Annotated in this window: 104 protein-coding genes, 4 tRNA genes and 2 pseudogenes (1 of these 110 only partly in view); 55 read left to right on the top strand and 55 right to left on the bottom strand. The window is 69.5% G+C overall.

Features of this window, described 5'->3' with window-relative positions:
* From E1286_RS01730 to E1286_RS01720, 3 genes are all read right to left on the bottom strand, one after another.
* On the bottom strand, window positions 1-453 hold a 453-nt coding region (locus E1286_RS01730), incomplete at its 3' end, for a flavoprotein (RefSeq protein ID WP_132608433.1).
* A 39-nt stretch (window positions 454-492) separates the two neighbouring features.
* Window positions 493-732, bottom strand: coding sequence for a hypothetical protein (locus E1286_RS47460; RefSeq protein WP_165969519.1), 240 nt, complete (start codon window positions 730-732; stop codon window positions 493-495).
* Between the two features lie 26 nt (window positions 733-758).
* Entirely contained in the window at window positions 759-1688 is a 930-nt protein-coding gene (locus E1286_RS01720; RefSeq protein ID WP_165969518.1) for a sulfotransferase, read from the bottom strand.
* A gap of 323 nt (window positions 1689-2011) precedes the next feature.
* Between E1286_RS01720 and E1286_RS01715 the strand changes: the two genes are divergently transcribed.
* The gene (locus E1286_RS01715; protein WP_132608431.1) at window positions 2012-3841 is read left to right on the top strand and encodes an ABC transporter ATP-binding protein; all 1830 of its coding nucleotides are present in this window, start codon (window positions 2012-2014) and stop codon (window positions 3839-3841) included.
* 3 nt (window positions 3842-3844) lie between these two features.
* Here the strand turns inward: E1286_RS01715 and E1286_RS01710 are convergent, their stop codons facing one another.
* Together E1286_RS01710 and E1286_RS48985 are read right to left on the bottom strand one after the other, a co-directional pair.
* Window positions 3845-4393 carry an alpha/beta hydrolase gene (locus tag E1286_RS01710; RefSeq protein ID WP_132608429.1) on the bottom strand — a complete coding sequence of 183 codons (549 nt, stop codon included), beginning with the start codon at window positions 4391-4393 and terminating at the stop codon, window positions 3845-3847.
* 12 nt (window positions 4394-4405) lie between these two features.
* Entirely contained in the window at window positions 4406-6370 is a 1965-nt protein-coding gene (locus E1286_RS48985) for a serine/threonine protein kinase (protein WP_223189432.1), read from the bottom strand.
* Window positions 6371-6518: 148 nt separating this feature from the next.
* Between E1286_RS48985 and E1286_RS01700 the strand changes: the two genes are divergently transcribed.
* Complete coding sequence (locus E1286_RS01700; RefSeq protein ID WP_132608427.1) at window positions 6519-7313, top strand: FHA domain-containing protein; 795 nt, start codon at window positions 6519-6521, stop codon at window positions 7311-7313.
* Window positions 7314-7372: 59 nt separating this feature from the next.
* Here E1286_RS01700 and E1286_RS01695 read toward each other — a convergent pair whose 3' ends face one another.
* From E1286_RS01695 to E1286_RS01685, 3 genes are read right to left on the bottom strand one after another with little or no spacing between them, the layout of a single operon-like run.
* Complete coding sequence (locus E1286_RS01695) at window positions 7373-8599, bottom strand: MFS transporter (protein ID WP_223189431.1); 1227 nt, start codon at window positions 8597-8599, stop codon at window positions 7373-7375.
* Window positions 8596-9159, bottom strand: a complete 564-nt coding sequence (locus E1286_RS01690; protein WP_132608425.1) for a winged helix-turn-helix domain-containing protein — start codon at window positions 9157-9159, stop codon at window positions 8596-8598. The genes E1286_RS01695 and E1286_RS01690 overlap by 4 nt, the downstream gene beginning before the upstream one ends.
* 49 nt (window positions 9160-9208) lie before the next feature.
* Window positions 9209-9754, bottom strand: a complete 546-nt coding sequence (locus E1286_RS01685) for a TetR/AcrR family transcriptional regulator (RefSeq protein WP_165969517.1) — start codon at window positions 9752-9754, stop codon at window positions 9209-9211.
* 164 nt (window positions 9755-9918) lie between these two features.
* Between E1286_RS01685 and E1286_RS01680 the strand changes: the two genes are divergently transcribed.
* The 11 genes from E1286_RS01680 to E1286_RS01635 all read left to right on the top strand — a co-directional run bounded on the left by E1286_RS01680 (window position 9919) and on the right by E1286_RS01635 (window position 18844).
* Entirely contained in the window at window positions 9919-10752 is an 834-nt protein-coding gene (locus E1286_RS01680; protein ID WP_132608423.1) for an oxidoreductase, read from the top strand.
* A complete protein-coding gene (locus E1286_RS01675; protein ID WP_132608421.1) occupies window positions 10749-11645 on the top strand; it encodes an SDR family NAD(P)-dependent oxidoreductase in 897 nt (298 codons plus the stop codon). The genes E1286_RS01680 and E1286_RS01675 overlap by 4 nt, the downstream gene beginning before the upstream one ends.
* The gene (locus E1286_RS01670; protein ID WP_132608419.1) at window positions 11642-13090 is read left to right on the top strand and encodes an aldehyde dehydrogenase; all 1449 of its coding nucleotides are present in this window, start codon (window positions 11642-11644) and stop codon (window positions 13088-13090) included. Before E1286_RS01675 ends, E1286_RS01670 begins: the two co-directional genes overlap by 4 nt.
* 284 nt (window positions 13091-13374) lie before the next feature.
* On the top strand, window positions 13375-13686 hold the full coding sequence (locus E1286_RS01665; RefSeq protein WP_132608417.1) for a UBP-type zinc finger domain-containing protein: 312 nt from the start codon (window positions 13375-13377) through the stop codon (window positions 13684-13686).
* A 180-nt stretch (window positions 13687-13866) separates the two neighbouring features.
* Window positions 13867-14019 carry a hypothetical protein gene (locus tag E1286_RS47455; protein WP_165969516.1) on the top strand — a complete coding sequence of 51 codons (153 nt, stop codon included), beginning with the start codon at window positions 13867-13869 and terminating at the stop codon, window positions 14017-14019.
* A gap of 162 nt (window positions 14020-14181) precedes the next feature.
* The gene (locus tag E1286_RS01660) at window positions 14182-15141 is read left to right on the top strand and encodes a LysR family transcriptional regulator (RefSeq protein WP_132608415.1); all 960 of its coding nucleotides are present in this window, start codon (window positions 14182-14184) and stop codon (window positions 15139-15141) included.
* Between the two features lie 206 nt (window positions 15142-15347).
* Window positions 15348-15632 carry a GlsB/YeaQ/YmgE family stress response membrane protein gene (locus E1286_RS01655; protein WP_132608413.1) on the top strand — a complete coding sequence of 95 codons (285 nt, stop codon included), beginning with the start codon at window positions 15348-15350 and terminating at the stop codon, window positions 15630-15632.
* Window positions 15633-15684: 52 nt separating this feature from the next.
* Window positions 15685-15984, top strand: a complete 300-nt coding sequence (locus E1286_RS01650) for a hypothetical protein (protein ID WP_132608411.1) — start codon at window positions 15685-15687, stop codon at window positions 15982-15984.
* 13 nt (window positions 15985-15997) lie between these two features.
* Window positions 15998-16636, top strand: coding sequence for a hypothetical protein (locus E1286_RS01645; RefSeq protein ID WP_132608409.1), 639 nt, complete (start codon window positions 15998-16000; stop codon window positions 16634-16636).
* Window positions 16633-16920, top strand: a complete 288-nt coding sequence (locus E1286_RS01640; protein WP_132608407.1) for a hypothetical protein — start codon at window positions 16633-16635, stop codon at window positions 16918-16920. Before E1286_RS01645 ends, E1286_RS01640 begins: the two co-directional genes overlap by 4 nt.
* The gene (locus tag E1286_RS01635) at window positions 16901-18844 is read left to right on the top strand and encodes a hypothetical protein (RefSeq protein WP_132608405.1); all 1944 of its coding nucleotides are present in this window, start codon (window positions 16901-16903) and stop codon (window positions 18842-18844) included. Before E1286_RS01640 ends, E1286_RS01635 begins: the two co-directional genes overlap by 20 nt.
* 56 nt (window positions 18845-18900) lie before the next feature.
* Here the strand turns inward: E1286_RS01635 and E1286_RS01630 are convergent, their stop codons facing one another.
* Window positions 18901-19896, bottom strand: coding sequence for an aldo/keto reductase (locus E1286_RS01630; RefSeq protein ID WP_223189430.1), 996 nt, complete (start codon window positions 19894-19896; stop codon window positions 18901-18903).
* 104 nt (window positions 19897-20000) lie between these two features.
* Here E1286_RS01630 and E1286_RS01625 point away from each other — a divergent pair, with 104 nt between their 5' ends.
* Complete coding sequence (locus E1286_RS01625) at window positions 20001-20843, top strand: helix-turn-helix transcriptional regulator (RefSeq protein WP_165969522.1); 843 nt, start codon at window positions 20001-20003, stop codon at window positions 20841-20843.
* A 27-nt stretch (window positions 20844-20870) separates the two neighbouring features.
* Here the strand turns inward: E1286_RS01625 and E1286_RS51110 are convergent, their stop codons facing one another.
* The 3 genes from E1286_RS51110 to E1286_RS01615 form a co-directional block, all read right to left on the bottom strand.
* Window positions 20871-21005 carry a hypothetical protein gene (locus E1286_RS51110; protein WP_281282606.1) on the bottom strand — a complete coding sequence of 45 codons (135 nt, stop codon included), beginning with the start codon at window positions 21003-21005 and terminating at the stop codon, window positions 20871-20873.
* Complete coding sequence (locus E1286_RS01620; RefSeq protein ID WP_223189429.1) at window positions 21002-21454, bottom strand: arginase family protein; 453 nt, start codon at window positions 21452-21454, stop codon at window positions 21002-21004. The genes E1286_RS51110 and E1286_RS01620 overlap by 4 nt, the downstream gene beginning before the upstream one ends.
* A gap of 99 nt (window positions 21455-21553) precedes the next feature.
* Window positions 21554-22228 (bottom strand): TetR/AcrR family transcriptional regulator, encoded by a 675-nt coding sequence (locus E1286_RS01615; RefSeq protein WP_132608401.1) that lies wholly within the window; start codon window positions 22226-22228, stop codon window positions 21554-21556.
* 151 nt (window positions 22229-22379) lie between these two features.
* Between E1286_RS01615 and E1286_RS01610 the strand changes: the two genes are divergently transcribed.
* From E1286_RS01610 to E1286_RS01600, 3 genes are all read left to right on the top strand, one after another.
* Entirely contained in the window at window positions 22380-22754 is a 375-nt protein-coding gene (locus E1286_RS01610; RefSeq protein WP_132608399.1) for a nitroreductase family deazaflavin-dependent oxidoreductase, read from the top strand.
* Window positions 22755-23345: 591 nt separating this feature from the next.
* Entirely contained in the window at window positions 23346-24620 is a 1275-nt protein-coding gene (locus E1286_RS01605) for an erythromycin esterase family protein (protein ID WP_132608397.1), read from the top strand.
* An 811-nt stretch (window positions 24621-25431) separates the two neighbouring features.
* Entirely contained in the window at window positions 25432-25698 is a 267-nt protein-coding gene (locus E1286_RS01600; protein WP_132608461.1) for a helix-turn-helix domain-containing protein, read from the top strand.
* A 237-nt stretch (window positions 25699-25935) separates the two neighbouring features.
* Here the strand turns inward: E1286_RS01600 and E1286_RS01595 are convergent, their stop codons facing one another.
* Window positions 25936-26256: a hypothetical protein gene (locus tag E1286_RS01595; protein WP_132608395.1), complete on the bottom strand. Its 321-nt coding sequence runs from the start codon at window positions 26254-26256 to the stop codon at window positions 25936-25938.
* A 399-nt stretch (window positions 26257-26655) separates the two neighbouring features.
* On the opposite strand from E1286_RS01595, the gene E1286_RS51850 reads away from it, so the two are divergent.
* The 4 genes and pseudogenes from E1286_RS51850 (at window position 26656) to E1286_RS01585 (ending at window position 30103) form a co-directional block, all read left to right on the top strand.
* The gene (locus E1286_RS51850; protein WP_425464730.1) at window positions 26656-26952 is read left to right on the top strand and encodes a transposase; all 297 of its coding nucleotides are present in this window, start codon (window positions 26656-26658) and stop codon (window positions 26950-26952) included.
* A pseudogene (locus tag E1286_RS51845) lies at window positions 26874-27035 on the top strand (transposase); the annotation flags it as partial. The gene E1286_RS51850 and the pseudogene E1286_RS51845, both read left to right, overlap by 79 nt.
* Window positions 26986-27312: a transposase gene (locus tag E1286_RS51840; protein ID WP_425464731.1), complete on the top strand. Its 327-nt coding sequence runs from the start codon at window positions 26986-26988 to the stop codon at window positions 27310-27312. The pseudogene E1286_RS51845 and the gene E1286_RS51840, both read left to right, overlap by 50 nt.
* Before the next feature lie 940 nt (window positions 27313-28252).
* Entirely contained in the window at window positions 28253-30103 is a 1851-nt protein-coding gene (locus E1286_RS01585; protein WP_223189428.1) for a M14 family metallopeptidase, read from the top strand.
* 113 nt (window positions 30104-30216) lie between these two features.
* Here E1286_RS01585 and E1286_RS01580 read toward each other — a convergent pair whose 3' ends face one another.
* Window positions 30217-30759, bottom strand: a complete 543-nt coding sequence (locus E1286_RS01580; RefSeq protein ID WP_132608393.1) for a helix-turn-helix domain-containing protein — start codon at window positions 30757-30759, stop codon at window positions 30217-30219.
* A gap of 119 nt (window positions 30760-30878) precedes the next feature.
* Between E1286_RS01580 and E1286_RS01575 the strand changes: the two genes are divergently transcribed.
* Window positions 30879-32117 (top strand): benzoate/H(+) symporter BenE family transporter, encoded by a 1239-nt coding sequence (locus E1286_RS01575; RefSeq protein WP_246074310.1) that lies wholly within the window; start codon window positions 30879-30881, stop codon window positions 32115-32117.
* A 123-nt stretch (window positions 32118-32240) separates the two neighbouring features.
* On the opposite strand, the gene E1286_RS01570 is transcribed toward E1286_RS01575, so the two are convergent.
* The 8 genes from E1286_RS01570 to E1286_RS01540 form a co-directional block, all read right to left on the bottom strand.
* Window positions 32241-33407, bottom strand: a complete 1167-nt coding sequence (locus E1286_RS01570) for an MFS transporter (protein ID WP_132608391.1) — start codon at window positions 33405-33407, stop codon at window positions 32241-32243.
* Window positions 33408-34282: 875 nt separating this feature from the next.
* Window positions 34283-35092 (bottom strand): PP2C family protein-serine/threonine phosphatase, encoded by an 810-nt coding sequence (locus E1286_RS49800; protein WP_246074309.1) that lies wholly within the window; start codon window positions 35090-35092, stop codon window positions 34283-34285.
* Between the two features lie 16 nt (window positions 35093-35108).
* Window positions 35109-35570: a PAS domain-containing protein gene (locus tag E1286_RS49795; protein WP_246074307.1), complete on the bottom strand. Its 462-nt coding sequence runs from the start codon at window positions 35568-35570 to the stop codon at window positions 35109-35111.
* A gap of 247 nt (window positions 35571-35817) precedes the next feature.
* On the bottom strand, window positions 35818-36282 hold the full coding sequence (locus tag E1286_RS01560) for a cupin domain-containing protein (protein ID WP_132608389.1): 465 nt from the start codon (window positions 36280-36282) through the stop codon (window positions 35818-35820).
* Window positions 36283-36296: 14 nt separating this feature from the next.
* The gene (locus tag E1286_RS01555) at window positions 36297-37157 is read right to left on the bottom strand and encodes an NADP-dependent oxidoreductase (RefSeq protein WP_246074304.1); all 861 of its coding nucleotides are present in this window, start codon (window positions 37155-37157) and stop codon (window positions 36297-36299) included.
* Between the two features lie 252 nt (window positions 37158-37409).
* Window positions 37410-38342 carry an RNA polymerase sigma factor SigJ gene (sigJ, locus tag E1286_RS01550; protein WP_246074302.1) on the bottom strand — a complete coding sequence of 311 codons (933 nt, stop codon included), beginning with the start codon at window positions 38340-38342 and terminating at the stop codon, window positions 37410-37412.
* Between the two features lie 399 nt (window positions 38343-38741).
* A tRNA-Lys gene (locus E1286_RS01545) sits at window positions 38742-38817 on the bottom strand.
* 49 nt (window positions 38818-38866) lie between these two features.
* A complete protein-coding gene (locus tag E1286_RS01540) occupies window positions 38867-40021 on the bottom strand; it encodes an acyl-CoA dehydrogenase family protein (RefSeq protein ID WP_132608387.1) in 1155 nt (384 codons plus the stop codon).
* Window positions 40022-40112: 91 nt separating this feature from the next.
* Between E1286_RS01540 and E1286_RS01535 the strand changes: the two genes are divergently transcribed.
* Window positions 40113-40400, top strand: coding sequence for a PspC domain-containing protein (locus E1286_RS01535; protein ID WP_132608385.1), 288 nt, complete (start codon window positions 40113-40115; stop codon window positions 40398-40400).
* Here the strand turns inward: E1286_RS01535 and E1286_RS01530 are convergent, their stop codons facing one another.
* Both E1286_RS01530 and E1286_RS01525 read right to left on the bottom strand, forming a co-directional pair.
* A complete protein-coding gene (locus E1286_RS01530) occupies window positions 40401-41681 on the bottom strand; it encodes an MFS transporter (RefSeq protein ID WP_342776147.1) in 1281 nt (426 codons plus the stop codon).
* A 110-nt stretch (window positions 41682-41791) separates the two neighbouring features.
* Window positions 41792-42142 (bottom strand): metallopeptidase family protein, encoded by a 351-nt coding sequence (locus E1286_RS01525; RefSeq protein WP_397057833.1) that lies wholly within the window; start codon window positions 42140-42142, stop codon window positions 41792-41794.
* Window positions 42143-42175: 33 nt separating this feature from the next.
* Here E1286_RS01525 and E1286_RS01520 point away from each other — a divergent pair, with 33 nt between their 5' ends.
* The 6 genes from E1286_RS01520 to E1286_RS01495 all read left to right on the top strand — a co-directional run bounded on the left by E1286_RS01520 (window position 42176) and on the right by E1286_RS01495 (window position 45475).
* The gene (locus tag E1286_RS01520) at window positions 42176-43735 is read left to right on the top strand and encodes a metallophosphoesterase family protein (RefSeq protein WP_132608381.1); all 1560 of its coding nucleotides are present in this window, start codon (window positions 42176-42178) and stop codon (window positions 43733-43735) included.
* Window positions 43736-43808: transfer RNA gene (locus E1286_RS01515), tRNA-Glu, on the top strand.
* A gap of 90 nt (window positions 43809-43898) precedes the next feature.
* A tRNA-Asp gene (locus E1286_RS01510) sits at window positions 43899-43973 on the top strand.
* Window positions 43974-43978: 5 nt separating this feature from the next.
* Window positions 43979-44055, top strand: a tRNA-Phe gene (locus E1286_RS01505).
* A 106-nt stretch (window positions 44056-44161) separates the two neighbouring features.
* A complete protein-coding gene (locus E1286_RS48760; protein WP_187368098.1) occupies window positions 44162-44497 on the top strand; it encodes an RNA-binding protein in 336 nt (111 codons plus the stop codon).
* Window positions 44498-44887: 390 nt separating this feature from the next.
* On the top strand, window positions 44888-45475 hold the full coding sequence (locus tag E1286_RS01495) for a hypothetical protein (RefSeq protein WP_132608379.1): 588 nt from the start codon (window positions 44888-44890) through the stop codon (window positions 45473-45475).
* A 278-nt stretch (window positions 45476-45753) separates the two neighbouring features.
* On the opposite strand, the gene E1286_RS01490 is transcribed toward E1286_RS01495, so the two are convergent.
* From E1286_RS01490 to E1286_RS01480, 3 genes are all read right to left on the bottom strand, one after another.
* Window positions 45754-46704 (bottom strand): IS481 family transposase, encoded by a 951-nt coding sequence (locus tag E1286_RS01490; protein WP_132608377.1) that lies wholly within the window; start codon window positions 46702-46704, stop codon window positions 45754-45756.
* A gap of 372 nt (window positions 46705-47076) precedes the next feature.
* Window positions 47077-48150: an IS110 family RNA-guided transposase gene (locus E1286_RS01485; RefSeq protein WP_132608375.1), complete on the bottom strand. Its 1074-nt coding sequence runs from the start codon at window positions 48148-48150 to the stop codon at window positions 47077-47079.
* A gap of 173 nt (window positions 48151-48323) precedes the next feature.
* Window positions 48324-48614 carry a helix-turn-helix domain-containing protein gene (locus E1286_RS01480; protein ID WP_223189426.1) on the bottom strand — a complete coding sequence of 97 codons (291 nt, stop codon included), beginning with the start codon at window positions 48612-48614 and terminating at the stop codon, window positions 48324-48326.
* 410 nt (window positions 48615-49024) lie between these two features.
* On the opposite strand from E1286_RS01480, the gene E1286_RS01475 reads away from it, so the two are divergent.
* From E1286_RS01475 to E1286_RS01460, 4 genes are all read left to right on the top strand, one after another.
* Window positions 49025-49663, top strand: a complete 639-nt coding sequence (locus E1286_RS01475; RefSeq protein ID WP_132608373.1) for an HD domain-containing protein — start codon at window positions 49025-49027, stop codon at window positions 49661-49663.
* Window positions 49664-49687: 24 nt separating this feature from the next.
* The gene (locus tag E1286_RS01470) at window positions 49688-50035 is read left to right on the top strand and encodes an MFS transporter (RefSeq protein WP_132608371.1); all 348 of its coding nucleotides are present in this window, start codon (window positions 49688-49690) and stop codon (window positions 50033-50035) included.
* Window positions 50036-50221: 186 nt separating this feature from the next.
* Entirely contained in the window at window positions 50222-50878 is a 657-nt protein-coding gene (locus E1286_RS01465) for an alpha/beta hydrolase (RefSeq protein WP_223189424.1), read from the top strand.
* Between the two features lie 720 nt (window positions 50879-51598).
* Complete coding sequence (locus E1286_RS01460) at window positions 51599-51805, top strand: CGNR zinc finger domain-containing protein (protein WP_342776146.1); 207 nt, start codon at window positions 51599-51601, stop codon at window positions 51803-51805.
* A gap of 1 nt (window position 51806) precedes the next feature.
* On the opposite strand, the gene E1286_RS01455 is transcribed toward E1286_RS01460, so the two are convergent.
* The 3 genes from E1286_RS01455 to E1286_RS01445 all read right to left on the bottom strand — a co-directional run bounded on the left by E1286_RS01455 (window position 51807) and on the right by E1286_RS01445 (window position 55008).
* Window positions 51807-52763 (bottom strand): D-2-hydroxyacid dehydrogenase family protein, encoded by a 957-nt coding sequence (locus E1286_RS01455; RefSeq protein WP_246074298.1) that lies wholly within the window; start codon window positions 52761-52763, stop codon window positions 51807-51809.
* Window positions 52760-53740 carry an aldo/keto reductase gene (locus E1286_RS01450; RefSeq protein WP_132608367.1) on the bottom strand — a complete coding sequence of 327 codons (981 nt, stop codon included), beginning with the start codon at window positions 53738-53740 and terminating at the stop codon, window positions 52760-52762. The genes E1286_RS01455 and E1286_RS01450 overlap by 4 nt, the downstream gene beginning before the upstream one ends.
* Window positions 53741-54114: 374 nt before the next feature.
* Window positions 54115-55008 (bottom strand): MBL fold metallo-hydrolase, encoded by an 894-nt coding sequence (locus E1286_RS01445; RefSeq protein WP_132608365.1) that lies wholly within the window; start codon window positions 55006-55008, stop codon window positions 54115-54117.
* Between the two features lie 109 nt (window positions 55009-55117).
* Here E1286_RS01445 and E1286_RS01440 point away from each other — a divergent pair, with 109 nt between their 5' ends.
* The 3 genes from E1286_RS01440 to E1286_RS01430 all read left to right on the top strand — a co-directional run bounded on the left by E1286_RS01440 (window position 55118) and on the right by E1286_RS01430 (window position 56845).
* Window positions 55118-55543: a MarR family winged helix-turn-helix transcriptional regulator gene (locus tag E1286_RS01440; RefSeq protein ID WP_132608363.1), complete on the top strand. Its 426-nt coding sequence runs from the start codon at window positions 55118-55120 to the stop codon at window positions 55541-55543.
* Window positions 55544-55781: 238 nt separating this feature from the next.
* The gene (locus E1286_RS01435; protein ID WP_187368097.1) at window positions 55782-56453 is read left to right on the top strand and encodes a hypothetical protein; all 672 of its coding nucleotides are present in this window, start codon (window positions 55782-55784) and stop codon (window positions 56451-56453) included.
* A gap of 182 nt (window positions 56454-56635) precedes the next feature.
* Window positions 56636-56845 (top strand): hypothetical protein, encoded by a 210-nt coding sequence (locus E1286_RS01430; RefSeq protein ID WP_165969514.1) that lies wholly within the window; start codon window positions 56636-56638, stop codon window positions 56843-56845.
* Between the two features lie 149 nt (window positions 56846-56994).
* Here E1286_RS01430 and E1286_RS01425 read toward each other — a convergent pair whose 3' ends face one another.
* Window positions 56995-57921: an SDR family NAD(P)-dependent oxidoreductase gene (locus E1286_RS01425; protein WP_132608359.1), complete on the bottom strand. Its 927-nt coding sequence runs from the start codon at window positions 57919-57921 to the stop codon at window positions 56995-56997.
* A 461-nt stretch (window positions 57922-58382) separates the two neighbouring features.
* The gene (locus tag E1286_RS01420) at window positions 58383-59285 is read right to left on the bottom strand and encodes a LysR family transcriptional regulator (protein ID WP_132608357.1); all 903 of its coding nucleotides are present in this window, start codon (window positions 59283-59285) and stop codon (window positions 58383-58385) included.
* A 34-nt stretch (window positions 59286-59319) separates the two neighbouring features.
* Between E1286_RS01420 and E1286_RS01415 the strand changes: the two genes are divergently transcribed.
* Together E1286_RS01415 and E1286_RS01410 are read left to right on the top strand one after the other, a co-directional pair.
* Window positions 59320-60225 (top strand): oxidoreductase, encoded by a 906-nt coding sequence (locus E1286_RS01415; protein ID WP_246074296.1) that lies wholly within the window; start codon window positions 59320-59322, stop codon window positions 60223-60225.
* A 370-nt stretch (window positions 60226-60595) separates the two neighbouring features.
* Window positions 60596-61597, top strand: a complete 1002-nt coding sequence (locus E1286_RS01410; protein WP_132608355.1) for an SDR family NAD(P)-dependent oxidoreductase — start codon at window positions 60596-60598, stop codon at window positions 61595-61597.
* A 147-nt stretch (window positions 61598-61744) separates the two neighbouring features.
* Here the strand turns inward: E1286_RS01410 and E1286_RS01405 are convergent, their stop codons facing one another.
* Entirely contained in the window at window positions 61745-62119 is a 375-nt protein-coding gene (locus E1286_RS01405; RefSeq protein WP_165969513.1) for an STAS domain-containing protein, read from the bottom strand.
* A 458-nt stretch (window positions 62120-62577) separates the two neighbouring features.
* Here E1286_RS01405 and E1286_RS01400 point away from each other — a divergent pair, with 458 nt between their 5' ends.
* Window positions 62578-63495, top strand: a complete 918-nt coding sequence (locus E1286_RS01400) for an AraC family transcriptional regulator (protein ID WP_132608351.1) — start codon at window positions 62578-62580, stop codon at window positions 63493-63495.
* A gap of 158 nt (window positions 63496-63653) precedes the next feature.
* Here E1286_RS01400 and hemE read toward each other — a convergent pair whose 3' ends face one another.
* The gene (hemE, locus tag E1286_RS01395; protein WP_132608349.1) at window positions 63654-64775 is read right to left on the bottom strand and encodes a uroporphyrinogen decarboxylase; all 1122 of its coding nucleotides are present in this window, start codon (window positions 64773-64775) and stop codon (window positions 63654-63656) included.
* Between the two features lie 357 nt (window positions 64776-65132).
* On the opposite strand from hemE, the gene E1286_RS51835 reads away from it, so the two are divergent.
* Both E1286_RS51835 and E1286_RS51830 read left to right on the top strand, forming a co-directional pair.
* Window positions 65133-65552: an ABATE domain-containing protein gene (locus tag E1286_RS51835; RefSeq protein WP_132608347.1), complete on the top strand. Its 420-nt coding sequence runs from the start codon at window positions 65133-65135 to the stop codon at window positions 65550-65552.
* The gene (locus E1286_RS51830; protein WP_132608345.1) at window positions 65546-65740 is read left to right on the top strand and encodes a CGNR zinc finger domain-containing protein; all 195 of its coding nucleotides are present in this window, start codon (window positions 65546-65548) and stop codon (window positions 65738-65740) included. The genes E1286_RS51835 and E1286_RS51830 overlap by 7 nt, the downstream gene beginning before the upstream one ends.
* A gap of 132 nt (window positions 65741-65872) precedes the next feature.
* Here E1286_RS51830 and E1286_RS01380 read toward each other — a convergent pair whose 3' ends face one another.
* Complete coding sequence (locus tag E1286_RS01380; RefSeq protein WP_132608343.1) at window positions 65873-67093, bottom strand: riboflavin synthase; 1221 nt, start codon at window positions 67091-67093, stop codon at window positions 65873-65875.
* Window positions 67094-67516: 423 nt separating this feature from the next.
* Complete coding sequence (locus E1286_RS01375; RefSeq protein ID WP_132608341.1) at window positions 67517-68380, bottom strand: LLM class flavin-dependent oxidoreductase; 864 nt, start codon at window positions 68378-68380, stop codon at window positions 67517-67519.
* 424 nt (window positions 68381-68804) lie between these two features.
* Between E1286_RS01375 and E1286_RS01370 the strand changes: the two genes are divergently transcribed.
* A complete protein-coding gene (locus E1286_RS01370) occupies window positions 68805-69722 on the top strand; it encodes a serine hydrolase (RefSeq protein WP_132608339.1) in 918 nt (305 codons plus the stop codon).
* Between the two features lie 82 nt (window positions 69723-69804).
* Here the strand turns inward: E1286_RS01370 and E1286_RS01365 are convergent, their stop codons facing one another.
* The 6 genes from E1286_RS01365 to E1286_RS01335 form a co-directional block, all read right to left on the bottom strand.
* The gene (locus tag E1286_RS01365) at window positions 69805-70446 is read right to left on the bottom strand and encodes a response regulator transcription factor (RefSeq protein ID WP_132608337.1); all 642 of its coding nucleotides are present in this window, start codon (window positions 70444-70446) and stop codon (window positions 69805-69807) included.
* Window positions 70443-71708, bottom strand: a complete 1266-nt coding sequence (locus E1286_RS01360; protein WP_165969512.1) for a sensor histidine kinase — start codon at window positions 71706-71708, stop codon at window positions 70443-70445. The genes E1286_RS01365 and E1286_RS01360 overlap by 4 nt, the downstream gene beginning before the upstream one ends.
* A gap of 8 nt (window positions 71709-71716) precedes the next feature.
* Window positions 71717-72730, bottom strand: coding sequence for a hypothetical protein (locus E1286_RS01355; protein ID WP_132608333.1), 1014 nt, complete (start codon window positions 72728-72730; stop codon window positions 71717-71719).
* A gap of 278 nt (window positions 72731-73008) precedes the next feature.
* A complete protein-coding gene (locus E1286_RS01345) occupies window positions 73009-73974 on the bottom strand; it encodes a hypothetical protein (protein ID WP_132608329.1) in 966 nt (321 codons plus the stop codon).
* A gap of 230 nt (window positions 73975-74204) precedes the next feature.
* Window positions 74205-74921: a UMP kinase gene (gene pyrH, locus E1286_RS01340; RefSeq protein ID WP_281282605.1), complete on the bottom strand. Its 717-nt coding sequence runs from the start codon at window positions 74919-74921 to the stop codon at window positions 74205-74207.
* 236 nt (window positions 74922-75157) lie between these two features.
* Window positions 75158-76534, bottom strand: a complete 1377-nt coding sequence (locus E1286_RS01335) for an acetamidase/formamidase family protein (RefSeq protein ID WP_132608325.1) — start codon at window positions 76532-76534, stop codon at window positions 75158-75160.
* Between the two features lie 258 nt (window positions 76535-76792).
* Here E1286_RS01335 and E1286_RS01330 point away from each other — a divergent pair.
* A pseudogene (locus E1286_RS01330) lies at window positions 76793-77026 on the top strand (ATP-binding cassette domain-containing protein); the annotation flags it as partial.
* A gap of 94 nt (window positions 77027-77120) precedes the next feature.
* Here E1286_RS01330 and E1286_RS49790 read toward each other — a convergent pair.
* Genes E1286_RS49790 through E1286_RS01315 form a run of 3 tightly spaced genes read right to left on the bottom strand, consistent with a single transcriptional unit; the run spans window position 77121 to window position 78996 of the window.
* Window positions 77121-78269: a sigma factor-like helix-turn-helix DNA-binding protein gene (locus E1286_RS49790; RefSeq protein WP_132608321.1), complete on the bottom strand. Its 1149-nt coding sequence runs from the start codon at window positions 78267-78269 to the stop codon at window positions 77121-77123.
* A gap of 14 nt (window positions 78270-78283) precedes the next feature.
* The gene (locus tag E1286_RS01320; RefSeq protein WP_132608319.1) at window positions 78284-78538 is read right to left on the bottom strand and encodes a DUF3817 domain-containing protein; all 255 of its coding nucleotides are present in this window, start codon (window positions 78536-78538) and stop codon (window positions 78284-78286) included.
* Window positions 78538-78996 carry a hypothetical protein gene (locus E1286_RS01315; protein ID WP_132608317.1) on the bottom strand — a complete coding sequence of 153 codons (459 nt, stop codon included), beginning with the start codon at window positions 78994-78996 and terminating at the stop codon, window positions 78538-78540. Before E1286_RS01315 ends, E1286_RS01320 begins: the two co-directional genes overlap by 1 nt.
* A 195-nt stretch (window positions 78997-79191) precedes the next feature.
* Here E1286_RS01315 and E1286_RS01310 point away from each other — a divergent pair, with 195 nt between their 5' ends.
* Window positions 79192-80811, top strand: coding sequence for an alpha/beta fold hydrolase (locus E1286_RS01310; protein WP_132608315.1), 1620 nt, complete (start codon window positions 79192-79194; stop codon window positions 80809-80811).
* 76 nt (window positions 80812-80887) lie between these two features.
* A complete protein-coding gene (locus E1286_RS01305) occupies window positions 80888-82384 on the top strand; it encodes a hypothetical protein (protein ID WP_132608313.1) in 1497 nt (498 codons plus the stop codon).
* On the opposite strand, the gene E1286_RS01300 is transcribed toward E1286_RS01305, so the two are convergent.
* Both E1286_RS01300 and E1286_RS01295 read right to left on the bottom strand, forming a co-directional pair.
* Window positions 82385-83488 carry a winged helix DNA-binding domain-containing protein gene (locus E1286_RS01300; RefSeq protein WP_132608311.1) on the bottom strand — a complete coding sequence of 368 codons (1104 nt, stop codon included), beginning with the start codon at window positions 83486-83488 and terminating at the stop codon, window positions 82385-82387.
* A 1-nt stretch (window position 83489) separates the two neighbouring features.
* Window positions 83490-84626: an epoxide hydrolase family protein gene (locus E1286_RS01295; RefSeq protein ID WP_132608309.1), complete on the bottom strand. Its 1137-nt coding sequence runs from the start codon at window positions 84624-84626 to the stop codon at window positions 83490-83492.
* A 63-nt stretch (window positions 84627-84689) separates the two neighbouring features.
* Here E1286_RS01295 and E1286_RS01290 point away from each other — a divergent pair, with 63 nt between their 5' ends.
* The gene (locus E1286_RS01290) at window positions 84690-85652 is read left to right on the top strand and encodes a helix-turn-helix transcriptional regulator (RefSeq protein ID WP_132608307.1); all 963 of its coding nucleotides are present in this window, start codon (window positions 84690-84692) and stop codon (window positions 85650-85652) included.
* A gap of 38 nt (window positions 85653-85690) precedes the next feature.
* Here E1286_RS01290 and E1286_RS51105 read toward each other — a convergent pair whose 3' ends face one another.
* Window positions 85691-85825, bottom strand: a complete 135-nt coding sequence (locus E1286_RS51105) for an MFS transporter small subunit (RefSeq protein ID WP_281282604.1) — start codon at window positions 85823-85825, stop codon at window positions 85691-85693.
* Window positions 85822-87168, bottom strand: coding sequence for an L-lactate MFS transporter (locus tag E1286_RS01285; protein WP_425464729.1), 1347 nt, complete (start codon window positions 87166-87168; stop codon window positions 85822-85824). The genes E1286_RS51105 and E1286_RS01285 overlap by 4 nt, the downstream gene beginning before the upstream one ends.
* 240 nt (window positions 87169-87408) lie before the next feature.
* Here E1286_RS01285 and E1286_RS01280 point away from each other — a divergent pair, with 240 nt between their 5' ends.
* Both E1286_RS01280 and E1286_RS01275 read left to right on the top strand, forming a co-directional pair.
* Window positions 87409-89697 carry an FdhF/YdeP family oxidoreductase gene (locus E1286_RS01280; protein WP_132608303.1) on the top strand — a complete coding sequence of 763 codons (2289 nt, stop codon included), beginning with the start codon at window positions 87409-87411 and terminating at the stop codon, window positions 89695-89697.
* Window positions 89698-89758: 61 nt separating this feature from the next.
* Entirely contained in the window at window positions 89759-90889 is a 1131-nt protein-coding gene (locus E1286_RS01275) for an SMI1/KNR4 family protein (RefSeq protein WP_165969511.1), read from the top strand.
* Here the strand turns inward: E1286_RS01275 and E1286_RS01270 are convergent.
* Together E1286_RS01270 and E1286_RS01265 are read right to left on the bottom strand one after the other, a co-directional pair.
* A complete protein-coding gene (locus E1286_RS01270) occupies window positions 90795-92375 on the bottom strand; it encodes a flavin-containing monooxygenase (RefSeq protein ID WP_132608299.1) in 1581 nt (526 codons plus the stop codon). The genes E1286_RS01275 and E1286_RS01270 overlap by 95 nt on opposite strands.
* On the bottom strand, window positions 92359-93864 hold the full coding sequence (locus E1286_RS01265) for a class I adenylate-forming enzyme family protein (RefSeq protein WP_223189418.1): 1506 nt from the start codon (window positions 93862-93864) through the stop codon (window positions 92359-92361). The genes E1286_RS01270 and E1286_RS01265 overlap by 17 nt, the downstream gene beginning before the upstream one ends.
* 178 nt (window positions 93865-94042) lie before the next feature.
* Between E1286_RS01265 and E1286_RS01260 the strand changes: the two genes are divergently transcribed.
* The 3 genes from E1286_RS01260 to E1286_RS01250 all read left to right on the top strand — a co-directional run bounded on the left by E1286_RS01260 (window position 94043) and on the right by E1286_RS01250 (window position 95957).
* Window positions 94043-94639 carry a TetR/AcrR family transcriptional regulator gene (locus E1286_RS01260; RefSeq protein WP_132608297.1) on the top strand — a complete coding sequence of 199 codons (597 nt, stop codon included), beginning with the start codon at window positions 94043-94045 and terminating at the stop codon, window positions 94637-94639.
* Window positions 94640-94929: 290 nt separating this feature from the next.
* The gene (locus E1286_RS01255; RefSeq protein WP_132608295.1) at window positions 94930-95598 is read left to right on the top strand and encodes a DUF4232 domain-containing protein; all 669 of its coding nucleotides are present in this window, start codon (window positions 94930-94932) and stop codon (window positions 95596-95598) included.
* A 68-nt stretch (window positions 95599-95666) separates the two neighbouring features.
* Window positions 95667-95957 carry a YiaA/YiaB family inner membrane protein gene (locus tag E1286_RS01250; RefSeq protein ID WP_132608293.1) on the top strand — a complete coding sequence of 97 codons (291 nt, stop codon included), beginning with the start codon at window positions 95667-95669 and terminating at the stop codon, window positions 95955-95957.
* 5 nt (window positions 95958-95962) lie between these two features.
* On the opposite strand, the gene E1286_RS01245 is transcribed toward E1286_RS01250, so the two are convergent.
* Genes E1286_RS01245 through E1286_RS01235 form a run of 3 tightly spaced genes read right to left on the bottom strand, consistent with a single transcriptional unit; the run spans window position 95963 to window position 98420 of the window.
* Complete coding sequence (locus tag E1286_RS01245) at window positions 95963-96613, bottom strand: response regulator (protein WP_132608291.1); 651 nt, start codon at window positions 96611-96613, stop codon at window positions 95963-95965.
* Between the two features lie 5 nt (window positions 96614-96618).
* Complete coding sequence (gene macS / locus E1286_RS01240) at window positions 96619-97722, bottom strand: MacS family sensor histidine kinase (protein ID WP_132608289.1); 1104 nt, start codon at window positions 97720-97722, stop codon at window positions 96619-96621.
* 23 nt (window positions 97723-97745) lie between these two features.
* Window positions 97746-98420: a type 1 periplasmic-binding domain-containing protein gene (locus tag E1286_RS01235; protein WP_132608287.1), complete on the bottom strand. Its 675-nt coding sequence runs from the start codon at window positions 98418-98420 to the stop codon at window positions 97746-97748.
* 204 nt (window positions 98421-98624) lie between these two features.
* Between E1286_RS01235 and E1286_RS01230 the strand changes: the two genes are divergently transcribed.
* From E1286_RS01230 to E1286_RS01220, 3 genes are all read left to right on the top strand, one after another.
* Window positions 98625-99833 (top strand): HupE/UreJ family protein, encoded by a 1209-nt coding sequence (locus E1286_RS01230; RefSeq protein WP_132608285.1) that lies wholly within the window; start codon window positions 98625-98627, stop codon window positions 99831-99833.
* Between the two features lie 126 nt (window positions 99834-99959).
* Complete coding sequence (locus E1286_RS01225; RefSeq protein WP_187368096.1) at window positions 99960-101579, top strand: purple acid phosphatase family protein; 1620 nt, start codon at window positions 99960-99962, stop codon at window positions 101577-101579.
* 117 nt (window positions 101580-101696) lie between these two features.
* The gene (locus E1286_RS01220; RefSeq protein ID WP_132608283.1) at window positions 101697-102629 is read left to right on the top strand and encodes a COG1470 family protein; all 933 of its coding nucleotides are present in this window, start codon (window positions 101697-101699) and stop codon (window positions 102627-102629) included.
* A gap of 379 nt (window positions 102630-103008) precedes the next feature.
* Here the strand turns inward: E1286_RS01220 and E1286_RS01215 are convergent, their stop codons facing one another.
* Complete coding sequence (locus E1286_RS01215) at window positions 103009-104052, bottom strand: dienelactone hydrolase family protein (RefSeq protein WP_132608281.1); 1044 nt, start codon at window positions 104050-104052, stop codon at window positions 103009-103011.
* Between the two features lie 81 nt (window positions 104053-104133).
* Here E1286_RS01215 and E1286_RS01210 point away from each other — a divergent pair, with 81 nt between their 5' ends.
* A protein-coding gene (locus E1286_RS01210) for an AAA family ATPase (RefSeq protein ID WP_132608279.1) crosses the window boundary here: on the top strand, window positions 104134-104524 show its 5' portion. It continues 110 nt past the right edge of the window; 391 of the gene's 501 nt are visible here — the first part of the coding sequence; the start codon lies at window positions 104134-104136; its stop codon lies off the right edge, out of view.

The raw sequence follows: 104524 nt of genomic DNA, 5'->3' as shown, positions 1-104524 counted from the left end.
GTACTGGCCGGGGCCGAGCAGGACGTGTACACCTTCGGCGCGGAGGCGGTCGACGCTCTGCCGGAAGGGGACGCGGGCGGCCAGGGCGGTGTTGACGAACGGCAGGACGACGACCGGGATGCCGAGCCCCGGCGCCTCGGCGAGCAGGCCGAGCGCGTAGGTGTCGGCGATGCCGTGGGCGAACTTGTTGACGGTGTTGTACGTGGCCGGGGCGACGATGATGGCGTCGGCGCGCGGCGGCTTCGGCTCGTGCGGTTTGCGGTAGCGGCTGCGGACGGGCCGGCCGGTCCGCCGCTCCAGGTCGGCGACGTCGACGAAGTCGAGGGCCGACGGGGTGGCGACGACCTGGACGGTCCAGCCGGCGTCCTGGGCCAGGGTGACGAGGCGGCCGACGGCGGAGGCGGGCCCCGCGGCGCAGACGATGACGTAGAGGACCTTGCCGGATGGGGTCACGCGACAGCTCCCTCGCGGGTTCACGGCGGTTGGCAGGAGTCACGTACCCGGCGGCGGAGCGCCTCGCACGGCCATGCCGCTCTGGCCGGCGAACCCGCCGCTGGTCACCGTGGTGGTCACGCCGGGGCGGGTGCTGCTGGACTCGACGGCCGGGTACGCCCTGGCCCGGCTGCGGTTGCGCGGGCGCTGTCCACGCTCCCGCGCGACCTGGCCGACCTTACCTGCGTCGGGACGCCCGGACAGGTGGTGCCGAGGGCCGTCCGTGCGGATGCCGGACACAAGCCGGCTCGACGCGGGCCGGCCCGTCAGCGCAGCGGGTAGCCGTAGCGGAGCATGCCTGGGGCGGTGAAGGCGGTGATCATGCGGCGGCGGCCCGGGCCCATCACCGTCCGCCACTCCTCGTCCGCCCTGAGCGGCACCTCGCCCGTACGGATGCGCATCGGGTTGCCCGCCACGCTGTGGTCGACGGGCAGGTCGATCGTGCCGTCGCCGAGGAACGGCAGGTCGGCCGAGGGCAGCCCGGCGAACTCCAGCACCCTCGACAGCTCCTCGCGGGGCTGGTCGACGAAGTCCTCGTACCGCATGAGGGTCCACGGGGTGCGGGTCAGGCGGAAGGACTCGATGACGGCGTTGAAGGCCAGCCACTCGGCGGCGGTCTGCGCCGGGGAGTGGGTGGCCATCAGCCGCCCGCCCTTGTCGGCGCGGTGGACCTGCCGCGACCAGGAGTGCACGACGCCGTGCGGGCCGCGGACGAGCTGGACGATGCGCAGCTCGATGCCGGGCACCCGGCGCAGCAGCAGCGCGGAGGTGGGGAACTTGGAGGAGTCGACGATCACCGGGCTCTGGCTCACCTCGGCGATCCCGCGGTAGACCTTGGCCATGGTCTCGGCGTACGTCTGGACGTCGCGGCCGAAGCCGCCGGAGACACCGGGCAGCACGTGGCGCGGGGCGTGCCGGATGCGCATGACGGAGCGGTGCACCCGGGCCATCTCGCGGGCGTCCACGTTCCGCCAGCCACCGAACGCGGCCCGGCCGACGGCCTTCCAGAACGGGCAGCGGCGAAAGCGCGTGCTGCAGCCGCAGAGCTGGTTCTTGGTCACGCCCTGTGTCCACAGGTAGCGCAGCTCGCCCACGCAGGCGGCGCCCTCGGCGGCGCCGAGGGCCCGGGAGACCAGCGTGCTGCCCGACCTGCCGTGACCTCCGACGAACAGGATGCGGATCGGCTGTTGGCTCATGGAGATGAAGAGGTAGGTGGGGTCATGGGGACGCCAGCCTACGGTCCCGCGCCCCATGATCGAAACCGGTTCGCGAAAAACACCACACCCGTCAGTGTCCCGTTCGACCAGCCCCGTTCGACCAGCCCCGTTCGACCAGCAAGGTGACGGCCGTGCTGGAGGACCACCCCGGCAACAAGGTCTCGACGGTGCTGCGCTGACCGCCCCCGGCGCGGCGGCGCCGGGCCGCCGCGCCGGGTCGCTCGGCCGGAAAATCGTTGGCTCCGGACTCACGTCCTGCGGCAGCATGGCCACGGTGGGTGTCGGCGTTCGGGGGAGGACGGATGACTGTGCTCGCGTCGGGCGAGGGCTCCCAAGCAGGTACAACACCACGGAAATCAGCGGTTCTGCTGGCGCTGCGCCACTACTGCGGTGAGTTGAAGCGCCAGTGGCCGGTGGCGGTGCCCGCGCTGACGTTGCCGGCGATGGGCAACATCTGCCTGTTCTACCTGGCGCCGCTGGCGGTGGCCGGGCTCGTGGGCCATCTGGCCGGCGGCGGTGACGGCACCGTCGCCACGCTCCTGCCCTTCGTGCTCGCCTTCGCCGCGATGCTGCTGGCGGGCGAGGTGTTGTGGCGGCTGGGGCTGCACTTCCTCAACCGTACGGACGCCCGCGGCATCGAGCGGCTCGGCGTGGTCGGCATGGAAGAGCTGCTGACGAAGGACGCCGCGTTCTTCCACGACAACTTCGCGGGCTCGCTGACCAAGCGCGTGCTGGGCTTCTCCGGCCGGTTCGAGGACTTCGTCGACACGGTCGCGTTCTCGATCATGGCCAAGCTGGTGCCGCTGCTCTTCGCCTCAGTGGTGCTGTGGCAGTACCACCCGCTGCTGGTGCTCGTGCTGGTGGGCCTCATCATCGTCACCGGCTTTCTCGTCGCCCCGCTCATCCGCCGCCGCCAGGCGCTGGTCGACCAGCGTGAGGCCGCCAGGGTCCGGGTGTCCGGCCACGTCGCCGACGTGCTGGCCAACATGGACACCGTGCGCGCCTTCGCCGCCGAGGATCGCGAAGCCGCCGAGAACCGCGTCAGGATGGCCGAGGCGAGCAGGCTCTCGCTGCGCTCGTGGGACTACGGCAACCTCCGCGTCGACACCGTCGTCGCCCCGATGTCGGTGCTCACCAGCGCCGTGGGCCTGCTGCTGGCCGTCGCGCTGCGCGGCGGTCTCGGCGTGGAGGCCATCGTGGTGACGTTCACCTACTACACGAACGCCATCGGCATGATGTTCGAGTTCAACCAGATCTACCGGCGCATGGAGACCGTGCTCACGGAGGCGGCCCAGTTCACCGAGCTGCTGCTCGTGCCGCCGTCCGTGACCGACCCGGCCGATCCCCAGCCGCTGCGCCCGGCCGACGCGGGCGTCCGCTTCGAACGGGTGCGTTTCTCCTACACCGACGGCCGGCCGCTGTTCCAGGGCCTCGACCTCGACATCCCCAGCGGCGCCAAGGTCGGCCTGGTCGGCCAGTCCGGCGGCGGCAAGACCACGCTCACCCGGCTGCTGCTGCGGCTGATGGACATCAACGGCGGCCGCATCCTGATCGGCGGCCAGGACATCACCCGGCTGCGCCAGGCCGACCTGCGCAGCCTCATCGCGTACGTCCCGCAGGAGCCGGCCATGTTCCACCGGTCGCTGCGTGACAACATCGCCTTCGCCCGGCCGGGCGCCACCGACGACGACATCCTCCGGGCGGCGCGGGCGGCGCACGTGACGGAGTTCGCCGAGTCCCTGCCGGACGGCTTCGACACCCTGGTCGGCGAGCGCGGCGTCAAGCTCTCCGGCGGCCAGCGCCAGCGCCTCGCGCTCGCCCGCGCCATCCTGCGCGACGCCCCGGTCCTGCTGCTGGACGAGGCGACCAGCGCCCTCGACTCCGAGAGCGAGCTCCTCGTCCAGGAGGCCCTGTGGCAGCTGATGCAGGACCGCACCGCGATCGTGGTGGCCCACCGGCTGAGCACCGTCGTCCGGATGGACCGCCTGGTCGTGCTCAACCGCGGACACATCGTGGAGCAGGGCACCCACAGCGAGCTGCTCAAGGCCGAGGGCCCCTACGCCCGCCTGTGGCATCACCAGTCGGGCGGCTTCCTGGTCGAGGACGACGCCCCCGACGCCCTCCACCGCTGACCGTTACGCCGCTCCCGGCGGCCAGACGACGCCGTCGAGGAAAGCCTCGACGGCCGTCGTCACGTCGCCGAGCACCTCTGCCGTCCGGCGCAGCGGCCCCGGCACCTGCATGCCGTGGTCGGCGCCGTCGACCTCGACGACGTGCGGCGTCAGCTCCCGCGCCAGCGCGCCGTCCCAGAAGCCGTCGGCAGTGCCGCCGACCAGCAGGAACGGCTCGGTCGCGCGGCGCAGCGCCGCCACGCACGCGGGCACGGTGAGCAGCGGCGTCAGCCAGATGCCCGCCAGCCCCCGATCGGCCGCGACGGCGGCCCCTAACGAGCCGAGCGACTTGCCGATCAGCACCGGCCGGTCCAGCCCCTCCACCAGGGGCGTCACCTGGCCGCTGACCCAGGGCGCCGCCTCCGCCACGACCAGGTCCTCCGGCGGCCGCCAGAAGACCAGCTCCACGGCGGCGTCACGGCGGCGGGCCGCTTCGCCGACGTAGGCGAGCAGCCCGGCCTGCGGCCCGTACCGCCCGCCCGGGATGACGACGACGCTGCGGCCTGCGCTCATTTCCGCCTCCCGCTAGTTGGCGGGGTTGTTCGTGTAGACCGGGGTGATGTCGGCGTCGTCGTCGGCCTCCAGCAGCTTGTCCATCAGCTTGCCGTCGAACGCCACGACGCGGATCTCGTCCTTCGGGTTGTTGTCCTGTTCCCAGCAGTACAGGTGCGACTCGCCGTACCAGCCGAGGACTTTGTCGCAGTCGGAGGAGAACCGGCGCACCTGCTTGCCGGTGGCGGCGTCCCAGAGGCAGTGGTGGCCGTCGCCGCCGTCGGGGCAGTCGGTCACGAACGTCTTCCCCGACGGCGAGAAGATGTCGATCGTGCCGGACGCCAGCGGCCCCACGCCCGGCAGGTCACGCGTGGCCTTGCCGGAGGCGTCGAAGAAGCGCAGCCCCTCGTCCTTGCCGTAGTCGATGACCACGCCCTGCTCGGCGGCGTCCCAGCCGAAGTCGCTGTCGCGGATGGACGCGTCGTTCACGTCGACCACGCGTACCTTGCTCTGGGCCACGTCGCTGTTGGCGACGTCCACGACGGCGAAGCCGACGGAGATCCAGCTTTCCTTGCCCTTGTCGTCCTCGATGCGCTCGTTGAGGTTGAGCAGGATCTTCGAGCTGTCCTTCGACCAGGTGCGGACGCTGGTGTCCAGCGGTTTGCGCACGGTCTTGACCCGGAAACTCACGCCGGCCTGGCGGTCGGTGATGAGGATCGAGTCGTAGCCGTCGGAGGTGTAGTCGTGCGGCCGTCCCGCGAGGTAGCGGCCGTTGGGGGAGACCAGCGACTCCAGGTTGCCCGGATACCTGACGAACTCGCCCTGCAGCGACTGCCGGGCGTAGTCGACGTCCTCGTCGAGTTTCTTGTCGTACATCTCGTACGCCGTCAGCTTGATCGGGTCGGACGAACGCTCGTAGATCGTGACGTCGCCGCCGGGCAGCGTGGCCCTGACGGGCGTGGCGGGCGCGGCCGGAGTCGTCGGCCGCGATGGCGGGGCGCCGGACTCGGCGGCGACCGGCGGCGGCGTGCTCGACCACAGCCGGGTGGGCACGGCGATCCCGGCCGCCACGACGATGGCCGCGGTCACCACCCCCGCGCCGATGAGCACGGGCCGGCGCGACGGCCCGCCGGTGTGCTGGGCCTCCTTCGGGGCGGCCTGTCTGGTGCCCTCCACCAGCGGGTCGGCGCCGGGCGCCGGGTTGCGCAGCAGGCGGCTGATCGCCTCCATGGCGGTCGGCCGCCGCGCCGGATCCTTGTCCAGGCACTGCTCGACCACCTCGCGCAGCCGTCCGTCGAGCTCGCCCAGATCGGGCGGCTCGCTGAGCACCCGGTTCATCACCGCGTGGGTCACGCCGGTGCCGAACGGCGCCCGTCCGCAGGACGCGAAGACCATCGTGCCGGCCCACGAGAACATGTCGGCCGCGGGCCCCAGCCCGTGCCCCATGATCTGCTCGGGAGCCATGTACGCGGGCGTGCCGATCTGCGTGCTGCTCGTCATGGTGGCCGGGCCGAGCGTGCGCGCGATCCCGAAGTCGATCACCCGTGGGCCGCCGGTGCCCATGATGACGTTGCCCGGCTTGAAATCGCGGTGCACCACGTGGGCCTCGTGGATGGCGGCGAGCGCGGTGGCGGTGCCGATGGCCAGCCGCTCCAGGTCCGCGCCCGCGAGCGGGCCGCCTTCCCTGACGACCCGCTCCAGCGAACGGCCCTCGACGTACTCGCTGACGATGTACGGACGGCCGCCGTCGACGCCGGTGCCGAGCACGGTCGCGGTGCAGAACGGCGCCACCCTGCGGGCGACCTCTGCCTCCCGCAGGAAGCGTTCGGCGATCTCCTCGTCGCCGGACGGGCTCAGCCACTTGACGGCCACGTGCGTGCCCATGGGGGTGCGGGCAAGGTAGACGACACCCTGCCCACCCTGGCCGAGCCTCCCGATGAGCTCCAGGCCACCTAACTCCTGAGGGTCACCGGTCGTCAGCGGCGTGAAGTCAACCATGCGGTCATTCTCATTGCACGCAGTGGATCTCCCACAGTCCTACTTGTCGGTAACTACGACAGAATAACCTTCGGTAGAGGGTCGGGAGCCCTCCCGGAAGCCGGCGGCTACCGTTGACATCCGGCGCCGTGTGGGGAGGATCGGCGGCATGACAGGAACGACGCGCAGACCCCCGACCAAGGTGGAGTTCCTGCCCAAGGGCTCCCTCGCGGACGGGCTTCCCCCGGCCGTGCCCGGCACCCTGTACGTCCAGGGCGCCCATGGCGGCATCCGCGTCGCGCCCGACGCCGGCTTCGATGTGGTGTTCGGGCGCTGCGAGCCGGACGTCCACGTCTGCGTCGGCCCCAACGACCCGTACGTCAGCCGGCGGCACGGCCACCTCACCTGCGAAGCCGGGCGATGGGCCCTGTACAACCTCGGCAAACTCCCCATCCGCCTGCCGGGCGGGCAGCTGGTGCTCACCGGGCACCGTACGACGCTCCCGGTGGCGTACACGCCGCTGTTCATCGTCGCCCCCGAGCAGGAACACCTGCTGGAAGTACGGGTCGTCAGGAGCGTGCCGCCCCCCGGCCCGGAGGACCGCCGGGAGGCCGACACCCGCGAGCCGGCCGGATGGCCTCTGAGCCCGCTCGAACGCCTCGTCCTGGTCTGCCTCGGCCAGCGCTATCTCCGGCCCGACCCGTGGCCGCAGCCGCTGCCCTGGGCCCAGGTCGCCGACGAGCTCTCCCGCCTGCGCCCCGGCGAACGCTGGACCGCCAAACGCGCCGCCCACATCGTCACCCAGACGCGCAAGCGGCTCAGCGCCAAGGTGTCCGGGCTCCTGGAGGAGGAGATCCCGCCGCCGCTGGGCAACGCGCTCAACCACAATCTGATCACCGCCCTGCTGGCCACCGCCACGATCGGCCCGTCAGACCTCCGCCTCCTCGACGACCCGCCCGAGTGACCCCCGCGCCTGCCGCCGAGCAGACCTCTGCATCGCAGGCGGCCATCTCCTGACCGTCGTCATCGCGCCGGGAAGTTCCGCATCGGGCGGATCCGGCTGAGGAAGAGGAGGGCGACGGACGAGAGCTGGGTGGCCGCCATGGTCCACAGGGCCTGGCGGACGCCGATGGTCTCGCCGAGCACGCCGCCGAGCAGGCTGCCCAAGGGCACCGCGCCGTAGTTCAGCGCGGATGTGCTGGCCGTGATCCGCGCGAACAGGGCAGGCGGGCAATACTGCTGACGGAACGTGCTGGTCACGATGTTCGAGGCGACGATGCCGGCGCTCATGCCGAAGCCCGCGGCGGCGAACAGCGCCAGGCCCGCGCCGGCGCCGGCGAGCGGGCCGAGGAGCATCATCGGCGCGGCGAACGCCTCGCACACCAGGAACGCCCGAGCCGTTCCGACCCGGCCGGCGACCCGTCCCGCGACCATCGCGCCGAGCAGCCCGCCCGTACCGGCCAGCGCCAGCACGGCCCCCACCTGCCCGGGCCCGGCGCCGAGCTCGCGGGTGAGGAAGACGACCTGGATCGACTGGTAGCCCATCAAGGCGATGTTCGACATCGCGCTGAAGGCGGTGAGCGTCCGCAGACAGGGGTCATGGACCACGAACCGCAGCCCGTCGCGGATCTCCGACAGCAGCCGCCGTTCCGCGGCGGCCCGTCGCGCCTCGTGGACGCGTACGCGCCGCAGGCACAGCACGGCGATGCCGAAGCTGACCGCGTCGGCCAGCACCCCGCTCACCGCGCCGAACGCCTGCCCGAGCAGCCCCGCCAGCCCAGGCCCGGCGATCCTGGCCGCCGATTCGCTGCCCTGGAGCTTCGCGTTGGCCTCCATCAACCGATCGCTTCCGACCAGGAGCGGCAGGAACGCACGGTAGGCGAGGCTGAAGAACACGTTCGCGACGCCGCCGACCAGAGCGATGACGACCAGGTGCGTCACCGTGAGCCTGTCCAGCCAGGCCGCGATCGGCACGGTCGCGAACGCCACCATGGAGACGGTGTTGCACGCCAGCATCACCGGCCGTTTGGGCAACCGGTCCACCCACGCGCCGGCGGGCAGCCCGATCAGCAGCCACGGCAGCCAGGCCGCCGCCGTGACCAGCGCGACGACGAACGTGCCGGCGTCCAGGGTCATCACGCTGACCAGCGGGAGCGCGACACCGGCCACCGAGCTGCCGAGCACGCTGGTGGTCTCCCCGGCCCATAACAGCCGGAACTCCCGCATCCGCAGGAGCGTGGCTGTGGTCACGGCTTGGCGGGCACGGCGCGTACGGTCAGGAAGACGGATCGGCGTTCCGCGCCGTCGTCGGGGATCTCACTGGCCGCCAGCTCGGTCAGCAGTGCGAGGATCTTCTCCTCCAGCTCGGCGAGCTCGGCGACGGACAGCCAGGCCCAGTGGTCGGAGGTGAACGCCGCGCGCCGCCATGGCTCGGGATAGCCGTCGCGCTCGGCGAACCACTGCCGCGCCAGCGCGGCCTGCCGTTCCAGGACGAGGGATTCGGCGGCCTCGGCCACGGGGTCGTCCGGGAAGTCCGACGGCGACCAGTCGATCCGGCCCGACGTCGTCCGCCACCAGCGTTCGCGCCGATCGCGAGCCAGCTCGGGGACCTCTTCGATGAGCTCGCCGGCCGCCAGGACCTTCAGGTGATGGCTGATGCTGCCGACGGCCTGTCCCGTCCTGGCGGACAACGCCGACACCGTCGAAGGGCCGTCCAGCCGCAGCACGTCGAGCAGCCGCCGCCGCAGGGGGTGGGACATCGCGGCCAGCACCTTGGAGTCCCGGATCTCACGCCGCGCAGAGTCGGACATGTCCGGACCCTATATGGACAACATCTCTTGTACAACTACTCCGGTACGACTACGTGGCGCCGAGGCCGTTCAGGAACGTGTCCACGACCAGGTCGGCCGCCTGAGGGGGCGCCACTTCGGGAAACCGGTGAGCCATGCTGTCGACCAGCTGGTCGAGCACCGCCCTCGCCCACGCCGGTGAGACATCGGGGCGCAGATGACCCTCGTCGGCCGCGCGTTGGACGAAGGCGTCCAGCCGCGCGCTCTGCTCCTGGCGCCGGCGGTCGGCCTCGGGGTCTTTCTGCATCATGCGCCGCGTGTCGACCGGCCACTCACGGCTGACGGGGATGATGCCTTCCACGTAGCGGTGCAGCGCGACCGCCACGGGGGCCTCCACGAGCCGCGCCTCGTCGAGGACTCGTTCGGCCGAGTCGAGTTTGGCCTGGAAGACGGCGCTCAGCAGGGCTTCGCGGGTGGCGAAACGACGGTGGACGGTCGTGCGGTCCACGCCCGCCTCGTTGGCGATGGCCGACATCGAGGTGCTCGGGTCTTCGGCCAGCAGCCGGGCCCCCGTACGCAGGACCGCGGCCAGGTTGCGTGCGGCATCAGCTCTCATGATGCCGCCAGCCTACCAGCGAGTAGCAGTTACCCGATCATCCTCAACATTTTCGACGCGATAGAAATAATTACTGCTACAGTAGTGCTGCATTTAAGTTCAGATCGTCTACACCGCTAAGGCGCCCGCACATGGCGGGCTCATCGCAACAGGAGGGACGTGTCATGGCACGGACGTGGCTCATCACCGGTGGTTCCCAAGGACTCGGCAAGGCTCTGGCGCTCGCGGCCCTGGAGGCGGGCGATCAGGTCGCGGTGACCTCGCGTCGGCCGGAGTCGCCGGCCGACCTGGCGGAAGCGCATCCCGGGCGGTTCCAGACCATGCCGCTGGACGTCACCTCGTCCTCGGCCGCTCGGGAGGTCGTCGCGGCGGTGGCCGAACGGTTCGGCTCCCTCGACGTGGTCGTCAACAACGCCGGGTACGCCGCCACCAGCTCGATCGAGGACTTCCCTGAGGACGAGTTCCGGGCGCAGGTCGAGACGAACCTGTTCGGAGTGATCAACGTGACGCGGGCGGCGCTGCCCGTCATGCGCCGCCAGCGTTCCGGGCATTTCGTGCAGATCTCGTCCATCGGCGGACGGGTCGGCGGCACGCCCGGGCTGAGCGCGTACCAGACGTCGAAGTTCGGCGTCGAGGGCTTCTCCGTGGTGCTGGCGAACGAGGTCGCGCCGCTGGGCATCAAGGTGACCATCGTGGAGCCGGGCGGCATCCGTACCGGCTGGGCCGCCGGCGCGGCGATCTCAGCCGGCGGGATCAGCGCCGACTACGAGCAGACCGTCGGATGGTGGCTGAAGGAGTTCGCCGACTACAGCGGAAAGGAGCCCGGCGACCCCGCGCGTATGGCGAAGGCGATCGTCGACGTCGTCGGCGTGCAGGACCCGCCCCTGCGCCTGCTGCTCGGCACCGACGCCCTCGAGATCGCCCTCAGCGCCGAGGAGGCGCGACTGGAGGAGGCCAGGAAGTGGGCCGAGGTCAGCCGGTCGACCGACCTCGCATGAAGACCTTCCTGCTGACCGGAGCGGCCGGCGGCCTGGGAAGACACCTGGTCGAGGCCGCTCTGCGGGCCGGTCACAACGTGCTGGCGACCGACCTGACGGTCGACGGCCTGCCGGAGCCCCATGACCGGCTGCGGGTGCGCGCCGTGGACGTGACCTCCACGGCCGCCGCCCGCGCGGCGGTGCGGTACGCGGTCAGCGAGTTCGGCGGCCTCGACGTGCTGGTGAACAGCGCCGGCTACCGCAGCGCCGGCTCGATCGAGGACATGCCGGAAGAGGAGTTCCGCCGCAACGTCGAGATCAACTTCTTCGGTGCGGTCAACATGGTGCGCGCCGCCCTGCCGGTGATGCGTCCCCGACGCAGGGGCAGCATCGTGAACGTGTCGACCATCGGGGGCCGGCGCGCTCAGGCTGGGCTCGGGGCGTACCAGGCGGCCAAGTGGGCGCTGGGCGGCTTCACCGAGATCCTCGCCCGCGAGGTCGCTCCCATCGGCGTCCACGCCACGCTGGTCGAGCCCGGCGGCATCCGGACACCCTGGGCCGCCGCCCCGCTCCCCATGCCGCCCCTCCACGACGAGTACGAGCCGACGGTCGGCGCCTTCGTACGGACGTACAGCGACAACCCGGACGTGCAGCGCGGCGACCCGGCGAAGATGGCGTCCGTGATCCTGCGGATCACGGACGAGCCGGAGCCTCCGGTACGGCTCCTCCTGGGCTCGGACGCGGCCTGGCTCGCGCCGCTGATCGCCGAGGCCCGCGCCGCCGAGGACGCCGCCTGGCGCGAGGTGAGCGTCTCCACGGACCTCGACGGGCTCGGCGACTTCTCGCAGACGCCCGTCGCACGGATGGTCCGGCCCCCACAGAAACCTTTCGACGAGAGAAGCAGCGACAGATGATCGTCCGCGACAAGCTCTACATCGGCGGTTCCTGGGTGACGCCCAGCGACCCCGACCTGTTGGAGATCCGCTCTCCGCACGACCAGTCCGTACTCGGCCGGGTGGCCCAGGCGGGCAACGCCGACGTGGACGCGGCCGTCGCCGCGGCGCGGAAGGCGTTCGACCACGCGCCGTGGCCGCACACCGACCCCAAGGAGCGGCAGGAGGTGATCCGGCGGCTCAACGCGCTGCGCGAGGCCCGTGCCGACGAGGTCGCCGCGGCCATCTCCGCCGAGAACGGCTCGGCGGGCTGGTTCACCAAGGCCGGCCAGCCGTTCCTGACCCTCCAGGTCAACGCCTATCTCAAGGCGGCCGAGGAGCTCGGCTGGGAGGAGACCGTCGAGCCGTCGGATCCTTCGGCGCCCTACGACACCGTCGTCAGGCGTGAGCCGATCGGCGTGGTCGCCGCGGTCATCCCGTGGAACTCGCCGTTCTCGGCGGCCACGGCGAAGCTGACCCCCGCCCTGCTGGCCGGCAACACCGTGGTGCTGAAGGTCTCCCCGGAGAACTCGCTGAGCATGATGCTGCTGGCCGACCTCTACCACGAGGCCGGGCTCCCCGAGGGCGTGCTCAGCATCCTGCCGGCCGACCGGGAGACCAGCGAGTACCTCGTCTCGCACCCGGACATCGACAAGATCGCGTTCACCGGATCGACCCGGGCCGGCCGGCGCATCGCCTCCATCGCCGGCGGACACCTCAAGCGGGTCAGCCTCGAACTGGGCGGCAAGTCCGCCGCCGTCATCCTGGAGGACGCCGACCTTCCCGCGGTGATGCAGGGGCTGCGTTCCGGGTCCCTGGGGAACAACGGCGAGGCATGCATCCTGCAGACCCGGATCCTGGCCCCGCGCAGCCGCTACGACGAGATCGTGGCCGCGCTGAAGGAGATGGTGGAGTCGCTGAAGGTCGGCGATCCCTCCGAGCCGGACACCTTCATCGGCCCCATGATCCGGCGGGACCAGCAGCAGCGCGTGATCGACTACATCAAGCTCGGCGTCGAGGAGGGCGCCCGCCTGGTGACCGGCGGCCCGGAGGTCCCGAAGGGCCTGGAGAAGGGCAACTACGTCACCCCGACCGTGTTCGCCGATGTGGACAACCGCATGCGCATCGCCCAGGAGGAGATCTTCGGCCCCGTCCTGGTCGTGATCCCCTACGACGACGAGGATGACGCGGTACGGATCGCCAACGACTCCGAGTACGGCCTGTCCGGAGGCGTCTGGTCCGCGAGCACCGAACGCGCCCTCACCGTCGCCCGCCGCCTGCGGACCGGAACCGTCACCCTGAACGGCTCACCGATCAGCTTCGACGGCCCGTTCGGCGGCTACAAGGCAAGCGGCGTAGGCCGCGAATACGGCCGAGTGGGCCTGACCGAATACATCGAACACAAATCGATCACCCGCCGCCACTGAGCAGGCCTCTTTCCCGGCACAGCCGGGCGGGCGCCCGATCATGAGGATCGGGCGGGCGCCCGATCATGAGGATCGGGCGCCCGCCCACGTCATGGAGGGAACGGCTCGCCGTGCGACCGGCACGCGAGGTCGCCGCCTTCGTCGGCCGGTGCGAGGGTCGTCAGGCTCACTATCGCCGCAGGTGATGAGGCTAGCTGGGATCGCCTGTTTCCACCGGCCCGTCGATCACCTTGACTGTGACCAGCCGGCGCAGCCTGCGTCGCCGTCACTGTGAAAGAGCCGTCATGACCCTGGACGCACAAGGAGCGAACGCGATCAACCGCGCAGGCCTGAACGGTCAGCCCCCACGTTGCAGACACATCGACCAGCTCGTGAGCGTGGAGTACGGACCACCCGAATGTACGCAATGTCTGGCCCTAGGCCAGAGCTGGACGCGCCTGCTGGTGTGCCTGACCTGTGGCTGGGTGGCCTGTTCCGACGATGTGGGCGGCGGCCACGCCAGGGATCACTACCGGGAGACCGACCACCCGGTGGTCGCCGCGCTGGCACCGAGGTCGACCTGGCGCTGGTGCTACGTGCACCGCCGGGCCGTTTGAACCAGACGCCGCCGTCACGCCCTGACACCGCCCGCCGGCTCATCGATCCCCGTGATGACCGGAACGGTGATTGCTCGTTTCCGCGTCGGAGGCCGCGAAGGACACTGGGGCTCCAAGCCGCGTGTCCGCCCTGTCTCACGGAGATCGCCGGCCGAGCTGAGCGGTGAAAGGAAGATCGCGATGAGTGTGCGATGGGAGATCGGCAACAAGGTACAGGCACTCCAGGGCTGGATCGGGCGGCGCCTCGGCCGCGCCACCGGTAACCGGCGTGTCGCGGGCAAGCCCGATCCGGAACAGCCCGGCAGGAAGGTTGACGACGCGCCCAAGCATTGACCGCCCTCCAGCAGGCCGGCGCTGCCCTGCCGTGAGCGCGAAGGCCGCCCCCGCCCGGTGAGCAGCGCCGGCGTTCCCTCCAAGGCCCACACTCCACGAGGCGCCTAGAGTTGGAGGAGACGGCCCGCATCGGCGCCGCCCGGGCGGGAAGGGGTGGCGGGCATGGAGCTACGTCAGCTGCGTTATTTCGTGACGCTGGCCGAAGAGTTACATTTCGGCCGGGCAGCCGCACGCGAGCACATCGTCCAGTCCGCGCTGAGCCAGCAGATCCAGCGGCTCGAACGCGAGCTGGGCGTGCGACTGCTGGACCGCAGCACCCACCACGTCGATCTGACCCCGGCCGGCTCCGCCTTTCTCATCGAGGCGCGTCAGATCCTCGACCACGTGAGCCGGGCCGGGCAGGTCGCGCGCAACGCCGTCACCTCGGCGCCCACCCTGCGTGCCGGCATCATCGACGCCGGCTACGACACCATGCCGCAGATCCTGCACGAGCTCCAGCACAGCCACTCCGACTTCACGATCCACCAGGTCGAAGCGGGCACCCCCGAGCAGTACCGGCAACTGGCCGACGGCCGCCTGGACATCGCCATCGGGCACGCCTCCCAGGCGCCGGCCGAGGTGACGTCCAAGCTCATCAGACTTGATCCGCTCGGCGTGCTGGTGCCCGACGACCACCGCTTCGCCGACCTCGACGGTGTGCCCGTCGCCGCCCTCTCCGACGAACTGCTCCTGCTCGGCGAAGACGCACACACCCCGGAGCTCAACCGGTTCGTCATCGCGCTGTGCCGCTCGGCCGGCTTCACGCCCACCATCTACGAGGGCACCGTGCAGAGCAGCCGCGCCGCCGCCGACCTCGTCCTTCAGCACCGCTGCGTGCACTGCGTCCCGTCCTCCTTCCGCACCTCCAACCGGCCGGGCACCACCTGGCGGCCCCTGACCGAGCCTGCGACGCACTACCCGTGGTCACTGCTGTGGCACGAGGCCAATCTCTCTCCGCACATCGCCGCCGTCATCGACAGCGCCCGGCACCTGGCCGAGCGGCTCGGCTGGCTCGCACCCGTCGCCCCGGTGTTCGGCGAAAGTGCTCCGAGCGTCGCCGGCCACAGCGATGACGCCGGCTGAACGCTGTGCGCACCATGAAAGCCCGGTCATCGGTTCTGGAGATGGATCCTTTCCCGATCCACTGTTTCGGTACGGCACGCGCGGGTGTCGGCTGGTGGTGAACGAGTTCGACCGCCGGCGATCACGCGGGCGGAGCGGCTCCTGCTTCGACCGGTCCGGAAGACCGATCCATGCAGCCATCGATGCACCGCCAGAGGAGCTCGGCCATGGGCATCATCGCTTGGATCATCCTCGGACTGGTCGCCGGCGCGGTGGCCAGAATGCTGGTCCCCGGCAAGAACCCACAAGGTCTGATCATCACGTTCGCGCTCGGCATCGGCGGGGCGCTGCTGGGAGGCTTCGTAGCCACCCAGATGTTCCACCTGTCCGGCGTCCAGGGCTTCTTCGACCTGTCCACCTGGCTGTGCGCCATCGCCGGCGCGGCAGCCCTGCTGCTCGGCCACAACCTGATCACCGGCCGACGCTCGGCAGACCGGGCCGGTCGCCGATGAATCTGCTCAACGTCCTCCGGAGTTCGGGCTCCGGAGGCGGTAGAAGGTTTGCGTGAAGCCCAGCGCCGGAGCCGTCGCGGTCATCGCCTGCGGCGCCGTCCTCACCTTCGCCCTGGCCGACGGTTCGGTGGGCGGATTCGCGCTGCGGGTCGCGGGCGTCATCCTGATGCTCGGCGGAGCGTTCGGGCTGTTGCTGCCTCTGGTCCGCACCAGGTCACGCTGGAGCCAGTCAACCGCCCGCAGCCGGCAGGACGACATCGACGACCGGCCACCGCCCAGCACGCCTGCCCCGCCTGGCGACGACCCCGGGCGACGCCGCGGCCGCAGGTCTCCCGGCGAACGCCGGCCCTGACCAGCACCGGGCGGTGAAGGCAGAAGCCACTCCCCTGGAGGCAGACATGACCACAATCGTCGCAGTAGCCGTCGCGGTGATCCTGGTGGCGGCCATCGGCTTCGTCATGGTGGAGCAGCGCCGGCAACGCATCGGCTCCCGCAGGCGAGCCGTTCCGAACGAAGGAGACAACCGCCGCGGGGCAGATCAGGTACGGCGAGCCCGGCAAGGGCAGATCATCATCCTTGACATCAAGCCGCTCACCACCGAGTCACAGCGGGCGTACAGCGAACGCTGGACCGCGATCCAGACCCAGTTCGCCAACGCGCCGGGGCCCGCGGTAAGGGCGGCCGATCGCCTGCTCACGTCCGTCCTGGTCGAGAGGGGATACCTCGCCGAAGGCTTCGAGCAGCAACCGGACTCGCCGTTGGCGCACGATCGCATGCTGCACCGCTACCGGCAGGCCTACGAGATCAGTGCCCGCGTCGCCCGAGGCGGCGCTTCCGCCGAGGACCTGCGACAGGCCATGGTGCACTACCACGTCCTGTTCCAGGAACTCCTCGACGACACTGACGAACACCTCTTCCCTCGATCTCCCGACCGCGCCCACCACGATCAGCCGGCCTCCCAGGGAGACTCCCGAAACGGCTCGCGAAAAGGTGATGCGACATGAGCCCGCACAACGACCACGAACACGCCGACCTGCAGCCACTCCCGCCTGAGCGTGTGGCCTGGCACGGCAACGACCGCAAGAGCAGGTTGCCGCCACCGTCCGACAAGCTCGTTTTCAGTTCGGCAGTCCAGTCGCACGCACCGCGCGAGCCCCTGCTCAACGACGATCATGCGTCTGCGGCGAGGGGCGAGCAGGACACCCTCACGGCCGCACGACGTGATCTGAACCGGCCGAAGACGTTGCGGTCTGTCATCATCGAGCCCGATGACGATCAATGCGGATGACGAGCAGCTCCCCTACGCGCTCTACGGACTCATCGACGCGACCGGCCACTGGCGGGCCGGGACGCTCCGGGCCATCGCGCTGACCGCTGACCTTCTCACCGGGAAGGTGGCACCTGCCGAGGATGCGCCTCCGGGCACGGCGGGCGGCGGCACCTGGACCCGGTTCATCGGGCGGATCGGCGCCGTGGCCCTGCGCGCCGCCGCGCCGTTCACCCAGGAGGAACACCGCGAGCGCCTGCTGGCCTTCCTGGACACCTGGGCCGCGACGCCGTTCGCGGACCCGCGGGCGCGGCTCCGCGTGGGGGTGGTCGCGACCGATTCCTGGGTCTCGCGGGACGACAACGGCGCCGCCGTCGCCACGTACTGGCACTTCTCCAACCGGAACCACCGCACTTTCGTGGATCTGCGGTACGGCGAGCAGCCGCCGCCGTCGCTGGGGCCCGTCGTCGAGGTGAACGACGTCCCGCGCGGCTGGGGGAGCGCCGGGCAGCTCCGCACGCTGACCGAGCTGATCCGGGAACGCGGCCCCATGCCGTGGGACCCCGCCGCGGTGAAGGAGCTGACCGAGGGCACCGGCATGAGCCGTGCCGCGGCCGCCCTGGTGCTGGCGGGCGTTCCGGGTGCCGGCTACACCAGATCGTTCCCGGACGCCACCGAACGCAAGGTCATGGGGATCACCACTGCCGAGGCCGACGACGCTCGCACCGAGCTGCGCCGCCTGGACACTGCGGCCCGGCTGGACCTGCTGGCCGACGTCCTTCCCGCCGACCCCGCCGAGCTGTGGGAACCCGGTGGTGCCGTGACGCTCGCGCGGCGGATCGCCGAGCAGTGGTGCGGGCGTCACGGCCGGCGCGTGCCGATGCCGGAGGCGACGTTCGCCGCCGCGCTGAAGGTCGCCGACCAGAGCATGTCGGCGGCCGAAATCTGGGCCACGTTCACGACCCCTGCGGCCGACACCCGGCTCACCCGCGATGTCGACACCTCACTGAGGCGGAACGAGCACGGATGCTTTCTCCGGGGTGAGGGCCATCTGCCGTTCGACGAGCTGCTCTGCTCCATGCCGAGGCTGATCCGGTGGGCCTACGGCGAGCTGCCGGCCGGCGACCCCGTGCGTGCGGGGGTGCCCGAGGTGGTGCGGTTGATGCGCGAGCGCCTGTCCCATCCTGGGCTCCTCCTGCACGCGGGATCGACGCCCCACGGCGACCACTCCATCGAAGTGTTGCGTCACACGTTCGGCCACGCCTCCTACCCGCTCGTCGACCACCCGACGGCCGACGACGGGCTCAGCATCGCCGCCCCCAGCGAGGACGGCCGGTACGCGAGGATCTTCTTCCGTCCCGCCTGCCACGACGATGGCGACGAGCGCGCCCGCCTGCTGTCAGCCGTGGTGAGCCCGTACGGCGACCGCAGCCTCAGGGCGTTCCAGTGGCTGCGCGGCGAAGCGTGCGAACGCATCGTCGAGCGGATCCGCACGGGGGCTCTTCCGGACGGCCGCTACGAGAGCGACCCCCGCGCGGTCCTCCCCGACCTGGTACGCCGTGTCGCCGAGCGGCACACCCTGACCGAGGACGCGGCCACCCTCTACCTCCAGCTGCTCGCCCTGCCGAACCCGAACGATGCCAACATCCGCACCTGGAACGGCTGGAAGGCGCCGCGGCACCGCCAGGCCATGACCGCCCTCGTGGACGCGGCCCTGGTCGTCCAGGACAAGCGCTCTCGCGCGGGGCGTACCGTCTTCCTCCCCGGCGGCTGGGCCTCCGCCAAGAAACTGACGCCGATGGAGACCTGGAAGGCCGACCTCCTCGGGGTGACGCTGTCCTACGACCGGAGCGAAGTGAGGAACTGGCGCGGCGGCCTGCCCGGCACGCTGCCCGACCTGTTCACCCAGGCTTGGCAACGGGCGGAGAACGGCCACCCCTTCTGATCGGCTCGCCCTGGTCCACCCGCACGCCGGACGGCCTTGTCGTCGCAGCCGGCGTGTCAGCGCTCGCTGTCCAGCTGGGCCATCGCCTGGCTGGGGTACCGGTCGCCCCTGGCCGCGCCGCGCGGGATCAGGTCCTCGATCTGCGCGAGCTCCTCGGCGCCGAGAGAGACGCGGCCGCCGTCGATCATCGTGACGACCTGCTCCAGGCGTCGCGAGCCGACCACCGGCACGATGTCCTCACCCTGCGCCGCCACCCAGGCGATCGCCAGCTGCGCGACGGAGGCCTCCTTCGCCGCGGCCAGCTCCGCCAACCGTGCGACGAGGGCGCCGTTGTGCTGGAGATTGGCGCCTTGGAAACGCGGCGACATCGTCCGAGCTCCCTCGATGGCCCCGCTGCCGCCGATCAGGCCGCGGGACAGCACACCGTAGGCGGTGACGCCGATGCCGAGTTCGCGGCACACGGGCAGGATCTCGTCCTCGATGCCGCGAGTGAGCAGCGAATACTCGATCTGCAGGTCGCAGATGGGTGCGACGGCCGCGGCGCGGCGGATCGTCTCCGCCCCGACCTCGCTGAGGCCGATGTGACGAACGTAGCCCTTGTCGACCAGCTCGGCGATCGCGCCGACGGTGTCCTCGATGGGCACGGACGGGTCGAGCCGGGCCGGGCGGTAGATGTCGACATGGTCGGTACCGAGACGCTGCAACGAGTACGTCAGGAAGTTCCGCACCGCGGCGGGCCGGGCGTCGATCCCGACAAGCCCGCCGTCAGGGCCCCGCATGGCGCCGAACTTGACGGAGAGCACGACGTCGTCACGGCTCCTGCCCTCCAGCGCGCGCCGGATCAGCAGCTCGTTGTGTCCCGAACCGTAGAAGTCGCCGGTGTCCAGCAGCGTGCCGCCGGCATCCAGGTACGCGTGCACGACCCGCACACCTTCGTCGTCGTCCAGAGGGCCGTAGGCGCCGGACAGGCCCATACAGCCGAGCCCGGGTGAGGAAACGGCGGGACCGGTGCGGCCGAGGCGGCGGGTGCCGAGTCGCGTTGTCGTTGTCATGTCTCCACTGTGTGTGTCACCGCGCTCCTGGAACAGGCCTGACTCATCCAGGGACAACCCGTCCCTGGATGACCGGTGGGACGCGGCCGATACTGGTGAACGTGATGGATCGCGCAGGGCTCGCCGACTTCCTCCGCCGCCGCCGGGAGTTGCTGCGCCCCTCCGATGTCGGCCTGCCCGACGGCGTACGGCGCCGCACACCCGGTCTGCGGCGGGACGAAGTGGCCCAGCTGGCCGGCATGTCCACCGACTACTACGCCCGGCTGGAGCAGTGCCGTGGCGCGAACCCTTCCGAGCCGATCGTGGCCGCCCTGGCGCGCGCACTCCGCTGCGAGCTGGACGAACGCGACCACCTTTTCCACCTGGCCGGACTGGCGCCCCCGGCACGCCGTGCCGGGCGGCACATCCGCCCAGGGCTGATCAGCCTGGCCGGCCGGCTCACGGATGTCCCGGTCTGCATCTGCACCGATCTGCACGAGGTGCTGTGGCAGAACGCCCTCGCCGACCTCGTGCTGAGCAGTCAGGACCACGGTGCCGGCCGTTCGCGCAAGACCGCGTGGCGATGGTTCACCGAGCCGGCGTCACGCGCCCGCGTCCCTGAAGAGGACTGGCCACGGCATTCGCTCGCGCTCGTCAACGATCTGCGGGCGACGTACTCCCGCCGCGCCGGCGAGCGCGATGTCGTGGACCTGGTGCACGGGCTGTTGAAACGCAGCACGGAATTCCGCACGTTGTGGGAACGGCACGAGGTCGCGGTACGCCGTTCCGCCCGCAAGCGGCTTCTGCACCCGGAGGTCGGCATGCTCCACCTGACCTGCGAAATCCTGCTCACACCCGAAGCGGACCTCATGGTGATGGCGTTCTTCCCGACCGAGGGCACCGACGCCCGGGAGAAACTCGACCTGCTGCGGGTCATCGGCACGCAGAACTTCCAGACGACGGTGTGACGCCTCGGCAGTCGACCGCAGGCAGCGTCAACGCGTCAGCGCCGCACCCAGCCGCCGGATCACCTCGGCCTCGCCGGGGTCGACGCCGTACCTGCGCAGGCCGGTCTCCGCCAGGTACTCGTGCTCGGACGCGTCACCCGCCCGCTCGCCGGCGGTGATCACCTGCTGTGGCGTGAGGTGCCGCTCAAGCGCGAGCCAGCCGGCCCGTCGCCGAGCAGCGCGCGTACCACCATCCCGTGGAAAGCCCCCGAGGGCAGGGTCTGCGGGCTGTAGACGTCCGGGTGCGCGTCGATCCACAGCACCGTCAGCGCGTTCCCATAACGGGCGTGGGCCGCGGAGATCGGCGCGATGTCGACGGCGCAGTCGCCGCCGACGGTGATCACCCGGTCGTCGATGGTGGCCAGTGCCTGCCGCGTCAGCCACTGGTTCTCCACGAGCACGTCGAACGCGCGGACCCCGGCGATCTTGTCCCCACCGGCTTCGGCCACCGGCACCGTCACCACCGCATCGGCCGGAACGAGCTCGGCGGCGCGGTGGGCGCCGACCACCAGCCGCAGCGCCTTGCCCGACGCCGAACGTTGCCATTGTGGTACGCAGAGCACAGTGGCCACGCGGCGACAATACGAGACATAAGGATCAGATCTCTAGATCATCAGAGATGTGGGCGGCCTGAGCGCAGCATTCCGGACCAGTCCGTGCCCTGGCATTTCTCACGTAGCGGTATCGGGGGTCCGCCTCCGGCGTGCGTCGAGCGCATCCAGAATCAGGTCCAGGCCGTAGCCGAACTCGCTCGTGTGGTCGTAGTCCGGCCGCAGGGCGTGGTCGACGATCATCTCTGTGAGGTACGGCAACTCGTCCACCGGCAGACGCTCGAGGATGCCGCCGGCCACTTCCTCGACATCGTCCGGCGTCATCACCGGCAGGCTCGCCTCCTGGAGGACGAACCCGCTGATGTAGCTGTCGATGAGCGAGACGGCGTGCGCGGCCATCGGCAGCGTGAACCCCGCCTCGCGGAGGGCGCCGAGGACGGCGTCGTGGTGACGTAGCGTCGCCGGCCCGGGGTTGCGACGGGAGTCCATGAGGCCGAGAGCCCAGCTGTGCCGCGACAGGACCGCACGCGCGGAGGAGGCGCGCGCCCGGATCGCGTCGCGCCAGTCGTCGCACTCGGCACGGGGCAGCTCGATCGCCGCGAAGACCATGTCGACCACGCCGTCGAGGATCGCGTCCTTGTTCGGTACGTGGTGGTAGAGCGACATCGCCTCCACGCCCAGTTCCTGCGCCACCCGTCGCATCGTGATCGCCTCCACGCCGCCGCGATCCGCGACCCGGATCGCGGCCTCCAGCACGAGATCTCTGCTGAGTGGTTGCGGCGGTGGCGGGGACACGACGGCTCCAGAGTTCGGTTGACAACCTTACGAGCGTAAGCCAGCCTTACAAATGTAAGCCATCTTACGGGTGTAAGGCTTCTGGGGCCCCGCATCAGCTGGGGCTCGGCGACCGCGACGCGTCCCGACGGGGCGAGAGAAGGAGATCCCGATGCCGATGCCGAGATGGTGGGGCCACGTGAACAAACGGGTGTTCAACCCTCGCGCGATCGCGGGCGGGAAGTGGCCGGTGCTGACGCACGTCGGTCGCGTCTCCGGCGCGACGTACCGCACGCCTCTCGATGCGTATCCTGTCGACGGCGGCTACCTCTTCGTCCTGGTGTACGGATCGCGCTCGGACTGGGTGCAGAACGTCCTGGCAGCCGACGGCGCGCGGCTCCGGGCCGACGGGAGGGAGATGGAACTCGTCGCCCCACGCCTGGTGGGGGAGGACGAGGCGTTCCAGGCGCTCCCCGATGAGGCGCCACGCCCACCGAGGCTGCTCCGCATCACCGAGTTCCTCCGCATGGACCTGGCCGCGAGCTGACCACCGACGTCCCGCTGAAGCACCGATCGACGAGCGCAACCGGTCCGGTCGCGGCATCAAGCTCGCCGGCACCGACGCTTTCGCGGGCCCTGCGACAGGCATGCCGACGGCCGGCCCACCGGATCGAGGCGCGTGGCGCGAACGTCGTCGCCGCCCGCCTCGACGTCTACGCCGGCACCGCCAGGAGTCCGCACCGGCCACCACCCCGATCCCGGCGGGCCAAGGCGACCAGTGACTCATGCGGTCCACGATCGCCGGCACGGGCCGGCTTGCCTCTCTCCCCACCTGAACACTGCCCGGGGAATCACCGACCTGAGTACGTCCGCCGAACCGGCACGGCTGGGCAACCTCCGGGGGTCGCCAAGCACGATGCGCACTTGCCACGGCTTCCAGCACGGTCCTACAGATCGGTAGTGGGGCCAGGGGTACTACCAGCGCAGTAGTTCGAGCCACGGCTGCTCCGTACTGCGTAGCCGAACCGCCTTCTCCGGAACGACGACCGCTGTCGGCGCGCCGCGAGACGCTCTTCCATGACAGCCGAGCCAAGGGCGCCCACGCGCACGACTCACCACGACGGCATGGAGACGAACGATGACCGGCCAGAGGAGTTTCGCAAGCTGGGTACGCGACCACGGGGCCGCCATCGACACCCTGGACCTTGAGGCCGCTTCGGACGATCTCGAACCGCTCCGGGACGTCGTCGGCGATGCGCGGGTGGTGGCATTGGGAGAAAGCTCCCATCACATTCGGGAGTTCTACCAGGCGCGCCATCGCATCCTGCGCTTCCTGGTCGAACGCTGCGGTTTCCGCGTGTACGCCCTGGAGGCTCCGTTCACCCAGGGGCAGGTCCTCGACGCGTGGGTCCAGGGCGCCCCCGGGACGGTGGAACAGGTCGCCGAGACCGGCATCGCCATGTCCCTGGGGCGGTGCCGACAGATGTACGAGGTGTTGACCTGGATGCGGCAACGGAACGAGACGACCGAAGGACCGTCGCTCAGATGTGTCGGAACCGACCTCCCCGGCGCCTTCGGATCACCCTTGCCCGCGCTCGACGAGCTGGCCGGCTACCTGAACCGGGCCTGTCCCGACGCGCTCCCCGCCCTGGAGACGGCCGTCGAGGTGGCCGAGCGTTTCCACGATCCGGTGACCATGCGGGCCTTCGCCCGCTACCAGAAACTCGGCCCCGGCGAACGAGACGCGCTGACCAGCGCGCTGAGCCAGGTGAAAGCCCTCATGCAGCGACTGACCTTCGTACAGCGGAGCCGAGGCCACGGGGCCGAGCACGACACAGCTCTGTGGCACCTGCGCGGGGCCTGGTACCTGGATCAGCTCCACCGCGCCACCGCTGCGGAGGGCTTCGAGGTCGCATCGACGTTTCGTGATGTCTACATGGCGGAGTCCGTGCTGCGGCTCTTGGACGGGGACGCGGGCACTCGCGTCGTGCTGGCCGCGCACAACTGGCACATCCAGAAGACTCCCGCGGCTGAGGGCGGCGGCCGCCTGCTGCTCCCCACCGGAGCCCACCTCGCCGCCGCTCTGGGAGACGGCTACCGGGCCATCGGCCTGACGTCGAGTCACGGCCGTACCGCCATCGTGGGCGAACCGACGCCGGAGCGCCCGGAGGGCACCTGGTACGACGCGCCGCTCCCGCCGCCTACCGGGAGCAGTATCGAAGCGGCATTCCCCGCTGGCTCGCTCTGGACCATGGCGAACCTGCGCGAGGCCCGTCCCCACATCGACGACGCGGAGTCCTTCCAGCAGTCCCGCATGGCCGACTACTTCCTTGACATGCCGGTGTTCGCGGCGTTCGACGCCATGGCTCACATATCTCATACGACGGGCACCGACTACGTGATACAGCCCTGATCCGCTGTGCTGAGAAACCTGGCCGGCCGAGGATCGGACCGCTGAACGCCGTCGAGGCCGGCGACGTCCTCGACGTGACGGCCGGTCCGGCGCGAGCCCGGCGGCCACCGGCGTCAAGCTGGGGACTGATCACTGGGCGAACACCCACTCCCGCACCTTGGGCCTGGCCGAGCAATCTGCAGCTGGAAAGCTGCCGTACCTCGCACTGAAAATCTGTCGTCGCCGTGGTAGACATTCGCGACCGTGGGTACTATCGTTTCTGACATCGCAAGGAACGGATCCACCGGGCAGCAGCAGTAGTTACCAGCTTCACGACGAACTGCCCGGAGCAAGGTGAAGTCAAGATTGACGGCAGAAGGTCGGACGCGAAGGGCCAGCGCAGTGGTAAGGGGCCCAGAGCGTGGACGCGCTGCCGAGGTGAAGTTGGGCAAGTGGTTTCGGAAGAGAGATGAAGGGAGTGTTGACGCCATCGGGATCGCCCGTTGCCGGCTGAGTCTCGCCGCTCGGGTACCGCAGTTCCACAGATAGGAAGGTGGTCTACGGTCACGAATCCGCGATCCGCGCATCATCGCCGCTCAGTAAGGCGGATGTGCACAAGGTAAGCCGGCCGATGGCCGGTAGATGGTGTTGAACTCTTCGGGGCCCCGGCGCAACAGGCGTCGGGGCCCCCTGTGCGCGTTACGGGAAGGAATGTATGGATCAACGTCGCTCGGCTGCCGAGGGTGACACGCTCGCTCGCGGCAGGATTACGGACACGGCCGAACCTACGGCCGAGGACCGGTTCGACGATGAGGACTACCCCGCCTACAGCATGGGTACTGCCGCCGAGATGCTCGGCGTCACCCCGACGTTCCTGCGGGCTCTGGGCGCCGCCCATCTGATCGAGCCGAAACGCTCCAGCGGTGGGCACCGCCGCTACTCTCGCTACCAGTTGCGTCTGGCCGCGCGCGCCCGGGAACTCGTCGACCAGGGCACTCCCGTGGAAGCCGCCTGCCGGATCATCATCCTGGAAGACCAGCTCGCCGAAGCGCTGCGCATCAACGCCGAATACGAACGCGAGCGCACAGCCGGAGACTGACCCGGCGGCTTCGTCGCCCTACGGCCTGGTCTTCGACCGCGCTGACCAGGCCAAGCCACATCCAGGATCGTCTGGGCCACCTTCATGCCCGATCTTCGAACTCGATCCGGTCGGTTAGCCGCTGCGACACCCCGGCAAGGTGTTTGACGTGACCGATCCGGAAATGGTCGTGGCGGCACTCCGGAAGCTGGCCCATGTGATTCGCGTCCGCCCGGCCGGAGCCGAAGAGTCCTGGACCTACCGAACCTGCGTCCAAGCCTCGACGACGTGGCAGCCTTGGCTATCGCCGGAAACGATGGAGGCTGGTCCTGGTTGACCGGAGACCTTGGTCACCCACGGGCCGACGACGGTTCTCGTGTAGGGGTAGTGAGCCGAGTTGCACTTCGCGGCCACCCGGTAGCTGCCGAAGCCGCCCGTGCATGCCGCCCCCGCCACGTTTGTTCGCGTGTCCACGTCGGTGTAGCAACCCCATACTTCGGCGTGCGCCGGGGTGGCGATTCCAGCGAGGACTATCGTGCCGCCCGCCACCGCAGTCAGGACCCGTGCGAAGTTGCGCATTACGCCTCCTTTGGTCTTTCCGCTTGCTGACGTGCTCCATGCTCATGCGACCGCACGGTGTCAGGACAGGGCATAAAGAGGACATTCGCCGGACAATTCGCGTCAACGTGAGCACCCGGATTGGAGCAAGACACTAACTCCGGCGGCCCGGTATCGTGCCGGACGCGCCGGGGTTCGGGTGGCGGTTCGCGCTTGCCGTAGGGATCACGCGGGACTGATCGCGGGGTCGGTCGTGCTGTGGATGTGCGCGCCTGAACCGCCGCCCGCGGACATCTATCTCGACGGCCCTCCGCTTCGGAGCGCACGTCCGGGGGATGACGATGGGTTGCGTCCACGGAAGTGGTGTACGAGTTCGGCCTGGTCACAGGCGTGGCGTCATGAAATGAAGACGGCCATCGAGTGATCCTTCGAGTAGCAAGATCGAGACCGAAGCTGCGGTCGGGCTCGTACTATCCGGACCGGCTGCTGGAACGCCGGCGGCGGGCAGAGCAGGCGCTGATCAGCGTGGTCGCCACCTCCTGTCTGCTGGGGGTGTCGACGCGGCGGGTGGACAAGCTGGTCGAGCAACTCGAATCAAGCACATCTCCAAGAGCCAGGTCAGCCAGATGGCCAAGGTGCTGGATGAGCAGGTCGAGGCGTTCCGCACCCGCGCGTTGGACGCCGGCCCGTACACGTGCGTCTGGCTGGATGCGCTGACGCAGAAGGTGCGTGAGGGCGGCCGCACGATCAATGTGCACGTGCTGGTGGCCACCGGCGTCAACGCCAACGGCCAGCGCGAGCTGCTGGGTCTGGAGGTCACCAGCGCCGAAGACGGCGCGGGCTGGCCGGCGTTCCTACGGGGTGGCGCGTGGGCTGGCCGGCGTCCAGCTGGTCGTCTCCGGCGCCCACCGCGGTCTGGTCGAGGCTATCGGCGCCGCCCTGCCCGGCGCGGCCTGGCAGCGGTGCCGCACCCACTACCTGCGCAATCTGCTCACCACCGTGCCCAAGAGCGCGCAGCCGTGGGTGGCCACGCCCTGGTGGGACGGTAGATGCCGCGCGGTCGTATACGGCGGTTAAGCGGACAGCTGACCTTGGGCCCCGCGACAGCCGAGAGAGCGCCGCTTCTGTCGTGGTCTTCTTGCGTTCCACTTTCTGTTTTATTCCTGCGCCGCCCTACTCGCCTGTGGTCATTCAGTCGATAGCCGATGCCAAGCAGGCGACAAATCACCGCCGATGTCGATCGGGCCGGCACATGATGCAACTCGTCACCTCCACATCCCGTCTTTGTCGAAGTGCGCGACCGGAAGCGGTTTCCTGGCGAACTCCGGTGTCGATTTCACGTCCATTGGAGTTGCACGCACGTGCACAGAACAGCCATTCACACGGCTCCTTTTCGAACCGTGTGACGGCGACCCGATCCACCATCGCGGCGGGTGGCCACGGAGGCGTCGCCGGCATCGTGGGCCACCGGTCCACAGCGGACGAGCACGAGCCACGGGCAGTGCGATCACGTCCATTCGCCCGTGACGGATCGCCCTCAGCCGTGGACCTTCTGCCTCCCGTCGGCCCGTCCGCCTCGGTCGCGCCGACGTCACCGACCGACGGCGGGGCCCGCCGGGTGCCGTCGGCCGGTTCGCCGGTCGCCGAGCCGGTCGATGACACGGCGCCAACCAGCCGAAACATCCGAAACGGGGAGTGATGTACCAGTTCGGTCGACTTTGATATTTACATCCGGAAAATGGTGGTTTACGTTGATCACTGGAATTACCCGTCGGGTGGCGCCCCCGGCCTAGAGCGTGATTGCCGTGCCTCCGATCGGCGAGGCATTCACCAAGGCGACGATAGGAGATTTGCCGTGGGCTCCTCCGACAACTCTCATCCATTACCCGACGAACGTCACGACCCGGCGATTACGCATTCACAGCGGGCGGCGCGCCGCTCACGGCGTATAGTTCGCCCGCTCTCGACGCTGACCGCCCTGCTGGTGGGCGCCGCCGTCGTCATGACCAATGCGCCCATGTGGGGAGCAGACGGCACCGTCGCATTCGGCGACACGGCGCTGTCCTCGGCCACGAAGCACGCCGTCGGCCTGCAGCCGGCCGCGGACCCGGGTCCCTTCCCGGAGAGCGTCACCCCGACGACTCCCACCATCACGATCGGCGGCACGCGTGACGGGCAGAGCACCTTCGACGTCGTCAAGTACCCCCAAGTCCAGCCGAAGCAGCCCGGGCAGATGGACTTCGACCACTTCCACACCGGGATAGAGATCCAGTGGTGGCTGAAGAAGTGGGCCCACGACCATCCTGACCTGGTCGACCTGTACGTCGTCGGGGAAAGCTTCAGCGGTCAGCCGATCTACCAGTTGACGATCACGAACAAGTCCACCGGTGCCGACACCGACAAGCCGGCCGCCTTCTTCGAAGGCAACCGGCACTCCGGCGAGACGTCCTCGGCCGAGAGTGCGCTGTGGCTCGCGCACCATCTGATCACGCAGGCCGGCAAGGACGAGAAGGTCGACGAACTGCTCGCCGAGAAGGCCTTCTACATCCGGCCGGTCAACAACCCGGACGGGCACGACCTGTACCTCTACACCGCCCAGACGAACCGGTCGTCGGTGCGGCCGCAGGACAACGACGGCGACGGCAAGCTCGACGAGGACTCCGGCGACGACCTCAACAAGGACGGATACCTGAGCCAGATGCGCCAGCACGTCGGCGCCGGCAAGGGAACGCACGTGATCGACGAACGTGACCCGGCCAAGAACGTCATGCGCAGCGTCGGCGCCGGTAACGGCGACTACCTCATGTTCTCCGAGGGGGTCGACAACGACGGTGACGGAGACTTCAACGAGGACGGCATCGGTGGCCTCGACCTGCATCGCAACTACCCCTACAACTGGCACGTGATGCCCGAGAACGACGCGACAGGGCGGAACCTGACCCAGGGCGGCGCCGGAGCGTACCCGTTGTCGGAGCCGGAGACGCGCCATGTGTACACCTGGCTGATGTCGCACACGAACATCGGCGTGGTGAACAGCATGGACACGCGGGTGCCCATGCACCTTCGGGGACCCTCGACCTGTGACCCGAAGGAGTGCATGTACACGAGCGACCGCAAACTGTACGAGCACTTCGACAAGGCGGGCGCCGGGTTCACCGGCTACCGCTACACCGGCAGCGTCTACATCGACTACGCCACCCGCAACGGTGGTGACCCCCAGCCGCTGTTCGGTCACGGGCCCGACTTCGGCTACTTCCAGTACGGCTCGATCTGGTACGGCGACGAGCTGTGGAACGGCGGCGACTTCAAGGACTACGACGGCGACGACAGGTTCTCCGACTGGGAGAGGTCGCGGTGGTGCGCCGAGAACGGCCGTACCGACTGCTTCCTGCCGTGGACCACGGTCCAGCACCCCAAGCTGGGCACGGTCGAGGTCGGCGGGATCAACCCCAAGTTCTGGTCGCAGAACCCGTCCGCGGATCTGATCGGTGAGTGGGCGGCGAACCAGGCGCGCTTCAACCTCTACCTGTCCGAGTCGCTTCCGCAGGTGAGGCTCTCACAGGTGAAGGTGAAGACGCTCAGGGGCGGCCAGAGTGACGGTGCGACCCACGAGATCGCGGCCACCGTCACGAACACGGGCCGCATCCCCACCGCGCTGGAGCAGGCGAAGGAGATCAAGATCGTCGCCCCTGACACCGTCGAGGTCGACGGTGCGAGGGTCGTGGGTGAAGCTCCCGAGTTCTACCTGGACGGGGGGAAGGCACAGAAGGTGACGCTCCGAGTGGCCAAGGGCGACGTCGACACGGTCAAGGTGACCGCCGTCAGCGTTCGCGGCGGCCTGTCCTCCTCGACGGTGCCTCTGAGCTGATCTTCTGAATCGTCCCCGTCTCACGCTCGCGTGGGGCGGGGACGATGTCGTGACGCCGGCGCATGCTCGCGTTCCGGCCATCGCCGCGATCAGCCGGCCCGGGGTTCGGTGGCTCAGGTCTGGCGGGGGGAGCGGATCAGTAGGGTGGCCAGTGCTTCGTCCGGGCCGACCGTGCTGTAGATGTGCGGGACGTCGGCCTGCCAGGAGATGTGCTCGCCTGGCGCGGCCAGCAGGGGCGCGTCGGCCGGGCCGGCGCGCAGCATGCCCGCGTAGACCGTGACGTGTTCGGTCACGCCGGGGGCGTGGGGCGGCGAGTGTTGCACGACGCCGGGGCGGACGCGCATGCGCAACAACTCGAACGTTGCGGTCGGCTCCTCGAAGACCTCCAGCAGTGTGGCCGTTACGGCGGCGCCGGGCACGCGGACGGCCTCTGTGGGCGGTGAGCCGGGCTCCAGAACCAGGGCCGTCAACGGTACGCCCAAGGCTCCTGCCACCGCGTAGAGCGTCTCCAGCGTCGGGTTGCGGGTGCCCAGCTCCAGGCCGGACAGGGTGGCCTTGCCGATGCCGGCGCTGCGGGCCAGTGCCGACAGGGAGATGCCGCGGGCCTCCCGCAATCGCCGCAGCCGGCTCCCGATATCCGTGTTACGGCCGTCCACCCGGCAATCCTTGCATTCCGCCGCCGGGCTTGTCCCGCGGTGGCCACGTCGATAGGGTCGTTCCGTTTCCGTTCCGTAAACGGAACGATTTGAGATACTGGCGACACCGAGGGGTGGGCGTGCGGGTGCGGGCCGTCATGGCGGGGCTGGTCAGCGCGGTGGTCGGCTACGCCAGTTCGTTCACCGTCGTCCTCGCTGGGCTGCGTGCCGTCGGGGCGACGCCGGGGCAGGCCGCGTCCGGGCTGTTCGCCCTCTGCTGCGGCATCGGGGCGGCGGCGGTCCTGCTCGGGCTGCGGTACCGCATGCCGATCAGCATCGCCTGGTCCACCCCCGGCGCGGCGCTGCTGGTGGCGACCGGTCCCGTGCCCGGCGGCTTCCCGGCCGCGGTCGGCGCGTTCATCGTCTGCGCCGGGCTCATCGTCCTCGCCGGCCTGTCGCCATGGCCGGCCCGGGCGATCGCCGCCATCCCGCGTCCGATCGCCGGTGCCATGCTGGCGGGCGTCATCCTCAGCCTGTGCACCGCACCGGTCCGCGCCGTCGTCGACATCCCGCTGTTGGCCGTGCCCGTCGTCCTGACCTGGGCGGTGTTGCAGCGGTACCTGCGGCAGTGGGCCGTTCCTGGCGCGCTCGTCGCGGCGGTCGTCGCCATCGCGGTGCACGGGCCCGGCAACGGCCTGTCCGGCGCGGCGCTGCGGCCCTCGGTCGAGCTGACCACCCCGACGCTGAACCCGTCCGTTGTGGTGAGCATCGCCATCCCGCTGTTTCTCGTCACCATGGCCGCGCAGAACGTCCCCGGTATGGCGGTCATGGCGACATACGGGTACGTGCCGCCCCTGCGCCCGGTCCTCGTCGCGACCGGTCTGGCGAGCGCGGCAGCGGCGCCGTTCGGCGGTCACGCCGTCAACCTGGCCGCGATCACCGCAGCGCTGACCGCCGGCCCGGACACCCACCCCGACCCCGGCCGCCGGTGGATCGCGACGGTGGCCCTCGGCGCCGGGCAGCTGACACTCGGCCTCGGTGCCGGCCTGGCCATGGCTCTGGTGCTGCTGTCCCCACCGGTGCTGGTCACCGCGGTGGCCGGCCTCGCGTTGTTGTCGGCGCTCGGCTCGTCGCTGGCCGGCGCGGTGACCGAGCCGGAGGGACGGGAGGCCGCGGTGGTCACGTTCGTGGTCACCGCGTCGGGGACGACCATCCTGGGCATCGGCGCGGCGTTCTGGGGCCTGATCGCGGGCGGCCTGACCGCACTCCTGCTGCACAGGCGACGACCGTGGGAACAGCAACCGTCATCCACGGCGGAAGCCGGCGCGGAACGTCCCGCGGGCCGGGTGGCTGGCATGCCGGCCGATCAGCAGTCGTAGGGGAATATCCCGCGAAATCCTTCACGGCCGCCACGGGGTCCACCCGCACCCTCGTGCCGGTCCGCAGAGCGTCGATCTGATCAGGCTCTGGCACACGACCGCGGCGCATCGCCTGGTGATAGCTCAATGATGGGATGTACCGAAGCGTTGGACGATGATGATCGCTATTACGAGGAGCGCGCCGCACGCCGTAAGCGCGAGGAATACCCCGGCGAGGTCGGTGATCACGGCGACAGCGAGCCCGCAGGCGATCTTCCCCGCGTACTCGGCCTGGGCGAGCAGTGAATGTACGGTGGCCCTGACGGCGCCGACGGTCTGGTTGTTGACCCAGATGGTGCCGAAGCTGCGGGTCAGCGGCAACGCGCCTGCGGCCAGCAGCACGGCGAGGCTGCCGCTGGTCGCCTCGTGTGCGAGGGCGAGGCCCACGGCACCCACCGCGGCGACGGCGCACGCGACGACGTAGCCGCGCCGGGCGGTGTGCGGGCAGCGGATCCGGGGCTGCGCGACGCGCAGGGCGGCTGCCCCCGCGAGGCACATCAGCACACCCAGGCCGGTGAACCAGGCGACCGGATCGACCGCCGGTGCGAGGGTGACCAGCCGCAGCGGATACAGCCGGCCGAGGGCGTCGGCGACGCCGTTGACCAGGAACGTCGCGGTGAAGACGGCGAGCAGCATACGGCTGCCGCGGACGAGGCGTGACCCGCGGGCCAGGATCGACCAGGCAGCCGACCACCGTCTTGCTGGGACCGGGACGAAGCGCTCCTCGCGGAAGCCGACGACGACGTACAGGCCGAGGAGCAGCATGGCTGCTCCGGCGAGCACCATCGCCATACTGCGACCGGTGAGCCAGGCCAGGCCGCCGATGCCCGCCAGCCCGGCGACGGTCCCGGTGAGCTGGGCCTGCTCCGCCCGGATCAGCACCACCGGGACGCGCACCGGATCGTCGAGTTCGTCACTGATCCACGCCACATCCGCGCCGCTGGCGAAGGTCCACGACAGCCCCCAGAGCATCTGCGTGGCCATCAACGGCGGGAAGTCACTGACCAGGCCGGTGGTGATCATGGCGATACCCATGAGCACATGGGAGACGACCAGCGACCACTTGCGGCTGAGAGTGTCGGCGACGACACCGGCGGGAACCTCGAACACGAGCGCGGCGACGGCCTGCGCGACGCCGATCAGCACCAGTTCCGACGCCGGCAGACGCGCGTCGACGACGAGGTACACGCTGGTCACCAGCCACCAGCCGCGGTGCAGTACCGCTCGGCACCAGATCCACCGCACGAACATGGTGCCGTGGTCCGGGCGGATGCCGCTCAGGCCCGTCTGCTGTGCTTGTCCAGTGACATCAGCTCGATCGTACGGACCGGTCGACCACCTGCACCAGCGAATAAAGGGCTGCCTGTGTGTGTCAGTCGGTGATCCGGAAGGCTTCTACTCAGAAAGGGATCGTCCATGACAGATCTGGATCAGGCAGTCGACGCCGTCGCCAAGCAGCTCTTCGGATGACCGGAACAAAGCCGGGGCCGGACACCCACAAGTGGGGTTCCGGCCCTTTGGCGGTAAAAGCCGGCTGTACGACCTTGCCAGCCATGTGGTGCGCCGTGCCACATGCCGAAGAGCATCCAACGAGCAACGACAGGGCGGGCGCCGTCCCTTGACCGTTCTCATCCGGTGGTCCCTCGGCGGGACCGCCTCTGCTCTTGGTCGCGTCCGTTCGAGATGGCGGGAAGGGCAGCAGCTAGTCGCCGGCATGATCAGCGAAGGCCACCACACCGCTTAACCGCAGCTCAGGGCGCGTAGCTCAATATTCGAGCGGGACAAGGTCCAGGCCGGTCGCAACAGGCGACGATGCCATGCCGGCACCGCCACCTCACGACGCAACACCATGCTCTCAACATCCTTCGATGCCTAACCGCGGCCCGGCAACATCAGCCGGCTGAGCACCCGGAGCATGATCAGCTAGAGCAGTCGGACAAGCACAAGACGCGATCTTGCCTGCGGGCACGTACCCCGCCAATCCACAGGTCAGAGCCGTCGTGGTTGCGCGCTGTCGTCACGTCTTTGGGACGACGCGGAGGGGTTTACTGGGGAGCAGGCCGTGCTTGAGGATCGACTGCTCCGGCGGTAGACCGGGACGGCGGGCGATCAACGCCCACGTGTGCTCAGATCCCCGGCAGGCGTACGGCGATCATGGCGACGTCGTCCCTGTACACCGTAGGCAGCTGGAGCAGTCTGTCGCAGAAGTCGTCAAGAGGCTCGCGGGCCAGCGAGGCGGAGCCGCGGCGGAGCCGTTCCAGTCCCAGGTCGAGATGCTCTCCTGGCACTTCCACCAGGCCGTCGGTGTAGAGCAGCAGCGTGCTACGTGCGGGAAGCACCGCGACGGAGCTGCTGCGCGACATGTCGTAGCCCGCGCCCAGGAGGGGGTTGACGGCGCCTTCCAGGAAGCGTGCCTCGCCTTCGTGGGTGACGAGCAGGGGCGGCGGGTGGCCCGCCACTGAGTAATGAAGCGACCAGACGCCGCTGTCCGGCCCTTCCAAGTGGGCGAGGATGCAGGTCGCCGTGCCCTCGCCGTTCAGCAACTCGGTGGCGACGTTCATACGGCGCAGGATGTCACCGGGGGGCTCCTGGCGGTCCACCGCCAGCCCTCTGAGCATGTTGCGCAGCTGGCTCATCGTCACCGCCGCCGCCAGGTCGTGGCCGGCCACGTCGCCGATCGTCAGCACGGTGGAGCCGTCGGGCCGTACGAAGCAGTCGTACCAGTCGCCGCCGATCTCCGCCGAGGTGGCACTGGCCCGGTACCGGGCGGCGATCTCCAGCCCCGACACCCGCGGCGGGTCGGTCTTGGTGGATTCGCGGTCGTCGGGGTGCACGGCATTCAGCCAGCCGTGACCGCGGTGTTCCTCCCACGGCTGCCCGGTGAGCCGGTGCCAGCCGGGACACGGCTCGATCACCTCCCCCCTGGAATCGGACACCCAGATCTCCTGCCTCTCAAGCTGGGTCAGGCTCTGGTAGCCGCAGGAACCTGTCCCGCTCCGCGGGGATGGAGCCGCCCAGCCGTTTGGACTCGACCTGGTCCGTGACCTCCACGGCCATGATCAACACGCCTTCCTCGCCGTTTTCCAGTGAGATCCTCGACACGCTGACCGAGGAGTAACGCTCCCGTACCGCCAGCGGGTGATCGCGGTACTCGAACGGGATGTCCTTCAGGCTGACGGCCTTTCCCGTTTCCCTGACCTGATCGAGCAGCGTGAAGTATCTCTGCTGGGTGATGTCGTGAAACACTTCCCTGGCCGGGGCTCCGAGCGGGCGTTCTCCGACGATCTCCTGGTAGGCGTCGTCCATGTAGATCAGCCGATGATCGGGACCGCTGAACACCGCCACGCCCGCCGGGGCAGTATCAAAGACGCCCAGCGGCAGGTCGCTGGCCCTTCTGGTGCTCTCGTCCCTCATCCGTGCCTCCCGCTGCCGGAACCGCGACCCTTCACCGCGCAGGTGACCTGCGGGGGGTCGGGGTGCCACGACCAGCCCTGCAGGCCCGCGTCACAGGAGCCCATCGCCGGTCGTCGAGAGATCTCCGAAAGGACAAGGATGATCGTCGGTCTTCCGTGCTTCGGGCGCGTCTGGGTAGCCGGTGTCTGGTTTCCGGCAGGGGCAGTGAGTTCGTGCGGGCACGTGGGCGCCCGTTGCGTACGACGCGCTACGACCCAGGGTCGTCGACCTTGAGCTTGTCTCCGGTGTTGGAGATGAAGACGACCAGGAGCTTGGCCCATTGGGTCCGGCTGGTGTTCTCGGTGAGGACGTGGTGGGCGCCCGGCGACTCGACCCAGTTCGCGCCTTGGCGGTAGGTGGTCGCGGGCTTGCCGTCGAGCTTGCTGCGCACGGTGCCTGCGAGTACGTAGGCGTAGACGAACGCCTGGCCGTGCCGGTGCGGCATCGCACGTGCGTTGGGCGGGAAGTCGACGATCGCCGAGGTGAACGTCTTGCCCTTCACATTCGGGAGGCTCTGCTCGAGCAGTGGCTTGAGGGTCTCGGTGGGGTGCTCCGATGTCACGGCCGCGGTCGGCGTCGTGGCTGGGGCGGGCTGGTCCGAGGTGGAGTGGGGCGTGGCCGCAGTCAGCGCGGCGACGGCCAGTACGCTACCGGCGATCCGCATTCCGATCATGATTGGTCTCCTGTTCAGTCTTCCGTGACGCGGATGATCGTCTTGCCCCGGGTGCGCGTGGCGGGGGCGAACGCGGCGGGTGCTTCAGCGAGCGGCCGTACAGCGCCGATGACCGGCTTGAGCCGGCCGTCCCTCATTCGCGTGGCGAGCTCGGTGAGCCGGGCGCGGTCGAGTTCGACGACGAAGAAGACCGCCCGCCCGTCTTTGGGCTGGACCTTGGGCGGCAGGTTGATGCTGACGAGCGTGCCGCCGGCCCGGACCAGGGCGGCCGATCGGTCGAGAATGTCTCCGCCGATCACATCGAACACGACGTCCGCCTCGCCGACGTCCTCCAGCTTCTCCGTCTGCAGGTCCAGGAAGGTGTCGGCGCCCAGGGCAAGCGCCGTGTCCCGGTCGGCGGACCGGCCGGTGCCGATGACACGGGCGCCGGCCTCGCGGGCGAGCTGCACCGCGATCGAGCCGACGCCGCCCGCGGCGCCGTGGATCAGGACGGTCTGGCCTGTGACCAGGCGGCCGTGGTCGAACAGGCCCTGCCAGGCGGTCAGCCCGGAGATCGGCAGTGCCGCGGCCAGGATGTGGTCGACATCCGCCGGCAGCGGCGCGAGATTGCGGGCCTCCACCGCGACGTATTCGGCGAGCGAGCCGTTGCGGGCCCAGTCGGCCAGGCCGAACACCCGCTGGCCGACACTCAAGCCGGTCGTGCCGAACCCCAGCTCTTCGACCACACCCGACAACTCGTGCCCGGGTACGCTCGGCGTCCGGTCACGGCCCGCGCGATCGGTCCACGTGGCTGGCCAGTCCAGCTCTCCAGGGGTCATGCCCGCGGCGTGTACCCGCACGATGACGTCGTTCTCGGCCGCATGGGGGTAGGGCATGTCCGTCAGGGACAGCCCGGAGAGACCGGCTTCACGGTCTCGCACAGTGATGGCTTGCATAAAGGTCCTTACTAGGAGGGGGCTCTCGAGCGCGCATCCCGGTCACCCGCGGGGCTCATCGCGGCTCGTCGACGGAGGAACGCAGCAGGTGGACGCATACCGACCTGATCTCATCTGCTCACGAGCGTTCCTTCGTCTGTCCCGTTCTGGTTCTCATCAGGGAGACGAGGCAGCCCCTCGGGGTGTGACAGCTCAGAGGTGAGAAAGCTTGTCCGGGTTGATGACCCTGCGGTACGCGCTGATCAGGCCGTCTGCGATCTGCAAAGTGTCGACGGAGTAGACACGGCCCTTCCGGTAAAACGCCAGGGCGAGCTCGCCACCGACCTCGACGAGGTCGATGCGGTCCGGCCGCCACTGGCGGCCCACCCGCACCAGCACCTCAGCGACGCGCTCACCACCGTAGACGGGCTTGCGCATCGCGGCGGCCTTGCCGCCGCCGTCGGTGACGTAGAGGGCGTCCGGGTGCAACAGCCTGACCAGCCCAGCCAGATCCCCGGCCTCGTACGCGGCGCGAAAGGCCGCCAGCACACGTTCACGCTCCGCCTGCGACGCCTGTGGCGAAGACTGCTTCGCGTTGGCCACCCGCCGCCGCGCCCGTGAGGCCAGTTGCCGGGCACTCGGCACGGAGACATCCAGCACTTCGGCGATCCGGCCGAACTCAAGACCGAAGACATCGTGCAGGACGAAGGCCACCCGCTCCGGCGGGCTCAACTCCTCCATGATCAGGAGCATCGCCGAGCCGACGGACTCATCGACGAGGACCGGCTCGGATGCGTCCGGCCCCGTCAGCAGTGGCTCCGGCAGCCACGGCCCGACGTAGGTCTCCCGGCGGAAACGGGCACTCTTGAGAATGTCGTACGACCGCCGTGCGGCCACCGTCACCAGCCAGGCCCGCAGATCATCGATACCCCGCAGATCCGTTCCGGCCGCCCGCAACCACACGTCCTGGGTCACGTCCTCGGCATCGGCCACACTGCCCAGCAGCCGGTAGGCCACGCCGAAAACCGCAGGCCTGTGGCTCTCCCATTCGGCTCCGAGGATGGCCTCCCGCTCAGACCGGCCACTCGTGTGCCCATTGCCCATACAGATCGCCACCTCCCCACCCTGCAGATCCAGCGTAGTCATCCGAGTCCGGGGTCCACGCCGACGGCCTCGGAAGCGAGCCATCCCGTACGCTTACACCGAGCAGCGCCGCGAAGACCTGGCCGCGCGCGGGCGTGTCCCTCCTGCCAACCCTTCCACCAGGCCCTTCTGCCGGGTGTCCCGCTCGGAAACACGGTTTCGTGCTCTGAACTGGGATTCTGCTACGCGATCAGGGTGGTGGCTGCGACCACCGCGAGGTGCTGTTGTCGCTTGTCTACCGGTTGGTGAGGTGCCGATACCCTGTAGCACGAGACGGAATATTTCGACCTTGCTATCGCCGCCGATGTGCCGAAGAGCATGTGACGAGCATGAACTCGCACATCTTCGCCTCGCAGGAGAAGGTCGAGGATCGAGAAAGTGCAAGTCAGATGGGGTGTGGAGTGGTAGGGCGCCCGGGGCTCGAACCCGGAACCTACGGATTAAAAGTCCGCAGCTCTGCCAATTGAGCTAACGCCCCTCGCACGAGCAAGGGTACAGAGATTACCGCCCTGCCCGCGACGCCTCCATCACCGGTAAGCCGGCAGCCCGGTCAGCGCCTCTCCCAGCACCAGCGTATGAACTTCCTGTGTGCCTTCGTACGTCAGCACACTCTCCAGGTTGTTCATGTGCCTGATCACAGGGTACTCCAGCGTGATCCCGTTGCCGCCCAGAATCGTACGGGCCTGGCGGGCGATGTCGAGGGCGGCGCGGACGTTGGCCAGCTTGCCGAAGCTGATCTGGCGGGGCTTCAGCGTGCCGGCGTCCTTGAGCTCGCCGAGATGGAGGGCGGTGAGCTGGGACTGGGCCAGGCCGACGTACATCCAGGCGAGTTTCTCCTGGGTGAGCTGGAACGCGCCGATCGGCTTGTCGAACTGGACGCGCGTCTTGGAGTAGTCGACGGCCGCCTCCACGCAGGCGCGGGCGGCGCCCACGACGCCCCAGATGATGCCGAAGCGGGCCTCCGACAGGCACGACAGCGGCCCGCGCAGCCCGACGACCCCGGGCAGGGCGGCCGAGGCGGGCAGGCGTACGTCGTCGAAGTACAGGGAGGAGGTGACCGAGGCCCTCAGGGACAGCTTCTTGTGGATCTCGGGGGCGGAGAAGCCGGGCGTCGAGGTCGGCACGACGAAGCCGCGGACGCCCTCGTCGGTCTGCGCCCACACCACCGCCACGTCGGCGATCGAGCCGTTCGTGATCCACATCTTGGAGCCGTTGAGGATCCAGTCGGATCCGTCCTTCTTCGCGTACGTGCGCATGCCGGCCGGGTCGGAGCCGTGGTCGGGCTCGGTCAGGCCGAAGCAGCCGATCGCCTCGCCGGCCGCCATCCGGGGCAGCCACTCCTCCTTCTGCTCGTCGGAGCCGTACTTCCAGATCGGGAACATCGCCAGCGAGCCCTGCACCGACACGAACGAGCGCAACCCCGAGTCGCCGGCCTCCAGCTCGCGGCAGGCCACGCCGTACGAGGTCGCGTCGGTGCCGGCGCAGCCGTACCCCTCGAGGTGCATTCCGAGCAGGCCCAGTGAGCCGAGCGCGGGCGCGAGCTCGCGCGCGGGGAAGACGGCCTCCTCGAACCAGTCACCCACGTGCGGCAGGACGCGGTCGGCGACGAAGGACCTGACGGTGTCGCGGATCAACCGCTGGTCGGCGTTGAGCCGGTCGTCGAGGCGCAGCAGGTCGTCCATTGCGGATCCTCTCCTCGCATAGGGGACTACCAGGGTTCTACCAGGGGTAATCCTGATGTGCGAATACCGGCCCCACGGGCAGTCTTGAGGCATGAGCGAATACCAGGTCAAGAAACTCCGCAGGACCGAAAAAGGCCGGATCGTCGCGGGCGTGTGCTCGGGCGTCGGGGAGTTCGTCGGGATCGACGCCAACATGGTGCGGATCGCGCTGGCGATCCTGACGCTGTTCGGCGGGCTGGGCGTCGGCATCTACGCGATCGGCTGGCTGCTCATGCCCGACGAGCACCACGAGACCTCGATCCTCCAGGACGTGATCAGCAAGCAGCAGCAGCGCAAGTCCACCACCGACTGGAGCGGCGAGCAGAAGCCTCAGCCGTGATCAGGCGGCTGCCTGGGCGCGCACCTGGGCGGTCTTGTCGCGAGACTCGGTCCACATCATGGTGAGGACGGCGGCGCAGGTCACCCCGCCGATCCCGGCCAGCGCGACCACCGGCTCAGGGCCGAGTCTCTCCGCCGCGAACCCTCCGATGAGGATCCCGATCCCCTGTACGGCCATCAGCCCCGACTGCACGAGACCGAACGCCTGGCCGCGGCGTTCGGCCGGTACGGCTTGCACGAAGGCGGCGTTCGCGGCGAGTTGGTACGCCCCGCCGACGCCCGACAGCACCCACGCGGCGAGCACCACGGCGAGCGGCGGCCGCAGCGCCGTCACGATCAGGGGCGCGCAGCTGAGCATGGCCATCCACCCCATCAGCTGCAGCCGTCGCGGCGGTGACACGAACCTGCTGAACAGGAACGCCCCGATCACCGTCCCGGTCGGCATCGCCGCCATGAGCAGCCCCGTGATGACCGGCACCGGAAGCGCATCGGTGGAGAACGTGGCCGCGTACGGCGCCGCTATGCCCTCCGGCAGGATGTAGAAGCCGCACAGCCACGCGAAGAGCACCAGAGTGCGCAGCTTGCGAGAGCCGAACACCAGTTTGGCCCCGCCCTTGGTCATCGTCCACATGGATGGCTTGGCGCCGTCGCGACCTGGAGCGGGACGCCGGCGTACGCCGGAGACGATGATCAGCGCCGACCCGAGGAACGTCGCGGCGTCGAGGGCGAGCGCCCGGTAGGGGCCCATCGCGGCGATCATCGCTCCGCCGGCCGCGAAACCGATCATCTGCACGGCCTGGTTCGTCATGTTCTGCAGGGCCGAGCCCATGACGTACGCGTCGCCGTCGAGGATCTCGGGCAGCAGCGCCGCCCGCGCGGCCGAGAACGGCGCACTGAGCAGCACCACGAAGAACACCAGCACGCACAGCGCCCAGAACGGCAGCCCCGGCACCGCCATCGCGGCCACCAGCGCGGCCCGCAGCAGGTCGCAGGTCAGCATGACGCCCCGGCGCGCGAACCGGTCGGCCAGCCCCGCGAGCAGCGGGCCGCCGACGATCGACGGGAGGTACGTCAGCGCGTACACCGCGGCCGTGGCCAGGGGCGAGCCCGTGCGGTCGTAGACGAGCACGGCGAGCGCGACCTGCGCGAGCTGGTCGCCGAGGAGCGACAGGCCCTGGCCGAACCAGAGGGCCCGGAACTCCCTGACGGCGATGACTTCCCGGTATGTGACTCGCGGCGTTCCGGCACGGCGATGCCGCCCCGGCGGCCGTCGCGCCCGCATGGCCCCCATAGGACTCCGCTGTGCCTGACTCAGAGTGTTCGGTATGTCACCTAAGGTGCCCGAACGACATGGGTGACCGCAACCTAAAGCAGCCAACCAAATGCAAAGGGTTACCAGCCCAATTCGTGAAGGCGGGCGTCGTCGATGCCGAAATGGTGACCAACTTCATGGACGACCGTGATGCGGACCTCTTCGATCACGTCCTCTTCCGTATCGCAAATCTCACATATCGCATTGCGGTAGATCTCGATGCGGTCGGGCAGGACTGCTGAGTACCAGTCGCCGCGCTCCGTGAGGGGGACACCGGTGTACAGGCCGAGCAGGTTGGGCTCCGGCGGGTCATCGACGACCGTGACGACCACGTTGCTCATGAGGCCGGTGAGGTCAGGGGGGATGCTGTCCAATGCCTCGGCCACGAGTTCCTCGAACTTCTCCCGCGATACCTGGATCACGCTTGCCATTCTGCCCCGTCCGTCAGGTAGGCAAGAATCCGTATGAAGTTCGTCCACAGGTCGAAGGCCATCCTTCGGTCGCGGACCGCGAGGGTCCTGTCGGTTCTCCTCGTCGCCGCGGCCGGTGCCTGGCTGGGCATCTTCCTCAGCGGCACCGTACGGTCCCAGGTCGGCCCGGTCGAGACCGGCATGTCGCTCCGCCCCGCCTGGCACGGCGAGACGGTGGTCGACGCGAGCCCCCTCGGCACGCTCACGTTCCACACGCATGACGCGCCGCTGCGGCTGCGCATCACCCTCGAGAACATCGACCAGGAACGCGCCCGCGCCCTCCTGGAGGACCCGCGGCTGGCCGACCGCCTGCCCGCCACGATCGAGGGCGATCTGCTGGACGGCGTCCGCATGCTCGTCGTCCGCTCGTTGCTGTGTGCGGGGGCGGGGGCGCTGCTGGCCGTCCTGATGGTCTACAAGCGCCCCAAAGTGGCTCTGGTGGGCCTTCTGGCGGCCTCTGTGGGGCTTGCCGGGACGGGGGCGCTGGCGGCCCTGACGTTCCGTCCCAACTCGCTCGTGGAGCCGCGCTACTCGGGTCTGATCGCCGCGGCGCCGTCACTGGTGGGCAGCGCGGAGTCGATCGTCACGCGGTTCGAGTCGTATCGGACGCAGCTCACCAAGCTCGTCACGAACGTCTCGAAGCTCTACGAGACGGTCTCGACCCTGCCGGTGTACGACCCGGACCCGAAGTCCATCCGGGTCCTGCACGTCTCCGACATCCACATCAACCCCATCGCCTGGAACGTCATCCGCTCGCTCAAGGACCAGTTCGCCGTGGACATGGTCATCGACACCGGCGACATCTCCGACCACGGCACCAGGGCCGAGAACAAGTTCGTGGACGAGATCGGCCGCCTCGGCGTGCCGTACGTGTACGTCCGGGGCAACCACGACTCGATGACCACCCAGCGGGCGGTGGAACGGCAGCGGAACGCCATCGTCCTGGACGACGAGACCCGAACCGTCGCCGGCCTGAAGATCTACGGCCTCGGCGACCCGCGGTTCACTCCGGACAAATCCGTACCCATCGACTCGGACCCGTCCGTCCTTGCCCGGTTCGCCCGTGCGCATCTGGGCAAGGTGGCCAAGCCTGACGTGATCGCCGTACACGACCCCGACGTCGGACGCGGCTTCAGCGGCGCCGCGCCCATGATCCTGGCCGGCCACACGCACGAGCGGAAGACGACCATGCTGCCGAGCGGGAGCCGCATGCTCGTCCAGGGCTCCACGGGCGGCGCCGGCCTGCGCGCACTCGAACACGCCCAGCCCACCCCCGTACAGGCGTCCGTCCTGTACTTCGACCGCGAGACGGGGCGCCTGCAGGCCTGGGACGACATCACGCTGGGCGGATTGGGCGAGCAGTCGGTCTACATCTCCCGTCACGTGGAGGCCGACCCGCAACGTATGATTTCCCCAGAGCCAACGAACGCCCCGTCGCCAACGGGACCGGTCACTGGCACGCCGACGCCGACCGCCGGTCAGCCGCTTTGGCATCAGGGGCAATCGTCCCCTATGCTTCAGAGGTCTCCGACGGAAGGCGACAGGGAATCCTGAGCCCCCATCGTCTAGCGGCCTAGGACACCGCCCTTTCAAGGCGGCGGCACGGGTTCGAATCCCGTTGGGGGCACCGCGAGCGCCTAGCGCACCCGCAAAACGGATGGTCTAAGACCACCGAAGAGCTGGTAAGCTAAGCGAGCGCAAACAGCAAGAAACGCAAGGTCCTGTAGAGCAGTTTGGAGTGCTCGCCACCCTGTCAAGGTGGAGGTCGCGGGTTCAAGTCCCGTCAGGACCGCTCTGGGTCAGGTAGCTCAGTTGGTACGAGCGTCCGCCTGAAAAGCGGAAGGTCGGCAGTTCGACCCTGCCCCTGACCACCAGCCTTGAACAGCCAAGATGCCCCGTAGCGATCACCGCTCCGGGGCGTTTTTGTTGTTCTGACGACAGTGTGCCCGTCCAACGGTGAGCCATCTGTGAGGTCAAGGCGTGGACGAGTACGTGTGGCCGCACATCGGACCAGAGGCGGCTAAGAAGATCCAGGAGGCCTGGCCCGCCACGTGCCAGGTGCTCCCGGTAGGTAAGCACATCATCGCGACGGTCATCGGCCGGCAACCGTTCGGCGTCTTCGTGAGGATCCACGGTGTCCCTGATGCTGTGGGCCTGGCGGAGGTGGTCGGCATGCCTCGGGATTTCGAGCTGCCGCAGCTTGGTGCGCAGGTGGAAGGTCATGTCGCCGACCATGTCGAGCGCGACCACCAGGTGCGGATAACACTCGACGGATGGACGCCTCCATGGAACGACAGCAGCGCCTCAAGGCTGTAAGCCTGAGTGATTTTGTTCGCGAGCACGGGAGCCAGATGTTGGTCACTTTCGGCACTACTTCGCTGGCCTACCGCGTGCGAGTGGTCGTGAGAACGAGCGCCACTTGTTGACCATGGCCGAGATCCTGGCGAGGTAAGCACACGTCGCCAGGTGACTCTCCGTAGAACTCGGCCGCCGTGATGAACGACGTGCGACGCGCACTTCTGCCGATGAGCGGATGCACACGCGGGGCATCTGTCATCATGGCCGGATTTTCGAGCCCGGGTCGCGTTCGCAAGCAGACCAGCATCTTCATGCTGCCCGAGGACGAAGCAGCGTTCGACGAGACGCTGACGTTCGCCGCGCGGTCCCGCCGAGTCGGTGCACGCAGATCGGCTGTACCCTCGGCCAGTGCATGACGACACTTCGCTGCTTCGCAGGATCGCGGCGACGCCGGCACTTTCAGGCATCCTGCGAGAGCTAATCGAATTCGACGTCGAGGATCTGGAATCCGTAGACGGATCTACGGCGCGATTGTTGTCGGGTGAGAGCCTGCACGCGATCGCGTGTGACGGGGCGGCGGGACGGTTCTTCCTCGTGGGCCGGGAGGCGCGACTGCGCCACGTGCTGTACGCGGATTCGGAAGGCAGTGCTGGTCTTGTCGGATCGAGCCTTTCGAACGCTCTGGCAACGATGGTGGCATTGCCGAACTGGCGTGACCTGCTCAACTTCTCCGGTGGCGGCGACCTCGGCCAGATGCGTAGAGCGCAAGCCTGGCTGGAGGAGGGGATGCGGCGCAGGCACCCCGATCTTGATGAGCTACAGGCCGTACTTGTCAGCGAATTGGGCCTGGTCGTGCCTGATGACCCCGTGCTGGCGTTGTGGGACTCGGTCCGAGCAACAGACCCGGACATCGATTTCATCGATGATGCAGACGGAGGTTTGCCATGGGGATCTCTCTTTCATGAATGGACGATCGAACGTCTGATGAGACGCTGACCCGGATGCCGCAGCAGACATCCTCAACTGCCTATTGAGGGCGTGCAGACCAAGGTCAGGTGCACACATCTGCCGCAGACAACGCGCGGATGGCCTCCCCTGGTTCGTCACTATGCGTGAGCAGAGATCCGTTCGACGCCGGGCGCGGCCGTAGCAACCGGCGTGGCGCCGAAACTCACGAACATCGAGAGCGGCGCGATCTCGCTGGCGCCCGAACCCAGCGACATCTGGCGCCGGAACTCACGAACATAACCACCTGTGCAACCGACATTGATCGTTTACGCCTGGGCCGTGGTCTTCTGCTTGAGGCGTTCGTAAGGGGTTTGGCCGCCGAGGCCGCCATGGGGTCGAGGGTAGTTGTAGTAGTCCTCCCATTCGCGAAGCTTGTCATTGAACACCTCGGCGTCGTCGATGACGACGCCCTCGAGCATCCGGTAGAACTCTTCGGCGTTGATGCGGTGTGAGCGTTCGACCTTGCCGTTCAACCGCGGCGTGCGGGGCTTGATGTAGACGTGGTTGATGCCCTTGTCCAGGACGTGCCAGTGGAAGGCCGACTGGAACTCGGCCCCGTTGTCGGTCTGGATGACCTCCACCTGGAACGGCAGGCGCTGCAAGACGTAGTCGAGGAACTGGATGGCGGTCTTCTGGTTGAGCTGCGGATAGATGCGCAGCACGCGCAGCCGGGTGCAGTCGTCGATCGCCGTGAACTGGTAGTACTTGTTACGGTCGCCCTTGCGGCCGGTGACGCCGGCGATCGGCTCGATGAACTTGACGTCGATCTGGACGCGGTGGCCGGGCAGCTGCTTCTCGTACCGCTTCCAGCGGCGGTCGTGGCGCTTGTAGCGCTGAGAGGCTGGCAACCGGCCCATGTCCAGGCGCTTGAGGATCCGCCAGACGCCTGAGCGGCTGATGGTGACGTCGTGGTACCGCTTCAGGTACATCGAGATCTTCTCCGGACCGAAGTGGTAGTTCTGCCGCAGATAAATGATCTTCTGCACGACCTCAGCGTGCGTGGCGTTCGGGCTGGTCTTGGGCCGCTTGGAGCGGGTGCGCAGGCCCTCGATGCCCTCGGCCTGGTAGCGGCGGTACCAGATGTAGTACGCCTGCCGGCTGATCCCGTAGTAGCGGCACGTCAGCGCGACGTTGCCCGAGACCTCTTCGACGTGACGGATGACCGCCAGGCGCCGCTTGGCTTCACGGTCGAGTGGGGGGTTCGGGGGAGTCGACATAGATAGTCTCCGTAGTGGTCGGAGACCCAGGTGTCAACGATGTCCATCAGTTTTAGAGCACGGCTGCGGACGCTCGCGGACTTCCGGAGACTGATGGGCCAGGTCAGGCGGCGTACCAGTGCCCGTAGCGGTCAGGCGCAAGTGGCTTCGCATCGAAGGGGTCACGGAAGGATCTTGCTAACTCGGATGCTAACAACGGCCCCGGATGATCGGGGACGCCTGTGACCAGCGCTCTGCGGTCAGCGGTGGACACCCGTGCACATCGCCGATTCTCCTTGTGAACAGATGCTCGGCTGAGTGACAACCTGGGCGCACGGTCCCGGACATTGGCGGACTCTGGAGGACCTCGCATACAGGATGCTCCTATGGATGTCAAGCCGCGAGTTGAAGATCGTTTGTTGTGATGATCTGGTAGAGCTCGCGGGCGACGTACCGCTTGAGGCATCGGATGATCTCTTTCTTCGAGAGCCCATCTTGGGTGCGGCGTTCCATGTAGGCCCGGGTGCGGGGGTCCCAGCGAAGCCGGCACAGGACGACGCGGTAGAGAGCGGCGTTGGCTTGGCGGTCGCCTCCCCGGTTGAGCCGGTGCCTGCGGTTCTTGCCGGATGAGGCCGGGATGGGGGCGACACCGCAGAGCATGGCGAAGGCGGCCTCGGAGCGCAGCCGATCATGGTTTTCGCCGGCGGTGACCAGCAATTGGCCGGCGACGTCGGTCCCAACCCCGTGGACGGCGACCAGGCGGGGATTGATCGCGGCGACCAGGGGCTGCAGGAGCTCGTCCAGGTCGGTGATCTCGGCGGTGAGCTGCTGGTGGCGGCGGGCCAGTGAGCGCAGCGCGATCTGAACGGCGGTGGTGGGTGTGGCGGCGTCGTGCGGGTCAGGGCGAAGTGCCGCGCAGGCGGCGATCAGCTTCATGGCAGGCAGGCCGCGCAGACGTTCGCGGAGACTTTCGGGCGCGGTGACGACGAGGGTCTTGATCTGGCGCTGGACATCGGCGCGCTGGTCGATCGCCGAGCGGCGCGCCACCCGTAGATTGCGCAGCGCTTCGATCCGGCCGTCGCGCTGCTTGGGGGTGCCGGTGCGGTCGCCGGCGAGTGCGGTCTTGGCGGCGGCGATGGCGTCGATTGGGTCGGACTTGCCCTGGAAGCGGCGGGTCTTGCGGTCCGGCCGGTCGATCTCGATGACGTCGATGTGCTCGGCTTGCAGCAGGCGGGTGAGCCCGGCTCCGTAGGCGCCGGTGCCTTCGACGCCGACGCGCGTCAGGTGTCCGAAGGTGCGCATCCAGGTCAGCAGGGCGGTGTATCCGGTCGGGGTGGCGGGGAACTGCTCGGTTCCCAGGACCCGTCCGACCGGGTCGATCACTGCTGCGGTGTGGGTGTCTTGGTGGGTGTCCACGCCGGCGGCGACTTCTGTGATCGGTGCGCTGTGGGGTGTAATGGAGGTCATCGTCGTCCTGTCGTTTTGACCGTGGGCGGGGCGGCACGCACCAGCCGGGCAAGGCGGACAAGACAGTGATGGGGCCTCTGGCCAGGCTCCTATGAAGTCACAGGCGCCGCGTCTGGTGGGTGCGGATGAGTGTCTCCCGCCTCGGGCCGACAGATCCTGTTGAGGACCCGAAGTCAGTCAGACGCTGGGTCAGACCCTGGCGGGAGACGCTCATCTACATCATCACTGTCAGACGTAGTACAGGTACTGGCTGAGATCGCCGGCTCCGAGGAGACGGCGCCGTCGACCGCGATCCGGACCCCGAGGTTCGACGTGATGTCCGCACCGGTCGGCGACAGCAGCACGATCCGGTAGTCGGCACCGAACCGGTTCGCCTCCTTGAACACCTCCGCGGGACCGGCGACGTCCAGCAACGTCACTCCGTCGTAGACGAGGATCGCGACCCGGTGCGGGGCAGCGTTCACCGGTCCGGTCCCTCCGGAGCCGGATCCGCGCGGTGACCGGCCGGACCCCGGCGGCACTGACCGCCGTCGATGCGGCGACGCGGGAGGCATGGACACCGTTCCTTGGTAGCACACCGTTACCCGGAGATGACGGGGACAGACCCTCGTGGACGGGGTTGCTCAACCGGCAGCGGGCGCCGAAGCCACCCCTCCGACCGCCCCTGGGCGGCTTCGGCGTGCCGCGGCGGGGTGGGGGTCGTCACGAGAGTCAGTGCAGCGGTCGTGGTAGGAGCACACGGCTGCGATTTCGCCCTGTCCGGATATAGGTGATTCCTGGCCGGAGGAAGGCGGCGCCGCACGCCAAGCGGTGGGCAGCATGAATGTCGGACACACGGTCCACAACCGACACACTTCCCGGAAAGCCAGAGGTCATGCCAGAGGTCATCGCGGGGTTGGAGATTCCTGAGACAGCGGCGGTCGCCGAAGCGACCATGCTCATCCAGGAGACGACCAGCCCTCTCATCTATCACCACTCCCGGCGGGTCTTCTTCTTCGGCCTGATCCACGCTGACAAGCTCGGCGTGAAACCGGACCCGGAGCTGCTCTACTTGGCGGCCATGTTCCACGACGTCGGCCTCCTGGCTCCCTTCTCCGACGTCGAGCAGCGCTTCGAAGTCGATGGCGCCGACCACGCGCGCGAGTTCCTCCTGGACCGTGGTTTCTCGACGGCAGCGGCCGAGACCGTCTGGACGGCGATCGCGCTGCACACCACGCCGGGCATCCCCGGCCGGATGGCCCCGGAGATCGCCACCACACACCTCGGCGTCTTGACCGACGCGATCGGCTTCGGCCTGGACGGGCTGGAACCCGATCAGCTGGACGAAATCCTCGCCGTCCACCCACGAGGGGACTTCAAGAACGAGTTCCTGCGAGCCTACGTCGACGGGCTCAAGAACCGCCCAGAAACCACGAACGGCACCGTGAACTCCGACGTGCTCGAGCACTTCATCCCCGGCTTCCAGCGCACGACGACGGTCGAGCGCATCGTCGGCTCGCCCTGGCCGAGCTGACCGGACATCACACGAGGCCATGCGATGAACGGTGTGAGTCACTTCCACAACGGACGTCGTCTCGGACGTCGTGCTTCGTTCGTCCTGCTCGTCTACGCCAACGTGCTGATGATGGCGACCGCGAGCGCGCCGTCCCCGATCTACCCGCTGTACCGGGAGCGTTGGGGCTTCTCGGTGACGATGCTGACGGTGATCTTCGCAGTGTACGTCGCCGGTCTGCTCGGCGCCTTGCTGACGGTCGGGTCGCTCAGCGATCACCTGGGTCGCCGTCCGGTGCTGGTCACCGCCCTCCTCGTGGCCGCGGCCAGCACGGCGATCTTCTGGGCCGCCGACGGGGTGGGGTCGCTGCTGATCGCCCGCGTGTCACGCTGAACGACCCGCGCGCGCTTTTCCCCGGTTTATGAGTCACCGATGCCTGGGCCAGTCTTCCCGGCCGGGCCGTTCTCCTGGCCAGCACTTTCTCCCGGCCGGCTGGCGTCGCGGGGGCAGGCGCCCCCGCCGCCCACGCCACACAATCCGACACCTGAGAATTCTGGAGTACCGTTCATGACTACCTTGATGATCGTCCACGGCGCCTGGCACCGGCCGAACGCCTGGGAGAAGCTCGAAACCGAGCTACACGCACTCGGCTATGGCACCCGCGCACCCGCATTGCCGAGCGCCGGAGAGCGTCCCACCGCGGGCATGCATGACGACGCCGCCATGGTGGCCAAGGAGTTGGCCTCGATCGAGGGCCCGGTCGTGCTGCTCGGCCACTCCTACGGGGGCATCCCGATCACCGAGGCCGCCGCCGGTGCGCGGAACGTCGAGCGGCTGATCTACCTTTGCGCGTGGATGCCGGACGAGGGCCAGTCGCTGTTCGACCTCGAAGGCTCGCCCACTCCCGACGACGTGAGCGGCCTGCTCCCGCTTATCAGCGGAGCGCGTACCTCGCTCTACGGCGATCTGCCCGACGCCGAGGCCGAGCAGGCGATGAGCGCGTTGGTCGACCAGACCGTCCGATCGTTCGCCGAGAAGGTCGGCGCGGTCGCCTGGCGGGACATCCCGTCCACCTACATCGTCGCAGAGCAGGATCAGGCCATCTCGCTCGCGCTGCAGGAGAAGATGGCAGCCCAGGCTGCCGAGATCCGCCGACTCACCAGCGGTCATTCCCCGTTCCTGTCGCAGCCGCGCATTCTGGCCGCCCTCATCGACGAGATCGCGCGATCGAGCTGAGCTTGAACGGCGTCACGGTCGAGAGGGCCGGCCTGCCTCCCGCCTGGGTGGCCGCCTACCACCACGCGACGAGGTACTGAATTACGCGCACCTGCTGATCCAGGCAGGTGTACCGACGGATCTTCACCACTACAGCGGAGCGTTCCACATGGCCCACGTGATCCCCGGGACAGCCATTGGCACCCGCATGATTGCCGAACGGGTCACCGCCATCCAGCGGCTGCTGCACACGCCGTCTGCCTAACGAGTTGGACCGAGGGCGCGGGATCTTCCCCGCGACCTCACCAGCAGACGCAACCAGGGTGTCTCCCGGTTGGTACCGCAACAGCGCGTCGACCTGCGTCGCGTCGCCTCCGGAGGCGACGACGCCACCGAAGACGGCGTACGTCACCAGGAGCCCCCGCCCCAAGGCGGCTTTGTCGAGCGGAAGGTCGGCAGTTCGACCCTGCCCCTGACCACCAGCTTTGAACAGCAAAGACGCCCCGGACGGATCATCGTTCGGGGCTTTTTGATGTCTGCTGACAGCAACAGTGACAGCACCGACTCGTGTGTCTGAGTCGGCGCGTCTGTCACGTCTGTCGCGTCATTTGTGACAGAGAGCTTGTGGATCTTGCATGATGAGCCCGGCGGCGCGCAGCGTCTTCTCCCCGCCTGGCACCACCGGGAATACCGCCTCGCGGGCCGTCTCGTCCGGGTGCTCGATCGCAGCGTCACCTTCTCTTGGAGAAGATCCCGCGCTTGCCTTCACCGAGGTCCGAGGAGGACCCCGGGCAGCGAGTTCCACGACCGTCCCGGCGTCTGTACGGCCCAGCGCTGCGATCGCGTCTACTTGGACGTCTCCCGCAACGGCATCGCAGGTTCTGCTCGACGGCTTGCCAGAACCGCGTCAAGACCGCCGCCTTCCGGGCCAGGACGAGGGTCGAGTGAGTCAGGTCAGCACCCGGATCGGGCTGTCGTCGAGGAAGGCGCCGATGTCGTCCACGGCGTCACGGTAGAACGTCGCGTAGTTCAACTCGCTGACATAGCCGAGGTGCGGCGTGGCCAGCACGTTCGGCAGCGTACGGAACTCATGGCCGGCGGGCAGCGGCTCCTCGTCGAACACGTCCAGCCCGGCCCCCGCGATCCGCCCCTCGCGCAGCGCGGACGCCAGGGCGGACTGGTCGACGATCGCCGCCCGCGAGGTGTTGACCAGGTACGCGGTGGGCTTCATCAGGCCCAGTTCCCGCGCGCCGACGAGCCCCCGCGTCCGGTCGCCGAGCACCACGTGGACGGAGACGACGTCGGAGCCGGCGAGCAGGGCATCCAAATTGGGGGCCGGTCGCGCGCCGCATTCCTCGGCCCGCTCGCGCGTCAGGTTCTGGCTCCAGGCCAGCACGTCCATGCCGAAAGCCCGCCCGATCGCCGCCACCTGCGACCCGATACGGCCGAGGCCGAGCAGCCCGAGGGTGCGTCCGTGCAGGTCTGTGCCAAGGGTGTGCTGCCAGGGGCCGCCGGTGCGCATGGCGGTCGCCTCGGGCACCAGGTGGCGGGCCAGGCCGAGGATCAGCGCCCACGTCAGCTCGACCGTCGAGGTCGAGCCGCCGCCCGTGCCGCATACCGTGACGCCGTGCGCCCGCGCCGCCTCCAGGTCGATGGCGGCGTTGCTCATGCCGGTGGTGACGAGCAGCCGCAGGTGGGGCAGCCGGTCGAACACATAGGCGGGGAACGGCGTGCGCTCCCTCATGGCGACCACGATCTCGCAGTCGTGGATGGCCGCCACAAGTTCGTCGGTGCTCGCAAAGTGCTCGCGGAAGCTGGTGGCCCGGACCCGGGACCACCCGGCCATCCCTAGTGCCACCCCCTGGTAGTCGTCCAGCACGGCGCAGCGAAAAGCAGGCAGCGTCACGAACGCTCCATGATGCGCATGCCGGCTTCGTCGTGGCTGTCGCCAATGGCTGGGGGCAGGCTGTTGAGCTGCTCGATCTGTTCAGCGGTCAGTTCCACGGCGTCGGCGGCAGTGTTCTCCTCGACGCGTGCCACGCGTTTGGTACCGGGGATGGGGGCGATGTTGTCGCCCCGGGTCAGCAGCCAGGCCAGGGCGATCTGCGCGGCAGTGGCACCCGCCTCGGTGGCGATGGCTTGGACCTCGTCGGCGATGCGCAGGTTGTGCTGGAAGTTCTCGCCGGTGAAGCGCGGGTTGTTCTTGCGCAAGTCGGTGTCGTCGAAGCCGCCGGTGGAGCGGATCTGCCCGGTCAGAAAGCCGCGTCCCAGCGGAGAGTAGGGTACGAATCCGATGTTCAGCTCGCGCAGCAGCGGAAGGATCTCCGCCTCCGGGTCCCGGGTCCACAGCGAGTACTCCGATTGCAGCGCGGTAATGGGGTGCACGGCGTGGGCGCGGCGGATCGTCTCGGGCCCGGCCTCGGACAGGCCGATGTGGCGGACCTTGCCCTCGGTGACCAGTTCGGCCAGCGTTCCGACGGTGTCCTCGATGGGTGTGTTCGGGTCGACTCGGTGCTGGTAGTACAGGTCGACGTAGTCGGTGCCCAGCCGCTTGAGCGAGCCTTCAACGGCGGTGCGGATGTTGGCCGGGCTGCTGTCGAGATGTCCTGGCCCGCCGTGCGCATGGGAGATCATGCCGAACTTCGTCGCCACCACGGCCTGGTCGCGGCGGCCCTTGAGTGCCTTGCCGAGGAGTTCCTCGTTGATGTACGGGCCGTAGACCTCGGCGGTGTCGAGGAAAGTGACACCCAGTTCAAGGGCCCGGTGGATGGTGCGGATCGACTCGGCGTCGTCCGTACCGGCTCCTGTGTAGGCGTAGGACATCGATACCAAGCCCAGGCCGATACGGGAGACATCCAGGTCCCCCAGCTTGATGTGCTTCATGACAGTTCTCTGTTTCTCTAGGAAGGTGTACGACTTGCTGAGCACTGCGAACGGCTCCGCTGCTCATCGCCGGCACTGTCGTCGATCACTCGCGCCGGGCGGCGTCGCTGGTTACGTACGGGGCGGGCCGGAGCAGCAGGGCGGCGAGGACGGTCGCCTGTTGCTCGTGAGATGTGCGGCCAGGCGTTCGGCGAGTCGGAAGTCGCGTGGAGGCGCTCATGGCGCTCATCGCCAGGCCGGGTGTCGTGCGCGACAGGTGCAGGTCGGCGGCGATGGGGGTCTGCTGTTGATGCGGTGCGCGGCCGTGAGCATGGCGGCTCCTCGGCGCGCGGTGGCGCGGCCCGTTACAGGTTCGCACCCCGGGTGGCGAACGATCAGGCTACGGGGACCCAGGTGAACCGGCCGTCGGGGCGGCGCTCGGCGCGTCCGAAGACAACGTCGGCGAAGTGGTTGCCGTAGCCAATGGTGTCGGGGCGGCTCAGCTCTTCGACCAGCCGGCGGCGGTGCTCGGTGGCTTCGGCGGGGTCGTGGTCGAGCGTGCAGCCCCATTCGGGGTGGGTGACCTGGACCGGCGCGTGCATTGCGTCGCCGAACGCGACGAGCCGCCGGCCGCCGCCGGTGATGGTGTACGTGGTGTGGCCGAAGGTGTGTCCAGCCGAGAACGAAACCCGCACGCCGGGGAAGATCTCCTCGCCGTCCTCGACCGTACGGACGCGGGGTGCGAAGGCGGCCAGACGTTCCTCGGTCGCCCCGGCCTCGGCGGCCAGGTCGCGCCGCTCCCACTCGGGTGCCGCGACGAAGTGGGTGGCGTGCGCGAACGGTGGCGCATCGGTGCCGGGTTCGGCGCTCCAGGCCCAGCCCAGGTGGTCGAGGTGCAGGTGGGTGATGGCGACGGCCTCGATCTGGCGTGGCTCGCGGCCCAGCCGCCGCAGGCCGTCCAGCATCTCTCCGCCGTAGATGCTTCCTATGACCGGGTTGGCCGGGTCGTCGGGGTGGGACTCGGGTCCGTACCCGGTGTCGATGAGTAGCGCCCGGTCACCCATCTCGACCAGCAACCCGCCGATGGCTGCGGGCAGGAAGCCGCCGTCGTCGAGATGATCGCGATTGGCCGCCCAGTCCGCGTCGGTGGTGCCGGTCAGCCAGCCGTGCGGTTTGCACAGGCACAGCCCGTCCGGGACGTAGGTGATCTTCAGTTCGCCCAGGTGGAGCGAACGAACGCGTGGTGCGCTGGTCAGCCGTACGCGGTCGAAATCGGTGGTCGGGGCCATATGGTCCTACCTCGTGCTCGAAGGGGTGCCGCCGGGCGGCGGCACGAGCGAAAAGTTACAACTAGAACGATTCTAATTGCAAGCATTCGAGTTGTAGTAAAGTTATGCCGTGGCCACCGAGCGCGAGACCCCAGCTCAAGCCGACCGCCTGCTGTGCGGGCTGGTCAAGGGCCTGGCCAGTCACATCGAAGTTCACCTTCGGGTCCGGGCTGCCACCTTCGGTCTGACCGCCTCACAGGGCACCGCGCTGTGCGAGCTGACCCACCCCATGACCCTGCGCGAACTCGCCGAACGGATGAGCTGCGAGCCCTCCAACGCCACCTTCGTCGCCGATCGCCTCGAAGAGCAGGGCTACCTCGAACGCCATCCACACCCTGACGACCGCCGCGCCAAGCAGCTCGTCCTGACCCCCAAGGGCACCGAAATCCGCGAGCGCCTCCTCGAGTTGCTCTCCGAAGACTCCCCCCTGGCCCCCCTGGCCCCCGAAGAGCAGGACGTCCTGCACCAGCTCCTCACACGCGCCCTCATCCGCTAACCTGCTCTGACAGGCCTTCAAGGAGGCGCCGCCGCCGCGGTCAGTTCATCGGGAGCCGTCCTCGCCCACGACTTCGGCGCTCACCACGAACGCGCGGACCGGCGGCACGCAGGACTGGCCTCCTGCATCACCGACGCACTCGCCCTGGACGGGCGCGGACGGATGAGCGAACTGGGACCGCGTGGGCGTACCTTCGTGCTGATCGTTCGACACAGACACGCGTGAAGGAGCCCGTCGGGTGACCCGTACTCTCAACTTACAAGCGCTGCGGCGACTGAGGACCGCCCCTGGCGGGCAGCTCGACTGCCTGATCAGCTTCTCCGACGGATCGGGAACTTCGCGGCCGGTCGCTTATGTGGAACGCGAGTTGCCGCCCAACGGCATATCCGCCTACCTCGCGGTCCGGAAGACGGGAGCCCGCTCCTTCGTCCTGTGGGCGGACGAGCACCGCCAGGCGAGGGTCGCCACCCTGGTCACCGTCTCCGCGGGCAGCGGGCGGACACAGTTCCAGGTGCTCGGCCCGCAGGGTGAACCGCTCGGTATGTTCACCCGCGACAAGGCGTTCAGCCGGGGACTGCGCTCACGCTGGACGGTGAGCCGGGCCGGCAGCCCGGACGCGGTGGGATACAAGGGCCGGCTCTTCTGGTGGTGCGTGTGGTGGCTGTGCTCGCCCCTGCTGCCGATCATCCTCGTGGCCGCCCTGTTCAACGGCGGCGGCGACTACCCGCGTGGCCCCCGCCGCATCAAGTGGCGCTCCGGCGGACAGGTCCCGCTGGAGTTCAGGTCGTCCGGGGACACGGTGCATCTGTTCGCACCGGAGCTGGACTGGCGGCTCGGAGCCGCCCTCGCGGCCCTGATCCCGTCCTTCGACGGCTGGATCGGCGACCCCTGGGACCGCAGGAAGGACTGACGGGCCGGTGCGGCTCGCCCGTGACGCGGCGGTGGGAGGCGGGGGATGGGAGTCTTGTCCGGTGTGGGGACCATGCGGGCTGGTACAAATGGGGCATGAGCGAATCCGTCGGGTATCCCCCACAGCCGAACGTGCGGTCGGCCCGGCGTGTCTACAGTCGGAGGTACCGTTTGTGGGCCCACGTGCTCCTGTGGACGCCGATCGCGCTCACGGTGGCCGGTGTCGTCCTCGGCCTGGGGCTGTTCGCGGCCGCTGACGCCGACCCGACGCACAGTTCGTCCGCGCTCGGCTATCTCGGCCTCGTCGTGTGGGGCGGCCTCGCGGTCGTGTCGCCGGTCCTGCTCGGGTCGTTCATCGCCGGGCTCGTCATGCTGATCCGCACGCGCGGCTGAGGTCGAGGCGGGACGCGGCCCCGCCTCGACATGCTCCTGGCGGCCGCCTGAACGACGTCGTGGTCGCTGAGGCGGGTGGGCGTGTCCGGATGTCTGTCAGCGGACCTGGGCCATGATCTCTGCGAGCGCGCGGCGTTGTCGTCCCTGGCTCAGCGGGCGGCGGCGAGCAGGTCGAGGGATACGTGCCACAGGCGCTCGGCCGCTTCGGGGTCCAGTGCGTGGTCTGCGACTCCGGTGCTCTGGCCGGGCTCGTTGCGTACGGCCTGGTTGCCGTTCTCGAAGTACATTCCGCCCTTGCCTTCCAGAGGGGGCCAGGTGGCCAGAAGGGTCGGGGTGGCCGCGCCCTGCTCGGCCGTCCGGTAGTCGAAGTCGGGCAGCGCGGCCTGGGCCGCAGCGCTCAGGTGCCGGTCGAGGTTGGTCCTGATCGGCCCGGGGTGCACGGTGTTGGCGGTGACACCGTCGGCGGACCAGCGCCGCTGGGCCTCGACGGCGAACAGCGCGGTGGCGGTCTTGGACTGGCCGTAGGCGACGACTGGATCGTACGGCCGATCGCGGAAGTTGAGGTCGTCGAAGTCGACGGGTCCGTAGATGTGGGCATCCGAGCTGAGGGTGACCAATCGCGCGCGTCCGGCAGCAGCGAGCGCCGGGTGCAAGCCGGTGGTGAGCGCGAAATGCCCCAAGTGGTTGACGGCGAACTGCGTCTCCAGGCCCTGAGCATTGTGTGTCTCGGGTGGGAAGCACACGCCGGCGTTGTTGACCAGGATGTGCAGGGGGCCGCTCCAGGCCGCGACCAACGCGCCCACCGATTTGAGGTCGGACAGGTCCAGGCGCGCGACGCGGACCGTTGCGTTGCCGGTGCTCGCCGCGATGTCCCGGGCGACCTGATCGCCGGCACCGGTATCGCGCACAGCCAAGGTCACCTCCGCTCCGGCTGAGGCGAGTGCCCGGGCGATTTCGATCCCGATCCCCGAGGACGCTCCGGTCACGATGGCTCGCTGCCCGGACAGGTCTCGGCCGGCGACAACGTCGGCAGCGGTGCTGTCAGCGTTGAACGGTGTGGTGATGAGCACGGTCATGAGAATGTTCCTTGTCGGATGGCGCCGAGTCGCAGAAAGTCGTCGTCGGCGGCACGGTGGGGCGGGGCCGCATCCACCTGCGCAGTCGCGGTGGTGCGAGCCCTGTGGCAGCTCGTGGACGGGCGGTCAGGGCGGCACCTGGGGTCGAGCGTGTTCGGTGCCGGTCCGCTGCGGCCGGGTAGTCGCTGTGGAGCAGCCGCGCTCGTCCCGTTGTCGGGGTCGGTGATGCGGAATGCGAACGTGGCCAGGCCGCCGCCGGCAGCGCATCTCGTCAGCACAGTGGTTGACAAGGGCAATTGTGTCGGGGCGCGGCTTGCTCCGTCCAACATGAGTTGCCTGCAACGGTCACAGCCCGATCCTGTGAGCTCATTGCGGTGCTCGGAGCACCTCCCTTTGCGCCTGTTGCCGGCTCCACGCGATGGACGCGGTGGCCCCTGGTCCGGGCAGGTGCGGCGTGGGGGTCAGCCGGACTCGGTGAGGTCGGTGGAAGCGGCCAGTTCGGTGACCACGTCCAGCAGACCGCGCAACGCGGGTGAGGTGTCGCCGGACAACCAGACCATCTCGGTGGGCACGAACTCACCGGTCAGCGGTACGAACACCACACCGGTGCGCCGGAGACTGCTCGCGGACCTGGCGAGCCGGGTTATCCCGACACCGGCCGCCACGAGGCCGAGAAGCCCTTGCACGCTCGTGTCCCGCTGGACCACGTCAGGGGTGAATCCCGCCGTACGGAAAGAGTGGTCGAACGCCTGGTGCCAAGGCTCCCATGAGCTCCGCGGGGTCAGCACCCACCGTTCGCCGGCCAGCTCACCCAGCGTCAACTCGGATCGTCCGGCGAGCGGATGCTCCTCGGGCAGGACGGCGCATACCGGCTCGCTGATCAGCGTCCTGGTCTCCAGACCGGCCACCAGCGGAGGCCGGGTGAACGCGACGTCGTAGCGGCCTTTGAGTACGCCTTCAACCAGAGGTGCGATCGTTGTCTCCTCCGTCGTCAGCCTGATTCCCGGCAGTCGTTGCCGGACGGCACGAACCACCGGGGGAAGCAGGTAGTTCGTGGTGGTGGCGAGGAAGGCGAGGCGGAGGCTGCCGACCTCGCCACGCACGGCTCGTGCCACGACGTCGATGGCTTCGTCGGCTCGCTCGAGCACCGCACGGGCCTCGGGGAGGAACAGCACACCCACAGCGGTCAGGCTGGTGCCCCGGGTGTCGCGGTCGAACAGCTTCGCACCGAGCATGCGTTCCAGCAGGGCGATCTGCTGGGACAGGGACTGCTGGCTGATCATGAGTCGCTCGGCAGCGCGTGTGTAACTGGACTCCTCGGCGACGGCGACGAAATACCTCAGCTGCCGAAGATCAGGGGTCACAAGAAAATCCTACAACCGCGACAGGTAGTAGGTGTTGGACGGCTTTGGCGTTCCACAACCACCATTGACCTCGGTAAACACCACGTTGAAGGGCATGGGAATGACGAACGAAACGCAGGGCCGCGTCTGGTTGATCACGGGCTGCTCGACCGGGTTCGGCCGGGAGGTCGCGCTGGCCGCGCTGGCCGCCGGCGACCGGGTCATGGCCACCGCGCGCCGCCCGGAGACGCTCGCCGACCTTGCGGAGATCGGCGGCGACCGGGTCAGCACGGCGGCACTGGACGTCACGGACCCGGCATCCGTCCAGGCCGCGGCACAGGCGACGCTGGCTGTGTTCGGTCGCATCGACGTCCTGGTGAACAACGCCGGGTTCACCATGATCGGGGCCGTCGAGGAAACCTCGATGGAGCAGCTGCGCTCGCTGATGGAGGTCAATTTCTTCGGTGCCGCGGAGGTCACCAAGGCGATCGTCCCCCTGATGCGCGAGCAGGGCAGCGGGACGATCGTGCAGATGAGCTCGCTGGGCGGCCGGATGACCTACCCGGGGCTGGGCGGCTACGACGCCGCGAAGCACGCGCTCGAGGCATTCAGCGAGGCGCTGTCGAGTGAACTGGCACCCCTGGGCGTTCGGGTACTGCTGGTGGAACCGGGCATGTTCCGCACCAAGATCACCGACAACATGGTTCTGGCCCCCGAGAACCCGGCCTACCAGGCGACCTCGGGGGGTCTCCGGCAGATGGTCGCGGCTACCGCGGGCAAAGAACCAGGTGACCCCGCGAAGGGCGCCGCGGCCATCATCAAGGTGCTCGACGCCGAGAACCCGCCGCTCCGCCTCGTACTCGGCGGCGACGCGGTCGATGCGCTGCGGGCCCACCACGAGTCCCTGCTGGCCGACATGGTCACTTGGGAGACGCTCAGCCGCTCGACAGCGATGTCGTGACGTCTGCACCCGTCTCTCCGTGACCGGGGGCGTGTGGTGGCGTCCTTGAAGACAACACGGCCCCGCAGAACGCGATACCGAAAGCCAACAAGGACGACGTCCGCCGCATTCTCGCCGTCGCGACCCGTCTCCCGGCCGCATCCCGCGGTTGCGCCGGCCTGCGACATCGACAGCTGATCGAGGCCGTGCCCGAACTGGCCGACGTCCTCACCATCGGCGTTCTGCTCACCCACGCCGCGAGGACCACCGCCGCGGAACGCGACCATGACGGCGACCCGCGCCGAACAGAAACGTGACGAGCGCGCATGCATCGCCCGAGAGGCGCGAGGCAGACGCGGTCTGCAGCAGCTTTTTCAAGGAGAAATCTGACATGCCCAGTCCACAACAACCGATCGGCTCCGGTTTCGGCGCCGCGTCCACCGCTGCCGACGTCATCAAGGGGATAGACCTCTCGGGCAGAACCGCAATCGTCACCGGCGGCCACTCCGGCCTCGGCCTGGAGACCACCCGTGCCCTGCGCTCTGCCGGCGCCACCGTCGTCGTTCCGGTGCGCTCCCCAGGCCGTGCCCGCGACATGCTCGCGGGGATCGACGGCGTCGAGATCGACCAGTTGGACCTGATGGATCCGGCCTCGATCGACGCGTTCGCCGACAGGTTCCTCGCCACCGGGCGGCCGCTGCACATCCTGGTCAACAACGCGGGGATCCAGAACGTACCGCTGACCCGGGACGCCCGAGGGTACGAGGCGCAGTTCGCCACGAACCACCTGGGACACTTCCAACTCACCACACGGCTTTGGCCCGCCCTGCGCCGGGCCAGGGGCGCGCGGGTAGTCACGGTCTCGGCCTGGGCACACCACCTCTCGCCCGTGGTCTTCGACGACCCGAACTTCGAACGACGCGAGTACGACGGCTGGCTGGGCTACGGCCAGTCGAAGACGGCCAACATCCTGTTCGCGGTCGGGCTGGACCAGCGCGGCGAGGCCGACGACATCCGCGGCTTCTCCCTGCACCCGGGCCTCATCATCGGCACCAACCTCAGCCCGTGGACCACGCCGGAGTATCTGCGAACGAATGGCCTCGTCGACGAGCACGGCAACCGCGTCATCGACCCGCAGTCGGGCCGCAAGACCGCCGAACAGGGGGCGTCGACCACCCTCTGGTGCGCCACCGCGCCGCAACTCGACGGCATGGGCGGCGTCTACTGCGAGAACAACGAGATCTCCCCGCTGCTCACCTCACACGACGAGAGCATCGACGTGATGACGGGTCGGGTGGAGACACCCGTCGGGGTGATGTCCTACGCCGTCGACCCGCAGCTCGCCGACCGCCTGTGGAACCTGAGCGAACAGTTGACCGGCAGCAAGGTGTAATACTCCAGTGGGCCTGGGCCTTTGATCTCCCACACAGCTGTTCAGGGCTCCTGGCCCGTTGCGTGCTCGATGACGTCGCCGCGCCGTCCGGGCGTGCCGCCCATCGGGGACATCGGCAGGGACGCATGGATCTGCCTTCTGCCGTCGTCACCGTCTCGCAGACAGCGCGGCATCGGCCTCCGCCAACGTGGGGTACTGCGCGAAGACCTGGTGGAGGCCCGTCCGTTGCAGGGCCCGTCCGCACAGTCCATGAGCACCGGCCAAAGCCAGGTGGCGGCCATCCCTGCGCATCCGCTTCCACGCCATTGCCAGCGCGCCTATACCGGAAGAGTCGCAGAACTCGAGCTCCGACAGATCCAGTACAACAGTGGACAAATCGTGCTGTCCGAGCATCCGCTCAAGCGCCACCCCTAGCCGCGCCGAAGTTTCGTAATCCAAACTTCCCCGCAAGGCCAGCACGGCGCCCCAAGCTGCGGAGTGCGTCGCAAACTGCAGCGACTGCGGCTGATCATGCTTGTCCATGCCCCAGGCTCCCCATTCTGATCTACTCGGCCGTATCTGACACATTCGTCAAATATGGCGCCGAGTCACTCGCGTGAGCGTTGTGTGGCATGGGGAAGAACGGGGGATGCCACTACGCCGTCCCGTGCGCCGGCGGGTACGCCCGGACAGAAGGCTCGGCGCCCCAGACGAGCGCCGCACCCGCGATTTGCTCGCGGGAAGCGGCAGCGCTTGAGGTGCGCGGCTGTCGTCCAAGCTGTCTGCCGAGAACGGCGGCTTCCCTTGTCGATGCTAGGCGGCCGAGCACCGCGCGTCCTAGCAAGATGCTCCGAGAATCATGCACGATCCTGCAGATGGGGACCCGTGGAACGGGCGGCCCGGCCGAGTGCCTGCGGAATCCAGCGCCTAGGCTGGTATCAGAACGCCCTTTGGAAATCCTGCACACGTGACACCCGCTGTCGGGATACACCATGACGCCAATGCCGCTACCGCCCAGCGCACGGCTGGAACATGCCCGCGGTGAGCTCACCACCCTGATCGGGAAGCTGACCTCTTCCAACGGCAAGCAGCACACCACCATCCCGGGAATGTCGCTGTACCGGTACTCCTCACCCACAGAGCCGGAGTGCGACGTCGCCAAGGCCCAGTTGGTGCTGCCCACTCAGGGGAGCAAGCAGGTCGTCCTGGGTGAGCGCACCTACTCCTACGGCGGTACCCATGGCCTGATCACCGCCATGGACCTGCCTCTCATCAGTACGGTCACCGAAGCCACTCCCGACCGGCCGTATCTGAGCATCGCGTACGAGCTCCACCTGCAGCGCATGGCCGACCTGATGGCCGACATGCGGCTCCCCCCGCCCAGGTCGATCCCCGGGGGTGCGGCCATCTCCGTCTGCGCCTTGTCCGCTCCGCTCTTCGACGTGGTCCTGCGGCTCGTGCGCCTGCTCGACACCCCCGCCGACATCCCGTTCCTCGCCCCGCTGATCGAACAAGAACTCCTGTACCGGCTACTGAGCAGTGAACAGGGCATGCGGCTCCGTCATCTCGTCCTCGCCGAGAGCCAGACACACAAGATCGCCCAGGCGATCACGTGGATCCGTGAGCACTACACCGAACACCTGCGGATCGCCGAACTCGCCCGGCACGTCCACATGAGCCCGTCCTCGCTGCACCACCATTTCAAGACCATCGCCTCGATGACCCCGCTGCAGTACCAGAAGCAAATCCGGCTCTACGCAGCACGACGGCTCATGATCAGCCACGACTACGATGCTGCCACGGCCGCCTACACCGTCGGCTACAGCAGTCCCTCACAGTTCAGCCGCGAGTATCGCAGGATCTTCGGCGTTGCCCCCAGCCACGACGTGGACCGGATGCACCGTAATCGAGTTCGGTAGCGCCTGGAGTCGGCGGGTTACCTCAACCTGGGCCTTGACGTTGGCCTCTGCCTGCTGCTGCGTTCACGGCCCACGAGATCCACACCGTTACCAGAGCGGAGATCTCAGCCCCAGGCTAGGCCCCGGTAGGCCGAGCGCACGAGCCGACGCCGACGCGTTCAGGCTCTCTGCTGCGCTGCGGACCAGGACCGTACCTGCTGGGCGAGAGCGGCCACATGCTCGGGGGGTGTGGTCTTGACGATTCCGTGTCCGAGATTGAACACGAACGGGCCACCACTGAGCGCGTTCAGGATGCGGTCTGTTTCCGCGTGGAGTGCAGGCCCGCCCGCGACCAGGAGCTGGGGGTCGAGGTTGCCCTGCACGCACCGGCCGAGCTCGTGCTGCACCTTCTGCGCGGCCCACTCCACAGGTACTGTCGAGTCGAGCCCGACGCAGTCCACGCCGGTCGCCTCGGCGAAGCCGTTGTAGGCAAGCCCCGCGCCGCGCGGAAAGGCGATGATGGGAACACTCGGATGCTTCGCCTTCAGCGCCGCGACGATGGCGGCAACCGGCGTGACGCACCAACGCCGGAACAGCGGGTCGGGGAGTATTCCGGCCCAGCTCTCGAAGAGTTGGATCGCTTCGGCACCCGCCTGAATCTGACGGTCCAAGAACTCGATGATGGCCGCCGTGAGCAGGTCGATCAGGTGTTGGAACCCCGCCGGATCGCTCAGCGCCCACTGCTTGACGATGGAGTGCTCTGAGCCGCCGCCACCGCGCCCTTCGACCATGTAAGTCGCGACCGTCCATGGCGCGCCGGCATAGCCGATCAACGTGACCTCGTCAGGCAATGCGCGAGTGAGTTGGCTGACGGTCTCATAGATCGGGGCCAGTTCTTCGTGCAAGCGGGACGCGCTCAAGAACTCGGTGATGTCCGAAGTCGAACGGATCGGGGGCGTGAGGACGGGCCCGTCACCGACCCGGTACTCCAAGGTCTGCCCCAACGCCGCCGCGATCTGGGGAAGATCCGCGAACAGGATCGCGGCGTCGAGCGTGAAGCGGCGGAGCGGTTGCAAGGTGACCTCGACCGCATGCTCGGGTGAATTGCACAGCCCCGCCATCCCGCCCGCAGCCTCGCGGACGTCGTGGTACTCCGGCAGATAGCGTCCGGCCTGCCGCATGAGCCAGATCGGTGGTCGCTCGGTGCGCTCGCCCGCAAGCGCACGCAACAGCAGCTTCTTCGGCCGCGTCTCACCCGCCACCTGGTCGACGTCCGACTCTTCCCGTATATCGACGCCCACGCTCTTCCATCCTGCCCAGACACGCGAGCCCCAACAGCCCGATCAGCACACGCACCCCCACACGTGAAGGTGCGCTACCAGCCTACCTACGCCCACCACCTGGAACGATCAGAGCACGGTCGACAGACCAGTGATCGACAACACAGCGACTTGACGCCCACCGCCACCGTCACGACCACGCCGGCCTCAGCCGTCGGGTCAAGACGCTTCGTGATCTTGTGTCAGGAGTGGGATCCCTCTGAGGCTTCGCTGATGACCGGGGCGCGGTCGGCACATGCCGATCGCCCGCGCCCCGGTGCGCCTGTGTCACCGTAGGACTGAAAGACGCGGTCGCCGGAAAGACAGGTAGATCACAAGATGCAGTGGATCGCTACGGAGCGTGTCTCTGGACTGGTCCCGGCCCCGGGAAGTCTGGCCTTCGTCCAAGACCTCCTGAACTCCACCTCCGATGGCCGGCCGCCACCCAGGCACGTACACCCGGACCTGCTCCTCGACCTCACCGCCGCACAGGAGTGGCTCACCGCGGCGGGGGAGTCGCTCGGCGAGGCCAGGGGCGTGGACTTGGCCGTTCCCTCTCTGTCGGAGGAGGACCTCCCCGCCCTGCGAGAAATCCGAGAGGAACTCCGCCGGCTCGTCTCCGGGCCCGCTGATGCCGACGAGGTCTTCCGCCCCACGCGCCTCGCGGCCGTTGCCGTGACGATCGAGACCAGGCCCGGGCCACGGTTCGTCACCGCACCCACCGGGGAAGCTGGCGCTGGGTCGCCTCCGCGGTGCTGACGGAATGCCTCAACGCCCAGCAGGACGGCACGTGGCGCCGGCTGAAGATCTGCCCCAACCCCAGGTGCGTCGCCACTTTCTACGACCGGACACGTAACAACAACGGGGTCTGGCACAGCACCCGATCCTGCGGCAATCCCGCCAATCTGCGTGCCTCCCGAGCCCGCAGGCGTGAATCAACGCAGTGAACCACCGGCGGCCCGGAATCAGATCGAGCTCGGGGAGCCGGTTCCGGCGACGACCATCAGCCTATGGAGTCGTCGACAACGAGCGCCGTCGAAGAGGAGGGGACCTCTCGTAGAGGTCGCGGCCCGCTCTGATCACAGGTGCTTCCTGAGGTCGTCGACGTCGAGGAGCGGCAGGCCCCAGCGCAGGGCGGCGACCTCCAGGTCGGCGGCCCGCGCCATGGTCCCGTCGGGGTTCATGACCTCGCAACACACCCCGACGGGCGGCAACCCCGCGGCCACGCACATGGCGACGGTGGCCTCGGTATGACCGGCGCGCTCGGAGAGACCTCCAGGGCGTGCCGCCAGTGGGAAGACGTGTCCGGGCCGGAGGAAGTCGGCGGGTCTGGAGTCCGGGTGGGCCAGGCGGCGCACGGTCGCGGCGCGTTCGGCCGCCGACACCCCGGTGCCGGTCCCGGCCGCCAGGTCCACCGGGACGTGCGGCCGGGTGCCATGCCGATCACCGGGTCCGGGGATGGGCCCGATCTCCAGACGGTCGAGCACCTCGGGCGCGCACGGCACCGTCGGATGGCCGAAGACCTGGGTGAGCAGGAAGGTGAACGCCTCCGGGCGCAACCGCGCTCCCGCGAACACCACGTCGCCCTCGCCCTCCCGGTCGGGATCCCAGATCACCACGGCTCCTCCGGACGCGAGCTGCGTCACCGCCTTCTGCACGCCTTGCCCGCCCGAGACCCGTCCCGCCCACGGCAGCGCCGCGACCACCTCGCTCACTGCCCGCCCCGGGTCGGACGGCCAGCGCCGCACCAGGCGGGTGAGCAGATCGGGCTCCAGGTTCACCCGATCGCCGGCCGACAGCTCCGACAGCGCGGTGGCCTGCAACGTCGCGGGGATCAGGGCTACGGAGAACCGGTCGCGGGACACCTCGGCGACGGTCAGGCTGACGCCGTCGACCGCGATCCGGCCCTTGGGGACGACCAGGGGGAGAAACCGCTCCGGCGGCTTGATCCACAACCGCCGTGCGGTGCCGTCGTCGTCGACTCTCATGACCTTGCCCACGGCGTCCACGTTGCCCTGGACCAGGTGACCGCCCAGCGGGTCGCCCAGGGTCAGCGGCGCCTCCACGTTGACCCGCGTGCCGGGCTGGATCTCGTCGAGGGTCGATCGGCGACGGGTCTCGGCAGAAAGCCTGGCTTCCAGGACGTCCGTCTCGTGCTCGGCTCGAACGGCCGTCAGCCCGACGCCGTTCAGGCAGATCGAGCTCAGCGCGCTCGCGGCGGCCTTGGGCGCTCTGACCGCGATCCGTGCCTGGTCGACGGCCACCACCGTTCCGACTTCCTGGATGTGTCCGGTGAACATGCGACACCACCTCTCGACAGCGGGAGGACGGTCCTCTCCGCGGGAAGGAGTCAGGGGCCGAGCGGGCCCGAGAGGTGGCGGGGTGTCACCGCGCGGCCCGGAATCACACCGAGTCGTCCCGCCACGATCAGCGGAACCGGCGGGCTTTCACCGCCACACCTTGGAATCGCACCAATCCACCTATATCACCCATCAGCCGGCAAGATCAACGGTCGGCCGGCCTGATCGGCGCTCCCACGACGAACCAGCGCCTACCTCGGTGCACGTAGACGCCGAGGTGCGACCTGAACATCGGTGCGATGTCCGTCCGGAGCCTGCCCGGCGGCAACGCCCCGGAGCATAGGAGCTCACGGGAAGTCGCGGCGGTGTGACGGGTGAGATGAGGCGGTCTCTGGCTTGCCGTTCAGGTGCGACGCGCCGTGGCTACACGGTCGGTGGGCCTTGTTCGATACGGCGTAGTACCGGCGCGAGCTTGTCGAGGTCTTCGCCGCGGATGTGCTGCCGTTCGTCCCACCAGGTCGCGCCGGCGTCGGCCAGCGGGCCGATCAGGTCGCGCGCCCCGGCGGGGTCGGTGGGGCTCGCGCCGCCGACGACGATCTCGAAGGGCGTGTCTCGGCTGGGGTCGCGGTGCCGGTGGACGAAGGCGGCCAGGTCGCGGACCTCGTCGGCGGGCGGGGCCTCGCCGTGTGTGGCGGAGGCGAACAGCGGCACCGCGCCGTCCCAGCGGGCGGCTCGGCGCATCGGACGCTGACGCGGCCAGTACCCCGCGATCCAGACCGGCGGATGGGGGCGTTGCACCGTGGCGGGCAGCAGGGTCACGTCACGCACCTGGAAGTGCGGGCCCTCATGGTTCACCGGCTCGCCCGACCAGTAGCGCCGCAGCAGGTCCAGCCCCTCGTCCAGGCGCTCGGCGATCACGACCGGGTCGGTCGGCTCCCCGAAACTGCCGAACTCGTCGTCGATCGGCGCGCCCAGACCCGCCCCGAAGATCACCCTCCCGCCGCTGAGCGCGTCGAGGGCGGCCACCTGGCGGGCCAGTTGCTGAGGACGGCGGCGGGCGACCGGGGTGATCAGCGTGCCCAGCCGGATCCGCGAGGTGGCCAGCGCCGCGGCGGTCAGCAGCATCCATGGATCGCCGAAGGTGCGGCGGAGCTGCTTGCGATGCACGAGGTGGTCCCAGACGAACAACGCGTCCCAGCCCGCACGTTCCGCCGCCACGGCCACCGATGCCACGGTCCTGGCGTCCGCGAAGTCCCCGAAGTTCGGGATGTTGATCGAAAAACGCATCTTCGCATACTCCCTCAGGTCGTCCTCATGCTCGGGAGCAGGTCCCCATCCGGCGTTCCAGCCCGTTCACCTCCGGGGGCAGCGCGCGTCGTGACCATCGACCGGTCGCCGGGTGCTCGCCGCAGGCCGAGGTTGAGGGCCACGTAACGGGCGTGGAGTCGGTGGTTCCGCGGCGCCTTGAGGAGCCACGCGGATTTTTCTTGTACGGCACCCCGAAAACCCTGACATTTACATTTCGGAAAAAATGCTGAAATGCCGTGATCATAGCGTCTGATTCGGCATTTTAGGACATGCCACTTCCGTGCTTTCTGTTTCCTTTAATCCAGATTTTCGAAGGACGGTTTTCGTGCAGCGCAGGTCCAGACACACAGACGTTCGCCATCAAGCGGCCGGAAAGACATCAATGGGCCTGCGTCTACGTCGCGTGGCGATCGTCGCCGCCGTGCTGACGGTCTGCGTGGGTTTGTTCGTCTCCCCGGCGACCGCTGATCCGCAGAAGACGGACCTCAAGCAGCTGACCGGCATCGTGCAGCCGCTCGTCGACGATGCCGCGGCACACGGCGTCCGGGTCTCGGTCGGTCTGGCGGACCTGAGCCGTCCCAACGGCCAGAGCGCGATCCTCGGCTCGGTGGCCTCCTACAACCCGGCCAGCGTCATCAAGCTTTCCCTGCTGGCCACCCTGATGCGACAGGTCGACCGCGGCCTCATCTCGCTCGACGCCCCGGTGACGGTCTCGCCGTACATGGTCGTGGGGGGAAGCGGCACCATCCAGAACGAGCACATGCCGTTCAACACCACAGTGCGTGAACTCGCGCGCCGGATGGTGGTCGTCAGCGACAACACCGCCACGAACGTCCTGCTGTACTACGTCGGGATACCGACGGTTCAGGCGCTGCTGGACGATCTCGGGCTGAAGACGATGAAGTTCAACCGGCAGATGTTCCCGGGCGATCTCATCACCGCTCCGACGAATGCCATCGATGCCGCGGATACGCTCTCGCTGCTCAAGGCGACGTACTCCGGCCGGCTCCTTTCGCGCACGTCCACGGACCAGATCGCGGACTGGATGCTGCACCAGGAGGTCGACACCAAGTTCGGGGCGGTTCTGGCCGGCAAGCCGATCGCTCACAAGACCGGAGAGACCGGCAACGTCACCCACGATGTGGGCTATTTCCTGGTCCCCGGGCATGAGACCGCGGTCGTCGTGCTCACCGAGGTGACCACGACGACCAGCTACAACGAGGCTCAGCGGATCGGCAACCCGATCGTGCAGAACATCGGACTGGCCGTCTACGACCATCTCCACGGGCTTGGACACCCAGCACCGGCTGCCGCCGGCTGATTCCCGGAGGGGGTGAGCACACCTCATCCCCTCCATCTTCAGGCTCACACAGACAAGCACTTGTTTTGATCGGTGCCAGTGTCTAACGCTCGCCGGGAATGACAACGCCGGATTCGTACGCCATGACCACCGCCTGGACCCGGTCGCGCAGCCCGAGCTTCGTCAGGATGCGCCCCACGTGCGTCTTGACCGTGGTCTCCGACAAGAACAGCTCGGCCCCGATCTCGGCGTTGGACGCGCCTCGGGCCAGGCTGAGGAAGACTTCACGCTCGCGCTCCGTGAGCACGTTGAGCACGGCGTCCGGGTCGGTGTCGGCCTTCGTGACGAGCCGCCCGATGAGCCGCCGGGTCGTGGCGGGCGCGATGATCGAGTCGCCCCGGTGCACGTGCCGGATCGCAGCGACGATCTCCTCTCCTGGCGCGTCCTTCAGCATGAACCCGCTCGCACCGGCGCGCAGCGCGGCCAGGGCGTGCTCGTCGAGGTCGAACGTGGTCAGCACCAGCACTTTCGGCGGGTCGTCCAGCCGCTGGATCTCCCGGGTGGCGGTGACACCGTCCATTCGGGGCATACGGATGTCCATCACCACCACGTCGACGCGCCGCGACTCCAACGCCTTCAGGGCCGCCAGGCCGTCAGCGGCCTCGGCGACCACTTCCACGTCGGGCTGGGACCTGACGACCATGGTCAGGCCGTTGCGCAGCAACTCCTGGTCGTCGACGATCATGATCCTGATGATGGAAGACTCCTCGGCTCATAGGGCACGGTGGCCGACAGTTCGAAGCCGGTGCCGGGGCGTCTGCCGGCCTCCAGGGTGCCTCCCACCATGCTGAGACGTTCGCGCATCCCGGTCAGCCCGACGCCGGCCTCTTCGGCGGGCGGCCCGGCGCCGTCGTTCGTGATGGTGATGTGCAGTCCGTCCGGGCGCCACGCCAGCGTCATGTCGGCCGAGGCCGTCTCCCCCGCGTGCTTGATGACGTTGGTCAGCCCCTCTTGGATGACGCGATAGGCGGTCAGGTCGACGGCGGGGCGCAGCGGCCGGGCGTCCCCGACCTCCTGTACGGTGACGCGTACGCCCGTATCTCGCACATGGTCGAGCAGGTCGGAGAGGTCGCCGAGGCCCGGTTGCGGAGCGGTGCCGCCGTCGGCGCGCAGCACGCCCAGGAGCCCGCGCATGTCGCGCAGGGCCTCGCGCCCGACCCCGGCGATGGTGGCGAACACACCCGCCCCGGGCGAGTCCGGATCGGACAGCCTGCCGCCCTCCGCCTGGCTGACCATGACGGCGAGCGAGTGGGACACCACGTCGTGCATCTCCCGGCTGATGCGGTCGCGTTCCGCCCGCGCCGCCTCCTTCCGCTCCCGCGCACGGTCGGCCTCGGCGCGCCCGGCCTTCGCTCTGAGCTCGGACAGGAACAACACCCGCATCCGGCTGAGACGCCCCAGCGACCAGAGGCACGCCGCCGCGGCGACCAGGCCGACCGACAGCCCGATCCGCCACGCGACCAGCTCGTAGGAGCCCGACGAGCCGCCCCACGAGGCCGGATTCCACAGACGCGCCAGGACCAGGACCACTCCCGTCAGGGTGACGGCCAGGCAGACCAGGCTGGGCAGCAGTTCGAGCCGGCCGGACGCCGTGTAGAGCAGCAGCCCGAAGACCAGCGTGCTCGGCAGCAGCACCGCCGGATAGTAGGCGCCGCCCGGGTCGTGCAGGGGCGGCAGCGCCACCAGCAGCAGCATCGCCGCGGCGGCCAGTCCGTACGCCGCCAGCGGGCGCAGCCGACGCGGAACGACGCAACCATGCAGCACCAGCAGGCCGAGACCCGCGAGCAGGCGGAGCGACAGGGGACTGTCCGAGGCCCGGAGCAGGCTCAACGAGACCAGGCCGAGCGGCAGGACGAGCAGGACGGCGAGCACGGCATCGGCGCTCACCTGATGCCGGTTGAGAAACGAGTCCACCGCGGCGCCGGCAGGGGACGGGGACTCACGCACGCCCACCATTATGGTCGGCGTGCCTGAGCGAGGTGCCGGCGGCGGGAGAGGTACGCCAGCGCGGCCACCGCCAGGGCCACACCCCACAGCGGCCACAACATCTCCGGCAGCCAGGCGCCCAGCTCGTCGGCCGCCCCCGCCGGGCCGACCTGCTCGCCGGTGAGCTTCTTGCGGACGTACATCAGTCCGGCGGAGGTGATGGGGAGGGAGACGGCCAGAGCCGAGTAGGCGGGGAATCGCGCCGGGATCGGCCGCCCGCGCAGGAACGGCACCCAGCGCGGCCAGCTCTCACCCCACGGCCGGACCAGGCCGACGGTCAGGACCGCGCCGACGAGACCGAGCGTGCTGAGACCGGCGCCGATCGGGGTGATCTCGGCGATGTAGGCCAGGAACTGGTCGCTGATGCCGACGGGCACGCCCAGGAGCCAGCCGAAGCGGGTGACGGCGTAGACGACGGGGACGGCGACCGCGACAGCGGTCGCATACCGCCCGATCCGTAGCGCGCCGGTGGCGCTGCCGGACCGCCCGGGCCCTCCGATCAGCGCGCGCGTCCCCAAGAGCATCAGGCTGACGCCGGCCGCCATCAGGATGAGCAGGTTGACGCTGGGCCACGTCAGCATGGTCGCGATCATCGAGAACTCGGCCTGGCCGGCGAGTGCGGCGGCCAGCATCACCGGCAGGTACCCGGCGGTCATCATGATGCGCACGTCGGGCAGGAGCACCGCCAGGCCGACGCCGGCCACGACGGCCACAACGGCGGGGGCCCGGTTGAGCGGGCCTCTGGTGGCGAGCACGGCGACGACGCCGGCCACCAGCGCCGACATCGCCAGCACGCCGCCGCCGGCCGCCGCCGGAAGAGGGTCGAGCAGGGTGTTGCCCGCCCCCGCACGGCCGGCGTCGAACGGATATCCGGGCCCTCCGAGAGCCCAGAGCAGGCCGAGGGGCAGATAACCCACCGACCATACGGCGGTGATCAGGACCGGCACGATCGTACGGCGGTTTCCTGGAGGAGAGGTGTTCACCCGGCCCAATCTGCCGCCGCGGCGGTGCCCCGCACATCGTCACCGGGTCTTGGCCGACTCCTCCGGAGGTCGCGACGGCGTCGTCCCAGAGGAGGACCTCTCAGCCGCGGCGGCCCGGGCGAACGTGCACATGCGCAGCTCAAGAGCTGGCGCATTCTCCGCAAGCTCCGCTGCAGCCCCGGCAAGGCCGGCTACCTGTGCAAGGCCGTCGCAGTCCTTCAGAATCACCACGCAGCCGGAGGACGAAAAGCGCTCACTCCGCCATGACAGCGAGAGTCCTAATGGGGAAGGGGAAGCTTGAGCTTCTGCAGGGCCTTGCCGAACTCCTCGGCCGGGTCGCCGCGGTAACCCCACGGTGCGGCCTCCCCGACCCGGTTGCCTACCTGGGAGAGATGCCGTGCGGCCAGGTCGTACGTGTCCCTGGTCTGGAAGAAGATCGCACCGAACAGGTGGTGGGCGTCGACATCTCGTACATGTGACCGCTTGCCGGTCGTCCAGCGGCTCTCGGCCTCCTTCAACTCGCTGAGCACCGTCTCGGAGAAGTAGGCCATGCTGAACTTCATGTAGGCCATCAATGTGCTCTCCTGCACCAGCCGGGTCTCCTCGGCGAGCAGGTACTCCAGATGCGCCAACGCGAGCATGGCCGTGAGCGGGTTGCCCGGTGGAGCCAGCGCCACCGCGCTACGGGCGTGCGCGAACATGTCCTCATGGGACCCGCCCCATTTCGCGCTCACCGCCTGGAGCCTGGCCCAATGGGCGGAGAACAGGGTGTCGCACCGAGAGGTGATCTCGGCCCAGATCGCATCTTCCTCCGACCGGTCGAGTTGCATGCCCAGGCCGTACCAGATCATGGACTCCCACGGCACGGCATCGTCCGGACGCAGTCGGGCCGCCTCCATGAGCGGCTCATGCGCGGTGGACAAAGTGGCGAAGAACATCTTGAACCGATCGCTGCCGACCGTGGAGGCGTAACCACCGCCGCGAATGGCCCACGCTTCATTGATGATCGTACGGCCGAGCCACAGGAGGACGTCCGCCGGATGGTCGGCCTCGTCCAGCAACTCCATGATCTCCCGGCTCCGGCCGATCGCGGCGTCACCGAGCGCTTCCGTCCTCAGCGAACGCAGCTCAGGATCGTCATGAGTCTCCGAGAGCAGGGCGATCCCCGCTTGAAGGTGCCCCTGGCTCACCAACTCGACGCCGGCGTCCAGAGCGGCGTCTGTCCAGGTGCGCCCGACGACCATGTTCTCACTGGCATACCGCGATAACTTCCGGCGGCGAAAGATCCCCATGGACGGTCATTTGTAGCACTAATTGACATGAGGCGATGGCCGGACCGGGCCCCAGTTCATGGGGTATCCGAGTGTTCTCGGCGATTCTTAATCGGGGCCTGCGGATCGCGGTTATGGACGGGATTCATCCGGAGGGCTGCCGCCTCTCGTTGAGGGGTTTCGTGGATTCTCGATCACACGCGTCATGCCCGCGGGGCCACCGCATCGTGGGTGATCCGCGTCCCCACGTCCTCGCCCTCGCAGATCGCCTTCATCGCGCCCTTTGCCGCCACATCGAAGACGTGCATGAGAAGCCTCTGCTCGTTGGCGAGCACGAACGCGCTCTCATCCATGACTTTCACGCCGGCCGCCAGAGCCTCCCGGTATGTGAGGGTGGTGTACCGCTTCGCGTCGGGGTTGATGTTCGGGTCGCTGTCGTACACGCCGTCGACACCGCGCTTGGCCACCAGCAGCGCATCCGCGTCGAGCTCCAGAGCCCGCTGGACCGCGGGATAGTCCGTCGTGACGTACGGCTGGCCGATGCCGCCGGCGAGCAGCACGATCAGCCCACGGCGCAGGTGACGGTCGGCGCGGAGCCGGATGAAGGGCTCTGCCACGCTCTGCATGGGCACCGCGGTCATCACTCGCACATCTGTCGTGGAACGTGCGGTGAGCACGCCGCGCATCATCAGCGCGTTCATGACCGTGCCGAGCATGCCGATGTTGTCGGCCTCGGCCCGGCCGATGCCCCATCCCTCGGCCATCCTGCCCCGGAAGTAATTGCCACCGCCGATGACGACCGCGACCTGGACGCCGAGCTCGTGAACCGACAGGATCTCATCCGCCAACTGCGCCAGGCTGGCGGGATCGGTGCCCCAACCGGCGTCTCCCGCGAGCGCCTCGCCGCTCAACTTGGCCACGACACGTGAATAACGGCGCACGACGTTCCCTTCACGGCCGCACGGTCGGCGACCCGGTCAAGAATACGAGGTCCGCCGCGGACGCGTGCGAGCACGGTCCGGCGCTGACGTCGCGCGAGCTGTCTTCGACGCGGGGAGTCCTTCGGCGAGGATGAGGTCGCCGAGGGGCAGCGGCCGCTCGTCTCCTCGATCGCTGCCCCGGCCTGCCGACCCACTGCAGGTTGCCTGGCGGTGGGTCAGCGGCGGCGTTTGAAGACGTTCTTCGGGATGTAGCCGGTGACGACCTGGGTGCGGTCGACGACCTCGGCGTTGTGGTAGTTCACCGCGATCGAGGCGAACGAGTAGGCCTTCGGGACGGTCAGGTCCTGGGTGGTGACGAGGAAGTCGACGGTCTTCTCGACGGCGATCCGCATGGCGCGGTCGAGGTCCCAGTGGATGCCCATCATGATCCAGTGGTCGTCGGTCTCGGCCCACGGGAGCTCGGTTGCCACGTTCTTGATCAGGGTGATGCGGAACGTGCCGGAGAGGGAGTGTTCGACGGCGGTGCCGCTGACCTCGCCGTCGCCCTGGCAGCTGTGCGGGTCGCCGACGAAGATCTGCGCGCCGGGCTGGAAGACCGGCAGGTAGAGCTTCGTGCCGACGCAGAGGTCGCGGACGTCCATGTTGCCGCCGAACTTGCCCGGGGGCGTGGAGTTCTGCACGCCGGTGGCCGGCGGCGGCTCGCCCTCGGTGTTGCCGATGAACTCGCCCGTCGGCGAGGCGACCGCGATGATCCCCATGAACTTCTGGGTCGGGATGAAGATGTCGTCGGAGAAGAAGACGACCTCCTCACCGCGGTGCATGCCGGTCCGGTAGAGGTGGGTGCGGACGTCGGGCCAGACGCCGGCCGGAAGGTCGGGCGGGATCTCGGCGGGTATGTCGAGGCCCTCGTCGCCCTCGCGCCAACCGGGGTAGAACGTGGCCATGACCCCGCCGGTGGGAGCGGTGTTGTTGAAGCCGTACGGCACCCGGGTGTCGATGTCGAGGATGTCGACCACGATGGTGTCGCCCGGCTCGGCGCCCTCGACGTAGATGGGGCCGGTCAGGACGTGACCGCCGTACCGTCTGCCCGCGGCCTGGCGCTCGGGCAGCGTCTCCCAGAACGCCAGCCCGTCGGGCAGGATCTCGTCCGGCTCGACCCCGAAGGCGCCGAAGTAGTCGCGCGGGTGGATGTCAGGGTTGGTGAAGCCCTGGTGGGAGAGGGTGTCGACGCGGACGGTCTGACCCGACCTCATCGTGAGGCCGGGCTCCCAGCCGATCGGGAAGCCGCCCCAGTGGAGTTCGTCCGGGGTGGATTTGAGGTGATGGTCCCACTTCGCGGGCTTGGAACCGCGGCGGCTGCCCTTGTCGCCGGGCGACGCCTGGGCGGGGGCGGCGACGCCGGCCCCGATCGTTGCGGCCAGACCGGCGGCCAGCAGGCTTCTCCGACTCGCCGAGCTCCAGTGGTTGGTGGAAATGGCCGGGCTCCCATCACTGAAGGGGCACCCCAGGAGATCCCCGGGTGCGTGGACAGGCCCCTCCCGATGATCACCGGGGGGTTGCTCCACGGTGACCGTCCGGTGTTTCAGCCGCATGTCGGTCGTGGAAAATCCGGGGGAGTTCTTCGATCCGGAGGTCCGAGAAGACCAGGGCGGGGTCTTGCGTGTGTCGAACGCATCGTCGTGCCGGGAAAGGGAGTGCGATCCACCGATCGGTGGATCGCGGGCGCCATCCGGTGGGGTCGAGGGGGCCGCCGGGTGGTACGGCAGGTCCCGTCTGCCGGTCGGTGTCGGGATGAGGGCCGTCGTACCAGGGTGGACGCAGTAAGTCGCCGAGCCCGGGAGGACGCGCGCATGCCACCAGTGATCGAGGTACGGAACCTCCACAAGCGTTATGGGAACAACGTCGCGGTCGACGATGTCTCGCTCACCGTTCAGGAGGGCGAGATCCTCGGGATCCTCGGCCCGAACGGCGCCGGCAAGACGACGACCGTGGAGTGCGTCGAGGGTCTCCGTGCGCCGGACCGGGGCGAGATCAAGGTGTTCGGGCTGGATCCGCTCCGGGACCGCGCCGAGGTGACCCCGAGGTCCTCGAACTCGTGGCGGCCGGGAACACCAACCGTGAGGCGGCCGCCCGGCTGTTCATCACCGAGGCCACGGTCAAGAGCCACCTGCTGAACATCTACGCCAAAGACCGGGCCGCGGCGCGGATCACGGCTCGGGCGTCGGCCACCGGGCCCAGGCGGGCCAGTTCGTCGGGGTCGGTCACGGCGCGGATCGTCTGGATCCGGCCGTCGAGCATGTCGAGCGCCAGCGTGTTGACGACCTTGCCGTCGCGGTCGCGGAAGATCGCGCCTGGGCGGCCGTTCACCTCGTGCGGCTCCACCACGCCGCCGATCCGGATGAACGGCGGGACGATCGCGGCGAGCACCCGGGCCACGTTCTCGGCGCCGAAGACGGGCTTCCACTGCGGGCCCTTGCCGCCGCCGTCGCCGACCATGTGAACGTCGGCGGCGAGGAGCTCCCGCAACCCGTCGACGTCCCCTTCCTTGAAGGCGTCGAAGAATCGTGCGGTGAGCTTCTCGCCTGCCTGCCGGTCGGCCTCGAAGCGGGGGCGGCCCTCGTCCATGTGGCGGCGGGCCCGCACCGCGAGCTGGCGGCAGGCCGCCTCCGAGCGTCCCACCGCCGAGGCGATCTCCGGGAAGCCGAACCCGAACACCTCGCGCAGCACGAAGACCGCCCGCTCCAGCGGGCTGAGCCGTTCGAGCAGCAACAGGGCCGCCATCGACACCGAGTCGGCCAGCTCCGCCGAGCGCTCCGGGTCCTCGTACGGGTCGGTGAGCGGCGGATCGGGCAGCCACGGCCCGGCGTGGACGCGGTCCGCGTAGCCGGGCGGCAGGGCGGGGCCCTCGGGGCCGAGGTCGTAGCCGGCGCCGGCGCTGACCAGGGCGATCTCGGGGCGCTTGCGGGCGGCGACCTCGACACACAGGTGGAGGGCGATCGCGTCCCAGACGATCTCCACCTTCTCCGGCGGCAGCCCCTGACCGGTGAGCCACTCGGCGGCCAGGTCGGCGCCGTCGAGGTCGAAGCGCTGGTCGCCGTTGGCCTGGTCGCTGAGGCCGGCGTCGTGCAGCAGGCAGCCGAGGAACAGCAGCTCGTCGTCGTAGTCGTGGCCGGGCCGAAGCCCTTGCCGCTCGCCGAGGAAGCGTCCGTACAGGTAGGCGCGCATGCTGTGGTTGAAGATCGCGGGCTTCTCCGGGTCCTGGGCGAAGCGGATCGCGTTCAGCGTCAGTGTGCTCCAGGGGAACGGCAGGCTTCCGTAGGCGTCCATGACGGTGTCCCTTCTCAATCGCCGGGGGAGTGGCGGCGCAGGCGGCGTACGGCGAGCAGGCCGCCGATGCCCGGGATGGCGGCGCGCCGGCGGGTGCCGGCGGCCGGGGTCAGCAGCAGCGTGGTCACGATGACGGTGAGGTAGGCCGAGCCGTGCAGGGGGCCGCCGAGTGAGGTGATCGACTCGTTGTGCACGGTGAACACGTTGACCAGGAGGATCACCAGAGAGACGGCCTCGACGGCGGCCGCGGCCCGGAGGGTGCGTTCCATCAGAAACCCTCGGGGGCGCCGGGGCGGACGATCATCAGGACGACCACGATCGCCCACAGGAGGTTGTAGAAGCCGGCGATCATGGAGAGCGGGCGCAGCCGGTCGCGGTCGACGAGGGTGTCGAGCGCATGGCGTTGCCGGGGATGGATCTGCAGGGCCAGCAGGACGCCTGCGGCGGCGGTGAGGATCATGGCGAGGGTGATCCAGATCTCGCCGGTGCGCCCCTGGACGAAGGCGAGGATCAGACCGGCGGCGGGCACGACGACGCCGAAGAGGCTGTAGCCGCGGGTGATGCGGTGCAGCGCGACGGCCACGGCGCGGCTGCGCTCGTCCGGCTGCGAGGCGCCTTCCGGTACGGCGACGGGCACGTAGCGCGGGAACAGGCTGGTCGCGACCGCCGAGCCTCCGATGAACACGATGCCGGCGAGCACATGCACCGACAGCAGGAAATCTTCCATGGGTTCTCCCAATGACCTTCAGGGTGCCTGAAACCTAGCACATGACCTTCAGGCTTCCTGAAGCAGGCCTCCGCCCGGTGATAATCACCGGAATCGCATGACAGATGTCATGTGTGTTGATGACATCGGCGACTGCCGTCGCGTTACGTGTCTCGGAAAAATCAAAGGCGGGAAACGGAGACGGGAGAAGCGGGCATGAAATGGCGTTTAGCCGGAACACTGCTGGCGTCGCTGGCGATGGTCGTGGCCACCGCACCGCCGATGGCCGCCGTGGCGCAGGCTCGCGAAATCCCCGCCGGGGGAGTGCCCGGGGTACGGGTGCCGGAGCTGACGTGGACGGCGTGCGCCGACGCGCCGCGATTACAGTGCGCCACCGCTGAGGTGCCGTTGGACTACACGCGCCCGCGCGGCCGGAGGGTGACGCTGGCGCTGGCCAGGATCCCCGCCGCGGATCGGGCCAAGCGAGCGGGCTCCCTGGTGGTGAACCGGGGCGGCCCCGGATATTCGGCCGTCGACTACCTGCAGGGCATCGTCACCGGCGCCCTGCCCGGCCCGGTGAACGCCGACGTGCTGGCCAGGTACGACATCGTCGGCGTCGACCCGCGCGGCTCCGGGCGGAGCGTGCCGGCCGTACGGTGCTTCGCGGACGCGAAGGAGGCCGAGGCGCTGGCCAGCGGCGTGTCCAACGCGCCGGTGACGGCCGGGGAACGCAGGCAGCGGGCGAAGGCCGACGCCCGGTACGCGAGCCTGTGCCGCAAGCGCGGGGGCGACCTGCTCGACCACGTCAGCACCGTCGCGATCGCCCGCGACCTCGACGTGGTGCGCGCGGCCCTCGGCGAGGACCGGCTGAACTACCTGGGCCAGTCGTACGGCACCTACCTCGGCATGGTCTACGCGAACATGTTCACGAACAGGACCGGGCGGTTCGTCTTCGACAGCGTCCTCGACCCCACCCGGCGGGACGCGGGCGGGCCGGGCACCACGCCGTCGGCCCGTACCGGCAGCGACGTGGCCACCAGGCGCACGCTGGAGGAGTTCTTCCGGCTGTGCGAGGAGGCCGGTGAGCGGTGCGCGTTCGGCGGCGGGGACCCGGAGGCGGCGTTCGACCGCATTCTCGACGTGCTGCGCCGGGGGCCGGTGCGGCTCAAGGCGAGCGACGGCGCGACCGTCCCGCTCACCTACTCCTTCGTGGTGACGTGGACCGGGAGCTGGCTGTACCAGCCGATGTTCTGGAACGAGCAGGGCGGCGGGGCGCCGTTCCTGAAGGCGGTCGCCGAGGCGATCGAGGATCCGTCCGGCCCGGCGGGCGGATCCCTCGCGGCCGACGTGGTGCTGCTGCAGCAGGCCGGCATCGGCGGCACGCCGTACACCAGCCCGATCGTCGCCGCCTACCACGCGGTGACCTGCGGTGAGACGGACGGGCCGCGAAGTGCCCGGGCGCTGGAGCGGCTCGCGGCGGAACGCGACCGGGACGCGGCGCCGTTCGGGACGCTGCGGGCGTACGAGAGCAGCCCCTGCGTGCCCTGGCACAGCGCGAACAAGCTCCGGCACCGGGGGCCGTGGCACGCCCGCACCCGAGAGCCCGTGCTCATCCTGAGCAGCAGGTTCGATCCGGCGACTCCGGTGTGGTCGGCGCAGCGCGTGCACGACATGCTGCCCGGCAGCCGCCTGCTGATCAACGAGGGGTGGGGGCACGTGGCGGCCCAGCAGTCCGGCTGCGTGGTGACCGCGACGTCCCGCTACCTCGTCGACGGCACACTGCCCGCCAAGGGCGCCACGTGCCGGCCGGACACGATCCCGTTCGCCGCCTCATAGGTCCAACGTGACCTATTGACGGATTGTTGAACGATTCGTAAGGTCTGATCATCTGCGGGCAGGAGGTAAGGGCGCCATGACGTACCTACGACGCGGGGCGGCGTTGGCCCTGGCGGCCGTGACCCTGCTCGCCACGGCGGGGCCGGTCTCGGCGCGGAGCGAGCGCGGATGCCTCGACTCCGGGGCGGCCCTGTCGGTGGAGGAGGAACGGCTGGGGCTGACCCTGCCCGACGCCGACGACCCGGCGGTGCCGCAGTCGCGCACGTTCGCCCGTCAGATGATCGAGGGCGGCGGCTTCCAGGGCTTCACCCCGGCGCTGACCCGTGACCTCTGCCGGACGACGAGCCTCAAGGCCACCACGGCGCTCGTCCTGCGCGCGGGCGAGGAGCTCTGGCGCGACGCCGTACGGCGGGCCCAGCAGCGGGAGCCGGTCCGAGGCGACCTGCCCTACAGCGACGACCGGCCGCTCTACTGGACCCGGCTGGAGTCGACCGCCGTCCTGCGGCAGTGGACGCCGAAGTTCCGGCTGTCCGCCGCCGAGCGGACCGAGCTGATCACCCGGTTCGACCGCGCCTCCCGCGGCATGTTCGACATCGACCTCCCCAGCGGGAAGGGCGTCAGGCGGGTCATCGCCAGCGGCTTCGACCCGTACACGCTCGACGGCGGAACGACCGGCCCCGCGCCGGGGACGGTCGGCAACAACATCCGGCACGGCAACCCGTCGGGGGCGACCGCACTCGCCCTGGACGGCACCACGTACCGGACGAAGAGCGGCGGGATCGCGCGGATCGAGGCCTACACGCTGCCGGTCAACTATCCCGAGTTCGAGCGCGGCTATCTGGAGGACACCGTCGGGCCGTTCATGCGCCCGGGGCCGAAGCGGGTGGACGCGTCCATCACGATCAGCCAGGCGGGCGGCGCGGCGTTCAACCTGGAGCAGTGGAACGCGCGCTACCACGGCGTCTCGCCGGGCAACGACAAGGTCCGGCCGTGCGCGCCGGCCGGCGGCGTGCCGCAGCTGGCCGTGGACAACAACGCGTGCAACAGCTCCGTGGTGGAACGCTGGGGCGGGCCGGCCGATTTCAGCCTGACCGAGCCGCCCCAGTGGACCTCCGCCACCCTGCCCATCGCCGAGATGATCAAGGCGAACACGGGCGCCTCCATCCCCCGGCCGCCGGGCGACACGTGGCCGGACCCGTCCGTCGCCTTCGGCGTGGTCTGGCACACGAACTACACGCAGTTCCCCGACTGCGCCGCCACCGCCCGGCAGACGCGGAACGACCCGCCGCCGGTCGAGTACCCGCCGCCGACCGCTCCGACCCCGCCCGACCCCGGATCGTGCTCCTACAGCGGTGGCGGCGGCAACTACCTGTCGAACGAGAGCGCCTACCGGAACACGCTGCTGCGCGACCGCATGGGCCTCGACATCCCGGCCGGCCACATCCACACGCCGGACATGCAGCACTTCGAGACCGATTTCCGGCCCAGCGACCCGACCTTCGACGCGTGGCGGCTGGCCATCGTCGGGCAGACGCGCAACCTCGTCCACGTCGTCGCCGACACCGTCTCCTGATCAGCCGGCCAGCCGTACGTCATGCCCGCCGGCGTCCGGGTGGGTGAAGGCGAGCAGCCGGGCGGCCTCGGCCTCGACGGCGTCCCGGTCGGCGGGTGACCACGGCCGCAGCGGCCGCAGCGGCCGCACGGTCAGGACGGCGGCGCCGTCGTCGTGCGAGGTCGTCCACGTCGCCGCCACGGCGCCGTCCACGAGGACCGTGGCGGCGATGGCGTCGCCGACGCAGACCTGACGGCGGATCTCGTCGGTCATGATCCGGCCGCGGTCGGCGTGGGCGAGCAGGGGCGCGTCGAACTCCGGGAGGAACCGCACCGGCGCCGGGAGATCCGCCGCCGGAATCAGCCGGTCGGGCAGGTCGAACAGCTCCCGGCCGGACTCGTCGGTGTACACCCGCAGCTCCGGGCGCAACTGCTCGAACATCTCACGCAGCCCGCTGACGCCGGACCAGACGCGGGCGTCGGAGACGCTCGCCGGGCCGAACGCCGCCAGATAGCGGCGGACCATCCGGCGTACGTCCTCCGCCGTCGCCTCCGGCCGTACCCCGGTCCAGTCGGCGCGGGCGCAGGGGGTCGGGCCGTAGACGTTCCATGTGCCGCTGGGCGCGGGGTGGACCAGCGGTTCCAGGTACTGGACGCTCCAGCCGAGCGCGGTCGGGTCGGCGGCCGGCCGGCGCTGCGCGAGCAGCCTGCCCAGCTGGGGCCGGGTCACGACACGGCCGTCGAGGAGTTCGCGCGCCTCCTCGACCAGAGCGTCGAGGTCCACGCCCGCGGTGCGCCGGCCGAACGTGTTGCGCTGCACGCGGCGCAGCAGCGGCGCCAGCACCGGTCGGACGAACCGGAAGTCCGGCACCGACATCAGGTGCTGGGTGGCCCGCATCATCGTCGAGCGCACCAGCGACCGGTCCTCGATGGCCGCGGTCAGGCCGGCGATCGTGAAGGAGTCGAGCCTGCTCCACAGCGCCAGGTACGGCTGGTTCGGGCTCTGCGCGTTGAGCCCGAACACCCGCTCGACCGCCGTGACCGCCGGCAGGTCCGCGCGCCGCAGCAGGAACTGCCGGTCGAGCAGCGCTCGGCCCAGCGCTCGCTTGCTCAGCCGGTCGCCCATGTCAGCGCAGCTTCCCGAAGAAGAGGCGGACGTCGCCGACGAGTGCCGGCGGCGCCTCCATGGCGAGGAAGTGGCCGCCGGAGTCGAGCTCGGTCCAGTGCACGATGTGGTGGTCGCGTTCGGCCCAGAGCCGAACGGTCACGTCGTGGGCGGAGACCAGCACGCCGGTCGGCACGGTCCCGCGCTGCGGCTCGCCCCAGCCGGCGGCGGTCATCTCCTCGTAGTAGACCTGCGCGGAGGACGCCGCCGTGCCGGTCAGCCAGTACAGGGAGACGGTGGTGAGCATGCGGTCGCGGGAGACGCTATCCTCGGGCAGCCCGTCCACCGGGTCGGTGAGCTCCTTGTACTTCTCGACGATCCAGGCGAGCTGGCCGACGGGGGAGTCGTGCAGCCCGTACGCCACGGTCTGCGGGCGCTTGGAGTTGCACTGCAGGTAGCCGTCGTTGAAGTCCTGCATCGCCTGCCAGCGCCGCTGCTCGGCCTCGCTGAGACCGTCCATCTCGCCTTCCACGCCGGCCGGGAAAGTGATCATGGCGTTGACGTGGACGCCGGCGACCCGGTCGGGCGCCTGCTTGCCGATCTCGGGGGCGACCCACGAGCCGGTGTCGTATCCCTGCACGCCGTACCTGTCGTAGCCGAGCCGGGACATCAGCTCGACCAGGACGCCGGCCATCCTGGCGGCGCTCATGCCGGGCCCGGCCAGCGGCGTGGAGCAGCCGAACCCGGGCAGCGACGGGATCACCAGGTGGAAGGCGTCGGCGGGGTCGCCTCCGTGGGACCGGGGGTCCGACAGCGGGCCGATGACGTCGAGGAAGTCCGCGAAGGTGCCCGGCCAGCCGTGCAGCAGGAGCAGCGGCAGGGCGTCCGGTTCGGGGGAGCGGACGTGCAGGAAATGCACGTTCTGGCCGTCGACGGCGGTGGTGAACTGGGGGTGCCCGTTCAGCGCGGCCTCGTGCGCGCGCCAGTCGTAACCGGTGCGCCAGTAGTCGGCGAGCTCCCGCAGGTATCCGACCGGGACGCCCCGGCTCCAGCCGACCCCGGGCAGCTCGTCCGGCCAGCGGGCGGCGGCCAGCCTCGTGTGGAGATCGTCGATCTGGTCCTGCGGTACGTCGATGCGGAAGGGGTGAATGCCTGTCATGCCCATGACGCTAGGCAGCGCTTAGGACAGGCCCGGTCCTAAGTGTGCGGCAGACTGGTCGACGTGGTGGAGACCTCGGCGAGACTGCTGAAACTGCTGTCGCTCCTGCAGACCCCGCGCGACTGGTCGGCCACCGAGCTCGCCGGCCGTCTCGGCGTCAGCACCCGCACGGTCCGCAGGGACGTCGAGCGGCTGCGCGGCCTCGGATACCCGGTGGACGCCACCCAGGGCGCCGCCGGCTACCGGCTCGGCGCGGGCGCGGCGCTGCCGCCGTTGCTGCTCGACGACGACGAGGCGGTCGCCGTGGTGGTGGGGCTGCGCACGGCGGCGGGCGGCTCGGTCGCCGGGATCGAGGAGACCTCGCTGCGCGCGCTCACGAAGATCGAGCAGGTCCTGCCGTCGCGGCTGCGGTATCGGGTCAGCACCCTGCACACCGCCACGGTCAGAGCCGGTACGGCGCCCGGGCCGCAGGTGTCGACGGACACCCTCATGGTCATCGCGGACGCCTGCCGCCGGCGCGAACGGCTGCGCTTCGACTACACCAGCCCGCGTGGCGGCGACTCCGTGCGGTCGGTGGAGCCGTACCACCTGGTCAGCTTCGGGCGGCACTGGTATCTCGTCGGCTTCGACACCGGCCGCGGCGACTGGCGTACGTTCCGGGTGGACCGGCTCACTCCGCGCACGCCGAACGGGCCGCGCTTCGCGCCGAGGCGGCCGCCGTACGACGACGTGGCGGCCTATCTGGCGTACCAGCTGTCGTCGCGGACGTGGCCGTGCCGGGCCACCGTCACCCTCCACGAGTCCGCCGAAGCCGTCGCCGACCGGGTCTGGCCGGGGATGGGCGTCGTCGAGGCCGTGGACGACCACAGCTGCCTGCTCCACGTCGGCGCCGAGACCCCGTCGGACCTGGTCTGGATGATCACCTCGGTCGACGCCGGCTTCACGCTCACCAGCGGTCCGCCCGAGCTGGCCGACGCCCTGCGCGCACAGGCCGAGCGCTGCCTGCGCGCCGTACGGGAACAGTGAGGGCCGGCCTCCGCGCGGAGGCCGGCCGGGGTGTCGTGTCAGCCGCCGAAGAGGGGGCCGAGCTTGAGCAGCAGCTCGTAGACGCCGTAGGCGAACGGCACGCCCACCCATGCCCAGGTGACGACCATCAGGGCGGTACGCCGCGGCGCCGCCGTGTTCTGCTCCGCCATCATGATCCTCCTTGCGGTACGGCCGCGATGTTCTTCTCGGGCGCCTCGGTGGCCGGCGGCTCGTGGTACTTCGGGTTCACCGGGCGGATCAGCTCGTTGGCCACGAAGCCGACCGCCAGCAGCGCGATCATGATGTAGAGCGACGTCGTGTAGAGCGCCGGGCCCGTCTTGCCGGCCGCCTCCTGGGAGTCGGCGATGGCGTTGACGATCAGCGGGCCGAGGACGCCCGCGGTGGACCACGCCGTCAGCAGGCGGCCGTGGATCGCGCCCACCTGGTACGTGCCGAACAGGTCCTTCAGGTACGCCGGAGCGGTCGCGAAACCGCCGCCGTAGAAGGACAGGATGCCCATCGCGCACAGGATGAACACGAAGCTGGCGGAGTCGCCGGCGAGCGTGATCACCAGGTACAGCAGCGCGCCGACACCGAGGTAGACGCGGTACATGTTCTTGCGCCCGATGGCGTCGGACGCCGACGACCAAGCGAGCCGGCCCGCCATGTTCGCCAGCGAGAGCAGGGCCACGAAGCCCGCCGCCGCGCTGACCGAGACCGGCGTGGACGTGTTGGCGAAGAAGTTCGTGATCATGGGCGCGGCCTTCTCCAGGATGCCGATGCCCGCGGTCACGTTGAAGCAGAGGACGATCCACAGGCACCAGAACTGCGGCGTGCGGATCGCGTTGCGTGCCGAGACGTTCGCGGTCGTGATGAGCGCGCGCCCGGTCGTCTCCGGCGGTGTCCAGCCCGCGGGGCGCCAGCCTTCCTTGGGGACCCTGATCAGGAAGACGCCGAGGGACATGAAGATCGCGTAGACGACGCCGTGCACGACGAACGCCGTCGCGATCCCGCTGGTCGTCGAGCCGAAGGAGCTGAGCATCTGCGCCGACCACGGCGAGGCGATGAGCGCGCCGCCGCCGAAGCCCATGATCGCGATGCCCGTCGCCATGCCGGGACGGTCGGGGAACCACTTCATCAGCGTGGACACCGGCGAGATGTAACCGATGCCGAGGCCGATGCCGCCGACGATGCCGTACCCGAAGACGACCAGCCAGTACTGCCCGGTCGCGACGCCGAGCGCGGCGATCAGGAAGCCGACCGAGAAGCAGACGGTCGAGACGAACATCGCCCAGCGCGGGCCGTTGCGCTCCACCAGCGGTCCGCCGAACGCGGCGGACAGGCCCAGCATGACGATGCCGAGCTGGAAGGGGAGGGCGCTCTGGGTGCCCGAGAGGTGGAGAGCGTCTTCAAGCGCGGGCTTGAAGACGCTCCACGCGTACGCCTGCCCGATGGAGAGGTGTACGGACAGCGCGGCCGGGGGAACCAGCCACCGGCTCCAGGTGGGTGGCGCCACCGAACGGGCGCGACTCAGAAACCCACCAGAGGTGGAATATTTCAACGTTTGACCATCTTCCGGCATGAATGAGTAGTATGTCGGCATTGATACTGTTTGTCTAGATTATCTGACAGTAGTCATGCCACTGCGTCATGGAGTCGCTGCCGCGGCCCGGGGGCTGTCGCGACCGCCCCAGCGGCTCGAGGAACAGTGTGCAGTATTTTGGACAACGCTGGATAGCCGGAAATGGAGTATCGGGTGGCTAAAAAGGCTCCACGGCAGGACGTCGGCGACGAAGCCCTCCATGTCGGATCACCGAAGCAGTGGGCGGCCGGCGTGCCCGGCGTGGCCCACTCCCTGGAGATCTCGTACGCCCAGATGGGGGTCAAGCGCGCATTCCTGACGTTGACTCAGGTCAACCAGAAGAACGGCTTCGACTGCCCCGGCTGCGCGTGGCCGGAAGGCGATCATCGCAGCTTCGCCGAGTTCTGCGAGAACGGCGCGAAAGCGGTCGCCGAGGAGGCCACCCTGCGCAGGGTGACGCGCGAGTTCTTCGCCGAGCACCCGGTCAGCGAGCTGGCGAAGCGAACGGACTACTGGCTCGGGCAGCAGGGCCGGCTCACCGAGCCGATGCTCAAGGCGGCCGGCTCCGACCACTACGTGCCGGTGTCGTGGGACGACGCGTTCTCGCTCATCGCCGACGAGCTGCGGGGCCTCGACAGCCCGGACGAGGCGCTCTTCTACACCTCCGGCCGCACGTCGAACGAGGCCGCGTACGTCTACCAGCTCCTGGTGCGCCGGTTCGGCACCAACAACCTGCCCGACTGCTCCAACATGTGCCACGAGTCCAGCGGCTCGGCGCTCACCGAGACGCTCGGCATCGGCAAGGGCACGGTCCTGCTGGACGACCTCTACAAGTCCGACCTGATCTTCGTCGTCGGCCAGAATCCCGGCACCAACCACCCGCGCATGCTGACGGCCCTGGAGAAGGCCAAGAAGAACGGCGCCCGCATCATCGCGGTGAACCCGCTGCCCGAGGCCGGCCTGATGCGGTTCAAGAACCCGCAGCGACCGGTGGGCGTCGTCGGCAACGGCACCCAGATGGCCGACCGGTTCCTGCAGATCCGCATCAACGGCGACCTCGCGCTCTTCCAGGCCCTGTCGCAGCGGCTGCTGGAGGCCGATGACGCGGCTCCCGGCACGGTGATCGACCGCCGCTTCGTCGAGGAGCACACGCACGGCTTCGACGACTGGGAGAAGCACCTCCGCGACCTCGACTGGGCGGACGTCGAGGAGGCGACGGGGCTGTCCCGCGCGGAGATCGACGACACGGCCAAGGAGATCCTCGGCGCGAAGTCGGTCATCGTCTGCTGGGCGATGGGCCTCACCCAGCACAAGAACTCCGTGCCGACCATCCGCGAGGTCGTCAACTTCCTGCTGCTGCGCGGCAACGTCGGTCGTCCCGGCGCCGGTGTCTGCCCGGTGCGCGGGCACTCCAACGTCCAGGGTGACCGCACGATGGGCATCTACGAGAAGCCCCCGGCGGCCTTCCTCGACGCGCTGCGCGCCGAGTTCGGCTTCGAGCCGCCGCGCGAGCACGGCCACGACGTCGTCGACTCGATCAGGGCGCTGCGCGACGGCGAGGCCAAGGTGTTCTTCGCCATGGGCGGCAACTTCGTCTCCGCGACTCCCGACACCGAGGTGACCGAGGCGGCGCTGCGCAAGGCCCGGCTCACCGTCCAGGTGTCGACCAAGCTCAACCGCTCGCACGCGGTCTGCGGCGAGCAGGCGCTCATCCTGCCCACGCTGGGCCGTACGGAGCGCGACGGCGACCGGTTCGTCACCGTCGAGGACTCCATGGGCATGGTGCACGCCTCCAGGGGACGCCTGCGCCCGGCCTCGCCGGACCTGCTGCCCGAGGTCGCCATCGTCTGCAGGCTCGCCAGGCGGCTGTTCGGCCAGGACGGCATCCCGTGGGAGCGCTTCGAGTCGGACTACGACGCCATCCGCGACAGCATCGAGCGCGTGGTGCCCGGCTTCGACGACTTCAACGCCCGCGTACGCGAGCCGGGCGGGTTCGTGCTGCCGAACGCGCCGCGTGACGAACGGCGTTTCGCCACCGTCACGGGCAAGGCGAACTTCACCGTCAACGAGCTGCGGGTGCTGCGCGTCCCGGAGGGGCGGCTGCTGCTGCAGACGCTGCGCAGCCACGACCAGTACAACACCACCATCTACGGCCTGGACGACCGCTACCGCGGCGTCCACCAGGGCCGCAGGGTCGTGTTCGTCAACCCCGACGACCTGGCCCGGCTCGGCATCGCCGACGGCGAGACGGTCGACCTGGTCAGCGAGTGGCCCGACGGGGAGCGCACGGCCGAAGGGTTCCGGGTGATCGCGTACGCCACCGCGCGCGGCTGCTGCGCGGCGTACTACCCCGAGACCAACGTGCTCGTGCCGCTGGACTCGGTCGCGGAGACGTCCAACACGCCGACCTCGAAGAGCATCGTGGTGCGCCTCGCCCGCCGGGTGATGTCGGTCTCCGGGTAGGCCGATTCGGGATACTCTGCCGGGCGTGCGGCGAGTGATCAGGTCTCGAGGGTTATGGTGCGTGCTGTCCGCTGCCGTTCTGGCGGCGGTCGCCGTGCTGGTCGTACGCTCCCGCCGCCGCCCGGCGGGAGCGCCACCTGAGACGGCGAGCCCGGCAGGAGCGCCGCCCGAGCCCGAGAGCCCGGTGACGCAGTGGCCCCCGGCGCCGATCCTCGGCACCCCGACCGAGAAGGACGCCGACCGGTACGCCGCCAAGCCGTCCGTCCTGGATCGCCCCTCCCGGCTCTTCCCACCCCGGCAGCCGCTGGACGGGGCCACCCGGCGCCGCCTGACCCGCTGGGCCGTTGCCGGGCTCGCGCTCGTCGTGCTGGCCGGGGGCGTTCAGGCTCTGGAATCGGCCGTCTTCTCCGGCGGAACGGAGGAGGCGACGGTGGCCGAGACGGAGCAGGGCGGCTCAGCTGTCTTCGTAGGCACAGGCGGCCGGCAGGAGCCGGTCCCCGACTACGCGTCGAGCCCCGACCACGCATCAGTCCCCGACCACGCATCAGTCCCCGACTACGCGTCGAGCCCCGACGCGGACTGCCGCCCCCAGAAGGCCGCCCCGCGCGTACGGAAGATCGACGCGAAGGTCTCCCGGGCGGTGAACCGGCAGTGGCGGCGGATCGAGGCGTGGCTGAAGAAGAACGCCCCGCGCAGCCATCGCACGCTCGGCAGGCCCGCGAAGGCCCGGGCCATCGCGGCGGCCGAGGCGGAGCTGGGGGTGCGCTTCCCCGACGATCTGCGGGCGTCGCTGCTGCGGCACGACGGGACCACGTTCGTGGCGGAGACCTGGGGCTTCGGCTTCCTGGGCCACTGGAACATGAGCGTCCGCGAGATCCGGGAGAACTGGTGGCAGCTCTGCGAGATCGACGGCGAGGACATGGGCGGCGATCCGCGCGAGGAGTGGTGGGACGGGCGCATGCTGCCCGTCGGCGCCGATGGGAGCGGTGATCATCTCGTGGTCGACACGGTGCGGCGCGACGTCGGAGACACCGATCACGAGGGCAGTATGAGCTTCGCGCCAGGAGGGGTGCGGATTCGCTCTTACTACGCCCTGCTCAAGGCCACCGCCGACGCCCTGGAGCAGGGCGGCTCCATCGGCTACTGGCGGCCGAGGGCGGCCGGCGGCGAGCTGGAATGGGACGTGCGCTGACTCGGGCGCCGTCGAGCAGGTAGTCCGACATGCGCACCCGGCGCAGCCGCCGCCAGAACGCGACCGCGGTGTCCGGCCAGAGCACCGTGATCCGGCCGCTGCTCGGGTCCTGGTACCAGCTGCGGCAGCCGCCCGTCTGCCACACCGTGTGGGCCATGCGGCCCTGCAGCCACTCGTTGAAGGCGCGCTGCACCTCGGCGCGCACTTCGAGGGAACCCCGGCGCCGCATCCGGCGCACGCAGGCCACGACGTAGCGGGCCTGCGCCTCGATCATGAAGATCTGGGAGTTGTGGCCGAGCGCGGTGTTCGGGCCGACCATGACGAACAGGTTGGGGAAACCGGCGACCGTGGTGCCCAGGTACGCCTGGTCGCCGTCCCGCCACGCCTCCGCCAGCGAGAGGCCGTCACGGCCGACGATCGACATGCGGGTCACGGTGTGATGGGCGTCGAAGCCGGTCGCGTAGATCAGCACGTCGGCCGGCGCCTCGACGCCGTCCGTCCCCACCACCGAACCGGGCCGGACCTCCTTGACGCCGCCGTCGCGCACCTCGACATCCGGGCGGGTGAGGGCCGGATACCAGTCGCTGGAGATGAGCAGGCGCTTGCAGCCGATCGCGTAGTCCGGGGTCAGCCTGGCCCGCAGCTCCGGGTCGGCGACCTGCCGTTCCAGCAGCCTCCTGGCGTACCGGGCGGTCGTGGCCATGGCGGCCGGGTCGCCGACGAAGCCGCGGGCCCGCTTCTCGTGGGTCCAGAACAGCCTGGCCCGCACGTACCACCGGTACGGCGGGAGACGCCGGGCGAGCCACCGCTGCCGCTCGGTGAACGCGCGGTCCGCCTTGGGCAGGATCCAAGGCGGCGTGCGCTGGTACACCGTCACCGCGGCGGCTCGCCCGGCGATGGCCGGGACGAACTGGATCGCGCTGGCCCCCGTGCCAAGCACCGCGATCCGCTTCCCGGTCAGATCGACCCCGTGATCCCACGTGGCCGAGTGGAACACCGCCCCCCGGAACTGCGCGGCGCCCGGCAGGTCCGGAATGGCGGGGTGGTGCAGCGGCCCGACCGCGGAGACCACGAACCGGGCCGTGTACCGCTCTCCCGCCGCCGTGGTCACCTCCCAGTGCCGGCCCGACCAGCGTGCCTCGACGACCTTCGCGCCGTACCGGATCCGGTCGAGCAGGCCGCGCCTGCGGGCGACGCCGCGCAGGTAGTCCAGGATCTCCGCCTGGCCGGCGAAGAGCCGGGTCCAGCCGGCCCGCTGGTCGAAGGAGAAGGAGTACAGCGGCGACGGGATGTCGCAGCAGCAGCCCGGATAGGTGTTGTCCCGCCAGGTGCCGCCGAGGTCGTCGGCGGCCTCCAGGACGAGGAACGAGCGCAGGCCGGCCCGGTCGAGCAGCGCGGCCACCCCCAGGCCGCTGAACCCGGCGCCGATGATCAGCACGTCGAGCTCGGCGCTGCCGGGCCGGCCCCGCTCAGCCTGTCGCGGCATCGGACTCCTCGCTCAGCCGCCGCTTGAGCACCTTGCCTGCCGGGTTGCGGGGCAGCTCGGTGACGAACCGGAACTCGGCCGGGATCTTGTAGTCGGCCAGCCGGGCGGCGGCGTAGGCGCGCAACTCCTCGGCGGTGGGCGAGGTGCCGGGCCGCGGGACGACGACCGCGCGGACCCGCTCGTCGAAGAGGGGGTCGGGCACGCCGACCACGGCGATGTCGGCGACGTCCGGGTGCTCGGCGATGACGCTCTCGACCTCCAGGCTGTAGATGTTCTCGCCACCCCGGATGATCATGTCGTTGAGCCGGTCGAGCACGCGTACGTAGCCGTCGGCGTCGACGGACCCGACGTCGCCGGTGCGCAGCCAGCCGCCGGCGAAGGCCTTCGCGGTGGCGCCGGGCCGTTCCCAATACCCGGCCGCGACCACCGGACCGCGTACGCACAGCTCGCCGACCTGCCCCCGCAGGTCACGAGGCGGTGCGCCGTCGATCGAGATGCCCAGCTCGACGCCGGACACGGCCCGGCCGACGCTCCAGGGCCGCGTCGTGTACTCCTCGCCGTCGACGTACGTGACGATCGAGGTCGCCTCGGTCAGCCCCCAGACGTTGGCCAGCCGCAGCTTGGGCAGCCGCTCCGCCACCTGCGCGGGGAAGGTCTCGGGCACCGGCGAGCCGCCCATGACGAACAGCCGCAGCGCCGACAGGTCCGCGGAGTCGACGTCGTCCAGCATCAGCAGCAGCCGCAGCATCGCCGCGACCCCCGCGAACACCGTGATCCGCTCGCGGACGAAGAGGTCGAGCACGGTGGCCGCGTGGAACGACGGCGTCATCACGCAGCAGCCGCCGGCCGAGACGAAACCGACGAATAACGACACCAGGCCGGTGGCGTGGAACATCGGCGCCGCGATCAGCGTGCGCTCGCCGGGCGCCGCGCCGAGCCGCTCCCGGACGGTGCCCGCGTTGAACAGCAGGTTCGCGTGGGTCTGCATCGCGCCCTTCGGTCTGCCGGTCGTGCCCGAGGTGTACAGCAGGTGGGCGACGTCGCCGGGCCTGCGGGCGACGCCGGGCGGCGTGGCGGGGGCCGGCGGGGCGCCGGTGCAGGCGACGATCTCGGCCACCCGCAGCGGCTCGGCCACCGAGTCCGGCGCCAGCCGGGCGGCGAAGTCATCGTCGGTCAGGACGTACCGGGCGCCGCTGTCGCGTAAGACGTACTCGATCTCCGGGGTGGTGAACCGGGTGTTCACCAGCACGGCGATCGCTCCGGCCAGCTGGATGCCGAGGTAGCCGGTGGCGTGGTGCCAGCCGTTCGGCAGCAGGACGGCCACCCGGTCGCCGGGCCGGACGCCCAGCGCGGCCAGCCTGGCGGCGGCGGCCCGCGCGCGTCGCAACACGGCCGCGTAGTCGAGCCGCCGCGGCCCGTCGACCAGCGCCTCGCGCGAGCCGTGCTCCTTCGCGACCGCGAGCAACATCGAGGCGATCGTGTCAGTCAAGGTTTCTCCGGGGTCGGGGTCGCGGCTCGTGTCGATCAAACGATCGGCATGCTAGGGCGGAGCCTGCTCGGCCGTCAAGGCGAGGCATGTTCGCGCGCGGGGCCGCCCTGCTAGGCTCGCCGCACTCATCGGCCACTGACCTGGGCCGACGGGAGGCGGAGCGGAAAGGCGGACCCGATTGGCCAGGAAGCGCAGCCTGGACGAAGGCCCGGTGCTGCGAGAGCGGATCATGGGCCAGGCCAGCGCGCTCTTCCAGGAGCGCGGCTACGCGGCGACCTCGATCCGGGACATCGCCGAGGCGGCGGGCATCTCGTCCTCGACGATGTACCACTACTTCCAGAACAAACAGGAAGTGCTGTACGCGATCATCACGAAGTTCATGGCGGACTTCCTCGCGGCGACCGTGCCGGTGCTGCAGGACCGGACCAGGCCGCCCACCGCGCGGATACGGGAGATCGTCCGCGTCCATCTGGAGATGAGCGACGACCGACGGCCCGAGCTGCTGATCGGCAACCCGATCCGCTACGCGCTCAGCCCTGACCAGCGGCGCGAGGGCATCCACCTGCAGAAGGCGTACCACGACGCGGTGCGCGACGTGATCGCCGAGGGGTGCGCGACCGGCGAGTTCCAGGTCGACGACGCCGGCATGGCCACGATGGCGGTGCTCGACATGCTCAACGGCGTGCGCGAATGGTTCCGGCGGTCGGGCCCGTTGAGCCGGGACGAGGTCGTCCACCACTACACCACCTTCGTCTGCAAGATCCTCCGCGCCTGATCGCGGCTCCGGGAGACGAACGTCGTGGACGAACGGCTTTCGTTCTGTGGCGAATTACGCATTCGAGGCGAGGAATCCTGCCTTGCCGGAGATCACACGGGCAGGTCAGGGCGTCCGCCACGGGTTCCGGCCCCGGGGGGTTGATGATCCGGCGCGCGGCGTTCGCATAGAGTTGCGGCTCGTGACAGGGACGCCTGTCGCGCAGCGCCGCCTTTCCGGCGCCGGAACCGGGCCCGACGCAGACCGGGCGTTCCGCGACCGCAGCCATTGATGTGAGATGAGGACGAACTGTGTCACGACTTCGTACGGCCCCGAAGGCGGTCCTGCTGCTCGCCGTGATGGCGGGGTTGTCGGCTTGCGGGAGCTCTTCGGCGCAGGCCCCCGCCGTGGACACGCCGTCGGCGGCGTCGAGCTCGGCCGCCGCCGCGCCCAGCTCCGCCGTTGAGACGCCGAGCTCCGCCGTTGAGACGCCGAGTGAGAGCGGCACGCCGACCGCTCCGGCGGCCGCCGTGCCCGCCTGCGCGGCCGACGACGTCGAGGTGACGCTCACTGAGCAGCCGCAGCGGCGCGAGGGAGACACCCGGATGGCGCTCCTGCACGTCACGAACACCTCTGACGGCACCTGCGGCGTGGCGGGCCGGCCGGTGGTCACCCTGGTGAACGCGGCCGACGAGGCCGTGGACGTGCCCACGGAGAACGTCGCCCAGCCGGGCGAGTCGGTCCCGGCCGACCTGACCGCGGGCGGCGGCGCGTTCGCCGGGATCAAGTGGACGGTCTGCGACAAGAGCGACTCCGACTGCCCGACCGGCAACGGCTTCAAGGTGGGGCTCGCCAAGGGCGGGCCGCAGGTGGCGGCGACCCTGGAGGGCTTCCCCGCCCCCGAGCAGTCCGGCATCACCGTCAAGTCGCTCCAGGTCGGCACGTTCCAGCCCAGCAACCAGGGCGTCGTCGCCTGGTAGCGCGTACTCAGCAGGATTTAGGTACCTCTACTCAGGCGGCCGGCGCGTCCAGGCCGGACCCTGGGAGCATGAGCAAACCCGTCCAGCCCAGCATGACCGCCGCTTACTTCGCGCAGTGCGTCATCTCGTTCGGTGTGGCGCTCGGGAGCGTGACGCTCGGCGTCCTCTACCTCCCCATCGACGCCTGGATCCGGGCGTTCCTGGCGATCGCCGTGCTCTACACGGTGACGTCGGCCTTCGTCCTGGCCAAGTGCATCCGGGACCGGCACGAGGTGGCCAACATGGCGAGCCGCATCGACCAGGCGCGCCTGGACAAGCTGCTCGCCGAGCACGACCCGTTCAAGGTCGACGCTTCCTGAGCCCGCTACGCCTGGTCGAGCCCGCGCTCGATGGCGTAGCGGACGAGCTCGACCCGGTTGTGGAGGTGGAGCTTGCTCAGGGTGTTCTGCACGTGGTTCTGCACGGTGCGGTGGCTGAGCGTCAGCCGTTCGGCGATCTGCTTGTAGGACAGGCCCTTGGCGACGAGGCGCAGCACCTCGGTCTCGCGGTCGGTGAGGCGGGGGCCTCCGACTGCGGGCCGCTGCGTGGCCAGGCGGCGGTACTCGCCGAGCACCAGACCGGCCAGGCCGGGGGTGAAGACCGGTTCGCCCTCGGCCGTGCGCCGGACGGCGTCGAGGAACTCCTCCCGGCTCGCGGACTTGACCAGGTAGCCGGAGGCGCCCGCCTTGACGGCCTCCAGCACGTCGTCCTGCTCGCCGCTGGCCGACAGCACCAGCACGCGGGGCGGCCGCTCGGACGCCGCCAGCCCTCGGGCCACCTCCACCCCGGCCAGGTCGGGGAGCCGCAGGTCGAGCACGACCACGTCGGGGCGTACGGCGCCGGCGACGCGCAACGCCTGGCGCCCGTCGCCGACGGTCGCCACCACCTCGTAACCGGCCTGCTCCAGGTCACGGGCGACCGCGTCCCGCCACATCGGGTGGTCGTCCACCACCATCACCCGCAGAGCGCTGGTCATGCCCGTCACTCTAGAAGCAGAGGGACGGTCAGTTCGACCTCGGTGCCCTGGCCGGGGGCGGACGTGATCTCGACGGTGCCGCCCACTCCCGCGATCCGGCCCCGGACGGACTGCGCGATGCCGAGCCTGCCCTCGGCCGCGGCCTCCTCGATGCGTCCCGCGGGGATGCCGGGGCCGTCGTCGCGTACGGTGACCGTCATCCGGACGCCGTCGTCCTCGGCGAAGACCCAGGCACCGGCATCCTTGCCGCAGTGGCGCCGGACGTTGTCGAGCGCCGCGCCCACGGCCGCCACGACCTCCCGGGCCTGGTGGGCGGGGAGCGGCAGCGGGGTCGCGGGGGTCGATACGGTGACCGTCGCGGAGGCGAAGCGGCGTAATCGGGCGCCCACGTCGACCGTCTCCGCGGTGTCCTGGTCCGGTGGCCCGCTGCGGACCATCTCGCGCAGCGCCGCCTCCTGTTCACCGGCCAGCCGTCCCAGCTCGGCGGCCTCCCCGCCGATCTCCAGGCCGCGGCGCTGCACCAGCGCCAGCACCTGCAGGACGGAGTCGTGGATGCCGCGGGCGAGCCGTTCGCGCTCGCGGACGGCGGCCTCCGCCTCGACGGCGCGCTGGAGCCGTTCCTCCGCCTGTTTGGTGAGCCGGGCCACGTGGCCGACGACGCTGCCGGCGAGGATGAGCAGCACGGCCCCGTTGACGGGGGCGGACAGGCTCCATTCGCGCAGGCCGCGCAGCCACAGGTCGCCGAGCGACAGGATGACCGCCGAGACGGCGCCGGCCCGCCGCCCGCCGTACACGCCCCAGGCCAGGACCGGCCCGCCGACCCAGGTCGCCGTGAGCGGCATCAGCCCGGAGGCCCTGGCGTCGGGCCCCTGGACGTACGGCGAGCTCAGCAGGCAGGCGAGCGTGACGACGACGTCGAGCGCCAGGAGCCGCGCGTTCGGGCGGGCGACGGTGACGACCGCCGTCCAGACCGCCATCACGCCGATGACCAGCCAGCCCGCGACGGGACGCTGGTAGCCGCCGGCGCTCACCAGCAGCAGCACGGCGTACCCCAGGGAGGCGACGCGGTAGACCGCGATCGCCCGCCAGAACGACCCCTCGATCCCCATATGACCTGACTTTAGGGGGCGGATCAGTCGAGCCAGATGACGATTCCGGTCATGCCGTTGAGGACGGCGGCGACGCCCGCCCGGATGGCCCGGCCGGCGCGTTCGGGGGTGAAGCTCGCCGGATCGTACGTCGAGGACATGCCGAGACCTTCGCCGCGGAACGACGCGCCGGTCCAGTCCGCGGCGGTGACGTTCTCCGTGGGCTCGGCCAGCTCCGCGCCGACCACGAGGAACTGCTGGTCGAGGTGGTTGGGGCTGACCATGGCCAGGGGGTCGACGAGGTCGTTGCCGGCGCTGACGATGAGGTCGGGCTTCAGCTGGATCGCCTGGCTGATGCTCGCGACGTACTGGTGCGGGTCCGTGGGCGCGATGGTCCGCAGGTCGACGTCGTTCTCCTCGGCCCACGTCAGCACGGCGTCCACCAGGGTCCGGGTCTGGGGGTCCTGGCCGGTCGTGAGCAGTACCACGCGGTAGTCCTCCGACGGGCGCACGTCGTCCCAGGAGCCGGCGCGCGGCGTGATCGTCGACTCGGGGGCCGGCGTCGCGGCCGGATCGGAGAACCCCGGGGCGAGGGAGCCGACGGCGGTGGGCTCGGCGTGCGGTCGCGACCAGTCGTCGCCCGCGCCGCATCCGCCGGCCAGTGCGGCGAGCGCGACCACCGCGGCGAGCGTTCGGGCGGGCAGGAGCCGGGAGCGCATGGGATGGAGTCCTCCGGGACGGCGGGGAAGAAGGCGCCGGTCGGGTGCCGGCACCAGCGCCTAATTCCTACCTCATTGCCCCTGATTCTTCGAGATAAGGGTCGTTTCTGCCTAGTTGGGTTCATTGTCGGTTCGCGGATGCGACGCCGTTCGTTCATGTCGGCCGAGGAGATTGCGTACGTCCGAAACTCCTAGAGGAGTCACATGTTCCACGTCGCTCGGCGTCGTGCCTGTGCCGTCGCCGCCGTAGCCGTGGCCGTTCTGCTCAGCGCCGCACCCGCGTTCGCCCATGGATTCACCTCGACCGTCTACGTCGAGCTCACCTCGCCCGGCAGCGGGCACGTGCGGTCGGAGATCGGGCTGGAGTACGACCTGCTCGTCGTCTCGGCCGCCGACGCGCAGGGCGACGATCCGCTGTTCCGGCAGGGCGACACCGCCTGGGAGAACGGCGACACGCCAGGCCAGAAGGCCGCGCTCGACGCCCACGCCGACTCGGTCGTGGCGTACGTGACCAGGCGCTTCGGCGTCACGGCCGAGGGCGAGGCGTGCACCCCGGCGCGCGACGGAGACTTCTCGATCGAGCAGCGCGAGGGCGTGCCGTACGCGCTGCTGGTGCTCGACTACCGCTGTCCCGCCGCCGCGCAGGCGCACGAGGTGCGCAGCGGGCTGTTCCCCGACGCCGAGGGCTACGTGAAGGACACCAAGACGGTGATCACGTACGACCTGGACCTGGTCTCCGGCAGCGCGGCCCTCGACGCCGAGCATCCGGCGTTCTCCACCCAGCAGTCCTTCGCCGAGCGGTTCTGGAACTTCTTCCGGCTCGGCGCCGAGCACCTGCTCACCGGGCTCGACCACATCCTGTTCCTGCTGGCGCTCATCGCCGGGTCGCGCCGGCTTCGCGAGATCGTGCTGGCGGCGACGACGTTCACGCTGGCCCATTCGGTGACCTTCATCCTCGCCGCGCTCGGGCTCGTCGAGGTGCCGGCCGCGTTCGTCGAGCCGGTCATCGCGCTGTCGATCGCGGTCGTCGCGGGCTGGCACCTGTGGCGGCTCTGGAGCCGCCGGTCGCACGCCACGGAGCTGGAGAGCCTCGGTGCCGGTCACTTCAGCCTGGACCGCGCGGGCTGGACCAGGCTCGCGGTGGTCTTCTGCTTCGGCCTGGTGCACGGGCTCGGCTTCGCCTCGGCCCTGGGCATCGACCAGCCTTTGTCGTGGACGCTGCTGTGGTCGTTGCTGGTCTTCAACGTGGGCATCGAGGCCGTCCAGCTGGCCGTCATCGCCGTCGTCTTCCCGCTGCTCGCCGTGCTGCGCCGTCGTCGGCCGGTCGCGGGCCTGTGGGCGACGGGGGCGATCGCCGCGGGGGTGTCGGTCATGGGGCTGGTGTGGTTCGTGCAGCGTGTGATCGGAATATGAGAAATCTTCGCATCTTCCGGCAAGCGCCAGCGTGAGACTGCCCGAAGTTAACCCATTGGTCACCGATGCCCGAAATGGTTAATCGGCTTTTCAGTACCCTCTCAGTGCTTGAACGGACAAAATCTGATGAAGCTTGACAATGGCACGCAGCGGCGTGGGCAGTTCCTTCGCCGGGCCGCTGTGGCCGCCACCGCGGCGGTCATGGGCGTCAGCGCTGTGATCGGCAGCGGCCTGACAGCCGCCGCCCAGGCCGCCGACGGCACGGCGCCCACCGGCATCGTCCTCGGCGTGGGCGCCAACGAGGCCCAGCGCGTCGTGTCCTGGTACGCCGCGGACGGCACCGCCAAGGTCGTCCAGGTGGCCCCCACCCACAAGGTCCACAAGGGCCAGTTCCCCAAGGACGCCGTCACCATCCCGGCCACCGTCACCGCGAACGTCGTCAGCGGCGGTTACAACGGGCACGCCACGATCAACGGCCTGAAGGAGCACACCTCGTACTCCTACCGGGTCGGCACCGGCGGCACCTGGTCCCCGACGTACACCTTCAAGACCCAGAAGTTCGACGGCGACTTCGACTTCCTGTTCTTCGGCGACCCGCAGATCGGCTCGTCGGGCAACTCGACCAGGGACGGCGACGGCTGGGCCGACACCCTGCGGGTGGCCACCGCCGCCAACCCGAACGCCGAACTGCTGGTCTCCGGCGGCGACCAGGTCGAGAGCGCCAACAACGAGACCAACTGGAACGACTTCCTGCGGCCCGACCAGCTGCGCCGGTACCCGTGGGCCGCCACCATCGGCAACCACGACGTCGGCGGCAAGGCGTACGAGCAGCACTTCTGGACGCCGAACACCGACCGTTCCACGCCGTTCTACAACGGTGACACGAACACCCGCTCCGGCGGCGACTACTGGTACACCTACAAGGACGTGCTGTTCATCGACCTGAACAGCAACGCCTACGCCAACGGCTCCGACGCCGCGCACATCGACTACGTCACCAAGGTCATCAAGGAGCACGGCGCCGACGCCAAGCACACCGTGCTGGTCTACCACCACGCGATCTACTCGCCGGCCAACCACGCCAACGACGGCGACAACCAGCTGCGCCGCAAGGACTTCCCGACCGCCTTCTCGAACCTCGGCGTCGACCTGGTCCTGCAGGGTCACGACCACAGCTACTCCCGCAGCTACGTGATCAAGAACGGTCAGAAGGCGAACCCGGACGAGAAGCCCGGCGACGCCGAGGTCGAGGCCGGTCCGGGCGGCGTCATCTACGTGACGGCCAACTCCGCCTCCGGCTCGAAGTACTACGACCTGAGCAAGCCCGACATCACCAAGGACCCGAACTACGGTCCCGACCCGCTCAACCCCAAGAACCACTGGGCGAACTCGGTCGAGAACCAGGAGCACGTGCGTACGTACGTGAAGGTCCAGGTGGACGACGACAAGCTGACCGTCGAGAACGTCCGCAGCGGCGACTGCGAAGGCCCCAACTCCGCCGTGGAGCTGGGCCAGGAGTCCTGGTGCGGCCCTGACAGCGGCGCCAGCCCCGCGCAGCCCGTCGGCTCGCTCGTCGACAAGGTGGTCATCAACCCCTCCCGCGACGACGACGGCCACGGCGATGACCACGGCGATGACCACGGTCACGGCAACGGTCACGACGGCAAGGACGACCACGGCAACGGCCACGGCCACGACGATGAGGACAGCGCGGTCGCGACCACCACGGCGAGCTGGCTCCAGTAGCCGATCGCGGTCGCGCCGGACCCGCTGATCCGGCCTGCTCCTCGTAGTGGGGTGGGCGTCGCCGACGCCCACCCCATCCGCACATCCGCAACTCCCAGACTGCCCGAGGTTCACCAGATGCGTCCGACCACAGCGTTCGCAGCCATCGTGGCGTTGCTCGCCGCGCTCGGCCTCGCCGGCCCCGCCGCCGCGGCGGACGGTGACGCCTCATGGGCGGTCGGCACGGCCGCCAACGACTTCGGCTCCGACCGGGACAACTACAGCTACGTGCTGAACCCCGGCGGGAGCCTCACCGACGGCATCGTGATCACGAATGACGGCACCACGCCGCTCCACCTGGCCGTGTACGCCGCCGACGCGTTCACCTCCGGCGAAGGGCGGCTCGACCTGCGTCCCAAGAACGCCGAGGCGGCGGGGGTGGGCGCGTGGGTCCGCCCAGAGCGCCCCGACGTGACGGTCGAGCCCGGTCAGTCGGCCGAGGTGCCGTTCACGCTGACCCTTCCCGGCGACGTGGCGCCCGGCGACTACATGGGCGGCGTCGTCACCGAAGGTGAGGGGAACCAGCGGCACGGCATCCGCATCCGCCTCCGCGTGGGCGGCGAGCTGAAGCCGCGCCTGTCGGTGGAGGACGTGCGGGTGAGCTACTCGGGGACGTCCAACCCGTTCGGCGCGGGTGACGCCTCCGTCGCGTACACGATCCGCAACACGGGCAACGCCATCCTCGCCGCCCGGCAGGAGGTGTCGCTGTCCGGGCCCTTCGGCAGCCTGGCGGTGGACGCCGGGAAGATCGCGGACACGCCGCAGCTGTTGCCCGGCGACACCTGGAAGGTGTCCGTGCCGGTCCGCGGGGTGGCGCCCGTGCTGCGGGTGGCGGGGACGGTCGCGCTCACGCCGCTGCTCACCGACGCGTCCAACTCGATCGCCCCGCTCACCGCCGTCCAGACCACCGCGCACACGTGGACGCTCCCGTGGGCGCTGCTGCTCCTCCTCGCCGTCGTCTGCGTGCTCGCCGTGCTCGGCTACCGGCTCGTGCGCCGGCGTTCCGCCTGAAACGCTGTCGACAGCGCGCCGATCCCGGCCGGATCATGCTGGGGTGCTGATCCCCGACGTCACCCTCGAACTGGTCCCGCACTGCGAGAGCGTGCCTCGGCCCGCCTGCGCGCCCGAAAAGGTCAGCCCTTCAGGCCGGACATCATCGCGGCCTGCATGAAGTGCCGCTGCGCCAGCAGGTAGACGATCAGGATCGGCAGGAAGGCCAGCACCGCCCCGGCCATCTCCAGGGGAGCTGGCTGACCTGCTGGCGCAGGCCGGCGACGCCCACGGTGAGGGTGCGCATGCTCTCGTCCTGGCCGACGACCAGTGCCAGAGGAGGTCGTTCGTCACTCCGAGCCCGTCAGTGGGGATTCTTCATTAAGGGCTGGGCCGTTATTCACAACCAGCGTTCGAGCCAGGTGATGGCGCTGTCCGGCTCGGCCTCGTGGCCGCCGCCGTGCAGTTCGAGCCGTACGCGGTCGGCGTGGCCGAGGCGGGCCCAGTGCTCCCTGGCCCGCTCGAACTCGGCGGCGACCTCCGCGGGCCAGCCGATGTCGTCCGCCCACCCGTGCTGCACCATGACGGGCCGCGGGCAGATCAGGCTGAGGAGATCCGCGTCGGCGAACTCGCGCAGGAGCCCGGGGTGGTGGGCGTGGAAGGCGGGTGTGTCGAGGAAACACGTGTACCTCGGGTCCGGCACGGCCAGCTTGCCCAGGCGCTCGTTGAAGTACGACGAGATCACGCCGGCCCGGAGCCGGGGCTCAAGGGGCATCCAGTACTGCGTGGCCAGCCCGCCCCAGCTCCGCCCCCACATGCCGATCCGGCCGGGGTCGACGGGCGCGAGGTCGGCCACGACGTCCAGCAGGCATCGCGCCCGTGCGAACTCGATGCCCTCCACCAGCCCGCCGCCGATCCAGGCGAGCCGCTGGAGGCGGTTGCGCTCCTCGTAGCCGGCCACGTTGAACGGCGCGAGCACCGTGAATCCCCTGCGGACCAGCTCGACCCCCGCTTCGTGGTACGCCCCCGACCCGTCGCAGACCTCGAACGCGATCTCCGGAACGCTGTCCAGGCCGTGCTGGAACACCACGAGCCGGCCGTCGTGGTCCCCCCGCGGGGTGGCGAGGACGGCTTCGGCGCTGAGGCCGTTGTCGAGCGGGAGCCGTACCCACTTCGTCGTGACGTCGTCGCGAAGCGGGTGGTCCTCGACCTCCACGGGACCGGCCGGCTTGAGCTCGGGCACCCCGAGCAGCCGCGCCCAGCGCAGCCTGTTCGGCTCGACGCTCGCCGCGTAGGCGTCCTCGTCCGTGTGATCGCGCCGCCACGCGTCCTCACGGCGTGTCGCGTACCCGTCCACGAGCGTCCGCCGCAGAAAGTCCTCGAGTTCGACCCGCTGCCGGCGATTACGCTCCCGCCGCCAGCTGTCGTAGGTGACCGATCGCATGGGGGCTCTTTAGATAACGGTCTTGACCGAAATTAAGCCGATCTCCGTCTGGCCGTCAAGCACCCCGGGTACGGAACCTCCATGCGGATCCTCGCGCTGACCGGCCCACCGGCGGCGGGCAAGAGCACTGTGGGCCGGCGGCTCGCCTCCGCCCGCTCTCGATGCGCCTTCGTCGACGTGGACGACGTCCGCCAACTGGTGATCGCCGGCGCGGCGGCCCCCTGGGAGGGCGCGGAAGGTCGCCGTCAGCGGCGCCTCGGCGCGCTCAACGCGGCGAGCCTCGCCCGGAACTTCGCCGAGGCCGCGATCGACGTCGTCATCGCCGACGTCCTGAACGCCGACGCGCTCGGCGTGTACCGCGCGGCCCTGGACGACCTCCTGGTGGTGCACCTGCACGCGTCGTACGAACGGGCCCGCGAGCGCGCCCTGACCCGCCCGGTTCACCTCACCTGGGACGAGTTCGCGCTGCTGC

The sequence above is a fragment of the Nonomuraea terrae genome (genome assembly GCF_004348995.1).
In the GTDB taxonomy this organism is placed as follows: domain Bacteria; phylum Actinomycetota; class Actinomycetes; order Streptosporangiales; family Streptosporangiaceae; genus Nonomuraea; species Nonomuraea terrae.
The sequence above is the reverse complement of the archived record's forward strand: the minus strand, read 5'-3'. Positions and strand labels throughout refer to the sequence as shown.

Excerpts from the sequence above, each read along its gene's own strand:
- E1286_RS01570 (WP_132608391.1), bottom strand. The coding sequence starts at position 33,407 with ATGTTCGTGCGGTGGATCTGGTGCCGAGCGGTACTGCACCGCGGCTGG.
- E1286_RS01710 (WP_132608429.1), bottom strand. The coding sequence starts at position 4,393 with ATGAGCGCAGGCCGCAGCGTCGTCGTCATCCCGGGCGGGCGGTACGGG.
- E1286_RS01405 (WP_165969513.1), bottom strand. The coding sequence starts at position 62,119 with ATGGACAAGCATGATCAGCCGCAGTCGCTGCAGTTTGCGACGCACTCC.
- E1286_RS01305 (WP_132608313.1), top strand. The coding sequence starts at position 80,888 with ATGACGTACCTACGACGCGGGGCGGCGTTGGCCCTGGCGGCCGTGACC.
- E1286_RS01525 (WP_397057833.1), bottom strand. The coding sequence starts at position 42,142 with ATGGCAAGCGTGATCCAGGTATCGCGGGAGAAGTTCGAGGAACTCGTG.
- E1286_RS01665 (WP_132608417.1), top strand. The coding sequence starts at position 13,375 with ATGACCCTGGACGCACAAGGAGCGAACGCGATCAACCGCGCAGGCCTG.
- E1286_RS01220 (WP_132608283.1), top strand. The coding sequence starts at position 101,697 with ATGCGTCCGACCACAGCGTTCGCAGCCATCGTGGCGTTGCTCGCCGCG.
- E1286_RS01410 (WP_132608355.1), top strand. The coding sequence starts at position 60,596 with ATGCCCAGTCCACAACAACCGATCGGCTCCGGTTTCGGCGCCGCGTCC.
- E1286_RS01215 (WP_132608281.1), bottom strand. The coding sequence starts at position 104,052 with ATGCGATCGGTCACCTACGACAGCTGGCGGCGGGAGCGTAATCGCCGG.
- E1286_RS01535 (WP_132608385.1), top strand. The coding sequence starts at position 40,113 with ATGAGCGAATACCAGGTCAAGAAACTCCGCAGGACCGAAAAAGGCCGG.
- E1286_RS01555 (WP_246074304.1), bottom strand. The coding sequence starts at position 37,157 with ATGCCCTACCCCCATGCGGCCGAGAACGACGTCATCGTGCGGGTACAC.
- E1286_RS01640 (WP_132608407.1), top strand. The coding sequence starts at position 16,633 with ATGAGCCCGCACAACGACCACGAACACGCCGACCTGCAGCCACTCCCG.
- E1286_RS01250 (WP_132608293.1), top strand. The coding sequence starts at position 95,667 with ATGAGCAAACCCGTCCAGCCCAGCATGACCGCCGCTTACTTCGCGCAG.
- E1286_RS49790 (WP_132608321.1), bottom strand. The coding sequence starts at position 78,269 with ATGGACGCCTACGGAAGCCTGCCGTTCCCCTGGAGCACACTGACGCTG.
- E1286_RS01610 (WP_132608399.1), top strand. The coding sequence starts at position 22,380 with ATGCCGATGCCGAGATGGTGGGGCCACGTGAACAAACGGGTGTTCAAC.
- E1286_RS01630 (WP_223189430.1), bottom strand. The coding sequence starts at position 19,896 with ATGACAACGACAACGCGACTCGGCACCCGCCGCCTCGGCCGCACCGGT.
- E1286_RS01365 (WP_132608337.1), bottom strand. The coding sequence starts at position 70,446 with ATGATCGTCGACGACCAGGAGTTGCTGCGCAACGGCCTGACCATGGTC.
- E1286_RS01520 (WP_132608381.1), top strand. The coding sequence starts at position 42,176 with ATGAAGTTCGTCCACAGGTCGAAGGCCATCCTTCGGTCGCGGACCGCG.
- E1286_RS01625 (WP_165969522.1), top strand. The coding sequence starts at position 20,001 with ATGGATCGCGCAGGGCTCGCCGACTTCCTCCGCCGCCGCCGGGAGTTG.
- E1286_RS01315 (WP_132608317.1), bottom strand. The coding sequence starts at position 78,996 with ATGGAAGATTTCCTGCTGTCGGTGCATGTGCTCGCCGGCATCGTGTTC.
- E1286_RS01715 (WP_132608431.1), top strand. The coding sequence starts at position 2,012 with ATGACTGTGCTCGCGTCGGGCGAGGGCTCCCAAGCAGGTACAACACCA.
- E1286_RS01595 (WP_132608395.1), bottom strand. The coding sequence starts at position 26,256 with ATGCGCAACTTCGCACGGGTCCTGACTGCGGTGGCGGGCGGCACGATA.
- E1286_RS01225 (WP_187368096.1), top strand. The coding sequence starts at position 99,960 with ATGAAGCTTGACAATGGCACGCAGCGGCGTGGGCAGTTCCTTCGCCGG.
- E1286_RS01585 (WP_223189428.1), top strand. The coding sequence starts at position 28,253 with ATGTGGGGAGCAGACGGCACCGTCGCATTCGGCGACACGGCGCTGTCC.
- E1286_RS01335 (WP_132608325.1), bottom strand. The coding sequence starts at position 76,534 with ATGCGGCTGAAACACCGGACGGTCACCGTGGAGCAACCCCCCGGTGAT.
- E1286_RS01295 (WP_132608309.1), bottom strand. The coding sequence starts at position 84,626 with ATGACAGGCATTCACCCCTTCCGCATCGACGTACCGCAGGACCAGATC.
- E1286_RS01310 (WP_132608315.1), top strand. The coding sequence starts at position 79,192 with ATGAAATGGCGTTTAGCCGGAACACTGCTGGCGTCGCTGGCGATGGTC.
- E1286_RS01655 (WP_132608413.1), top strand. The coding sequence starts at position 15,348 with ATGGGCATCATCGCTTGGATCATCCTCGGACTGGTCGCCGGCGCGGTG.
- E1286_RS01380 (WP_132608343.1), bottom strand. The coding sequence starts at position 67,093 with ATGTTCACCGGACACATCCAGGAAGTCGGAACGGTGGTGGCCGTCGAC.
- E1286_RS51840 (WP_425464731.1), top strand. The coding sequence starts at position 26,986 with ATGTGCACGTGCTGGTGGCCACCGGCGTCAACGCCAACGGCCAGCGCG.
- E1286_RS01660 (WP_132608415.1), top strand. The coding sequence starts at position 14,182 with ATGGAGCTACGTCAGCTGCGTTATTTCGTGACGCTGGCCGAAGAGTTA.
- E1286_RS01230 (WP_132608285.1), top strand. The coding sequence starts at position 98,625 with ATGTTCCACGTCGCTCGGCGTCGTGCCTGTGCCGTCGCCGCCGTAGCC.
- E1286_RS01300 (WP_132608311.1), bottom strand. The coding sequence starts at position 83,488 with ATGGGCGACCGGCTGAGCAAGCGAGCGCTGGGCCGAGCGCTGCTCGAC.
- E1286_RS01680 (WP_132608423.1), top strand. The coding sequence starts at position 9,919 with ATGGCACGGACGTGGCTCATCACCGGTGGTTCCCAAGGACTCGGCAAG.
- sigJ (WP_246074302.1), bottom strand. The coding sequence starts at position 38,342 with ATGACTACGCTGGATCTGCAGGGTGGGGAGGTGGCGATCTGTATGGGC.
- E1286_RS01605 (WP_132608397.1), top strand. The coding sequence starts at position 23,346 with ATGACCGGCCAGAGGAGTTTCGCAAGCTGGGTACGCGACCACGGGGCC.
- E1286_RS47455 (WP_165969516.1), top strand. The coding sequence starts at position 13,867 with ATGAGTGTGCGATGGGAGATCGGCAACAAGGTACAGGCACTCCAGGGC.
- E1286_RS01450 (WP_132608367.1), bottom strand. The coding sequence starts at position 53,740 with ATGAAGCACATCAAGCTGGGGGACCTGGATGTCTCCCGTATCGGCCTG.
- E1286_RS01670 (WP_132608419.1), top strand. The coding sequence starts at position 11,642 with ATGATCGTCCGCGACAAGCTCTACATCGGCGGTTCCTGGGTGACGCCC.
- E1286_RS01700 (WP_132608427.1), top strand. The coding sequence starts at position 6,519 with ATGACAGGAACGACGCGCAGACCCCCGACCAAGGTGGAGTTCCTGCCC.
- E1286_RS01685 (WP_165969517.1), bottom strand. The coding sequence starts at position 9,754 with ATGAGAGCTGATGCCGCACGCAACCTGGCCGCGGTCCTGCGTACGGGG.
- E1286_RS01445 (WP_132608365.1), bottom strand. The coding sequence starts at position 55,008 with ATGGCCCCGACCACCGATTTCGACCGCGTACGGCTGACCAGCGCACCA.
- E1286_RS01675 (WP_132608421.1), top strand. The coding sequence starts at position 10,749 with ATGAAGACCTTCCTGCTGACCGGAGCGGCCGGCGGCCTGGGAAGACAC.
- E1286_RS01375 (WP_132608341.1), bottom strand. The coding sequence starts at position 68,380 with ATGCGTTTTTCGATCAACATCCCGAACTTCGGGGACTTCGCGGACGCC.
- E1286_RS49795 (WP_246074307.1), bottom strand. The coding sequence starts at position 35,570 with ATGAGGGACGAGAGCACCAGAAGGGCCAGCGACCTGCCGCTGGGCGTC.
- E1286_RS01320 (WP_132608319.1), bottom strand. The coding sequence starts at position 78,538 with ATGGAACGCACCCTCCGGGCCGCGGCCGCCGTCGAGGCCGTCTCTCTG.
- E1286_RS01600 (WP_132608461.1), top strand. The coding sequence starts at position 25,432 with ATGGGTACTGCCGCCGAGATGCTCGGCGTCACCCCGACGTTCCTGCGG.
- E1286_RS01470 (WP_132608371.1), top strand. The coding sequence starts at position 49,688 with ATGAACGGTGTGAGTCACTTCCACAACGGACGTCGTCTCGGACGTCGT.
- E1286_RS01465 (WP_223189424.1), top strand. The coding sequence starts at position 50,222 with ATGATCGTCCACGGCGCCTGGCACCGGCCGAACGCCTGGGAGAAGCTC.
- E1286_RS01560 (WP_132608389.1), bottom strand. The coding sequence starts at position 36,282 with ATGATCGGAATGCGGATCGCCGGTAGCGTACTGGCCGTCGCCGCGCTG.
- E1286_RS01490 (WP_132608377.1), bottom strand. The coding sequence starts at position 46,704 with ATGTCGACTCCCCCGAACCCCCCACTCGACCGTGAAGCCAAGCGGCGC.
- E1286_RS01475 (WP_132608373.1), top strand. The coding sequence starts at position 49,025 with ATGCCAGAGGTCATCGCGGGGTTGGAGATTCCTGAGACAGCGGCGGTC.
- E1286_RS01245 (WP_132608291.1), bottom strand. The coding sequence starts at position 96,613 with ATGACCAGCGCTCTGCGGGTGATGGTGGTGGACGACCACCCGATGTGG.
- E1286_RS01400 (WP_132608351.1), top strand. The coding sequence starts at position 62,578 with ATGCCGCTACCGCCCAGCGCACGGCTGGAACATGCCCGCGGTGAGCTC.
- E1286_RS51835 (WP_132608347.1), top strand. The coding sequence starts at position 65,133 with ATGCAGTGGATCGCTACGGAGCGTGTCTCTGGACTGGTCCCGGCCCCG.
- E1286_RS01690 (WP_132608425.1), bottom strand. The coding sequence starts at position 9,159 with ATGTCCGACTCTGCGCGGCGTGAGATCCGGGACTCCAAGGTGCTGGCC.
- E1286_RS01540 (WP_132608387.1), bottom strand. The coding sequence starts at position 40,021 with ATGGACGACCTGCTGCGCCTCGACGACCGGCTCAACGCCGACCAGCGG.
- E1286_RS48985 (WP_223189432.1), bottom strand. The coding sequence starts at position 6,370 with ATGGTTGACTTCACGCCGCTGACGACCGGTGACCCTCAGGAGTTAGGT.
- E1286_RS01345 (WP_132608329.1), bottom strand. The coding sequence starts at position 73,974 with ATGGTCGTCGGGCGCACCTGGACAGACGCCGCTCTGGACGCCGGCGTC.
- E1286_RS01235 (WP_132608287.1), bottom strand. The coding sequence starts at position 98,420 with ATGCGCTCCCGGCTCCTGCCCGCCCGAACGCTCGCCGCGGTGGTCGCG.
- E1286_RS01425 (WP_132608359.1), bottom strand. The coding sequence starts at position 57,921 with ATGACCGTGCTCATCACCACACCGTTCAACGCTGACAGCACCGCTGCC.
- E1286_RS01635 (WP_132608405.1), top strand. The coding sequence starts at position 16,901 with ATGACGATCAATGCGGATGACGAGCAGCTCCCCTACGCGCTCTACGGA.
- E1286_RS01270 (WP_132608299.1), bottom strand. The coding sequence starts at position 92,375 with ATGCCGCGACAGGCTGAGCGGGGCCGGCCCGGCAGCGCCGAGCTCGAC.
- E1286_RS01720 (WP_165969518.1), bottom strand. The coding sequence starts at position 1,688 with ATGAGCCAACAGCCGATCCGCATCCTGTTCGTCGGAGGTCACGGCAGG.
- E1286_RS01485 (WP_132608375.1), bottom strand. The coding sequence starts at position 48,150 with ATGACCTCCATTACACCCCACAGCGCACCGATCACAGAAGTCGCCGCC.
- macS (WP_132608289.1), bottom strand. The coding sequence starts at position 97,722 with ATGGGGATCGAGGGGTCGTTCTGGCGGGCGATCGCGGTCTACCGCGTC.
- E1286_RS01530 (WP_342776147.1), bottom strand. The coding sequence starts at position 41,681 with ATGCGGGCGCGACGGCCGCCGGGGCGGCATCGCCGTGCCGGAACGCCG.
- E1286_RS51105 (WP_281282604.1), bottom strand. The coding sequence starts at position 85,825 with ATGATGGCGGAGCAGAACACGGCGGCGCCGCGGCGTACCGCCCTGATG.